Genomic DNA, 115,343 nt, shown 5'->3' on the forward strand with positions numbered 1-115,343 from the left:
CTGACGGCATTTGGGACGGCGAGTTGCATGGGACACGGTCCACTGGCGCTGCTTTAGGCGCACGGTGGTGACACAAGAGAAAGCGGGGCAACCTACGAGGCTGCTCCGCTTTATGTTACATATCACACCGTGCCGTATAATCTTAAGCTTTAATGGGTTAAAGTTCGGAATTGATTGAGGCTATCCATGCCTCAATGCGGGCATCGGTCTTGTCATCCTCGTTGATGTCGTCAAGGGGCAGACCGATAAACTTTCCGTCTATCACAGCCTCGGAATCGTCGAAGGTGTAGCCGTCGGTCTCGACAGCACCGATGAACTTGGCACCGCTGTTCTTGATGCCATTGTAGAGCTCGCCCATGCCGCCCACGAAGGTGTCGCTGTAGGTTGAGCAGTCGCCACAGCCGAACAGGGCGATGGTCTTGCCATTGAGGTCTGCACCTTGCAAGGTCTTCAGACCGTCGTACCAGTCATCTTGCAATTCACCGGCGCCCCACGTTGAAGTGCCGAGAATCAGGTTTTGGTTGGCAGCTACCATATCGGCTGTCAGGTCCTGTACGTTCAGGGCATCACAGCCCAGTTTCGAGGCGATCTTCTCCGCGATGGCCTCGCAGGTTCCCGTCGAGGAACCATAGATTACAATTGTTGCGTTCATTACTTATCTATATTTATGTGGTTAATTAATTACGACTGATGCACTGGCCGTCGCACTGGCCCTGACTTCTGCTCTTACGTTTACAAAAACGTTCACATTGTGCGCAGATGTTGTAGCCGAGCATCGCTCCGAGTATGAAATCTTCCTCTGGCGTAAGTTCGTTCAGTGGACGGGTGACGATGAGCCGGATAGCCTCCAGACATTCGCGCCGACCGAAATACACGTTAAGGTTCTGCTGTCCGGCAGGTTGCAACAGATATGGAATATCCTGGCTCTCCAGTCGCCGGATAGTCTGCTCACTGTATTTCTTGTTACAGGTGAATAATACCATGTGGCGAACGCCCTTATGCAGTTCGTAGATGTGGTTCATCAGCACTTGAAGCGCTGTGGGATTTGCTGTTCTCATTTTTATGGTTTTGATTTCGTGTGCAAAATTAGAGAGAAATAACGAAGTGTGCAATACCTAAAATGCAGTGTTTTAAGTACAGCACACCTGCCAAGTCCTGCAAAAGCAGATTAATCAAAAGTAGGTATTACCACATCGTGCCTGGCATCGTGTGACCTTTCCCAGGTATCCGAATTGTTTTTTGCGATTTCCTATTTTCACAAGGCTTGCGAAACCATATTTTCGAAATTTCTTCGTCAAATATTTGGAATTTATAAAATAAATCACTACTTTTGCAAGTGACTCAGTTAGTCCGCAAGGGCAAGAGGGTCAAGACATATTGGAAAAAAGGACGTTTACGAACGTTATCCTTAGAGTCTCAAATCTCGCAAATTTGAATCTTCATCTGAGGGAACGCAACTGAAACGTCTGCGTTGGGTGTATTATACCCAGTCCACCTTATTATTCTCATACTAGGGTGGACGAACGTATATATATCACGGCGTGGGCTAACTCGAGTTGCTTATCTTGATGAAGGGGCAATGCGAGAGCCTGAGACTTGGGATAAGCGGTAAGTAGTGACTCCCACGTCTTTCATTTATAACCTAAAACAAAAAAGCCGAAACTTGGGAGGTCGATAGGTTGGCTGATGGCTGATGAAAAAGAATAGCTTGACACTTGCTTTCCTATCTGTAATAGGACTTTTGTCTATCATGTTTTCTTCTTGCAGCAAAGTTAATTCCGTAGAAGACCCTCACTTCACAGAGGATGGTTTTTATCTTCCAGACTCTGATTCCAAACATGCTTTTGAACTTGTACATCCAAACAAGATTAAGTATTATGTTGAGGTGTCTGGTAGTATGAATGGGTTCTTTAGGGCTAATCAACCAACCCAATTTAAGACGGATGTATGGGAAATTATGAGTTATTTCTCTGCGCTTCCTTCAGAGGTTATAATCCTTACCAACAATGGTAGTACAGGTGTCAGAATGTCCATAGATAATTTTAGACAACAGATGAATACGGGCTCGTTCATTTCTTCTGCATCAACTCAGGTTCCCATAATGCTTGCTTCAATTATCAATGATATTAAGCCAAGACAAGGCGAAGTGGCAGTTCTTATATCTGATATGAAATATAGCCCTGTTGGGGCTAATGCTCCTAAAGTCCTCATGGAGCAGTATAGCCCTGACGTGAGCAGAATCTTAGGAACATTCCATAAGCCAGTTTGCCTGATAAGCGCTGTTTCGAACTACTTGGATAAAAAGACTGTAGTTAACGAATCTCCCTATTATTTTTTCCTAATAGGCAATGAGGGGGAGGTTGCGTACCTTCGTAATGCCATTTCAACGTTATTAGATAATAATCATCGTTTTATTGACAATATTGAGAGTGGTTTTGACTATGGAGCCCCAACATATTCGTTTGGTATACCCGAATATTGCTATCAATTAGATGAAGAACCAGCATTTGTTGATTTTGATGAATCAGCAAGTGATACTTGTATTATTAATCTAAAAGTTGATTTGGCAAGATATCGTTGGTTGATTTCAGATTCTGCATGTTTTAAGAACGCATTCAAATGCAAGGCTCTTTACGGATCCAACGTAAGTGTTGGAAATGTTAAGATTGAAGTCCAAAATATTACAGGAAAGAAACTTAATCGTACAGCTACAGCAATTGTACAGCTGAAATTATTTAATTTGACAATGGATTCTGAGGTGATTGAGTGGAGCCTTGAGCTGCCAGATTTGAACGTTGAGAAGTTTACACGATTTTTCGGTGCGTTAGGTGAAAATGATTATACCAAATCATATTCAATAGAGAACTTTATTCAAGGTATATTCTACGGAGGTGTAATAAATAAAACATTGAAACCTAATTATATATTGATATCTAAAAACTCATAAATATGAAATTAATGAAATTGTACAGTTGGATTGCTGGCTCATTAGCAGACTTTACAAGACCGTTTAGAGATAACGAGGCTATGTATAAGCAGGCTAGAGCTTTTTGGGGTAAGTTGGAGAATTATTCTATGATTATTTTCTTGATTTGTCTCTTTTTAGGTATTGCTCTAGCATGTTACTATTATAAGCCTTACAATAATAGCCCTGGTAGGCATTATAAGCTAAATCATTGGCTTGTCTTTTTGCTTATAACCGTTGTCTTGACTTTCTTAGTCACATTAGGTTTTGAATACTTTGCAGTACCACCCAAAATAACAGATTCGTTTGGATTAGAAGCAAAGATAGCTCTTGGCAATGCCATATATGCGGCAATTGTCTTTTTTGTGACATCGGTTGCATGGTGTAATATCGGCTCAACCAATGCATGTAGGATTTTTAAATTTTAGTCAGACATGAAGAAAGTATTTGTTTTTTGCATAGGAGGAACTGGCATTCGAGTTATGAAAAGCGTAACGATGCTGATGGCCAGTGGTATGAGTACGAATGGCTTTACTGTTGTCCCCATTATCATAGATCCTCATTTAGATTTGGAAGAAAAGAAAAACCTCCATTCATTGATTGAACATTACGAAAAGATATACAAAGAATCCATTAACAATGGAACTTCGACATTAAATCCTTTAGATGGATTCTTTAATTCTGAAATTCAGACTATAGGAGAGATCAATAATCAGCTCAATGACACTTATCAGTCCGTCGGTACCAATGAAAAGTTTCGGTCATATATTAACCTTTCAAGTTTAGGAACTGGCGATATCAACAATTTCTTAGTAGAAACACTTTTCTCAACAAAAAGCCTGAATAACCCTCTGTCTGTCGGTTTTAAAGGGAATCCAAACGTTGGAACTGTCGTTCTTGGTGAAATGATAGAAAAAGCGGATTGGTTCAAAGCCTTTAAAATACATTGCGAGAAAGACGACAGGGTGTTTATCATTAGTTCTATTTTTGGTGGAACAGGTGCTTCAGGTTTCCCACTATTAGAAAAGAAAATTCGAAATGCTTCTCAGCAACCTGCAGTTAAGAATGTATTAATGGGGGCAGTTACGGTGTTACCATATTATGGATTGAAAGATCCCACTACTACAGGAAGTGATATTGATAGTTCAAATTTTTATACCAAGACAAAAGCCGCGTTGGCATATTACGACAAGAATATAGAATCGAACTACCTCTATTATATAGGAGAGAAGTCTCTGCGTCAGGTATATGAAAACGACGAGGCAAAACAAGAGGATACGGCAAACTTTATAGAACTTATCGCAGCATCTGCTTTATTTGACTTTTTAAAGAGAGAACGTCCAAATAGGCAACAATTCTTGTCAAGAGCCATTGAAGATGATAAGGAATCCATGTCATTAAAATCATTAGGAAATGGTTATAATGACATTGTGAAATGTGTTGCAGACTATATGCTTCTGCGTCATTTGATAAACGACATTCCTAATGAGCCATTCTTCCCTTTGAAAAAGAATAGAGGTTTCGACGCAAGTTTCTATAAGGACCAGTCTTTCCAAAATCTGAAAAGTTTTACTGATACCTATTTTAAATGGTATCACGAACTTTCTAATAATAAGAGAGCTTTTGCACCATTGCATTATGACAATCCCAAACAAATGTCAGGTTGGATTAAAAACTTGGAAATTGATGCAAAAGACGATTCTTATTATCTGCTTGAGATGATTAAAGCAAGTAATGCATATAACGAGAAAGACCATAGTAATAAGTTCAGGTTCTTCTTGCAGTTTGCTTATGATGCCATTAACTATTACACTAAAAAATTGGAGAAGTGATTATGTCAAGAATAGATCTAAATATCGTTGATCGTGGTGCAGAAGGTACCATTTGGACTGCAGAAGATATAGCATTAACAGCAGACAGTCTAGACAAAGTCGTTGAGCAAAAGACGGATAACTGTGCAGCTCTGAATTCCCTACCCACCCCATTTGCTCGTTTTTTTGTGGCACGTGAAGCATTTAGACGTGTCATGGAAGAAAATATGGATAAGGACAAAGAGGCGGGTTTAGCTTATACGCAAATGGTTTCAGACATCCTTGATGTGTATGAATTACTATTCAATTTGAAGTATCATAAAAATAACACTTGGAAAAATGGTGAAAAAATAGAAATAAGAGAATGGGACTTCAAAGAGAATCTGGAGATTATTAAGGAGAAAATGCCTATCCTTTATAACTCTGTTGTAGCATACTACCCAACAGATATCGTTGATGAAAAGCTGTATTTTCTAGTTTATACCGAAAATGGCAGAGAAATGTTGTTGGCATGTAGTTCGCCCATGACAGGTTTTGTTACTCCACCTGATCTTGACAAGATGACAATCGAAAAAGATGGAGTCAAGTCGCAGGCTTTTGTGGGTGAACAATATAAGAATCTTTGTATTCGGAGAAAATCGGGTGGGCAATACTTCTCTGACACCAAGTCTTTTATGGAGCGTGATGTTGATTTCAAAAACTATATGCACAACATTCTTTTTGGAACGGGTAACATAGATTCACGCTTTAAAACAATCAAAGACTTTATTAGAAGTTTCAAGGATAAGGACAATACGATTCGCAACGACAAAAACCCAAGAACAACATCGGTAAAGACCGACCAGAATGATGATTTAATAATCAATGGACTGAATATCAGACAATTAGACGAGATAGACGTAAATTCTTACTTTACTGACAATCTGATACGTATTCCATATCGCATCTCGAAAGATACTTTCTTGGGAGTAACATATCAAAATGATTCAGCTGATCGTGATTATGACTATCTGATGCCCTTTAAGAGCGACGTTGTTAACCTGTTCCCAAATGGGGCAATTGATGCTGATATTCATATAAATCGAAACTCAGTCACTGCTTTCTTACGTTACAATGGCAAAGAATACGAAAAGGAGTATGCTTTTAATCCATTCCGTGAAGGACAAGGTCAGATTGTTGATTTGAAGAAAGCGAAGATAAGTTTTGACCTTGGGCTATTCCCCAACATACTATCTTATAAAGAACAAGAGAATAATTACTTCAAAGTTCTTGTAGTTGCTGCAGATGAAGATCCAGAAGCTCCACATTTCAATATTGACCAGATATCTCTTTCATTCTTCAAGAATGGAACTTATATAGGAGAGGTTGAGCCAGAATTGGGTGCTAGTTATGGCACCTTGCCTGCAGTGGTACGTTCTAGGCAGAAGACTGACTTGGAAGAAAGTGGAACAAAGTTTTATGAACTATTCAATACTTCTTTCGATTTGATAGAGGTTACTGTCTTAGGTGATACAGGACTTCTACGTCCTGTATGGCAAACCAGTCAGGCAACAGATGTTACATTCACATATGCTGTAGACTTAGGTACATCCAATACATTTATGTCAAGATGTAAGAACGATGCTAACGGACAGCCAGACCTTGGTAGAAAGCCAGAACTCTTTAAGATGGAGCGACCAATGGTCTCCTTCATGCATGAGGTTCCTAATAATGATCAGTTCTCATTAGCAAGTAGAATAGAAGATTCAGTTTTCGCAAAGGCAAAGAAAAAGATTAAGACAGAGTTCTTGCCAGCTATTATTGATGGTGATTATTATAAGTTCCCAATTCGTACAGCTCTTTGCGGAATTCATAATAAGTCTCAAAAGCCTAGATTGTTTGATAACCACAATATCGCTTTCTTTTATGAGCGCATAATGGCAAATGATGATCAAGATGTCCATACTGACATTAAATGGGACAAGAACGAAGATCTGTTGCGCATTTTTGTTCGAGAATTATTGTTGATTATCAAATGTGATATATTGCAACGTAATGGTGACTTGGACCGTACAAAGTTAATTTGGTTCAGTCCATTAAGTTTCTCTGGCAATGAAAAGGCTATATATAATGATATATGGACATCAGAGCCAAAGAATATCCTATTTATTGAGCCTAATCAAATCAGACAGTATTCAGAATCTGAGGCTCCTTATTATTATTATAAGAAGAAGGATTACATTAAGGATTCTGAAGCTGTAACGGTAATTGATATTGGTGGTGGATCCACTGATTTTGTCTATTTCAGAGACAACCAACCTGTCGTGGCTAATTCTGTTCACTTTGGTTGTGATGTACTTTGGGAAAATGGATTTATTGAATTCCAAAATGAGCGTGAGAATGGCATATATAAGAAATATGCTGAAAATCTTCGTTTTGAAAGAAAAGATCTTGAAGAACTAAATGATTGCTTTAAAAGAGTGGATAGTTTGAAAACAAAAGACATCATTAACTTTTGGTTAAGTAACCATGAATATTGCAATATCACAAAATTCTTAAGGGATGATTTTAAGCCTGTCTTTATTTATCATCTCACCTCCATACTATATTACATGGCTAGTATGTATAAAGATAATCATCTAAAAACCCCACGCACGGTAGTATTTAGCGGAAATGGAAGTAAGTATATCGATAATTTTATCTCGTCAGATTCCAAAGTGCTCAAGAATATCATAGACTTGATATTCGAACGTGTATTTGGAGAAAAGTCAGATGTTAATTTGAAACTTCCAGAAGAGCGTAAAGAATCAACTTGTTATGGAGGCTTGTATCGTAATCCTAATGAAGAAAATGTAAGAGACATTGTATATCAAGGAGATTCTTCTAGAAAATATCAGAAGGTTAGTGACATAAATGATAATTTTGACTCACTAAAATCTATTCTGTTAAAAAAATATGAGGAACTCAATATGCTTTATAAGTCTGTCCTTGACCTGTTAAAGCAAGAGCGCATCATTGATGGTACTGCTGATACAACGAAGTATACCAGAGAGGCCCAAAAGGATATGGGTACACCGCTTACTACATATTACAAGTCTCAGGTCAAGGAAAAGTATGGCGAAGAAGTGTTCTATAATGACTCTGTATTCTTCCTTCCTGTAATTAATCGCATATTTGAATTGACAAAGATTTAAGTCATGATTGAAAATTCCTTTTATATTACCGTAGTATTTTCTATTGCGGTCTCATTGATATTTTTTACTTTACAGTATAGGTATTTTGTAGAGACGCGCAAATATTGTAACCTCTTTTATAATTTCTTTTATAAGGAGAATGAATATGAGGTTATTAAAGAAGAACTAGATGGGAATAAAGTACAACAATTAAAACTCGTAGGAGAGGAGGGCTCAGATTTAAACAAATTATTATCTGAGGTAAACCACTACGTTGCAAAAACAAAAGGCACAACGGATTTTGCGGTTATTCAAAATAAGGTTGAGCGCATGTTATCTATGCGCTATGAGCAGTCAGAGGCAAAACTGGCATTTCCCACCTATTTAGGTTTGATGGGTACCTTTTTAGGAGTGTTGATGGGTATTTTTATGTTTATTTGGGGATTTGACGGACAAGGAGATGTCAGAGACGATGCTATAAAAAACTTATTGATAGGAGTTTTAGTATCAATGTCTACTAGCTTCATCGGGCTTTTATTGACTACGATTAATAATGCTTTCATAAGTGAAGCCAAAAAAGGTGTTGAAGAAGATAAAAATGAATTTTATGACTTCGTTCAGACAGAACTGATGCCTTCATTGGACGTTAGTTTGGTCGCTGCTATTTCGAAACTCCATAATACCGTTAATCAGTTTGAACCCGCTTTTAATGGTGTGATTAATAGATTCCAAGGGACATTCGACAGGTGTACAAGGGCATTTGGTGAAAGCTTTGAAAGAAACGTTTTGACGGTATCGAATGCAGTGAAGACAATGGGTGAAAATATGGACAAGATTAATGAGAATATTGAATTACAGAAATCTGTCCTATCTAACTTTAAGTCTGATAAAGTTGCGAGAGGACTTGAAAAATACATTGAGGCAGCAGACCACTTTGTTGGAATTACCAAATCACTCAATAAGTTCGAGGAAGCTCGTCGCATGATGCTTGCAGCTACACAAGAGGTAATCAATTATCAGAACCAATATGCAGATTGGTTGCAGATTCCTCGTGAAATAGCCGTTCGAGTAAACAATATTTTGGATCGAATTAAGAATTTTGAAGAGAATATTGAACGAATTGGCGAAAAATTGGCAGAAAGAGAAATTTTGGGTAATGATGTTGTCAATGCTATTAGTGACCAAGTTAATGCTATAGAAAAGAAGAGTAAGATAGCAGATAAATATTTACAGCTAGCAGATGGTCAATTAGAGGATCTTTTCAAGGAACAAACAGCAGTAATAGACCAAATGAATCATCGATATAGAGCTGCTATACAAAATCATATAGATGGCTTTGAAGAGATGATGGATGAAGTTACAAGGGAATTAGAAAGACGCCATAGTATCTTTATTGATGCAATGGAAGAAAAACTCAATATCAATATAATACGTGAAGATTTCTCAAATTTAAAGAAATTGAGTGCAATTTTTGATGAAATTAAGGGCATTTCTGATGACGTATCAAGGTCAAATGATATATTGATTTCTATAAACAGGAAGCAGGATGTCAGTGAAAAAGTAGATAGTAGGAATCAGCAAAAAGTAAATGAGTATATTGAAAGAGATCTGCAAAGCAGAGAAGAAATCAGACAACTTCGCCAGAAAAACGAAGGCCTAAACAAAGATATAAAAGATTTGAATGAAAAAATCAGTAACCTTCTTACTGAAGTTCAAAAGCAAAAGGACTTACGTTATGAGCTGAGAGATAGATACCACAGGCCTTATACACAACCTTTAGATTGTCAATCTTTAGAACATATAGAAACAAAAGAAACGCCTTCTGGAAGTGAAATGACCACTTCTGCCAATAACTCAAATCACGAAACATTTCAAGTGAAAACAACACCATCAGATAGCGAGTCAAACGAAAGGGAAGAAGAGAAACTGGAAGATGTAAAACCAGGGAAGTGGTATAATTTGTGGAGGCTGTTAAAAAGAACTCATGAACAAAAAAACAAATAACGGCTCATTTTGGCCGAGTTATGTAGACATAATGACAACCCTATTTGCCATTATGCTAGTCCTTTTTGTCGTATCATATAGTCGATTTAAAAATAGGGAGGAACTATTAGAAAGTTTGGTAGATCAATATGAAAACATTATTACTGTTTACTCTACAGTAGGAAGCATTGATTCTACTGACTATTTCAATTATTTTCAAGAACATAAAAAGCATCTTTTTACAGTTGATGTTGAGTACCAAAGTAGAGCCTACAAAGTCAACGAATTGAAATTGGATACAATTGATAAAAGAGCGGCAGACAATAAAAGAGATAGTATAATAGCGGCAGGAAAATTAATCAAGAATACAATTCTACAACTCGAAAAATCAGAAGTTTTCAATTCAAATGGAAATCTTGAGGATAATATTAAATTTCTAGTTGTTATTGAGGGTCAATCATCAAGAGTGAAATTTGATAAAAATGATTGGGAAAACAACTTTACATTATCTTACCTAAGAGCTCAGTTCTTGAATGATTTCTGGAAAGCAAACGACGTCGACTTAGCAGCACTACCTAAATGTGAATTGATTATTTCAGGAAGCGGCGAAGGTGGTGTCCCCAGATATGTTCCAGATGACTATGAATTAAAAAGAACATCTAAATCAGACAAAGAATATAAAGAGAAATGGAATAAAATAGAAGAAAGGAATCAACGTTTCTTAATTCATATAGTCCCTGTTATTGGAAATATTGAACTTAAAAAGAATGAAATAGACGCATACAAAAAGAGGAAAGGAAGATAATGCAAAAACCAGGACGAAACATTAACGAGGAATATGAAAAGTTATTTGGCTCTGCTAAACGAATAAATCTTTTCGATACTGAAGAAGAATACAACGAACTTCGTCAGTTTATAGTTGATCAGTCTCAAGAAATATTTGTCTCAAGTATTCTCCCTTTTGATGGAATTGAAATAATATTAAGGAAAGATTCAAAGCGAAAAAGAGAACAAATAAACAAAAGTACAGCCAAAGAAGAATTGTCTCAACTAATAAGGTTTCTGCTAGACTACTCAAATCGTGAGATTTCTGAAACACATTTATCTTTATTGAACAGAAAAACCGACCAACCTAATCCAGAAAAGTCAGAGACTCAAGATAATGTAGTAACTCTGAAAGATACCGTAACAACTAACGTGGTAGATCCGATTAAAAGAGAACAAAAAAAACAGAATAATGTAAGGTTCCCAAAAGTTGAACGCACTCCACGTTATTACTACATATCACGTGATATGGGTAGTAGATCGTGCAATGCCAAAGGAATGTATGACAAGAATAATGATAAATTTATAATAAAGGAGGGAAGTAAGCTGGCTTATGAGGTAACTTCATCGTACAGATATACAGCCTCAGACATTAAAAGAAAGAAATTCATTCAAGAAAATTGTGTAGGTAAATATGATAATAAACTAAAGAGGGATGCGATATGCATTTCTCCCGATGAAGCTGCTTGTTTTGTTCTAGGAGAAAAAGCTAATGGCTGGGTAGAATGGAAAAGTAAGGATGGAAAATCTCTTGAAAGTTATATAAATAAAGTCTAAGAATGAAGAAGGTTATTATAATGTTTATAGCTTTTATTTTCGTGCTTGCATTTTTTATTGGCCAATGTAATGACGATTCGCAAAACATCTCCTATGAGGAGACTGCTGAACAGCAAATAGAGCAAAACAATATTGAGGAAAAAAGTAATGAATCTGACGAAGAACCTATTACCTCTATCGAAATTCCAAGTAGTCCTATAGATATACAAGAACTGATTCTAGTTCGTAAAGCATATACGGTATCTTATAATAAGGATACAAAATGTCCAAATTGGGTGGCATGGGAACTGACGTCTTCTCACGCTGATGGGGATTGCCCTCGATATAGCAAATACGATGAAGACATGGAAGTCCCTGCTCCGAGAGCGACTAACGAGGATTATCGTGGAAGTGGATGGACGCGCGGCCATATGTGTCCTGCTGGGGATAATAAGTGGGACGCAGAAGCTATGAGAGAATCGAATTTGTTATCAAATATGTGTCCTCAGCATGCAAGCCTAAATAGTGGACTTTGGAATGTTATAGAGCGTGATTGTCGTAAGTGGGCCGTCAAATATGGAGATGTCTATATTGTATGTGGACCAGTATTTTTGAATAAGGAGCACGAAACAATCGGAATGAATAAAGTAGTTGTTCCTGAAGCATTCTTTAAAGTTATACTTCGACTTACCCCAGAACCAGCAGCAATAGGTTTTATTGTGAGAAATAATGAGGGGAAAAAGAAAAAGGATCAATTTGTCAATACTGTGGACGATGTTGAACGAATAACAGGTATGGATTTTTTTCCTGCCTTGCCTGATAGTATTGAAAATAGTGTTGAAGCTACAGCAAGTTTATACAATTGGTAATGATGAAAAACCTCTACCCTTTCCTTGCAGCGATGTTGCTGCTTTGTTTGGCACCAATGCCGTATGGCTATTTCATGTTGGTGCGTTTTGTGATGATGGTGGCATTTGGCATCATGGCTTATCGCTATTATGTGGATAACAAGACGATAGCTTCTTATGTGTTTGGGGCATTGGCATTGTTATTCCAACCCATATACAAAATGGCATTAGGACGAGTGGTGTGGAACGTGGTGGATGTCATCGTAGCTCTGTTACTGATTGCAATGTTCATCATGGAATGGAAAAGAGCAAAAAGGAATTACGTAGCGTATAGACCTATCGCACCAGATGATAACCAAGGACTGGATGATAATCAATTTGAATTTCAGCTGAAGGGGAAACTGGATCCAAAGGAACTGGTATATGTGGCGAGTGAAGAGGACAAGGAACTTACTAACTTGTTTGAAACGAGGCCTGAGGTGCTTGAAGGATGGGGACAAATGATTGGGTTCCATATTGTCTATCTTCCTCTTCTGATAAAACGTCTTAAAGAGAAAAAGGTTCTGAGGTATCGTGCTCCATACTTGGGGGACGAAGCTATTAATAACATTTCTATTGGAAATGATTTCTTACTACAGTATCTGGACAATCCTGGTGACAAGGACAAATTGAAACATGGCTTTATCCGCACTGAGAATATTCATCGGGGAGAAGATGGAAAGGACAAAGCGACTAACCGATTCTACCCATTGTCGTCAAAGAATGGCGAGCCTCTGGCTGACCAATTGCATCGTATTGGGAAACAGATTTCTGCAGAGACCTACAGAGCGGGACACTATATTGAGGGAAAGGTACAAGAAGGGGGACATGACAAAGATGATACTGAGGAACTGATGGAGGAAGTTCGTGAAAGGATAGCAAAACTAAGACAAAGGGGAATTGCTGAATATCTCTTGGAACAATTAATCCATCCGGATGACAGATTAAGCCGTTTGATTGTAACAAAGGATTATCGTATCGTACTTCCTGACTATCAGAACTTGGAAATAAAGATGGAACCACTGGTGAAGGCTGTGTATTTGCTGTTCTTGAAGCATCCTGAAGGAATTCTTTTTAAACAATTGCCGGAATACAGGAATGAACTGACTCTGATTTACGAAAAGCTGCGTCCTACAGGTTTGACGGAGAGGGCGATACAGAGTATTGAGGATGTGACAAACCCTTTGCTGAACTCCATCAACGAGAAGTGTGCGAGAATACGAGGTGCCTTTGTAGGTGAGTTTGATGACTACATGGCAAAGTATTACTATATTGACGGTGCTCGTGGCGAAGCCAAGAAGATTTCTCTTCCTCGGGACATGGTGACGTGGGAGGAGGAAGAGGGCTGATGTAATAGGGCTGAGGTATGAAGTCAAAGGACTGCAGCAATCTTTCTGATTTTTTCCAAACGTTTCAAGAATGACTTGTCTTGTTTGGCCTTCTGCATATTGTAATCTGCCTGAAGACCAATCCAAATGGAGGCATTAGTACCCAAAGCGGCCTCTAATAACAAAGCATATTCTGTAGTTACAGGACGTTTGCCGTTTAGGATTTCATTGAATACGGTGTAAGATACGCCCATCTGCTGAGCCAACTCTTTTTGGGTAATTCCGCGAGCATTGATTTCGTCTTTGATCATCTCACCCGGATGTATCAGCATTGATGATGTCATATTATTGGCAGTCTTATTCTTAACCATGTTGTTTGTTGTATCCATACCTCATTTATTTATAATGATTTGATAATTCCATGATGTTGCATATTGTGACTATTGGTTCGTCGTCTGTTTCAGTCAGTGTGAATTCAACGCGATATTGATCATTGGCTTTTACAGAGAAACGTCCTTCTTTATCACCATGCAGCGCCTCAAAGTGTAACGACTTGAAGGGGAAAAGGTCTTCTTTGCGTTTTGCCTGAATCAGGTATTTCACAGCTTTTTGATATCCTCTGATTATTTGAGGTTGGAATCTCAGCTTCTTGATTCCTGTATCTCCCTTAGTGTAGAGCCTCTCCAAATAGTCTTCATTGAATGTTACAACCATGTTGCTTATTGCTATATCTGCCTGCAAAGGTAAATAAAAGAAATGAAATTCGCAAATAATCGAACCGCTTTTTTAAAAATATTTCATTTTCGCAAGCCTTGCGGAGATTTTTATTTCTCATAGAATAATTGTACCTTTGCAGAAAATATTAAAAACGACAGGATATGCCAGACGATATTATTCCGTTTTTCGGTGAGGTGGAGGACAAGATGCAGGGCATCATCAAGGTGATTGGCGTTGGTGGTGGCGGATGCAATGCAGTGCGCAACATGTTTTTGGAGGGCGTGGGTGGCGTGACGTATGCCGTGATGAATACGGACAGTCAGTCGCTATCGCGTTCGCCGGTGCCTGTGAAGCTGATGCTGGGCAGTTCGGGACTGGGTGCCGGGGCTAACCCGGAACTGGGCAAGAAGGAGGCGGAAGCGAACCTCACGGACATCGAGAAATTGCTGAGTGACGGCACGAAGATGGTGTTCGTAACAGCTGGCATGGGTGGTGGCACGGGAACGGGTGCTGCTCCGGTGGTGGCTAAGGTGGCTAAGGACATGGGACTGCTGACCGTTGGGGTGGTGACCATCCCGTTTAACTTTGAGAAGAAGCGCAAGATTATCAAGGCGCTGAAGGGTGTCGACGAGATGCGTAAGAACGTGGATGCCCTGCTCATCGTGAACAACGAAAGGCTGTGCGACGTGTACTCGGATTCGGACCTCTCGGTGAAGGAGGCTTTCCAACGGGCTGACAACATCCTGATGGATGCGGTGAAGGGTATCTCGGAACTGATCACCATGCCCAGCGACGGGGGTATCAAGAGTGACTTCCGCGACGTGGAGACGACGATGAAGAACGGTGGTGGTTCCATCATGGCAATGGGTAGGGCAAGTGGTGAGCATCGTGTGGAAAGGGCTATCCTGGACGCGCTGGACTCTCCCCTACTCTATGGCAACGACATCGGCAAGGCGAAGCGTATCCTGTTTAACATCTACTCGAGTGACGAACATCCTATCTTCGTGCGTGAGTTGCAGGAGATTGACGATTTCTTCGACCAGCTGGACCCTAACATCGACGTGATATGGGGTACGGCGACGGATGAATCACTGGGTGAGGACGCGAAGGTGACGATACTGGCTACGGGAGTGGAAGATGAACTGCGTAGTGAGGTGAAGCAGAACGTGCATCGCAGTGACGACGACTTCTACGAGGACTTGATACCGCTAATCTATAAACCGACGAAGAAGAGTCCCACGGTGAAGGAGGTGCTTGCCGTAGACCAGAAGCTGCCTTTCGAGGTGGAGGTGAAACCGGATCCGGAGCCTGCCGTGAAGGTGGAGGAACATAAGCAGGTGGAGGAGCCTAAGCCTGTGGTGGAAGAAGAGGCGGAAGTGCAACAGCCTACCATCATCGACAAATGGAAGACTTGGCTGAACGGTTTCATGAAGGAGATGACGGAATGACGGACGAGATGCACAGCACGCCGGAGGAGGTTGCAGGGCAGATCAAACGACTGGTCGAGCAACTGCAGGCAGCAGGCAGGAAGGACTTGCTGCTGAAGGCTATTGGTGCGCCTATGCTGGAGGAGTTGCGCATCGAGGCGGCTAAGGCGAAGCTGAGCAGACTGCTGATCACGAAGGACTACCGGTTCTACCTGGTGGACTATCAGAACAGGGAGGTGGAACTGCAACCTGTTCACAAGGCGGTGTACCTGTTGTTCCTGGCGCATCCGGAGGGCATCGAGTTCAAACGGCTGGGAGACTACAGGGAGGAACTGACACGATACTATATGGCAACAGCCAAACTGTTGGACAAGGAGAAAATCATAGAGGGGGTTGACCACTTGGTGAACCCACTGGACAATGCCATCAACGAGAAGTGCTCGCGCATCAAGAAGGTGTTTCTCGACATGATGGATGAATACACGGCGAGCTACTACATCATCAGCGGACATACGCAGAAGCGCATAGCGGGGTCGAACCGCATCTGGTATGAGCGTCTGAAGGTGATTACCCTTCCGCGTGAACTTGTTTTAGCAACTGGACTGCTTCCTGAATAGTGGGGACGCTGGTGATGAGCATGGAGCGCTTGCCATTCTGTTCGCGGAACTGACAGCGACGGGGATTCTGTGCCACGAAGGTGAGGATGTGGTCGAAGGCCTCGCTCTGGTAGTAGGGACTGTCGTTCTGGGAGACGAAGAAGAGGGTCATGCGTTGCTGCTTGAGGATAATCTTCTCGCATCCTAACGACTTGCCCAATCGGCGCAGGGGTACCACACGCATCAACTCTTCACCACACGACGGCACCGGACCGAAGCGGTCGATGAGTCGGGTACGATAGGCGGCAAGCTGGTCGTCGGTGGTCAGTCCGTCCAACTCACGGTAGAGCAGCATGCGCTCGGAATCGCTGGGCACATACTGATCGGGGAAGTAGAGCTCGAGGTCGCTTTCCAAGGAGCAGTCGGAGACCCAGAGACCCTCCCCCGCCCCCTCCCTGTATGGAGGGGCGTAAATTGTTCCGCCATCAGACTTTCGCCCTTGAGAGTGTCCACTCCCCTCCCTCACAGGGAGGGGCTGGGGCTGGGTCTTTTCATTCCTCAGCTCTACGACGGCTTGTTGCAGGATTTTGACGTAGGTCTCATAGCCCAGGTCGGCGATGAAGCCGCTCTGTTCGGCACCGAGCAGATTGCCGGCTCCACGGATGTCGAGGTCTTGCATGGCGATGTGGATGCCACTGCCCAGGTCGCTGAAGTTCTCGAGGGCCTCGAGGCGGCGACGACTCTCTGCGGGGAGGTCTGCCAACGGAGGGGCGAGCAGGTAGCAGAAGGCCTTGCGGTTGCCTCGTCCCACGCGTCCGCGCATCTGGTGGAGGTCGGAGAGTCCGAAGCGGTGTGCTCCGTTGATGATGATGGTGTTGGCATTGGGGATATCGATGCCGTTCTCCACGATGGTGGTGGACAACAGTACGTCGTAGTCGTAGTTGGCGAAGTCGAAGATGACTTGTTCGAGTTCCTCGGGTTTCATCTGTCCATGACCTACTGCCACACGGGCATCAGGGACGTATTTGAGTATCATCTCCTTCAAGCGCGTCAGGTCGCTGATGCGCGGATTGACAAAGTAGACCTGTCCGTTGCGTGACATCTCGAAATTGATGGCATCGGCGATAATCTCGGGTCCGAGGGTGTGTATCTCCGTCTGGATGGGATATCGGTTGGGGGGGGGTGTCTGGATGATGCTCAGGTCGCGCGCTCCGACCAACGAAAACTGCAAGGTACGCGGAATGGGGGTCGCCGTCATGGTGAGCGTGTCGACATTGGTCTTCAGCTGGCGCAGCTTCTCCTTGGTAGAGACACCAAACTTCTGCTCCTCGTCGATGATGAGAAGTCCGAGGTCATGGAACTTAACGGTCTTGCCGATGAGCTTATGGGTACCTATCAGGATGTCTATCTTGCCTTCTTCGAGGTCTTTCAACAGCTCCTTGGTCTGCTTGGTAGAGCGCGCCCTGGACAGGTAGTCGACACGGACGGGGAAGTCTTTCAGGCGCGACTTAAAGGTCTGGAAATGCTGATAGGCCAGCACGGTGGTAGGCACGAGGACGGCTACCTGCTTGGAGTCGCAGGCTGCCTTGAAAGCGGCACGCACGGCGACCTCGGTCTTGCCGAAGCCCACATCGCCACAGACGAGGCGATCCATAGGACGTGCACGCTCCATATCGGCCTTGACATCGTTGGTGGCCTTCAACTGGTCGGGAGTGTCTTCATACAGAAAACTGGCTTCCAGTTCGTGTTGCATAAACGAGTCGGCTGAGAAGGCGAAACCAATCTCACGGCGACGGGCTGCATAGAGCTTGATGAGGTCGCGAGCGATGTCTTTCAGCTTGGCCTTGGTGCGCTCCTTCATACGCTCCCACTGGCCTGTGCCGAGGTGTGACAGGCGAGGGGGCTCGCCATTGTCCTGTGCCTTGTATTTGGAGACCTTATAGAGGGAGTGGATGGAGACATAGATGGAGCCCCCACCCTCGTAGATAATCTTGATCATCTCCTGGTAGGTGTTGCCTTGCGGCATGCGTACCAGTCCACCGAACTTACCGATACCATGATCGACATGCACCACATAGTCGCCGACCTCGAACTGCTGGATCTCCTTGAGTGTCAGTGCCACCTTGCCGGAACGTGCCTTGTCGGAGCGCAGGTTGTACTTATGGAAACGGTCGAAGATCTGATGGTCGGTAAACACGCAGAGGCGCAGGTCGTTGTCGGCAAAGCCCTCGTGGAGCGTTTTCTCGACGGGGGTGAAGACCACGCCAGATTGCCCACTTTTCTGCCCTCCTTGGGATGCGTCGGGGGAGGTTAGGATATCACGCAGACGCTCGAGCTGCTTGGCGCTGTCTGCCAGGATGCACAGCTGATAGCCTTCGGCAAGGTAGTGGTCTAACGACTCCTTGAGCAAGTCGAAATTCTTATGGAACTGGGGTTGTGGCGACACGTGGAAGGTAATGGTGGCATCAGGGAGTGCGGAGGGACGATGGCCTATCTCGATACCACGGAAGGCTACTGCCTCGCGTCCGAACTGAGGACCACTGATGAGTTGCAGTTCACGACGCATCTCGTTGATAATGGCCTGCTGCTCCATCTCGGTGGCTCCCTCCATGCGTTCCGTCATGGCCTGTTCGGAGAAGCCCTCCTGATAGATGCGGTCGACGGCATCGCGGACATAGAGGAAGTCTTTGACAACCATCACGGTGTCCTGGGGCAAGAACGACAGGAACGACACCTTGCTCTCCTCGACAGTGGCGAGCTCGGGAACAATCTCCACCTGTTCGCAGGTGTCTTTCGACAGCTGACTGTCTACCTCGAAGGTGCGGATAGAGTCGATGTCGTCGCCAAAGAGGTCGATACGGAAAGGCAACTCGCTGCTAAAGGAATAGACATCGAGGATGCTGCCACGCAAGGCAAACTGACCTGGCTCATAGACGTAGTCGACCTCGGTGAAACCCAGTTCACGGAGGGTCTTGACCATCACATCGGCATCCATCGTATCGCCCTGGCGCAAGGTCACGGTACGGTTGTCGAGTGTCTTCTTGGAGATGACGAGTTCAGCAACAGCCTCGGGATAGGTGACTATTAGAGGTGAGAGGTGAGAGGTAAGAGGTGGGTGAGAAGTAAGAGGTGAGAGAGAGGAGAGCTTGGCCAGCACTTCGGTGCGAAGTATCTCATTGGCACTGTCGCGTTGGGCATACTTGATGGCACGGCGATAGCTGGATGGCATGAAAAGCACTTGCTTGTCGCCTAACAGCTGGACGAGGTCGTGATAGAAATAGCCTGCCTCATCGGCATCCTGCAAGATAAAGAGAAACGGGCCTTTTGTCTTCGCTTTCCGGGTGGTCAAAGCTGCAAACAGCATGGGTGCCGACGAGCACATGAGTCCCTCGAGGAAAATGGTCTTCACCGACTTTTTCCCCATCGTGTCTGCCAGTGCGCCAACCTGTGGCAACAGGGCATATTGCTTTAACAAATCATAGACTTTCATAAAAAACCGGCTACAAAGATACGAAATTTAGACTAGTGATGCAAATTTTTCATATTTCACTTTTGTTTTTTTACTTTATTTCGTATCTTTGCCCCCAGAAACAGACAAAAGAAGACTTATGCACACAAGCGACAGTATCGTCATCATACCGACGTACAACGAGAAAGAAAACATTGAGAAAATCATCCTGGCCGTCTTCGGACTGGATAAATGTTTCCATATCCTGGTGATTGATGACGGATCACCTGACGGCACTGCCACCATCGTGAAGAGGATGATGGTGAAGGAGGAATATGCCGACCGGCTGTTTATCCTGGAGCGTTCAGGAAAGCAGGGACTGGGCACGGCCTACATTGCTGGTTTCAAGTGGGCGCTGAAGCATGACTACGAATACATCTTCGAGATGGATGCCGACTTCAGCCACGACCCCAACGACCTGCCTCGCCTCTATGCCGCCTGTGCCGACGAGGGCTACGACTTGGCTATCGGCTCTAGATATATCTGTGGCGTCAACGTGGTCAACTGGCCCATCGGACGCGTGCTGATGAGTTACTTTGCCTCGAAATACGTGCGTATCGTCACGGGATTCAAGGTAAACGACACGACAGCGGGATTCAAATGCTACAAGCGTCGCGTGCTAGAGACCATCGAACTGGACAAGATACGATTCAAGGGCTATGGCTTCCAGATTGAGATGAAGTTTACGGCCTATAAGATAGGATTCAAGATCAAGGAGGTGCCCGTCGTCTTCGTGAACAGGCGCGAGGGGGTTTCCAAGATGTCAGGTGGCATCTTCAGCGAGGCGTTCTTCGGTGTCATGCAACTGCGCTGGGACGGATGGACGAGGAAATATCCGGAGATTAAAGATTAAATTTCAGACTCCTTACTGGTCAGGATTTTCCACATAGCCTTGGTATTCGGGTACTAAGGCAGACATCACACTATCATACGCTTGGTTCATCGTGGCCTGAACGTTTGCCAGTCCGTGACCTACGGGATAGACGGGTTGGTGGATGGTCAGCGAGAGGGGATGCCATGTGGCGAAATGCCAGTCCTTCATGCGAGGCATGACATTGAACGAGCCATTGATGGTCAACGGAACGACAGGCAACTGCAACTCGTCAGCCAGTGCGAAGGCTCCTTTCTTGAATACTCCCATATGTCCCGTGAACGAGCGGGCACCCTCAGGAAAGACAACGACACTGCAATTGCCCGTTTCCAGGATATGGCGTGCCGACTCGTAGGTACGGCGCACCTTCCCCACCCCACGTTTGTCGACCATTATCTGGTGTGACTTACGACAGGCATAGCCCACAAAGGGTATCTTGTTGATCTGGTGCTTCATCATCCACTTGAAGTTTCGTCCCAGATAGCCGTAGATAAGGAAGATATCGAAGGCTCCCTGATGGTTGGCGACGAAGACATACGACTGGTTGGGTTCCAGATGTTCACGCCCCTCCACCTTGACAGGCAACAGGAAAGCATGGGTGATGACACGAGCCCACCAACGACCAGGATAGTAACCCCAATAGTGACCATTGCCTATCGTACAACCCACCCCCACGGTCAAAGCCGTCCAGATGGTCATCAGGATGGTGATGGGCAATGCCACAAACAACTGATAGATGCAGTATAGTATTTTCATTTTTTCTTCTTTAAGGTAATGACAACAATCTCGCCAGGTTGTCCGATGCGGAAGGGTATCAGACCACCCAGTCCTGACGACACATAGATGGCACGCTCGCCCTCATAGGTCATGCCGAACCACTCGCTATAGGTGTATTCCACAGGCGACCATCCGAACAAGGCAAACTGTCCACCGTGGGTGTGTCCGCTCAACGTCAGCTGGGCAGAACACTGGGGAAGAATCTTCGCACGCCAGGCGTTGGGATCGTGCTCGAGCATGACGGTGAAAGCCTTGGGAGACACCCCTTTCATGGCCTTGACAGCATCGCCACGCTTGGGCATGCGCTCGGGGATGCCCCAGTTCTCCATACCGGCAAGGACGATGCTGTCATTGCCACGACGAATGATGCGATGCTCGTTCATCAACATGTCGATATGCATATCGCGCAAGGCCTGCACGGTCTTCCTGTCATTCTGTGCCTTCACATCGTCGGCCTCTGTCTGATAGGTGGAATAGTCGTGGTTGCCCAACACGCCATAGACACCATCAGGCGCCTTCAACTGGCGAAGGACGGACTGGTGGGGAGGCAACTCGTCAGGATAGAGGTTCTGCATGTCGCCAGTGAACACAATCATGTCCGCATGCTGCTGATTCATGACGTCGACGGCACGTTGCAGCATCCACTCCCTGCGCCCTTCGAAAGTGGCGATATGGGCATCGGAGAACTGCACGATACGATAGCCGTCGAAGGCCTCGGGCAAGTCACGGCTGGCATATTCAATTTGGCGTACCTCCAACTGTTCGAAACCTGAGGTCATGCCATAGGCTACGAGGGCTATAATGACAATGGCAGCTGCCAGTCCGACAGGTCGTCCATAGCGACGAGGCATGAAGCGTCGGCACAGGTAGTATACTAGGACGGGTACTACGACGAAGCCCATCACAATAAAAAACGGTATGGCGTATCTTGCTATCATATGGTTATAAATTAGATCCTAAGAATTTTCTCATCATCTCAACAGGAAGGCCACGACGGCGCGCATAGTCAGCCAACTGGTCCTCTCCTATCTTACCCAGCATGAAATAGCGGGCTTGCGGATGGGCTATCATCAGACCACTCACACTGGCGTGGGGCTTCATGGCTCCGCTTTCGGTCAGTCGGATGCCTATCTGTCGCATCCCTATCAACTCGTCGATGACGAAGTTGAGACTCGTATCGGGAAGCGAGGGATAGCCCACGGCAGGACGGATGCCCTGAAACTTCTCGACATGCAGTTCTTGCATGGTGAGCTGTTCGTCGGGGGCATAGCCCCAGTAGTGCTTACGCACCTCCTCGTGCATGCGCTCGGCAGTAGCCTCAGCCAATCGGTCAGCCAACAGCTGTACCATCATCTTCTGATAGGCATCATGGGCGAAATCGGTCTCCAGTCCCATGTCCACCGAGGTGGCGAACACCCCTATCCTATCGACGACACCCGACGATTTGGGACGTACGAAGTCTGCCAAACACAGGCATTCAGAGCCTGGCTGCTGCTGGCGAAGCAAGGGGATATTACGATGTGCCAGCACGATGTCATCGCCCTGACTGTTGGCGTCGAACAGCTGAAAGAGGGCATGGGTGCGATACTTGTCTTGCAAGCCTGCGAGCACGGATTCGGCCTCCGCCTGTAACTGATCCCTTTCTGCCTGTGGCTGCGTGTGCATCCCCCAGGCATAAAAGAAGTAGTCCCAGTTAATATATGGGGCGACATCGCTGATGGAATAGTCAAGTAGCATGGTTGAAACGTATCTCCTCTCCTAAAACGTCAGCATTCACCTGTCCGTCAGCATAGACGGTCTGTCCATTACATAACGTACGTTCTACGCGCCACTGGTATTCATGACCTTCCATCGGACTCCACCCGCACTTGCTCAGGATGGTGTCTTTCGTCACCGTCCAGGGCTGATGGGGGCGCACCACAACAAGGTCGGCACGATAGCCGGGACGCAGGAATCCACGACGCTCCACACCAAACAGACGGGCTGGTGCATGACACATCAACTCGACGAGTCGGGGCAGGGTGAGCACCCCTGCATCCACCAGTTCGAGCATGGTGACCAGCGAGAACTGAATCATCGGCATACCACTGGCTGCACGACAACACCCGCCCTGTTTCTGTTCAAGCAGATGAGGGGCATGGTCAGTGCCTACCACCGTGATGTGTCCGTCTGTCAGTGCCTTGCGCAAGGCCTCCCGGTCGGAAGCAGTCTTGACGGCGGGGTTCACCTTTATGCGAGTGCCCTGACGGGCATAGTCTTCAGCCGAAAACCACAGATGACCAACAACGGCCTCAGCGGTGATATTGGGTTCCTTGCCGAACAGCTCCAGTTCACGGGCTGTCGTCAGGTGGGCTACATGCAGGCGGGTTCCATATTTCTTAGCCAGACGGACAGCCAACGAGGTGGAGGCATAACACGCCTCCTCGGAACGTATCAGATAGTGCTGCTGAACCTCGGGATCGTTACCAAACACGCGCTTGGCTTCAGCCATATTCCGGTTGATGATATCGGTATCCTCACAATGTGCCATCAAGGGAAGCTTGACGGTGGAGAAGATGCGTTCCAACGACTCCATGCGGTCGACAAGCATGTTACCAGTAGAAGAGCCCATGAAGAGTTTGATGCCTGGTATGCGACTGGCATCCAACAGGTCGAAGGAGGAAGCATTGTCGTTGGTGGCTCCGTAGAAGAAGGAGTAGTTGACATGACTCTTCTGTGCGGCCAGCTGGAATTTCTCTTCCAAGGCCTCGGGAGTCGTCGTCTGCGGCACCGTGTTAGGCATGTCGAAATAGCTCGTCACACCACCAGCAGCTGCTGCCCTGCTCTCACTGTCGATGTCAGCCTTGGCAGTCAGCCCGGGTTCACGGAAATGCACATGGTCGTCGATGACACCTGGCAGGACATAACAACCCGAGGCATCGACGACTTCATCGTACGATTCCTCGGGCTGCAAGGTTGTTATTGCTTGGATATCTCCGTCTTCGACGACAATATTGCCATCCGTCAGACGGCCTTCATTAACTATACATCCTCCCTTGACAAGCGTTCTCATTTTTCAGGGACATTGGTCAGAGGAGTGGCTGGCTGTGGCGAAGCCATCGTGTCTGGTTGCGGCTGGGTAGCACTTTCTGCCATACCGTTCATGCGGGCTTCGTTCTCCTGTGCCGTCTTATAATAGTCCTTCACGTAAGGATCATTCTTGAAATGATCTGTCGCCTTCGACATAATATCCTCTATCTGAGGTGTCAACACCGGGAAACGATACTGACTGGTAATCATCATGAAGACACCAGGACCCAGCACGTTGTCGAAGTTGTTAATCACAAACTTCGTCACCAGCTCGTCTTCCTCGGCTGCGATGGCATTGGCCTCAGCAGACAGTTTACGGTCTATCTCCTCTTCGTCAATGCCATCCAAAAGCATCTGACTCTGACGATGCGACAACTCGTTCATACGGTTTGACAACTGGTTGTGCTTGTCGATGAACTTATAGAGGCTGTCATTCAGCGGTGTTCCGCTGACACTCTGCGATGCATTGTCAATCTTAATCGTTATGTCGCCTTCCTCCAACACGACGGGCATGATGCTCTCGTCACCCATAAAGAGGTTAGCCATTCGGACGGTGTCGAGCAGTCCGGCAAAGTGGAAGTCACCATGCACAACGTCACAAGAGTCGATATTCTTCACTTCGCCGCCTTTCAGTGCTTTCAGGTATAGCTTGCTGCCATCCAGTGCGGAAACAGAGGATGTGCCTTGCACATTATAGGAACTTGCACACGATGACATCGCGGCAACAACGAAAAACATATATAGAATTTTGTTCATAGACAAATCAATAGTTGCTAAATCTGTCGCAAATGTACAACGATATATCGAAATAAGAAAAAATATTTGCGCATTTTAAAACATTTGCGCAAATATTTAGCGTTTTTTTGCCTCTTTTTCCAATTCGTTAGCAATTCGATGGCTGGCATACAACTGAAGAATGGCTGCAACGAGCAGTACGACAATCCAATTATTGTGGACATATTGCACGTATGCCAACTGACTGATGCCAATGAAATTCGACTGATTGAGCATCATCAGCAAGGCAGCTATCAGGAAAAGCACATCACTGACCAGCAACAAGCGACGTAAACGGCGAATGGTGAAGTTGCGCCCGTCGTAGGTCTGACGCATCTGCATGGCAGAAAACATCAGGGCACCAGGAGCGAAGACGTAGGTTGCCCACGACTGGAGGAACATGGTACCACCAGCACCAACGACCATCAGCAGGCCTCCTACTAGCATGATGACGGTTTCAAGCTTACTCAGTTGTCTCATTGGGGATTAACGTTGTTTGAATCCGGTCGTCATCGCTCAGCACAAAGATATCCTCGTCGTCGGCCTTCATAAAATAACGCTCACGGGCTATCTTCTCAATCAGCTTGGGGTTCCTGTCCAACTCCTTCACCTGTGCCTGATCGTGCTGGTACTGTTCCGTCAAACGGTCTATCTCATCCTGCAACTCACCGATATGCTGACGGTTCATCATGTGTTTCCACACGCTGTTCTCGTCAAGAAATCCAATGAGAGCGACGGCTATCACTGTCACCAAGATGTATTTCAGACCACGGATATGGTAGAAACGGAGGAACAAATTCTTAACCTTCTTCATCTGTTTTTATCTTTTCGTGTGCAAAGTTACGAAATAAATCACAATTCACCATTCATAATTCATATTTATTTTGTACCTTTGTAGGCAAATTCGATTTTTAACAATGGAAGAATACATCGTATCAGCGCGAAAGTACAGACCTACCTCGTTTGACACCGTGGTAGGACAGCAGGCACTGACCACCACACTGAAAAATGCCGTTAAGAGCGGGAAACTGGCTCACGCCTACCTCTTCTGCGGACCACGTGGTGTAGGAAAGACAACCTGCGCCCGTATCTTCGCAAAAGCTATCAACTGCCAGACGCCGACTTCCGACGGCGAGGCTTGTGGACAATGTGAGAGCTGTCAGGCTTTCAACGAACAGCGCTCCTTCAACATCTTCGAACTGGATGCCGCATCCAACAACTCGGTGGAGCACATCAAGACGCTGATGGAACAGACGCGCATCCCGCCACAGGTCGGCAAGTACAAGGTATTTATCATCGACGAGGTGCACATGCTTTCGACGGCTGCCTTCAATGCTTTCCTGAAAACACTAGAGGAGCCACCTGCTCATGTCATCTTCATCCTGGCAACCACAGAGAAGCACAAAATTCTGCCTACCATCCTGTCGAGATGCCAGATTTACGACTTCGAACGCATGACGGTCCGTAACACCATCGACCATCTGAAAAGTGTAGCTGACAAGGAAGGCATCACCTACGAAGAAGAGGCTCTGGCCGTTATCGCTGAGAAAGCAGACGGTGGCATGCGTGACGCACTCTCCATCTTCGACCAGGCGGCTTCTTTCTGTCAGGGTAACATAACTTATCAGAAAGTTATCGAGGACCTGAACGTGCTCGACGCTGAGAACTACTTCCAGATTATCAACCTGGCCGTCGAGAACAAGGTGCCTGAAATTATGGTCCTGCTCAACGGTGTCATCAACAAAGGATTCGACGGAGGACTGCTTATCAGTGGACTGGCCAAGCATGTACGTAACGTACTGATGGCACGCGACCCTCAGACATTGCCATTGTTGGAGGTCAGCGACCAGCAACGTGAGCGTTACCAGCAACAGGCTGCCAAGTGCCCCATACCTTTTTTATATAAGGCACTGCAACTCATGAACCAGTGTGACATCAACTACCGGCAGTCGAGCAATAAGCGACTGCTCGTGGAGTTAACACTGATTGAGATTGCTCAGATCACTCAACCTGACGATACGCCTGCCAGTGGGCGTAAGCCCAGAAGATTGAAATCCCTGTTTAAGCAACTGATGCAAAAGCCTCAGCCAAGACAAGCAGCCCCGCAGGTAGCTGCTGCTGAGCCTGTTGCCTCAACCCAAAACGATACGAACACAACGAGCGAGCCTAAACCGACAACGGAAAAGAAGCCCGCTACTACCGCTTATACTCCTACGGCGCGACCACATCTCAAGTCGCCCGTAGGTTTCTCATGGAATAACCTCCGCAAGACGGAAAACCCAAAGAAAATGCACATCATCCCTGGCACACTCGATCCCAACGACCCGAATGTGACCAATCAGGAAGAACAGGAGTCTTTCAGCCAGCAAGACCTTGAACTGCAATGGATGCTGATGTGCAACCGCATGCCTCAAGAGTTCAGTGGAATAGCAACTCGCATGAAGAACATGAACCCCGTCATCACAGAGTTCCCTGCTGTCGAGCTGGTGGTCGACAACCAACTGGCAGCAACACAGATAGAAGACATCAAGGGCAAGATTCTCAGCACCCTCCAGATTTATCTTCACAACAAGTCCATCACACTCTCCGTCCGCATCGCAGAACATCAGGAAAAGCGTATTCTTAGCCGTCGTGAACAATACGAGGAGATGGAAAAAGAAAATCCCTCAATCGGGAAATTGAGGGAACTTCTGGATCTTCAACTGGCTTGACCGTTCTATTCAAATCAACGTCATTCCGAGTTTCTTACATTCAACACGCATGTCGTCAGGCCAAATGGATGCTTGTATCTCACCAATGTGACCTTTATGCAGCAGTACCATGCACAGACGACTCTGGCCGATACCTCCACCAATACTCAAAGGCAGCTCGTCGTTCAACAATTTTTGGTGGAAATACAGTGTCTTACGCTCTTCCTTGCCTTCTAATTGCAACTGACGCAGCAAGGACTCCTTGTCCACACGGATACCCATCGACGACAACTCAAACGAACGGCCCAACACCGGATACCAAATCAGGATATCACCATTCAGACCTTCACGTCCGTTCTCACCTATCGTCGTCCAATCGTCATAGTCCGGAGCTCGTCCGTCATGCTTCTCACCATTCGACAGCTTACCACCAATACCTATTATAAATACGGCTCCATATTTCTGACAGATAGCATCCTCACGCTCCTTGGGTGTTTTGTTAGGATACATCTGAAGCAGTTCTTCAGCATGGATGAAGTGAATTTTCTCAGGCAAGAAAGGCTTGATCTGTGGATAGGTCTCACAGGTCAGATACTCTGTACGACGGATTGCCGCATAAATGCGCTCCACGACATTCCTCAAAAAAGCCACGGTACGTTGCTCCTTGGAAATGACAGCCTCCCAGTCCCACTGGTCTACATACAACGAATGCAGGTTATCCAACTCCTCGTCAGCACGGATGGCATTCATATCGGTGTAGATGCCATAGCCTGGTTCTATCTGATATTCTGCCAGCGACAGACGCTTCCACTTTGCCAATGAGTGAACGACCTCGGCACGGGCGTCACCCAAATCCTTGATAGGGAAGGTCACGGCTCGCTCCACACCATTCAGGTCGTCGTTGATACCCAATCCCTGTAATACAAACAAGGGAGCCGTCACACGACGAAGGCGAAGTTCCGTCGACAAGTTCTGCTGGAAGAATTCCTTTATCAATTTGATACCCTGCTCCGTCTGTTTCGTGTCAAGCAGGGGCTGATAGTCTAATGGTTTTATCAGTTGACTCATCTTTATATTTACGATTTACTATTTACTGTTTCAACAAATTTGCCTGCAAAGGTACTACTTTTACTTTAAATTGCAAGCAAAAACCATGATTATTTTTGCAAAATGACACAAAATTCCTCAATATTACATCATTATGCACAATAAGGCCCTCTCGTTAACAAATTATAATTATCAATCCCCTATTCTCAATTCTCAATTAATTATCGTACCTTTGCAATCGTTTTGCGAAACAAATGTCTTCTGCACCCGTAGTTTAAAGGATAGAATAACGGATTCCGGTTCCGTTGGTCACGGTTCGATTCCGTGCGGGTGTACGCTTGTAACATATCATTCAGCAGCTAATTTCTCCACCACCTCCAAGTCCGCAGGCAGCCACTTTACACTGTCCAGTTCATCCTTCGTAAGCCATCGTGCAGCCTCATGCTCATTCAGATGCAAAGCTTCTGTCAATAGCGAGCACCGGTAGCAATGCATGGTGAGATGAAATTTCGGATAATCATACTCCACCGTACAAAGAAGGTCATCCACGCTGATTTCCGTCGACAGTTCCTCGCGAATCTCTCGCTTCAAGGCCTCCTCCGGAGTCTCCCCTATTTCCATCTTTCCGCCAGGAAATACCCACCAGTCCTTCCATTCACCATAACCACGCTGTGTGGCGAATATCTTATTCTCCTTGCGGATAATTGCTGCTACGACTTCGATGTGTTTCATATTTCTTCCTCCGCAACTTTCAGGTAATTCTCACTTTCTTCTTCCAACTGAGGATACGTCCTACTTCCGACACCAGCCGTCTTTCTGCTTCTGTCTTGCAGCCAGATATGGTTCAGCGTAAATGCAATCGACTCCAGCGTTTCCTCACGTTTAGAAGGTTTCAGTTCGCACTCCCACACCGTTATGCAATGCCAACCCATTTCCGCCAACTTACGTTGCTCCTCCTTGTCTCCTCCTAAGGTGCTCCTAAGCTGCTCCTAAGCTGCTCCTTGAGTATGGCTAGAGGCTGTCTGCTACGACGCTTGTAGTTCGCTGATTGGGGTTAGTAGTGACTTGCTTCCAGAAAGCGAAGCTCAGCCTCCAACATCTCCAGTTTCGGCATGGGGCACCCCGCCTCGCGGGCAATCTCAAGGGGTCGGGTATAGAGATAGTATATCTCCATACGACGGTGGAAGTCGTAGTCCAGTCGCATGGATGGCGAATAGGGTATCATAGAATCCGTCATAGCTATCATCTTATCGACAAAAGTGGCGTCGAGGTTCTTCACGCCCAGGTGCTGGGCTGCATTGACAACCTCCATCATCTGGTCGCGAATCAGCTGTCTGGTGAACTTGTTCTTCAGCAGTTGGTCCGTCTGTGTAAGGAGGGCTACCGTCATACCGTTGAACGGCATGTTCCACACGGCCTTCTTCCATCGTGCCTCATGATATTCCACAAATCCCGTTTCGATGCCAGCCTGACGGAACTCTTCGACGACAGCCTGCATGTGTGCCTCGTCGCGGCACGAGTAGTTGGCCAGATTGATACTGCCATAACACTGATGATTGACAAGACCAGGCTGGGTCTTTGCAGAACAGATAAATGCCAGTCCGGCAGCCAGTTGCACGTCGGGAAACATCTTCTGCACATCCTCCTCCACACCGATGCCGTTCTGAATGAGCACCACCAGCGTGTGGTCATGGAGCAATGGCGGCAGCAGCGACTGCAGCTTGCCGTTGTTGACCGACTTCAAGCAAACAAGCACCACGTCGCACGTCGGCATATCCTTCGTATAGAGATAAGCATTGACATCTGCCAGGTGGAACGAACCGTCGCAGGAATCTACCTGCAGACCGTGCTGTCTGACATACTCATAGTCGCTTCGTAGCAGGAAATGCACTTCCTGTCCTGCTTGTGCCAGTTTGGCTCCATAATATCCGCCAATGGCTCCTGTTCCAATAATTCCGTATTTCATATTAACAATGTACTTATTCTGTAGCTAACGCATAAACAAGTCATGGGTAGCATCGTAGGCGGGTGACTCAATGGACAGCAGGTTGAGCACGGAGTGGAAGACGTAGTGCTGATCGAGGACTGGAGGCAGCTGGGAGGCTGACTTGTAACAACGAAAACCCGGGGAAGTCCAGACAAGGAAAGGTATCTCGTACTGTACCTTGGGAGCGAGCTTCATAGGAAGTCCATGCATGAAGACCTTGTTCTCGCCAAGCGACTCGCCATGATCGGAAACGAAGAGCATGGCACTGTTCCAGTCGGTCATGGAGCGCAACGTGGTGATCAGACTATCGAGCAGATAATCAGTATATAGGATGGTGTTGTCGTAGGCGTTAACAAGACGCTCGGGGTGTTTCTCACCTTCCTCAACATTTTGTGCGACAGGACGGAATGCTTCGAAACGGCTGGGGTATTTGTCGACATACTTGGGTCCATGACTGGTACTGGTATGGAGGACGATGAGCACCTTTGGCTTTGCACTTGACTCGATTCGCTGTCTCAAGCCCTCGAGCAGAATGGCGTCGTAGTAGATGTATTTGCCGGGATACTGCTGTCCGAGCTGTTCGTTGGTGAGGTACTCATCGATATGGATGGGCGGTTCTCCCCAATTGGAGGTGCGCCACGACACGTCCACACCCATGCGAAAAGCATAGTTGGGAAGCACCTCATACAGTTCGTCGGTGTTCTTGGGTTCGAGGATGGCCTTAGTGCCCGCTGTGGTATAGGTGGCACACGAGTTTGCGGGATAGACGTGTAGGCTGTCCTGCCTCGACAGCAGGGGATTGGTGGCACGTGGATAGCCGTAGAGTTGGAAATTGGCCTTGCGTGCCGACTCACCGATAACGAGTACGACGACTGTTTTTTCCTGGTCTGTAATCTTTCCGTCGGGCAATTTGATTTCCTCGGCTTGCTCATCGTGTCTGAAGCTGATGACGCGACAGGTATTGACGATGTAGGACCAGGGTTGCAGGAGTCCGCCCAGTTCGGTGTCGTGCTGGGTGACGAAGAGCGTCTGTCCGACATTCATCGCAGCGACGGCAATGACGACAGCAAGAGCGATGACGCCGTGTATGGCAAGACGACGCAGCCTGCCATAGACGACAGGCTGGACGAGACAGAACAGGGCAGGCAGCACGCCAATGAGCAGGATGGTGAGCCACAGTGTCCAACTGAAGAATGCGGAGGCCTCGGAATAGCGGGTATTGAAGACGTTCTCGATGGTAGTGGCATCAATCATCACGCTGTAGGTCCAGATGAAATAAACGGCGGTGGCATTAATGACGGCGAGGATGGCAAGCAACAGTCGGCCCACCTTGCGCAGAACGAACATAGTGAGGCTGGCCAACAGGTAGTTGAGCGCCAGCATCAGCACAGCGAGTGATGCCAACAGAAAAGCCTTTCCCTCGTTGACTTGACTGGCAACGTAGCGGAAGAAAGGGATGTTGTAGAGCAACAGGGTGCCCAAGCTGACGATGGCCGAGAAAGCTGCCAGCGAGATGGGCTTACTTAATTTTCCCCGTGCCGTCGGTGTAGGAGAAGTATATGGCATTATTCCCTGCTTTATACATTGTCATCCGTCCATTTTCATAGAAGTATTCTTTGTCGGTGGTGATGCGGCAGTGTTTCGAGGCGCGCTCAGCCAAGCTTTCAGGACCGTCGATTAAGGATTGTGCCAGCGGATAGCCCATGTATTGAGAGGGGTACGAAGCGAAGGTATTCTCGACGGTTACGTCTTTTTTGACAGGTTCAATGGCGTGTATCGTGTATTTCACGAGGTCGCCATCTTTCCATGTCAGATCGCTGATGAACTTCTCGGTAATGTTCCCATCAACCCGAATTCTTTCTATCTGCAGGATATCGCCTTCGGGTGAGAATGACTTGACGGTAACCGTCTCGATTTCGCCGTTGTTCCAATGCCTCACGCCAGAGATGAGTCGTCCCTCGGCGTCGTAAGTGAAATTTAATACGGAATTCTCGTACTTTATCTCCGTGCATCGTCCTTCGGTATAGCTAAAGAACACCGAGGTCACCGACGTCTGTGGTTCACCAGTCAGCATAATTTTGGTTTCCTGCTGCTGTTTGACGAGTCTGCCCTGTTCCCAGGTATTGTATAACGTGATGACAATGTTCGGATTTCCTGTCTGGCCATAATTCTCAGTAATTATCTTGTCCAGATAGACCGGTTTGACTACGTTGTTCTGGCTGTTGTCCGGTTCACTACAAGCAGCGAAGGTCATCATTCCACAGCATGCGAGGGCACAAACAAACACACGCCACAATTTCTTTTTCATTTGCTATTATCTATTTTTCGATAAACTTCCTGTGCAAAGATAGTGAATATTCTCCAACCATCCAAAGAAAAGTCGCAAAAATTTTGTACCTTTGCCCCCAGATGATGAATAGGATTATTATAGCTATCGACTCTTTCAAGGGTTGTCTCACCTCTGCAGAAGCCAATAAGGCTGCTGCAGAGGGCATCGGGCAATGGCCGAACATAGAGGTCGTGCAGATTCCCGTCAGCGACGGGGGCGAAGGATGGCTGCAGGCTTTCTTAAACGCCAAAGGCGGTGAAACGGTGGACGTCACGGTGCGCGATGCTCTGATGCGCCCCATCGTGGCACAGTACCTGATACAAGGCGACACGGCGGTGGTGGAGATAGCCAAGGCTAGCGGATTAACACTGCTCACGCCAGAAGAGCGCAACCCGATGTTGACAACCACCTACGGCACCGGCCAACTCGTGGCAGACGCTGTGCGACGCGGGTGTCGCAACATGGTCGTGGGACTGGGCGGCAGCGCCACGAGCGACTGCGGCATTGGCATGCTGCGCGCCATCATCGACGCCTTTGCCTCCGGCGGAACATGGGATGATGTCCGCGCCCTGAACGACATACACTTCACCATAGCCACCGACGTTGCCAACCCGCTCTGTGGCTCGCAGGGAGCCGCCCACGTGTTTGCTCCCCAGAAGGGCGCGTCGCCCCACGATGTTGAGGTTCTCGACGCCCGCAGCAGGCGCTTCGCCGACCTGTCGGCCCGCCACTTCGGCTACGACCGTCAGAATCATCCGGGAGCCGGAGCCGCCGGCGGACTGGGCTATGCCTTTTTGCAATACCTGCATGCTGAATGCAGGTCGGGCATCGACCTGCTGCTTGATGCTATCGGCTTCGACGCCCTGCTCGAATCAGCCGACCTGGTCATCACCGGTGAGGGTGCTGCCGACAGCCAGACGCTGATGGGCAAGTTGCCCTTTGGCATTCTGCAACATGCGCGCCGTCGTCATGTCCCCGTCTGCCTGATAGCCGGTCGCATTGCCGACCGTCAGTCGTTGCTTGCCGCCGGTTTCGCCCATGTGGCAAGCATCAATCCCCCCACTTTGTCCTTAGAAGAAGCGATGCGTCCCGACGTTTCCAGGCGGAACATTCGTACACTGGTAGAGAAAATCGTTACAAAAAGACACCTATTAGCGAAAAAATGATTATTTTTGCAGGGTAAATGATATGAAAAAAGTTAGAATTACAGCCATTCGCCAGACAGTCTACGAGGACTTGATGGCAAAATACGAAAACCCGATTGAGCATACTTGCGACGTGAGGGAGGGACAACAATGGATCTCTATCGACGGCCAGCAGCCCGAAGGAATGTGTCCGTCGGCATGGTGTTCCATGCGGGAGTTTGTGGAATCTTTGGCCCGTGGCGAAGGTAACTTCTACGACGGGTGGATGAAAAATCCTATGAGTGCCATGATTAGCTGCAACGACGGTTTCCGTCCATTCAGTTTCTATATCGAGGTGGCAGAATAGCCCGCGCGACACTTATCGCCATCTCTTTTCGCCATTTATACCGGTTTTTGACAAATAGGACATATTTAGTTGAATATCAAACAGCAAAAATCGAATATTTATGCCGAATTTTGCACCTCAAAGAGTAGAAATAGAACAGCATGAAGATATTGGATATAAAGCCCCGACGGGGCGACGGTACCTATCGGATAGGTGACAGCGACAATCTGGTGGTGATGGAGAAAATAGGCTTCATTCCATCGGGCAGCATGTGCCTGCAAAATCATGGTGTCATTGTATTCTGTACCGAAGGCAGGGCACAGTTCGAATATGACGGCGCCCTGATTCAACTGCAAAAGAACGACTTCTTTCTCTACATGGTTCACAGCACGGTCTGCAACATCCTGACTTCACCCGATTTCAACTGCAGACAGATATGGTTTGAGCGCAGCGAACTTTGGAATGTCGACATCTATAAACAGGTCAGCATGGCAAACATGACGCTGCTGAAATTGCATCCGGTGGTCCATCTGACCAACAACGACACCAAACTTTGCGACGACTATTTCCGGTTACTGTGCGACAGGATGAAGTCGATGACGGTGTCAGCATCGCCACTCATCCCCGACATCATACGCTCGCTCTTTGGCACCCTGCTGCTGGAACTGCTGTCCATCATACGGCGCAATGCTGAGCACCAGACGGAATGGGAGCCGCAGGAGGATGAGGCGCATTCCAGTCTTCATAAGAAACGGGTCATCGACCATTTCCTGAAATTAGTGGAAAACAGCGACGGCCGCATCCGTAGGGTGGACGAATTTGCCAGTCAACTGAACATCACGCCGAAATACCTCTCGTCCATCATCAAGGAAGTGATGAACCGCAGACCGAGTAACTATATCCTACTCTACACCATGAAGGCCATCGAGCGTCGTCTGCGCTTCACCGACATGACGATGCAAGAGATAGCCAACGACTTGAATTTCCCCAATGCCTCGTTCTTCGGCAAATACTTCAAGGAACACACTGGTATGACACCGCTGGAATATCGGAATAAGTATCACGCAGGGAAGTAAAAAGAGATGAATACATATTCATTAATTATGGTATAACATGAACAAGTCAAGAATGAAAATGATGGTGAGTACCTGCCGCTCGACGGCGGAGCCCAGTCGTTTGACAAAGATGGCGCGGGTGGTGACGCTCGGGCTATTAGTGCTGTTGCCGCTCTCGGCCGATGCGCAGAGGCTGCTGACGTTCGACAGATAATAATAGATAATGTATAAATGAACTCTAAAAAATAAAAGACTATGAGCAAGATTAAGACTATCGGTATTCTGACTTCGGGCGGCGATGCCCCTGGTATGAACGCAGCCATCCGTGCCGTGACACGTGCTGGTATTTACAACGGGTTTAAGATTAAAGGTATCTATCGTGGATACGAAGGTCTTATTCACGACGAGGTAAAGGAGATGACCACCGAGGACGTGAGCGGCATCATTACCCGTGGCGGAACCATTTTGAAGACGGCACGAAGCAAGGAATTCATGACACCCGAGGGCAAGCAGAAGGCCTTCGAGACCTGTCAGAAGGAAGAAATAGATGCTCTGATTATCATCGGCGGTAACGGTTCGCTGACCGGTGCCCGCGAATTTGCCAGGGAGTACGACTTCCCCTGCATCGGACTGCCTGGCACCATCGACAACGATGTCTATGGCACTGACGCCACTATTGGCTACGATACGACGATGAACACCATCATGGAGTGTGTAGACCGCATACGTGACACAGCCAACTCGCACGAGCGCATCTTCTTTGTCGAGGTAATGGGCCGCGACGCCGGTTTCTTGGCGCAGAACTGTGCCATTGCCTGCGGCGCCGAGGCTGCTATCGTACCAGAGGAGGTGACCGACTTCGACCAACTGGCAGCCTTCATGGGTCGCGGCATCCGCAAATCTAAGAAGTCGTGCATCGTCATCGTATCGGAAAGCCCGAAATGCGGTGCCATGTTCTATGCTGACCGCGTGAAGAAGGAATTCCCCGAGTACGACGTCCGCGTGTCCATCCTCGGTCATTTGCAGCGTGGCGGCAGCCCATCGGCTCGCGACCGCATCCTGGCAAGCTGGATGGGTGTAGCTGCTGTAGAGGCTGTTTTACAAGGACAGCGCAATGTAATGATAGGTATCCGCAACAACGACTCCGTCCTGGTGCCTTTCTCTGAGTGCATCCGTACCGACAAGCGTTTTGACAAGCGTCTGCTAACGGTGCTCGACGAACTGAGCATTTGACCAATGAGCATGATTTCGATGTTTTTTTTGTCATTTTGATGTGTAAAAAAATCAATAATCATGAAAAGAAAAAGTATAATGTTCCTCATGCTGGGCTTTTGCACGGCCATTATGGCCCAGCGCTCGCCTGTAGGTATCGTCAGCGTGCAGGACTCGGTGAAGAGTGTGCAGCTGGGTGTTATCTCATCAGTGTCCGTTGACGGTGGTCACGGTGTACAGCTGTCAGGCCTCTCCAACACCTCGGCCCATCAGTTCAATGGTGTGCAGTTGAGTACAATCAGCAACATCACCACCGGTATGGACAAGGGTGTGCAGCTGTCGGGTATCCTGAACGTGTCGTCAGCCATGCAGCGTGGTGTGCAGATAGGTGCCATCAACTATGCCGACTCGCTCAACGGTGCTCAGGTAGGTCTGTTCAACATCGCCCGCAAGCGTCCCAAGGGCTGGCAGGTGGGACTGATCAACCTGTCGTACGACAGTATCGGACATAAGGTTGGTCTGGTGAACATCAACCCGTCGACAACCGTCGACTATATGTTGTATGGCGGCTCGTCGACCAAGGTGAATCTGGCGGCCCGTTACCGTAACAAGAGCACGTACAGCATCATCGGTGTGGGTACGCACTTCATGGGGCTCGACTCCAAGTTCTCCGGTGCCGTGTTCTATCGTCTGGGGCAGTATGTCCAGCTGTCGCCGAAGTGGAGTCTGAGCGGTGACATCGGCTACTACCACGTAGAGACCTTCTCCAAGCATAACAGTGAGAAACCTGAGCGTCTGTACTCCCTGCAGGCCCGCATCAATGCCGACTATCAGTTCAGCAAGAAATTCGGCGCCTTTGCCTCGGTGGGATGGGGGCTTACCCGATACTACGACCGCAACGAGACCTATCGCAACCGTCCATTGGTGGAAATCGGTCTGACCTATCGCCAGCCACGCAACCAGCACGACTCCTGGAAGCGTGCATGGGAAGATAAGCGTTCGAAGTTGATCTTCGCCGATTCGACCATGGCGCTGCCGACCCCGAAGCATCCTTGGCGCGCACTGGCTGAGGTGACTGCCGTCAATGTGGGTGTGCAGCTATTCGACCGTTGGGTGCTGAATTCCGACTTTGCGCAGACCACCCTGAGATCGCTGAAGCGTAACTTCACCGACGGTATGGTATGGGACAACGACTTCTTCATCACCAACATGTTTGCCCACCCCTATCACGGCAACCTCTACTTCAATGCCGCCCGTACCAACGGACTGACCTTCTGGGAGTCAGCACCTTACGCCCTGCTGGGTTCCGCCATGTGGGAATTCCTGGGTGAGACGGAACCGCCAGCCATCAACGATATTATCGCAACCACCTGTGGCGGTATGGCTATCGGTGAAATGACTCATCGACTGAGTCTGACCATCCTTGACGACCGCACCTTCGGCTTCCCGCGTTTCCTGCGTGAGGCCGCTGCCGCCATCATCAACCCGATACAGGGAATACACCGTATTGTCAGTGGTGACGCCTGGCATGTCAAGAGCCGTAACTATCGCTATCACGACTTCCATGAGACGCCGCTCGACGTGTCCTTCTCTGTCGGCTGGCGCTATCTGGCTGACGACGGCGCCCTGTTCCGCGGTGTCCATGCACCCTATGTCAATATGACGATGACCTATGGTACGGCCGTTGATGGCGAAAAGCATACCACTCCTTACGACTTCTTCGACTTAGAGGCCAATACCGCCTTCGGTGGCGGACAGCCAGCAGTGAACACGCTGAATATCGTAGGACGTCTGTGGAGCACCCCTATCTTGGATAAGAAAGATATGGCCGGTGAGTTCGGTATCTACCAGCATTTCAACTATTACGATGCGAAACCCATTGAGGACGGTTCCGACCTGACCCCTTACCGTATCAGCGAGGCCGCCGGTTTCGGTCCTGGCTTCATCTTCTCACTGCCCCAGATGGGTGCCCTGTCGAAGATGGAACAGCGCGTCTTCGTGAGCGGCATCTTGCTCGGCGGTACCAAGAGTGACTACTTCAACGTCATTGAGCGCGACTATAACATGGGTAGCGGATTCAGTGTCAAGGCAAGGACACAGCTCGACTTCGGCAAGTTCGGACGCTTAATCCTTAATGCCAAGTATTTCCGCCTCTGGACTTGGAAGGGCTATGAGGACAAGGATTTGCAGCCATACGTGGACGGCACTGCCGATCTGCATTACCTGAACGTACAGGGTGATAACAGCAATGCTGCGCTGTTTGTCATCAACCCCGTCATCGAGATGCACCTGGCGCGCCAGTGGTCCATCACCCTTTCCGGCTCTTTCTATGGTCGTCGTACACACTACAACTATTACTATGACAAAGACCTTATCCTGCGTCAGAACAGCACGGTGCGCGCCAGAACCTTTGAAACCAAGATTGGACTAACTTGTCGTCTATGATGAGCAGAAGTCTGTTAGCTATCGTGCTGTTCTGCACGATGTCGGTGGATACGGAAGCACAGACCGTATCCACTGACAGTGTTGTGAGCGACACCGTTGTGTTGTCAGAGAAAAAGTCCGGGTTGGGTAAACGCCTGAACAACAAACTGAAGAAGAGGTACTTCCACACGAAGTACGATACCAACTACGTGGCCAGACCGAAGGAAAAGTGGTTGTTAAGATTACTGGCGAACCACACCGCCAACTACATCCACGCCAAGGGAACGGTCAACGATGTCTACTCGAAGTACGACCTTCACACCAAGAGCAACAACACCATAGGTTTGGAGGTTAACTACTGCGACATTGCCGTAACCCTGTCGCTCAACCCCGCCAAGATTGGTGGTAAATACAACGACTACGAATTCAATTTCGAATACCACGGACAGAGAATCAGTCTCGACATCAATTATCTGCGTGCAAACTCACTCTCGGGCGACATCAGGTTTCGCGACATCGACCATCTCGACGAGGAAGGCCTGCGCATGAATGTGGTCAACGCATCGGCTTACTACGTCTTCAACCACCGGAAATTCTCTTATCCTGCAGCCTTGTATCAGAACTACTACCAGCTACGTTCTGCCGGTTCATGGCTGGCGGGCCTCAGTGTCCAGGCAGGAAGCATCAAGACGACTGACGAACTGAAAGAGAGGAATCCACAGGCCCCTGATGTTCATCTTAAATTCGCCAACGTTGCCATTGGTGGCGGCTATGGCTACAACTTCGTCTTCGGCAGACACTCACAGTGGTTACTGCACCTCTCTGCCATCCCCACCTTCGTGATATACAAGCATAACACGCTGGAAGTTAACAACAACGAGATGAAAGACCACGGCATGCACTTCAACATGATTTTCAACGAACGTGCCTCCATCGTCTATCACTTCACACCCCGTTACCTTGGCGGCGCCTCCGCCATCGTAAGCAACTCCATCTACGACAAACGCAATATTTCTTTCAACCAGAACAAATGGCTCATTCGAGCCTTCTTCGGTGTAAGACTATAATTTAAAATGAGAAAAAACGGATAATTTCGTTTTCATCTGGGAAGTGTCGGCAAAGGTATAAAAAAGCACGCCAAGTGGCAAAAGAATCGCAATAGATTTTGTCTGTTGCGGTTTTTTTTGTACTTTTGCAAACCAAATAGGAAAAGAAAAAAAATCCAATATGACACTATATCCCAAAATAATCATAGATGCGCTGGCAACGGTAACCTATGCCGGCACGAAGAAGAACTTGGTAGAGAGTGAGATGGTGGCCGACCAACCAGCCATTAACGGCAACAAGGTGACGGTGGTGCTGGAATTCCCGCGCGACACGGACCCCTTCCTGAAGTCAACGGTAAAGGCAGCCGAAGCAGCTATTAAATACCATTGCGGCAAGGACGTGGAGGTGGAAATTGTGACCGAATTCAAGTCGAAGCCCCGTCCTGAGGTGGGCAAGTTACTGCCGCAGGTAAAGAACGTCATTGCCGTCAGTTCCGGCAAGGGCGGAGTAGGCAAGTCGACAGTATCAGCCAACCTCGCCATTGCATTGGCCCGTCTGGGTTATAAGGTAGGACTGCTAGACACCGACATCTTCGGTCCGTCAATGCCCAAGATGTTCAACGTAGAGGATGCCCGTCCGTATGCCGTCGAAGTGGACGGACGCCAGCTGATAGAGCCGGTCGAGGCCTACGGCGTAAAATTGCTCTCCATCGGCTTCTTCGTATCACCCGAAACGGCCACACTATGGCGCGGAGGAATGGCGACGAACGCGCTGAAGCAGCTCATTGCCGATGCGAACTGGGGCGAACTGGACTATTTCATCTTGGACACCCCTCCCGGCACAAGCGACATTCACCTGACATTGCTACAGACCCTTGCCATCACAGGTGCCGTCATTGTCAGCACTCCGCAGCAGGTAGCACTCGCCGATGCGCAAAAGGGCATTGACATGTACCGCAACGAAAAGGTGAACGTGCCTATTTTGGGACTGATAGAAAACATGGCATGGTTCACACCTGCCGAACTGCCCGAGAACCGCTACTACATCTTCGGCAAGGAGGGTTGCAAGCAGTTGGCAGAGGAGATGAACGTGCCCCTGCTGGCACAGATACCTTTGGTACAGAGCATCTGCGACAGCGGCGACAAGGGAGAGCCGGCAGCTCTGAACAGCGACAGTGCTACGGGACTAGCCTTCATCAATCTGGCACAAGCCGTTGTGACCGTAGTGAACAAACGCAACCGTGAACAGGCACCCACCAAAATTGTGGGCATCAAATAAATCAGCATGGCTAAGGAGAAAGTGATGTACGTCTGCGACAACTGCGGACAGGAGTCAGCCAAATGGATAGGCAAGTGTCCTGCCTGTGGCCAGTGGAACACGTTCAAGGAGATAAAAGTCGCCGATACGCGCAAGCAGGCTGTGGCGACCTCAGCAGCCGCATCGGCTGGTCGTCAGTTGCGCCAGAACAAGGTGTTGAAACTGAAAGAGATTTCCGCCCACGACGACCCCCGCATCGACATGCACGACGCCGAGTTGAACCGTGTGCTGGGCGGTGGACTGGTGCCGGGCAGCATCGTGCTGCTGGGCGGTGAACCAGGTATCGGCAAGTCGACACTGAGCCTGCAGACCATGCTCCAACTGACCGACAAGCGCGTGCTCTACGTCAGCGGTGAGGAAAGTGCTCACCAGTTGAAGATGCGTGCAGAGCGCATCACCCATCAGGAGAACGACAACTTCCTCATTCTCTGTGAGAACTCGCTGGAAGCCATCTTCGACCACATCAAGGAGGTTCAGCCCGAACTGGTCATCATCGACTCCATACAGACCATCTCGACTGAGGACGTTGAGTCGTCGGCAGGTTCGATAGCACAGGTCCGCGAGTGTGCTTCCGCCCTGTTGCGCTTCGCCAAAACCAGCGGAGTACCCGTGCTGCTCATTGGTCATATCACCAAAGAAGGCACGCTGGCCGGACCAAAAATTCTGGAACATATCGTTGACACCGTTATCCAGTTTGAGGGTGACCAACATTACATGTACCGCATTCTGCGAAGCATCAAGAACCGATTCGGCAGTACCTCGGAACTCGGCATCTATGAAATGCAGCAAAATGGTCTTCGACAGGTTAGCAATCCATCGGAACTGCTGCTGACAGAAGACCACGACGGCCTGTCAGGTGTTGCAATAAGCTCAGCCATCGAGGGTGTGCGTCCTTTCCTGGTTGAGACACAGGCACTGGTAAGCAGTGCTGCCTACGGAACGCCCCAGCGATCGGCCACTGGCTTCGACCAACGTCGACTGAACATGTTGCTGGCCGTATTGGAAAAGCGCGTAGGATTCAAGTTGATGCAGAAAGATGTCTTCCTGAACATTGCCGGAGGACTGCGCGTAACAGACATGGCGATGGACCTTAGCGTAATTGCCGCCGTCCTGTCGTCGAACGTCGACACCCCCATCGAGAGCGGCTGGTGCATGTGCGGCGAGGTAGGACTGAGTGGCGAAGTGCGCCCCGTAGCCCGTATCGAGCAACGCATTGCCGAAGCCGAGAAATTAGGATTCAACCATATTATCATACCCAAGTACAACCTGTCAGGACTGAACCGCAAGAAGTTCAACATCGAACTTACTCCCGTCCGCAAAGTAGAGGAGGCACTGCGAGCCCTGTTCGGATAAGACCAACACAACATCATGACAACGAAGCGATTTTTGACGATACTGCTCCTCACAGCCTTGCTGACAACAGCAAAGGCAGAAAGCCAGCAAGACCCTCACGCCAACCCGACGAAGCGTCCTAAAGTCGGCCTTGTACTCGGAGGAGGTGGAGCCAAGGGAGTTGCCCACATCGGCGTACTGAAAGTGCTGGAGCGAGCCGGCATGCCCATCGACCTCATCACCAGCACCAGTATGGGTAGCATCATCGGCGGTGCTTACGCCTGTGGACACCCCGCAGCGATGCTCGACTCGGTGGTTCGTTCACAAGACTGGGCCATCATACTCTCTGACCGTGAGAGTTCCAAGAACCAAAGCCTGCAAGTTCGCGAGAAACACAACACTTATTTCCTGACCAAGATTCTGTCACTCAAAAAGCAGCAGGACAGCGACGGAGGCGGATTTATCAGGGGCAAGAACATTGCCACGCTCTTCGACAGACTGACGGCGCCCTATAACGACTCCATCGACTTCAACAAGCTACCCATCCCTTTTGCCTGTGTGGCAACCAATATCGTGGACAACACGGAATATGTCTTCCACAACGGCATCATGAGCCGTGCGATGCGAGCCAGCATGGCGATACCAGGAGTCTTCGCCCCGGTGAGGAAAGACGGCATGGTACTTATCGACGGTGGATTGCGTAACAATTTCCCTACCGACGTGGCTCACCAGATGGGAGCAGATTACGTGATAGGCGTCGACGTGCAGGAACTGCCCAAGGGTGCCGACAAACTGCAGACGGGAACACAGATTCTGGGACAGATCTCCGACTGGCTGTGCATGAACAAATATGAGGAGAATGTCAAGAAGACCAACATCGTCATCCGCGTGAACACCGAAGGATACAGTGCTGCCAGTTTCACTGCTGCAGCCATTGACACCCTGATACGCCGAGGTGAGGAAGCTGCAATGGAGCATTGGGATGAGATTGTTGCCTTGCGCAAGAAACTGGGACCGGCAAACCTACAGCTGGCCGTTCCGCAAAACAGCCTCACCCTGCCCCCTGCCCATGAGGATACAGACCAGCAGAAGAAAGACACGGAGCTGAACCTCGGCGTGCGTTTCGACAATGAGGAGACAGTAGCCTTGCAAGCCAACGTCCAAATGCCCATCAACACGAAAATGCCCATGGACCTAGGACTCACTGTACGACTGGGAAAGCGCCTGCGTGCACAGGTAGACTGGACGCTACACCCCACCCGAGCCTTCCAGCCCACGCTGTCCTACATCTTCCGCAGCAACGACATCAACTTCTACGAATACGGTGACCACACCCATACCTTCACTTACAACCAGCACACCCTGAAACTGGCACTGTTCAATTTCAACGTGCGCAACTTCAACATCAGCCTGGGTGCCCATTGGGATTACTACGACTACCACTCGCTGATGACCAACAAGAAGTCGCAGCACGCCCTAGAAGAGGCCGACGCCCAGGACAAGGGGTATGTGAGCTACCAAGCCCGCCTGTGGTACAACAGCGAGGACAAATGGTACTTCCCCACCAGTGGTGTGAGGTTCCAAGCTAAATTCGGCTACCACACCGATAACTTCGTCAATCTGAACGGCAAGGTAGGTCTTCGCGAATACAGTGCCATGCTGCGCACCAGCATCCCGCTGACCAGTCAGATTTCAATCCAGCCGATGGTGTACGGTCGCGCTATTTCAGGAACAGAGATTCCTATTGTGATGAGTAACCTCATGGGTGGCGAGTGGTTCGACCACTATGTGGACGGGCAGATGCCCTTTGCCGGTGTGGGCAATCTGGAGATGGCATGGAAGAACATGACGGCAGCCCAGATGCAACTGCAGTTCAATCCCACCACCAACAACAATATCCTGCTGCGACTGGCAGCCGGACAGAATGCGCCTCACTTCAAGGATCTTCTGAAGCACCGCACCATGCTAGGTTTCAGCTTGAGCTATTATTACACGTGGATTCTCGGCCCGTTAGGCGGCTCCATAGGCTATAGCAATGTAACGGAGAAGTTCTATTTCTATATCAACCTCGGTTATGTCTTCTAAACACCCCATCAGAAAACGGATGTCTCGCTGGATGTTTGCCCTACTGCTGTGCTGTATCAACACGACAGCATGGGCCGACGACTTACCGATTTCCTATGAGGGTGACCACTATGTCATCAACGTGGACTCCCTGCATCCTGACAAGGAGATGACGCTTATGGACGTGCTGATGATATGTCCTGAACCGGTGTCCGTCAACGGCAAGACACTGGGCACCGACTTCATCCTGGCGGTAAACGACATCAGCGTGCTGATTGACGACGAAACCTTCCTTCAGATGACAAAGGCCTGCGAGGTGGAGTCGATTGACGTCTATATCAACCCTTCCGTCTCGCAAACCGTTGGAGGCGTGGAAGGCATCATCAACATCAACTTCAAAAAAGATGAACAGAACGGCACAACGGGAAAGGTAGCCCTGGAAGCCGGTAGCAACGGCAACGGCAAGGTTTGGGTCAACACCAAGACTCAACGAAACGACGTAGAAATCAGAGGTTACGCATTGGTCAATCAACAGTTCAACAAGGGAGAAACTGCCGACGGACAGCCTTTCAGTTCACGCAAGCTAATGCAAGGTGCCCACGTGAACATCGACTGGGACATAACGGAGAAGGACAACCTGATTGTCAAGTTCTACCAGCATTTCAACAACAGCAAGGAGAAGTTCTGGGATGAGTTCGGGCAAAGTTCCCTGCCTGAGACGGAGCGTCTGGGTAGTCTGACATTCACCTATACCCATGCACTGAATGACATTGGAACCGAACTGAAGACGGAAGGCGGTAGTGTATTCATCGACTCCAGAGTATCTGACGTCAAGACGCACGACATACTACCTTATTTTTTCACCGAACTATACACGCCACTATTCCACAAAGACCTGACACTGTTGACCGGATGGGAAATAGACTACGAGAACAACCGCTTTGAAGGCACCAGTCGCCAGCAGTACCTGAAGAACGATTTCTACGTACAGTTGTGCTACAACCACGGACCATGGGTACTGACACTTGGCGACCGGTTTACCATACTGGACTACTGGAACCACAATCAGATAGAAGCCCCAGAGCGGTGGTCACACCACAGGACAGCCAACACCTACCTGGCAAGCATCGGATACAGATGGGGCAGACACTACATTCACGGATCCTTTAACCGCGACTTCTTCGTACCATCCATAGAAAATTTCTACGAAGACTATATGGGTTCGTTCCGGTTAAACGACGACTACCGCACCAACTTGGTGTGGCGCACAGAACTGCGCTATACTTACCAGCAACCCAACCTGGTGCTGTTCTGCAACGCATCGCACACCTGGAAGACCGACATGCCGCTCTCCAGAGAAGAAATGACGTCCATCAAGACATCGGCATCATGGAACAAGGGGAATGTTCGCATAACGGCAGGCGCCAGTTTCTTCCACCATCATGTCAACGGTAGTGAATGGATTGATGAGCTCTTCAACAACTACTACCTCCTGAAGCTCATGCCCACCCTGCTGCTCGACAATGGATTCAGACTGTCGGCATTCCTCATCTACAACAGCAAGCAGAAACTCTACGACCAGCACGCCTGGCTGTCAGCATCCGTCAAGGTGAACAAAGACTTCGGCAAGCACTGGAACGTCTATGTCGACCTGCAGAATTTGGCAGGCCAACCCACCATCGCTGTTTCACAAATGTCCAGCCTCAGCAACAAAAGGGCGTTCGCACTGGGATGCACCTACCGGTTCTGACCCATCTGTTAAAAAATCTATAAACTCCCGCTTCTTATCGAAGATTTCCCGTTTTATTTCTACTAACGGGCAATAATCGTCTAACTTATTTTTTCGTTTCATCGATAATTCCTACCTTTGCATCGTGAAAAATTAGCAAAGTAACGATATGAAGAAAGGATTATTGATTTTGGCAGCAATGACAACCCTGACTGTGACAGCTCAGCAGAAGTGGACACTCAGGGATTGCATTGACTATGCCATGCAGAACAACATCACGCTGAAGCAGTCACAACTGAACAAACAGACGACTACCGAGACGCGCAAACAGTCGCAGGCCGCCCTGTTTCCTTCGCTGTCGGGCTCAACGAACCAGAGCCTTGGCTATAAGCCCTGGCTCAACACGAGCATCTCGACGGTGAACAACGGTACGGTGAACACCAGTGTACACAAGACCTATTATAATGGCACTTATGGTCTTAATGCCTCATGGACCGTATGGAACGGCAACCAGAACCACAACCAGGTGAAGGCCAACAAGCTGAGTGAACAACAAGCCGAGCTCACCGTGGAGCAGACTGCTAACACCATTCAGGAGAAGATTGCCCAGCTATACGTTCAGATACTCTATCAGACAGAAGCTATCGACGTCTGCAGACAAAGTCTGGAAACCAGTCAGAGGAACGAGGAACGCGGGCGCGAGTTGGTTGAGGTCGGCAAGATGTCGAAAGCCGACCTGGCACAGTTGTCTGCCCAGCGTGCCACTGCAGAATACGACCTTGTGCAGGCAGAGAGCACCCTTGCCAACTACAAGCTTCAACTGAAGCAGCAGTTGGAGATTACAGGCGACCAAAGTTTCGACATTGATGTCACGGCAGCCAACGACCAGCAGGCGCTAACCACTATTCCCGCAATGACTGATGTCTATGAGCAGGCGCTGTTGCTACGCCCAGAGATCAAGAACACCGAACTGGCATTGAAAGCCAGCGAGGTACAGCTGAAGATAGCCAAGGCTGGTCATCTGCCAACCATTAGTTTGACAGGAGGGTTTGGTACCAGCACATCATCGAACAACTCAAAGGAATGGGGTCAGCAGGTACAGACCAACTTCGACGCCTCAGCAGGTATTGGCGTAAGCATTCCCATTTTCGACCAGCGAAAGGCCAAGACGGCTGTCAACAAAGCGAACATTCAACGCGAACTGGCGCTGCTGGACCAGCAGGACAAGCAGAAGAAGCTCTACGCCACCATTGAGGGCTTCTGGCTCGACGCCCAGACCAACCAGCAGAAGTTCCGTGCTGCCAGCGCGACCGTAGAGAGCGAACAGCAGAGCTACGACCTGCTGCAGGAACAGTTCAACCTGGGACTGAAGAACAACGTAGAGCTGATGACCGGCAAGACCTCGCTGCTGAAGGCTCAGCAGAACAAGTTGCAGTCGAAGTATCTCACCATTCTCAACCAGCAACTGCTCAGATTCTATCAAGGTGAAACTATGACAATATAAGATATGAAGAACAAGAAAATTTGGATGGGCGTCGGTGCCTTAGCCATCGTAGTCCTCGTTGCCTGGTTACATTCAGGAGGCAAGAAAGAAGAGAAAGTGGAGTTTGAAACAGCCAAGGTGGAGCGTCAGAGCATCCACACCAGTATTACCGCTACAGGAACTATCGAACCCGTGACTTCCGTCACCGTCGGCACACAGGTCAGCGGTATCGTGGCACACCTGTACGTTGACTACAACTCCGTCGTCAAGAAAGGACAGGTCATCGCCGAACTGGACAAGACCAACCTCATCAGCGAACTGAACCGCTCGCGCGCCGACCTGTCGTCGGCACAGAGCACGCTGAACTATCAGCGCGCCAACTACAACAGATACAAGACGCTGTACGAGAAAGGACTGGTCAGCGCCGACGAGTTCGAGAGCAACCGGTTGAACTACGAGAAAGCCCGCCAGTCGGTAGCATCCTCTCAGGAGAGCGTGCGCAAGGCGGAGACCAATCTTGGCTATGCTACCATTACCAGTCCTATTGACGGTGTTGTCCTGTCGAAATCAGTAGAGGAAGGACAGACGGTTGCTGCCTCTTTCAACACCCCGGAACTGTTCACCATCGCCCAGGACCTGACCAATATGCGTGTGATTGCCGATATTGACGAGGCCGACATCGGTGGTGTGAAGGAAGGCCAGCGCGTTTCGTTCACCGTTGACGCTTTCCCCGACGACAAATTCGAAGGCTCGGTGACACAGGTTCGTCAGCAAGCGACCACGTCGAGCAATGTGGTGACCTACGAGGTTGTCATCTCTGCACCCAACAACGACTTGAAACTGAAGCCCGGTCTGACCGCCAACGTCACCATCTTCACCATGGAGAAGGACAACATCTTGGCACTTCCCTCGAAAGCGCTGCGCTTCACCCCCAACGAGGCGCTCTTGAAGGGTGATCAGCAGATTGCCGACGTGGAAGCTCCCGCCAAGGTATGGACCCTGGAGGGCAACACCTTCAAGGCTCACCGCGTGGAGACTGGTGTCAGCAATGGCATGATGACGGAAATTGTGAGCGGTGTCAAAGAGGGCACTGAGATTCTCGTCGACTTCAACATCAGCGGTGGCGAGGCTCCTCAGCAGAACCAGGCCAGCAATCCCTTCATGCCGCGTCCGCGAAACAACCGACAGAACAACCAACAAAAGAAATAAGACTCATGGATGACAGAAAAGTAGTGATAGAACTGCAGGACGTCAAGCGATACTTCCAGGTCGGTTCTGAAACGGTGAAGGCGCTGCGCGGTGTGTCGTTCAAGATATACGAAGGTGAGTTCGTCACCATTCAGGGCACCTCCGGATCGGGCAAGTCGACACTGCTCAACCAGTTGGGTTGTTTGGACACGCCTACCTCGGGTGAGTATTTCCTCGACGGCATCTCCGTGCGTTCCATGTCGAAGACGCAGCGTGCCCGTCTGCGCAACCGCAAGATTGGCTTCGTCTTCCAGAACTACAACCTGCTGGCTAAGACAACAGCGGTGGAGAATGTGGAACTGCCTCTGATGTACAACTCGGAGGTGTCGGCTGCCGAGCGCCGGCAAAAGGCTATCAAGGCACTGCAAGCCGTAGGACTGGGTGACCGTCTGCAGCACAAGTCCAACCAGATGTCCGGTGGTCAGATGCAGCGTGTGGCTATAGCCCGTGCACTGGTCAACGACCCTGCCGTGCTGTTGGCCGACGAGGCAACGGGTAACCTCGACACGCGCACCTCGTTCGAGATGCTGGTACTATTCCAGGAACTATACCACCAAGGCCACACCATCATCTTCGTGACGCACAACCCCGAGATTGCTGAATACAGCAGTCGCAACATCAACTTGCGCGACGGAAAGATTCGCGAGGACACCATCAACACCAACATCAAGTCGGCAGCTGAAGCGCTGGCCAAGCTACCCGCCCCAGTAGATGATTAGGAAAGACCCTCCCCCACCCCCTCCCTGTGAGGGAGGGGAGTAGATGGTAAGAGAGTTGATATTAAAGAGATAATATAATTAATGAATAATCAATAAAAAGGAGCCCCCAAAGTAATTACGCCCCTCCCTCACAGGGAGGGGACGGGGGAGAGTCTTTATGAATATTACAAACCTATTTAAAGTAAGCATCAAGGCTGTTGCCAACAACAAGATGCGCTCGTTCCTGTCGATGCTCGGTATCATCATCGGTGTGGCTGCGGTCATTATCATGATGGCAATCGGTCAAGGCTCGAAGGAGAGCATCCGCAAGGAACTGTCTACCATGGGCACCAACCTGCTGACCATCCGTCCGGGAGCTGACATGCGAGGCGGTGTGCGTCAGGACCCGTCGGCCATGCAGACGCTGAAGATGGCTGACTACGAGCGCATCCTCCGCGAAAAGAAATTCGTCACGAAGGTATCGCCTGAGGTGACCTCCAGCGGACAAGCCATCTACGGCAACAACAATACCACCAGTTCGATGTACGGCGAGTCTACGGACTACCTGGACATCAAGCAGTGGACGATAGAAGACGGCGAGTGCTTCACCGACGAAGACATCAAGAAAGCCGCCAAGGTGTGCGTCATCGGAAAGACGGTAGCCAAGGAACTCTTCGGCGAGGATGCTGACCCTGTGGGTAAGACCATCCGATTCAAGAGCATCCCCATCCGCGTCATCGGCGTGCTCAAGGCAAAGGGCTACAACTCGTGGGGCATGGACCAGGACAATGTCATCATTGCTCCCTACACCACCGTTATGAAGCGCATTGCTGCCCAGACGTGGTTCTCAAGTATCGTCTGCTCGGCTATCACCGAGGAACTGTCGGATGCCGCCATTGAGGAACTGACGCAGATGTTGCGTGACAACCACAAGTTGAAAGGCGAGGCCGTAGACGACTTCACCATCCGCTCACAGGCAGAGATGATGGAGACGATGTCGTCGACTATGGACACGGTGACCATCATCCTCGTTGTGGCTGCTGCCTTCTCGCTGCTCGTGGCAGGCATCGGCATCATGAACATTATGCTGGTATCGGTGACGGAGCGCACCAAGGAGATCGGACTGCGCATGGCTGTAGGTGCCACAGGTCCTGTCATCTCGCTGCAGTTCCTCATCGAGTCGGTGCTCATCAGTGTCACTGGCGGACTGCTGGGCGTCATGGTGGGCGTTGGTGTCAGCACCTTCCTCTCGTCTTTCGGCATGCCGAGCAGCGTACCCGCATGGAGCATCTATGTCTCGTTCCTCGTCTGTGTGTTCATCGGCATGCTCTTCGGCTACATTCCTGCCCAAAAGGCTGCCAATATGGACCCAATAGAAGCTATCCGTCATGAATAAGCGCATCGAGCTACTGATACACGCCGCCGTTTGGGCGGTCCTGTTCCTGTTGCCCCTGACCTTCCTCAGTCGCGGGGGCAGCATCAACGTGACCCACTACCTCATGATATGCATGAGTACCGTCTTGATGATGGTTGTCTTCTATGCAGACTACCTGTGGCTCACACCGCGCTATTTCGCTACGGGCAGACATCGCTACTATTGGTTGAGTAACATCGTCATGGTCGTGGCACTGGGAGTCGTCATGCACTACTGGATGGCGTTCACCCACAGTCTGTTCGACACGGGCGCCCGCATGCATCGCTATGAGCCTTCGGTCATCGACACGCTGCTGTTCATCCTTCGCGACGTCTTCAACCTCACCATTGCTGCCGCCATTGCTACGGCGCTCGCCCTCGCCATGCGATGGCAGAAGGCGGAAGCGGCACGACGGGATGCTGAGACGGCAAGGGCACAGGCTGAGCTGAGCAACCTGCGCTCGCAAATCAACCCGCACTTCCTGCTGAACACGCTAAATAACATCTACGCGCTGACGGCTTTCGACACGGCAAAAGCTCAGGAGGTCATCCAGGAACTGTCACGGATGCTGCGCCATATCCTCTACGACTACCAGCAGCCCATGGTGGCGCTGAAAGATGAGGTGGCATTCATTGAAGACTATGTCAAACTGATGCGCATCCGCATTCCAGAGTCGGTAGACATCACGGCACAGTTCTCCATTCCCAACCCACAGACGGAGGTGGCTCCGATGCTGTTCATCTCGCTGGTGGAGAATGCCTTCAAGCACGGCATCAGTCCCACGGAGCCCTCATATATCCACATCCGCATCGAGGCCGACGAGCACCGCATCACCTGCGACATTGAGAACACCAACCACCCCAAGACCGCACAGGACCACAGCGGACACGGCGTGGGACTGCAACAGGTGGAGCGCCGCCTGGAACTGGCCTATCCCGGACGCTACCAATGGGAACGCAACCTCAGCGACGACGGAAAAGTATATCACTCTAAAATCACAATACAATCATGACCATCAACTGCGCAATTATCGACGACGAGCCGCTGGCTGCCGGACTGCTCAAGAGCTATGCCGAGAAGACACCCTTCCTCCATCTCACTGGCACCTACGGCTCAGCTATCGAGGCCATGCGGGAACTCCGCGAACACCCCGTACAACTGCTGTTCCTCGATATCCAGATGCCCGAACTCTCAGGTACCGAGTTTGCCAAGATTCTGCCCAAGGAGACCAAGGTCATCTTCACCACAGCCTTCCAGCAATACGCCATCGAAGGCTATAAGGTGTCCGCACTCGACTACCTGCTAAAGCCGATTTCCTACGACGACTTCCTGCGAGCCGCCAACAAGGCACTCGACACCTTCAACACCGCACAGCGGCAACAGGCGTGCGAGCACGACCGCTTCATCTTCGTCAAAAGCGAATACAAACTGGTAAGGGTTTCCCTCGACGACATTCTCTACATCGAAGGTCTCAAGGACTATGTGCGCATCTATCTGCAAGACGGACAGAAGCTGATGTCACTCATGAGCATGAAGAAACTGGAGGAATACCTTCCGCGTCCGGAATTCCTGCGCACACACCGCAGCTACATCGTCCACATGTCGCGCGTAGAGCAGATAGACCGTTTCCGCATCGTGTTCGGCTCCGAGTTCCTGCCCATCTCCGACTCTTACAAGGACGACGTGATGGAATACTTCGACCAGCACACGCTGGTGTAGTCATCCCCCGTCGTATCAGTCCTCATATTCCGTCGTGTCGTCGATGCCTGCCAATGCAAAAGCCTCACGACGCTCCACACAGGTGCCACACTTTCCACAGTGCTTGGCACCTCCTTTGTAACACGACCACGTCTCCGCATAGTTAATGCCCAGCGCCTTGCCTCTGGCTGCAATGTCAGCCTTGGTGATATTGGTATAGGGCGAGCGCAGACGGACGTTCACGAAGGTGCCTGCTGCGGCGGCCTCGTCGAACGCCTTGACAAACGCCGGCGTACAGTCCGGATAAATCGTGTGGTCGCCTCCGTGATTAGCCATCATCACGTATTTCAACCCGTTCGACTCCGCAATACCCACGGCAATCGAGAGCATGATACCATTGCGGAAAGGCACCACCGTCGACTTCATGTTCTCGTCGGCATAATGTCCCTCGGGAATCTCTTCCCCACCCTCCAGCAACGAACTGACAAAGTACTTTGTCATAAAGTCCAAGGGTATCGTGATATGCCTGATGCCCAACCGCTCGCAATGCAACCGCGCAAACGGAATCTCCCGAGCATTATGCTTCGAACCATAGTCAAACGAGATGGCCAGTGCTATGCGCTCCTGCTCATCATACAACAGCGTGACGGAATCCACGCCACCGCTTAATATCAATACCGAATCTTTTTCCATATCACTTCTATACGTTTGGGGTTACAAAGGTAGTGCAAATTTTCTATTAAGCGTGGAGGAAAGCCAAAGATTTTTGAGATTTGTTATAATTCTTGTCTGAAAACCTATAAATCTTGTCCTGGAACCAATAAATCTTATCGCGACACAGAGGGTCTCTGTCCCCGCGCGCAGGAAACCTCTACATAAAATACTCAATAAGCGAAGCCAAGTGGCCTCGCTTATTCTGTTCGGTAAATTGGAATTTACCTAATCTCTCACTTGTGAAAACAGCCACTTTATTCTTTTTGTCGAAAAAGCATTGTCACACGCATTGCGATGTTTCTGCCCAAACAGAACGTCAAACTTTACGTTTCCTCCTGCTTTGCGGATTTCTGTAGTTAACCATTTCAGGGCATTATAACTCCTTTCTTCCGAGCCTACAGTCACATATAAAAGGGTGTCCGTATAGTCAGAAGGCTTTTCATGTTGGGCCTGACCTGAAGCGATTAAAGCAGCTGCAAATAGTTTGGGATTATCCTTCAAGATTTTCCATGTGCCACATGCACCCATAGATGCGCCGCATATATAAATCCTGTTCATATCAATATCTTTTGTCTTCAGATAAAAGGTTATCAAATCCACCACTTTGTCTGTGTAGCCAGAATTGCCGTTCCGTCCGTCCCACTCATAGTCCTCTGGACATTGTGGAACAAGAAAGTAGGCTGGAATAGCGTTCTTCCGTAGGTATTTGTCTATCTCTTGGACACCAGCCTGAGACAGTTGCTTCTGATTGTCGTTTCCACTGGCATGTCTGCCATGAAGGTAGATGACCAAAGGAATCTTGCCCTTTACGTCATTACAGAAAACCAATTCTTGATAGAGCAGCCCATTATGCTCCATCGGCTTGAAATCCTGAGCCATTGCAAAATGACTAATGACAAGGGCTGTGAGTAATACTATATATCTTTTCATAACTGAGGCGTAAATTCCGATTTAACAGTTTCGTTAATTAGAAGCAAGGGTACGAGGATTTTCTGGTGTTCACTTATTTGGGTCAATAAAACTAATGCGCAGGTCGAATTTTACGCGCACAGCTTTTCCGTTGAGTGTTCCTGGAGTCCATTTCGGCATCTTGCGAATGACGCGGGCACCCTCTTTTGCAAACAATAGGGCAAACTGTTTTTTCAATTCCTTTTGACGGCTTTCGGCTTCCTGTGAGAACTTGGTCGTGTTGAAACGCTCAATTTTGCAATCGTGGGCTGAGATGTTAGACAAAGAGCCGTCCACACCAACGACAAATGTCATTACAACACTTCCCTCCACGCCATAATCAGCTGCGGCATCAGGGTATCTCAGATTCTTAGAAAGAAAATTTGCGAGCGCCTTTTGCCCACCTTTGAACTCCGGATTAGTTCTGTCAGCAGGAACAGTAACAGCGCTATCTGTGTGCATAACAGTAATGTCTTGTGCCATCATTCCCAATGAGATGGTAGCCAGTGAAATAGTTAAAAATAATCTTCTCATAATTCTTGTATTGTTTGCTTTGTGATAATTCCCGATTTATCTGTCTGCAAAGGTACAAATTTTCAACGGATTCTCCTTCAAAAGCTGTGTCAAACTTGCTTTTCTTAGACACAGAGGGTCCCGCCGTGTCCTTTATGGACCCTATTGTGTCACATAGCTCTCCCCTATTTTTTCTAAAAACGAGTAAAAAATGGGGGAATTCTTGTAGATGTAGAGAAAAATTTATAACTTTGCATTGTGATTCTGAAAAGAGTCGCCCGTAAAGGTGCACTTAGCTGTGCTTAATTGGGAACTGGAGTGAAAATCTCCGACTGTCCCGCAGCAGTGAACTCCATTATGGCTCCTAAGCATTAACGCCATTAAGTTTTGCTTAATCGTGTTTTCGCCATTGGGCATTTGCCCGAGAAGGCGCTTGGGAGTGGAGGAAAGTCTGAAGACCAGCCTTTTTCGGTAATACGCCAAACGACCCTCGATGTAAGGGCGTGAGGTACAATAAACATTTTTGTGGGATTATGAAACATGAATCAATCGTCGTCGTGTACGACAGCTGTCAGGCTATCGCTGAAGAGATAGCCGACAAGTTGGGTGCTGAGACCGTCAGCGTCCAAAGTATGAACGTCAGGCAGATCGAGAACAGCCAGAGTCTCGTCCTTGCCATCGAGTTTCAGGATGGTGGAAATCTGTCACCCCACTGGCAGTATGCCAGTCAACTATTCCGTGGCGCCAGTCTGAGTGGCAAGAACCTCGCTGTGATGGTAGCACTCGGCAATAGACACGACAATAGCATCTACGCCGAAGCTTTCTGTAGTGAGCTTAGGAAGAACGGAGCGCATATCGTTGGCAACTATCTCTATGCAGATGCTCCGACGCACAATCTCAATCACCCGACCTCTGGTCGCTCTGACACTTTAGAGAATTGGATCTGTGCCATTTCACCTAACTTATAAAACATTACCGTTATGCAGTACATATTCATCGTAACCCTCGAATTCGTCGTGACTTTTGCTGGCGTAGCCCTGCTCATCAGGTACTATAACCACAAGTCATAGGCTGTTAACCTCTGTTTTTTTCAGCTCTCCCCTATTTTTTCTCAAAACGAGTAAAAAATGGGGGAATTCTTGTAGATGTAGAGAAAAATTTATAACTTTGCATGGAAATATTTTACTAACCCACGCTTATGAAGCACGCAGGACATAGGGCTTATAAGGCTGTGAGCTAGCAATAACTAAAAAAATGGCAAAGAAGAAATCAATAGAGAGTCCAGAACCAGTCACAAATTGTGGCCAGTCCGTAGATGCGGTCGAAAATTTCGACCGCAGAAACATAAATATCGAAAGTTTTATCCGCACCATTCGTGGCCAAAAGGTAATGGTTGACTTCGACTTGGCCATGCTCTATGGGGTTCAGAACAAACGTCTTAATGAGCAGGTAAAACGTAATATAAAGCGTTTCCCAGATGATTTTATGTTCCAGCTTACCAAAGAGGAGTGGAACATCTTGAAGTCGCAAATTGCGACCGCAAAACAATCTGATAATCAATCGAATGGAATCTTGAAGTCGCAAATTGCGACATCAAGTTGGGGAGGAACAAGAAAACTCCCTTATGCTTTCACGCGCGAAGGTATAGGCATGCTGAGTAGCGTGCTGGGCTCTGATACGGCCATAGAAATGAATATCCGTATCATGCGAGTGTTTACTGCTGCCCATCAAATCATGGAGAACAATGCTTTAATGTTTCAAAAGGTCCTTCATATAGAACAGCATCAGTTGGAAACTGACGAGAAGATAGAGCATATCCTCACAAAGATGAACGATGATTCGTCTAAACTCTTGCCAGAGCAGATTTTTAAGACGGGTTGCGTATGGGATGCATGGTCATATATGTCAGAGTTGGTGAGAAGTGCTCAGCAAAGGATTGAGTTGATTGACAACTTTGTTGATGATCGCGTGCTTTCATTGTTGATAAAACGCGGAAAGGGTGTTTCGGCCACTATACACTCACGCTTTACAAAGGACTTCCTGACCGATTTGGAGAAGCACAATACGCAATATGAGGAAGTGAAGTTCGTGCAGTTGCCACACAAGAACCATGATCGTTTCCTTATTATCGATGATACAGTCTATCTGCTTGGCGCAAGTGTGAAAGACATGGGTAATGGGCTGTGTGCTGTCACGAAACTGACAGCAACACCAGAAACGGTACTGGGACTGTTGAATAGAAACTTGTGAAGTATAAAGTACAATTGAGTACAAAAAGTAGAGACTTATGGATATCCAAAAAGTATCAGACAGAAAAGAAGCAGCACGGCAATTTGTAAAAAATTGGATGAACCGTGGACATGAAATAGAGGACTACCAAGAATTTTGGGAGGACTTGCTTGAAGACGTATTTGGTGTGCCCAAAGCAAGAAAAGAAATACTGCCTCAACAAAAAGTCAAAGTAGCAAAATCGACAAAAAGGATGGATATCCTTTTAAAAACATCAAAGGTTGTTATTGAGCAAAAAAACCGTGGAGTTGATCTTGAGAAGGAAGAAAAAACTAAAGGAGGTTCTCCCATTGAGCAAGTGCAGTTCTACCATGAGAAAATGGACAAAGATAAATCTGGGCGTTATGCTATTGCATGCAACTTTTCTGAGTTTAAGATATGGGACTCATATAATAAAAATGCGGAGATTAAAACTATTAAATTAGAAGAGCTGCCAAAAAGATGGAAAGAGCTCAGATTTCTTGTTGAGCCGTATAAACCCGAAGGCTATGTCGACCCTAACCGAGAAGAGAAAGTAGCCAGTAGAGCAAGTGAATATATTCAAAACCTGTACAACGCTATCTTTGATAGCAAGCAAAAATGGACTAAGCAAGAATTACAATGGCTCAATATGTTTTGTGTACGTGCTGTTTTCTGTTTATATGCTGAAGATGCAGGTTTGTTTGGAGATGAACAATTTAGCCTTTTCATAGAAAAGACGCCTGCTGATGAAATGAGTGATAGATTTGATGCATTATTTGTTTGGCTAGATAGTAATGACAAAGAAAGAAAAAATTTATCTGCATTTGTAGGGAAAACAATCCGAAACTTTCCGTGGGTAAATGGCGGTTTATTTGATAAAAAGGTAGATTACAAGACACCAGAAATAAACGAAGCAGCACGAAACATACTTCTAAATGCTGATAATTTGAAGATGGATAATGGGGAAATTTTTAGTTGGGAAGAAATTTCACCGACAAACTTTGGCTGCATTTTTGAGAGTACTGTTGATATGAAAGTACGTGATTCTGGTGGTATGCATTACACAACCCCTGAGAACATCAGGCGTGCAATAAATCCATTATTCTTAGAAGATTTAACAACAGAGTTGAATGAAATAATAAAATATCCTATTGAAACAGAAGGAGATAAAGATGTAAAGTATTCAGCACTCGAGAACTATCGCAAGAAACTTTCAGGCCTTCGTTTTCTTGACCCAGCATGTGGAAGTGGTAACTTCCTCACAGAAACTTATAAAGCTCTGCATCAGCTGGAACTTCAGGCGATAGAATCAGAATTAAAATTCAGGCATGGCCTGAGGTTTGGTAATGAGAACCCATGTTATGTAAGAATGGGACAATTTTTTGGGATTGAGATTGACCATTTCGCAGCATCGGTTGCCCGTGCATCTTTGTGGATAGCTGATTGCCAATTGTTGAAAGAAACAAAAATGAAATTAAATTGCAATCCGGATATACTTCCTTTGGAGAAAAATAACAATATCCAATGTGCAGATGCACTTTATACAGATTGGAATGAAGTTTTAAAACGAAAGAGGTCAACTCCAATTTTTATTATAGGGAATCCTCCATTTAAAGGAGCTCGAGGAGGAAATGATACACCAGAAGAGAAAGAGCAGAAGAAACTTGCGATGAAAGCTGTCATGAGCGAATTGGACAAGAATGGACACCCTGTTTGGAATCATGTCGGAGACCTTGACTTCGTATGCGCATGGTATGCAAAGGCGGCTCAATATATGCAAGGATTTCCTTTAATCCAGGCTGCTCTGGTGTCAACAAATAGTATTGTGCAAGGTGAACACGCTGTAAATCTATGGAAACCCTTAATGCAGTATTATGGTGTAAACATATCATTCGCTTGGAGAACATTTAAATGGTTTAACGAAGCAAAGAAAAAAGCACAAGTTTCATGTGTGATAATTGGATTCTATTGTTCAAGGCGTGCAAACACTCAAACTTGTGTGATATTTAAGGAAAATGAATCACCGAAATTGTGCCAACGTATAAATAATTATTTGATATCGGGTGATTCGCTATTTTTAAATGTTAATAGAAAGAAACCTGTATGTGATGTGCCAATTATTGGGATTGGCAATAAACCAATAGATGGAGGTAATTATTTGTTTACAAAGGAACAAAAGGATGCTTTTATCGCCATTGAGCCACTTAGTGCTTCCTATTTTCATAAATGGTATGGGGCAGATGAATTCTTATCTGGAATTCCTCGTTATTGTTTGTGGTTAGGTGATTGTGAACCTGATGAAATTGATAGAATGCCTCATTGCAAGAAGAGGGTTGAAGCTGTGGTAAAAAAAAGACTTGAAAGCGATAGCGAACAAACGAGGTTGCTCGCCTCAAAACCAACACGTTTCCATGTTGAAAACATGCCTGAATCAGACTACCTAATTATACCAGAGGTTTCATCTGAACGGCGTAAATACATCCCCTTTGGTTACATGACTCCTGATATTATGTGTAGTAATAAGGTTCGGCTAATGACTAATGTTACGCCATTCCATTTTGGAATATTGTCATCTAGAGTACATATGGCATGGGTAAGGTTGGTTTGTGGTCGATTAGAAGATAGACTAGATTATTCTATTGAAATAGTTTATAATAATTTCCCATGGCCCGATAATGTACAGGAATCAATAAAAGAAAAAATAGTAAAGTCTGCTCAAGGTATAATTACAGCACGAAATAATCATCCTAATAGCAGCCTTAAACAATTGTACGAATATGAGCGAGGACTTACGCCTCCGGATTTAACTGACGCTCATGACGCTAATGATAAGGCTGTATTTGCAGCTTATGCGTATCTTGGTATCCGTCCTAATATGTCAGATGAAGAAATTGCAATGATTCTTCTTCGTGAGAGTGTACGTTTGGCTAAGTTGGCTGATAATAAGAAAAGAACCAGAAGGGTGAGTAAGAGAAAAAATATAAATCAAAAATAATACAAAAAATCATAGGGACAGGTTTGTCAACTGATGACTGATGAAAAATATTATTAAACTAAACAATAATAACGCTATGAAACAACTGAAGATTTGGAGCATGATGATTATTATGGTATTACCATTTTTATTTGCTTGCTCATCTAATAATAAAAAAGCAGAAGAGCTTAATATGACGGAAGATCCAAAACCCAAACCTAAAAAATAGTTATGGCAGATAATAAGAATCAAAGAGAATTACCAAAGGTAAAAGTACAACCAGAGCCTACAATTCCACCAAAAAGGAAATAGGTACTTAAAGTTAACAACAAGCTTACTAATGTAATAAAATAATATGTTATGGAAAAGAACATAAGATACATTTGTCTTTTTTTGACAATTTTGTTAATGTCAGCATGTAAATCAGATTTTGACAAATATTGGGATATTCGAAGTAATGCATCTAATGCTACTATAACGGAATTGAATACTCCTGAAGGATTCCGATTTGATATGAACAAAGACGAATGGAATGAAGCGCTCAACCATTTAAATCCGAAAGAATATGGCTATGAGACATATTACGAATGGAAATTTGGCAATAACACGTATGCTGGCGAAATCTATAAAGTTAGATTTAATGAAGGGAAATTATGCTACTATGAAATATGGATTAAGGGAAAGGTTTACAAAAGCAAACTTGTAAAACTTACTTCCAACGATATAGACAATATTCGTTCATATTATAAAGAAAAATTGAAGGACAAGTCAGACTATGTGTGTTCGTCCGAAATTCATTATTCATTCAACACGCATGTTTGGGTAAAAGAAAATCTAATTCTTGAACTGTTATGTCCGACTGAGAGTAGTTCCCCTTTGATGATTCAATGCATGAACCAACCAGTTTGGGCTTCAGTAGAGGATGAAGAAAGGGAAACATCTTCTTACTCATCTCCAACAACGATTCCAACAGCTGAGGTTAAAAATAACAAGTGGAATGGTGGTGTTAAGCAGGTTGAAGATTATTTAGAGCGAACTCTTCGAGACCCAGACAGTTACGAAAGCATAGAATGGAGCGAAGTCAAACGAAAAGAAGATGGATTCTATGTTCGACACAAATACAAGGCAAAGAATGGTTTTGGAGGTAATGTCGTAACAAATCAACTATTCCATTTGGATTTCAGTGGTAATGTCATAGACGTTAAAGACCTATATTAAATTAGTATAGATGAAAGCAATTCTGCAAGGTATTCTCACTATAGGATTAATTGCCTTTGTTGTGTGGGCTCTTGTCAGTGGCGCCGGTTCATTATTGTTATTATTCGGAGCTTATGCGTATTTGTTTATTATGAAGCATGGTCGCTAATAAAAATTGTTGATTGAAACATCTTATCAAGATTGACAACGTAATATATAAACCCACTGATTTTCAATAGTGATATTGATTATCAGTGGGTTTGTTGTTCCCAAAATGTTCCCAAAGCTACTTTTGCTGTTGAAAGAGACTGGTCAGTCAGTGATAAATAAAAAAAGTAAAACATAGTGCTTAGTCGGAATTTTTTCTTACCTTTGCACAAACAATAATTAAAATTGCGGAAATAAGAGCCAGAGGTTTTTCGGATTTCCCCTTCGAACTGCAACTTCAAAACGAAATCCACGAAGACGAAGGCCGCTTGCTCACGATCATAGAGACGTGGGCTGTGGTGGTATTCGACAACGTGGAGGCTGTTGCAGGCCGAAGGGGATTGTCATATCATTGGGAGTTCACGTCTTTTTTATTTCCAACAAACAAACAGAAAGATGAGACAGAACCTAATGTATAAGGCTTACGTATGGCTGATAACAACCATACGCGACAACGGACCTATGACGCTTAGTGATATTAATGTCCTATGGATAAAGGATAAGGTAAATGAGGGAGTTGGACTGGATCGTAGCAAGTTTTTCAGATATAGGAACGAAATAGAAGAGATTTTCCATGTCACTATAGAATACAACAACAAACACGGCTATTATATCAAGAATCCAGAGATATTCAGGAAGGATAGTATTGAGAACTGGATGTTATCCACATTGGCTGTAAACTATGCTATCGGTGAATGTACGGACATCAAGGACAGAATTGGCGTTGAGAATATTCCGTCGTCGGAAAGATTCTTGAAAGACATCGTCCAAGTCATGAAAAAAAACCAGATACTGCACATCAGTTATCAGGCATACGGAAGGGACAGGGTGAGCCACTATTCGGTTCAGCCTTATTTCCTGAAGTTGTATCATCAGCGGTGGTATCTGATAGGACCTTCTGATTCAAGACCAGTGATTACCTTGGCTCTTGACAGGATGAAACGGGTGCGGAATACAGGCTTGGAATTTCTGATGGACAGTTCGCTGACGGTGACGGATTATCTGAAAGACTGTTACGGAGTGATGAAAGACGAGACTTTGGAAGTGGAGGATATCCTTATCAGGGCTTTTGGAACGGAGGTGAACTATCTGCGCGACTTGCCTCTTCATGGAAGCCAGCGAGAAGTGAAGCAGGGTGAAGACTGGGCTGACTTCAGATTCAAGCTGCGCCCTTCGTGGGATTTTATTGGGAAACTGATGGAGCGTGGAGACAGGCTGAAGGTGTTGGAACCGGAGTCTGTAGTGGCTAAAATATGGACGAAACATGCCGAAAGTGTTAAACTTTACAAAGAAAATGAAGAAAGTGGAGAGGTGTAGGCGTTTTTTGCAACACCCCCTATATTACTTTTGTGGGAAAATTTGTAAACAATAACAACAAAACCACAAAATGAAAAAAATTACTGAAGAACTGCCTGGCAGTCAACGTTGGGTCACTAAGAAAATAGGTGACCCGAAAATCAAAAAAAGCGCAAGAAAATTAATCCGAAAGATGAATCGTAAACGGCGTTTTGTCCATGTGAACAACCTATATATTAATGTTCAGGATTTATGCGAAGGAAATGTATATCTTACTTTGAATATCTTGAACAAATATACAGGGGAAATCAAGTCAATAAACGTGAATAGTCCAGGAAATATCGTTGGTAAGGAAATAAAGATATAAGTTATGGCAGAAAATAATGACGGATTTACTATCAATGTAAATAGTCCCGGGAACTTCATTGCAAAAGAGATTACTTTTAACGGACCCGTGAATATAGGTGGTTCTACGGAACAGGGTGGCTATTCTGACGAACAGGTAGCACAGGCTATTATAGCGATTAATGGTACGGGGAAAATCCTTAATTCAAAGCAGAAATGGGCTGGCGTCTATTGGTGTTTGCGGTGGTACTGTAACTATCCGTCAAATGTAACGGACTTTTGTGAAAAAGTAAAAGACCTGTCTTTAAGTGAATTGGAGTACCCATGTGATCAGAACAATTTCCGGAGAATTGCTTCTATGTCTTTTATGAATGAGAATCCACGATATATGGATAAAATAAAGCCAAGCAACTCTGAGAAAGAGTATTTTATCCAATGCAGAGAAGTTGTTTTTGCATTGCTTACTGAGTTGGGAAAAGCCGTACTTCCAAAGGTAAAGATTTAGCAGCAATTACCAAATCATTACCAAATCATTACCAAATCGCTCCAGCACTGCTGGGGCTTTTTTTTTGTTTTTACTTTCGCACCCAGAAAGCGCTTTCAACAAGTAATAACAAGTAAGAACAAAAAAGAAAAAGTTATGGAAGTAAACAACAAGTATCAGATTGGTCAGAAGGTTTTCTTTCTGAACAATGGTAAGGCGAAATGTGACGAGGTGAAGAACATTACTTTCTTCGTGTACAAGGATTCTATGAGTATCATGTATGGCTTTCAGAAGGATTCACTGAACAAGTATGAGAGCGAGGTGTTCGCGACGCAGGAGGACTTGAAGACTTCAATATTTGAAGAGAGTTAAGAAATGAACCGCAGATTACGCAGATTATACAGATTTCTCTTAACTCTAACCTCTAACCACTCACCACTAAAAAAAAAGTTATGATTGCAAAGAATAATATTTTTAATATCCGGAAGGGCCCTAAGGCTTGGAAGGGTGAGACGGGAGCCAACAAGGGCTTCGTGGAGTTTGAGTCGCGTGAGTATGGCATACGGGCATGGATCGTACTGATGCGCACGTATCGGCAGAAGCACCGCTGTGCCACGGTACGTGCCATCATCACGCGCTTTGCACCGCCCAGTGAGAACAACACGCAGGCGTATATCAAATATTGTCGGGAGCGGGTGTACAAGTCGGAGACGACGTGGCTCAGCACGACAGCGGATTACGTTCGCCTGGGCTGTGCTATGGCGCAGATGGAAACGGGTACGGTGCTCACGGCGCATGAGATTTACGAAACGATGAGAAAATTCGGAGTGAATTTTCTCAGAGGTGAGAAATAAGAGTTAAGAATTGAAGAATTGAAGAATTGAAGAGTTCTTGGCAGAGCCAAGCGAGCGGAGCTCGAGCGAAGAATTAAGAAAATATGATTTAGAATATGAGCGGCGAAGAAATATTGCGACGGCTGGGAAATAGATGGGTGTTTGAATGCGCCAACCGGCTAATAATGGACGAGGGATTGGAGCGCAAGCATGCGTTCGAGCAGGCTGCAAAGGCCTTTCATCTGCTGGAGCAGTTGGGCAAAGGCGAAGTGCGGTTTGAGTATCTGAAAACGAACGGGGAGTTGCGACAGGCGCGTGGCACGCTGTGTCACGGCATCAGCGAGGCGTTCGACAACTATGCGTATAAGGACAGGCCTGACGTTGGGCAGAGGGACTACGGCATCATCGTGTATTTCGACCTTGATAAAGAGGAGTTCCGGAGCTTACACGTAAGAAACCTAGTAGTGATGATTAAAGAATATGGAGAACGAATTTGAAGTAACGGTAAGGCAGACGCTGACGAAGACGACGAGCGTGTTTACGGACGCTGTGCATGAGTGCGTGGAGCGCGACTACGACGCAACGACGGGACGCTATGAGTATTCGTCGTCTGTTGAGCCGGACTGTGACCTGGAAGAGTTGTTTGCGGAGCAGCAGCGGTCACCACTGGAGATTATCCGGTGTTGCGAGCAGATCTGCAAGCAGCTGTTGAGCGAGGGCCGGCGAAGGTGTGCGAAAGTAGACTTAGCCGACTTGCGCATCGACTGTGAGAATTGGGAAGAAGTTAAGAATTGAAGAATTGAAGAGTTGAAGGATTGAAGAATTGAAGTAATAGACCGCAGATTACGCAGATTATACAGATTTCTCTCACCTCTAAATCTGAGCGAAGCGCGCTCGACCTTTGGTCGCTTTCTTGAATGTACAAGCGTCTCCTTCGTCGCCGAGCGGCTCGCAAAGAATTTCATTTTTAATCTTTAATATTTAATTTAAAAAGTGAACAAGAAAAATTTGACGGAAGCGCAGATGCAGGAGCTGCTGATGCGCATGAAAAAGAATTACACTTACGATGCTGCCACTGGCAGGCTGACCAGCAGCCGCTATGGGCGGGCGATAAGGGGTAAGAAGCGTGGTAGACGGGGTTACTTATGCGTGCTTTGCAGTTTGGACAAGCGACAGGTTTTTGTTCTTCTGCACCATACCGTCTGGGCGCTCTGCAAGGGCTGTTGGCCTACGCAGCAGATTGACCACATCAACGGCGACAAGCATGACAACCGCATAGAGAACCTGCGGGAAGTGAGCGGCAGTGAGAACAATCTGAATATGCTGTACCCGTGGAAGCCGAATGCGAAAACGGGGTTGCCGGGGGTGGCACCTAATCATGCTGGTTTTAAAATAAAAAGCCATCAAAAATATTTTTTCCTTTATAACCCCTATGAGGCTTTTTTCCACTTGACATTAATTGGTAGAAGATTTAAATAAATATTTTTACATGATGAAAGAAATGAAGACAGCAAGTACACAAGGACTTTTGTGTCGTTTGAAGAAGGCTCTGAAGGGCCTTGAAAGTCAGTGCGAGCGCAGGGCGGCACTGAGACGATTGAAACACTACATCGCACTTCTGGAGAATGTGCAACAGATGCCATTGTTGACGAGGCTTTCCTATTGGGAGTGCGCTTACGTGGTGTTCGAATTCCTATACCGCAACAAGCAGTTGGATAGAACGGTCGGCAAGCTGGACACCGAGGTGAAACAGATATTGGATAGTGTGATACGTGAACTTTGGAACGATGATGAACATTGATGAGATGAAGCGCAGCATCGGTCATCTGCTGGATGACAGGGGGCTGACAACGGACTACAAGGAGCCGTCGGTCCGTCTGCTGCTGTACCACCTGTACGTCGCCATGGACATCTACCGCTACATGACTTCCTCGGAGAAGAACAAGGCGGGATTCTGGTACCGCATATTCAAGAATTCATATCGCCTCACAGGCTTCTTAAAAGAGCGAAAAAGAAAAAGAGACAAAGAAAAATCCCCCCTGCACCCCTCTTATAAAGAAAGAGAGACGGAGGTGAAAGAAAAAGACGAGAAACAAACAGAACAGAACACCGCCACAGGCGATGCAGTTCTTGAAGGTTTTCGGAAAGAGTGCCTGCGGCATGTGGGACAGTACGGTCAGGAGCTTGTAGAGGATTTCTACTATCATTGGAAGCAGGTGGACAAAAAGACCGGCAAGCGGCTTTTCGAAGGAAAGCGTTGCTTCGACATCGACAGTCAACTGCGAGCATGGTCGAAAAGCGAATATACGTTATCCAAGGAGACCGCCGCCCTTCGTCTGGCAAAGGCCAAAGGCAAGCAGCAGAAGGAGCCGGAGCTGACTGCTGAGCGTGACGACAACAACGCACGGCTGGAGCAGGAGATAGCGGAACGGAAAGCCAGTGCTGTCAGTTACGAAGAATACTTGAAAATGAAGGAGAGAAATGAAAGCAATGCTGAAATCGGAACTGGCACGTGAGGCTGGAGTCAGCGTACGGACATTCAACCGATGGTGCAAACCCTACCACAAAGAGCTCGTCAAGATGGGTTGGAAGCCCCGAATGAAGCTGATGCCGCCTAAAATCGTTGCCTTTTTAACTGACAAATTCTGCATTTAAGTGACAAAAACGGACAGAAACTGACAGAAACGGACAACGCACTTGCACAATGTAGTAATTTTGCAATTGGAATTAAGAAAGAGCCGTGGAGAATTCCGGATAATCCATGAGTAATTTCGAATAGTCCAAAAGTATTTTCAAATACTCCAAAAGTAACAACGAGAAAATTAAAAATTAAATTTTAAGAATTATGGCATTAGAATTGAATTTGACCAAGAACACCAACGACGCCATTCAGGGTACGTTGGGTAAGTACTACGCTCGCGTAGAGTATAAGGGAACCATGGGTTTGCGCGAACTCGCCAACCATATGCACCACCACAACACGGCCTTCTCGAAGGGTATCATCACTGGTGTGCTGAACGACATGGTGGACTGCATCAAGGAACTGGCGCTGCTGGGCTACGTGGTGAAGATTGACGACCTCGGCCTTTTCAAGGTGTCGGTGGACGCCAACGGTCTGACGCTGGAGCAGGGTGCGAAGGTCTCTGCCGGTCGTGGTGCTCAGCGCACCGAGGAAGAGCTGCGTGAGAACATCGCTGCACAGCAGTTTGCCGTGGGTGCCGTGAAGTTCATCATGCAGGCTACTGGTGAGACGACCATCGAGAAGATGAACCGCGATGCCTCCTTGGCCTTCACCTCGAAGACCAAGGCGTTGGTCAAGAGCCTCACGGGTTCGGAATCTACCGACGGGAACGATAACGGGAACGGGAACGATAACCCTAACCTTAACCCTAACGATAACGGGAACGGGAACGATAACGTTAACCCTAACCCTAACCCTAACGATAACCAGGGCGGCGGCGACAGCGGTAGCATCGTAGACGGCGTGGACGAAGGGTAAGTGAAGAATTGAAGAATTGAAGAATTGAAGAATTGAAGAATTGAAGGCTGCGATTAAGCGAGAGCAGAACCAAGCTTGCTTGGGTTTTGCCGAGCGTGAGCAGGCTCGATGTGAAACATCAAGAATTGAATCTTTAATATTTAATCTATGAAGAATCAGAAGTGGAAGATGATTTTGCAGTTCGTGGTTAATATACTGACAGCTTTCCTGACGGCACTGGGTACAACCAGTTGCATGGGGCACGGACCTTTTTAAGAGGTAAGAGTGAGGAGGTCCCGCTGACTGGGTTTTGCTGGTCGGCGGGACTTTTTTCTTCCTGTACAGCATGGCTATTTACACTTTTCAATAACTTTTGGCAGTCAAAAACTACACTTTTCAACAACTTTTGGCAGTCAAAAACTACACTTTTCAATAAGGTTTAGTGCTGTATTTAATATTTATAGTGGGTCAACTTCTATGTTATTGCCTTTTTTATGTCAAAAGTTTGCATCATTCCAAACAAATGAGTATATTTGCAATCGGAAAGCCTCGTGGTAAGATATTGTAATAATAACTAATCAGGAATATAAGATGATGAATACTAATCGCTACTTACTTTTTTTTGTTGGTCTGGTAGTCAGTTTTTCGTTGTTTCTGACGGCTTGTACGAACGACAGCATTGCCGCTGCTGACAATGGTGGGGGCAATGGTGAGTTCGACCCGATGGTCGATCAATTGCAGGTAAAAGTTACTGCCGACGTGCCTACCGCTGTGCTGAGTTCGTTCGATAATGCGTCGATGGGTGGCGCACTAGTGCGCCGCCTGAGTCAGACGACGAGCGAAATAACACCTGAGACGAAGATGGTGCTCATCAAGGGCGAGGACATTCTGAATCGCCCGTATACCGAGTGGTTGGAGGCCGCTAAGATTTACCTTCGTGGCGGCTATATCGCCGTTGAGAAACCCCACAATGCCCATCTAGTGAAAATGATGGAGCAGTTGGCTGACAAAATGGCGCAGGCTGAGGACGAACTGATGCTGGGCAACGGCATTACTATTGTGCGCCCAGCTATTGCCAATACGGCAACGAGGTCGGATGTGGCAGCTCGCTTTAGGGCTCGTATCGCCAACATCGAGGAAAGGGCACAACGGCGCGCTGCCGACGAGAAAGAGGCCGTAGCCGAACTGGTCATCTTTGCCAATAACAGTTATTATAGCTGTGCCCCTATTGGCGAGAAAAACATCATCACCCGAATTACAGATAAGAACGGTAATGTGACAACCAAGACAGAGAGCGTCACTGAGGAATATACGATTCACGAAATGGGCTTGCAGGCAGACGGTGCCGCCCAGTGGCTGAACCATCGCGACGAGGACCAGCAGGAACACCGAGCCTCTCGCCGTGCCAACGGCAACGATGCCATCAACGACCTGATGAGTGCCGACGAGGAGTTTCATTATCAAAGGGAACTTGCTGCTTTGGTGCAAGTGGCCAGCGATTACTACACTCGTTGTTGGGAAAACAGAGAGGTTCGTGGCAATGCAAACAATGAAATCATCCGTGTATGGGGTGTCCACAATATAGACACCAATACAGATTATTATTTCGTAGAACAGGATATTGTGGCATCAGTCGGCGGCAAGCAGGACGACCGCTTCAACTCTGTCAAAACCCTTTATCATGGTCCTTATGAAAAGGACAAATATGATCCGGTAGGTGAATTCGGGCACTCAAATAGTGATGGTTCTGTTAAGTATTATAACCAGCTTTATGGTGCTTGGTTTGGCGGAGCCAATTGCAGTATGAATCTCTCGGGCAGCGGCACCGTTCGGTTGGAAGATGCCTTGCCTGCGACAGACAATAGCGGAGGCACCAAAACTATCTCTGTAGGTTCATTTGAGGCAACCACTACCACCATCGGCGGTACCATTACACCAGGTTTCTCTCAAAAAATGGGTGCAAGCTTCAATGCGAGTGCAACTTTTACACGGGGCTATACAGAAGGCAAGGCTTTTATGATGGGCACCACTGTGAACTACGCCGACCTGACCTGCCAGAAGAATACCGACGGCACGAAGGTAGCATGGACCTACGGCTGCGGTCCCAACATGCTGGAAGGCGACGACTGGAGACAACATCCCCTGGCTCCCGATGCACTCGTTAACGACGTGGACATCAACAACCAGGCTTGCTGGTCGGTGGCCAATCCCGAGGGCAACTATACCCTAAATGTCGAACAGGAGACAATGATGTCTACGCTGTTAGCCTGCGACGAGGATGAACTTGAGAAACAAGATTTGGATGATGCTGAACCAGGCGATAAAATAATCTTGAGCAAAAGCGTGAAAGACAAACCGCTGGCGTACACACTCACACTGCTTGTGCCCAACCGCTCTAAGCAGATATGGAACATGGACGTGACCTTCCCCGAGATTACCCAGGACGGCTATAACGGTGTGAAGCCTCAACTGACAGAAGCCCTGAAGAACCAGTTCCCCAGCGTCTATCAGCCAGAGCTCATCTTGGCAGACCAGACCCCAGAGAGCGAGAACATCATCAAGCAGATAGTGTCAGCATCAAAGAACCTGCTGATGGATCCAAACGCCCTGCAGACGCTGCGCGAATATGCGCTGACCTACAAGATTAGCGAGTTTACCATTAAGTGGTATTGTGCGGGAACAAATCATAACACCTATCAGCTGACCATCAAAGCTGAGGGCGACCCCGACCCAGGCAAGGAAATCACACGCGACCCTGTTGACCTCTCCAAACTTACTGCCGACTACATGGCTCAAGACGGCGACGTGCTGACGGGCACGCTTGGCGGCAACTACAAGATTTCCGTAGCCCATGGTGCCGTCGTTACGCTGGACGGAGTGACCATCAATGGCACAAACGACGAGGCATACAACTGGGCAGGCATCTCATGTCAGGGCAATGCCATCCTTGTGCTGGCTGACGGCTCAAAGAATGTGGTCAAGGGATTCAATGAAGCTAAGCCAGGCATCCATGTTCCTGAAGCCTGCACACTGGTCATTCAAGGCAGTACAGGCACTCTTGATGCCAGCAGCAACGGAAAAGGCTGTGGAATAGGCAGCGGTACTAGCGGAAACGGAAACTGTGGTAACATCGAAATTCAAGGTGGTGTCATTACAGCAACAGGAGGATCATATTGTGCTGGAATCGGTGCTGGAGACCAGCATGACTGCGGAAACATCCTGATTAGTGGTGGCATGGTTACCGCTACTGGCGGTTATTCTGGTGCTGGTATTGGCGGTGCTCATTCTATGACCGGTAATTATTCTTCCTGTGGTTCGATTACCATTACTGGGGGCACCGTTATAGCTACAGGTGGCGATTTTGGTGCAGGAATAGGCAGCGGATATGGTGGAAGCGTGAGTGACATAACGTTGAGTGGTGGCACTATCACCGCTGTAGCTGGTAAACATGAAAATTATGGGACACTTATGGATGCTATTGGCAATGGGAATGACGGCTCCTGTGGCAATATCACCATCACGAAAGGTGTCACCAGCGTGACAGTTACAGGTGATATTGGTGGTGCTGCCGGACATGCCACTGGCACTGTCACCATCGAGGAAGGTGCCAACGTTATCCGTCAATGATACTGATAAATGGGACTGTCCGGTGTGGACGGTCCCATTATTATGATTTGTGCAGGCTTGCTGTTATTTGTTAAGGTATTTCTTGCCTTTGTAGATGACGAGGCCTTTGTGGTTCTTGCCCACCTGCTGGCCCATCATGTTGTAGACGGGGGCGTCGACGCTGTACATGGTGGCGGGAGTGGCCTGACGCTGGCCGCCGAGTTCGACGGTGTCGATGCCGGTGCTGTTCAGTATCTTCTTCAGGCCTTTCAGACAGTTCAGTTTGCCGAAGCCTGCCTGTACCCTGTTGTGCGACGGCAGCTTATTGACATCGGTTGTCCACTCGTCGTTGTCGCAGGTCTCCTTCATGATGTTTACGATCTGAGCCGTGGTCAGTTGGGGATTGGCCTGCATCCACAGGGCTACGACGCCTGAGGCGACGGGTGTCGACATGGACGTTCCTTGCGACAGATAATACCAGTTCGGACGGTCGAATTTCTGTATGTTCATGCACAAATACCTTTTGTAACGGTCAGCCAGTGTTTCACTGGCAACGCCAGGCTCATCCTGGAAGTATACAGTGTTGTAGTTGTTGGCAGCAGAGATTAGTCCCTGTCCCGGTGCAATCACCGTGGGATGTGGTTTGCCGTTGTCGTCAACACAATAGCCGGAGAAATCGGAAATCTCGCCAACCACCTGCTTGCTGCCTGTCAGCACAGACTTGGAGTAGCTGTTTTCGTCGCCCTGATAGTTGTTCCAATTGGTCTTGGTGATATACGAGCCGACGCTGATGATCGATTCGTTGCAGACGCCCGTGTTGCAGGCAAAGTCGCCATTGCCCTTGGTCCAGCCGTTGCCGGGGAAGTCGTAGAACAATTCTCCCACGGGTGCGTCGAAGCAAGCCTCTTCGTTGTTGTCGCCCGTACAGATCATGTTGATGGTCTGGTTGGCGTGACCTGCCTTGACTAAAATGGCCAGTCGATAGCGTATGTCATCCACAAACACGCTCTTTCTCATGAACGACAGGCGGTAGATTTTGGCATCGGTGCCCTTGAGCGTCTTGACGGTACGGGCCATCATCTTGACGTCGTTAGGATTGACTGTTTTGCCGTCCGCATACGTCAGCTGGTCTTTCATGTCGACAAAATTGCCGCTAATCAAGTCGACCAAGGCGAGCGTCGGTGTGAAGTCCTGATAGTCGGTGGCATAGAGATAATACAGTTCACGATATTCTGACTTGAAGTCTTTGGTCGTGCTGGATGCTCCTAACACCGTCTTCAGCTGGACGTCGGTGTTGGGCAACGTCTTGATAATCGACTGCCACATGCTGGCAGAGTTGCCTGTGCTAACCACTACGGCACGTCCGGGAGCAGTACCGTTCTCCGTCAGCAGGGCAATGCCCTGGGCCATCTTGTCGCTGCCGTCGTGCAGTCCGGCAACGCCTCCCAGACTGATGTTGACAACGGCGGGTTTCTTCACTTTCTCGGCATACTCAAAGACCCTCATGATGCCATCGACGATGTTGGCATCGCTCATGTTTTTGCTGATTCCAACCAGCACCAGTTCCGTCTCGGGTGCCATTCCCTGCATATTGTTGCCCATTTCGGAACCTCCGGCAATGGCTGATGTGTGTGTGCCGTGCGACGATTGTTCGGAGTCGGCGGTCAGATATGAGATAACTTCCGGATCGAATTCTATCAGCTCGTCCGCGTCTTCGTCGTATTCAACAACTTTCGCCACGCGCGAGGAGCCGTCGGCATTGCGGAAGGCTGCGTGATTGTAGTCGATACCGCCGTCGATAACGCCCAGCACGACACCCTTGCCCGTATAGGCCTGAGGCAGTCCCATAGCTTTGGCGGCAACTTCCGTATTCACCAGGTCGACACCGGTATATTTGCGGGCTTCGTCATTCTGCACTTTCTTCACCTCGTCAGCCGTCACACTGCTGAACTCGTCGACCTGTTCCAACTGTTGCAGCTTGTCGGCAGGAATGCGCAAAGCTACCATATTGCCCAGCACGAAGCGCACCTGAATGCCCAGCTGCTGGAGTTTCTCCGTGGGACACTCAGCACCCTCCTTCAGCGTTGCGAAGGCTGACAGCGTCCGGATGCTTCCGTCGGCATTGAACCGCACGGAAATTTCCTTGTTAACACCTTTGGCGTCTAGCGGGCTCAACCCCTGTGCGCGACGGGCTGCAGACTGCTGTACGAGCTCAGTCAGGCGTCCGTCAATCTTCTGTGCATACACGCCGCTCGCCATCAGCAGCAGCGCCAGTACCATGACCATTTTTACTAATACCTTTTTCTTCATCATTTTCGTTTGCTTTTTTTAACACGCTGCAAAGGTACGACTATTTTTCCAATTCCCCGATAATCTGCGAAAAATAATGCCCCACCCGACTTACTCGAACTCGAAAATATTGATGAAGCCGGTCAGCTGGAACACATTCTTGATGTCGTCGTTCACATCGCGCAGAACGACGCGGCTGCCAGCAGCTTTGGCACCCTTGAGGATGCTGAGCAGGATGCGCAGTCCGCTGGAGGCAATATACTCCAGTTCCTTACAATCGATGATGACATCTTTTCCACCGGTGGCAAAGAGAGGTTTCAGGGTTTCTTCTACCTCCAAAGCTGCAGCGGTGTCCATTTCTCCTTGTAACGCGGCAACATAAGTGCCGTTGAGTTCTTCTACTTTTACGTTCATAATCAAAAATATTTTAATTGAAGTTTACTTTATTTTCTTAATCAGTGTCAGCACATTCTTTCCATCGGTCCGCTCGTAGTTAATGCTGTCCATCTGCTCGCGAACCAGCAGGATGCCCAGTCCGCCGATATTGCGTTCTTCGGCAGAGAGCGTCGTATCGGCACGCTGCATCGCGGTGGGATCGAAGGCTTGACCCTTGTCGATAATCTGGGTACGCACCGTTTTGCCGTCGGAAAGCACGCGGATGGTGATGTCGCCCTCGGTTCCAATCGGATAGGCATAGTCGATGACGTTGACAACGGCTTCTTCGACGGCCAGACGCAGCTGGTTGGCGACTGACGTGCTGACGTCCAGCTGCTGGGAAACAGACTTCAAGAACTCGCTCAGGCGCTTCACCTCGTACACTTCGTTCTTGATGACCAGTGTCTCGGTCAGTATGCTCTGCTGTATCTGATTAATTACCATTTCGTGGTGAACAAACTGGGAGAAATATCCAATGTGAACCAAGCCCAGCGTGCATGACTGCTACTTTCGTCCTGCTTCAGGCGGGCCATGGTCTCGGTACCCCACATGTGGGTGTAGTTGGCTGTCAGCGCAATATCCTTTGAGAACTGGTAGGTTGCCGTAAGCTCAAAACAGTGGCCCAGCGTGCGGTTCAGGTCGAGCAGCTTGGTTGCAGTGGCCAGATAGTGGTAGTCGACATTGCAGGTCAAATTGGGAACAGGCTTGACATTACCGCCGATGAAGGCGTTCTGCAGACCGGGGGTAAAGCCGTTCCTGTAGGCACTCTGGTAGAAGAAGTCCATGATGCCGTAGAACTTATTGCGCGAACCAAACAGCGGGGAGAAGCCCTTGATAGTCTCGTGGCGCACCATTCCCAGACCGCCATAGCCCGATGGCACGAAGTCGTCACCGCTCAAATAGTCATAGCCCGCCTCGAAGCCGTAGTTGTCGGCAGGCATGGCGGAAATCTTCCCACTGGCCATCCAGGCGCGGACATCCATGGCGTTCACGTCCTTCACCACCATCTCACCAATCTGACGATAATACGAGCCTTCTACGGTGAAGTGCTTGGGATGGAAATTCACATAGCCTCCGAACATCTGCTGATAGACGGTGCGTGCGCCATTCACCTTGTAGTCCCATTCCTTCGGATCTATCTTGCCTGCCTGCATGCCCACATTCATGAAAAGCAGCGAGGCACTCAGCGGGAACTTGGGAACGTCATAGTGATACCACACCGTCTGCATCGTCTTATAGGCTTGGGCACCATTGACGTAATAAGTGCCGTTATATACATTTTCCTCGTTCTGGTTGTAACACAGGATGGCATGCACCTTGTGGCCCGCACCCTCGTAACCCAGTCGTAACGCATCGTGCGCCAGAGAGGCCATAGCAAAATCGTTCAGACCGATGATGCGCTCGTCGTCGTATGCCAGCGCGATACGACCAACCTGGGCAAAGAGTCCGCTCTTGTGTGTCATCTTCGCCCACCCTTCATACAGGTTGACGGCCTTATTGCCCGACTGTCCCCAGACGGCCAGGTTCTGCAACACGGCGCGCGCCTCGAGGCCTTTTCGGCTATAGTCCACCGCCAGACGGGTACGCCCCATCAGAAAGTGGGAACGGTATTCCTTGGGAGCGCCGTCTTCGATGCTTCTCGGAAGACCACCGCCACAGGTCTCTCCGTGCGTACGGAAGAAAAGTGAGACACTCAGCGTGTTTTGCGTAGAGTCACTCTGTGCCCAACTTGGCTGGGATAACATCGCCATTGAAAGGAACGAGACAATGGTTATCAAACGGTTGCAGGATCTCTTAGCCGTCATATTTTTTTAGTTAATGTGTGGCAAATATAGTAATAAATTTCCATTCTCACAAGAATACACGATTTTTTTCGCCCTTGGGATAAGAAAAAAGGCCGACTTCACAGTCAGCCGTTTTGTATTATACTAAACTAAACAAATACTTTATGTGGTTAAAAACCTGGTGCAAAGGTAGTGGGTTTTCGCGAAACCTGCAATACCTAAAATATGGGATTTTAGGGGAGCACGAAACGGAAGGACTCATAAATTTGAATGACAAGCACATAGAACAGCAACCAAGGCGCCCCCTGACAGATACCTTGCAGCACGACATCATAGACGGCAGAGATATTCTCAAAGCGGCCTGACACCATACCGTAGAAGGCAGAGATGAGCGTCACGCTGAAGGCGATGACGGGCACGAGTGAGGCTGAGAAGGGCGACGGCCACAGACCACCGACGGCGCTGAGCAGCACGGCATGAGGAGTAGCGGTAAGTAACACCATAACACCCACGATGATGCCCAGCAACAGCAACGCCATAAACTGAGCACGGCGCTCACGGTAGTTGGTAGGCCGATGGAGCAGACAACTGCGACTGAGACAGCCCCAGGCAATGGAGCACAGTACTATCCAGACAAGCAATGGTGTGGCCAGCAGGTCGGAGAAATGCCCCATCAACCATCGCAAGCCCTCAGCGGAGAGCAGCGAACGGACACCACTCGTAGGATAAGCTGCCGAGAAGAGCCACGATACGAGCATGAGCAGCATCTGGCAGATGACTAACGTCAGGGCAATATGTGGAAGAAACCTTTTCACTTATTCCATATCGGGTTCAAGATTATCGACATCGAGGATGCGCAGTTCGAGGGCACGCACAACCAGACGGGTGGCATTGACACTCTCGCCACCGGGGAAGAGTTTCTTGACCAACTCGTTCTGACGCTTCTCGAGGCTCTTCACACCGAAGGGCATACCGCGCAGACCGGTAATCTGCTCCTTGGTGTAACCCAGGGCGAGATGACGAAGGAAACGCTCGTCGTACTCGTCAATCTCGTAGTTGATGAGTGCCTCGTTACGGGCGAGCTGCGAGGAGACAGCATGCTTGAAGCGCTCGACAATCTTCTCAAGGATAGGTTCGTTGAAGACCAACTGCTTGCCTTCCATCACTGCCATAACATCACGACGGGTGAGCAGTTCGCCCGTCTTGAGGATAATACCGTCGGCACCGGCATCGAGCACGTCAACCCACAGCTTCTCATTGATAATCTCACCGGTAAAGATGAGTATCTTGACCTGCGGATAGAGCTCCTTGGTCTGACGGCAGATTTCAACACCGACCGTGGTTGACCCTCCCAATCCGAGGTCGAGCAGTACTAGGTCGGGCTGCTGTTGTTTGATGAGACGCCAGTAGGCTGACTCACAATCAGCGGTTCCGATGACGTCGGCCTCAGGGATTTCATGACGAATGATGCCTTCCGTGCCTTTGAGTTCGAGGGGCACGTCCTCGACGATAATCAGTTTAAATTTTTCCATTATAGCGTGGTAATATGACGGTTATTTGTTGATTTTCCTCAGTGATGCCACAAGCACGGCGATTGGTTGCCTCACCGTGATCGCGGACGATCTGACGGCAAAGGTAAGAGGTGAGCGAATCCCTGGTCTTATAGGGCACGTGGAAGACGACGTAGTTGTCGTCCTTCACCTCACTGGCTATCTCGCCCTTCACTTCTAACAATTCAAAGAGGTAGCGCAGCAGGTTCTCATCGCCCAACACCTGCTGACCATAGAAGCGGACGGGGCGCACATGCAGCTTGATACGCTCAACCTGGTCGACGGCTTGCTGGATGAGTATGCTATAGAGGTCGCGATAGTAGGCGGCAACCTCGGTGAGCGAGTCGACATCACCGGCATCGACCAACTGACGGATGCGACTGGGATAGTACATCGTCTCGTGTTTCAGCGTGGACAGACAATTGTCGAGCACTGCATTGGAGACGTGAAGCACGGAGTCTTCGAGTTCGGCACGATGCAACTCGTCGTCGGCCATCTCGATATTGGTAAGCTGCATGCGCTCACGACGGAATCGGTTGTAAAGCCGGTGACGGTAGTAGAGCATGTAGTAAGCAGGGACAATGGTGACCAGCAACACCAGTAACACGATGACGGCAATGCGCTTGTTGGTCTGCGACTGCTGCATGGTGCGACAATAGTCGGCCAGCGTGTTGTCGGCACTCATCTCCTTGAAGAGTTGCGTATATACCTTATTATTATATGCATAGAGTGACCATTCGTGGAGTGCCAATGCCGCAACGGCAACCTCATTGCGGATGTCGAGGATAATCTGGTAGTTGGTGGACAACGACTCATGGAACCATTGTATCTCGGCAGGCAGTGTGCCATTGTCTTCCTGGCGCGTCATCAGCAGACGACCATCAGGGTGTTGGCTCAGATAGTGGGCGTTGAGGTAATAGCGACAGGAGTCGGCAAACTGCAACGTGCGGGCATAGGTTCCGTTGACGTTGGAAAAATAAGCGGAGTCGGCAAAGATATGGGCGCGGGAGAGGTTGTTGGCGGTTGGGGATTGGGGGTTAGCGGTTAGTGGTTGGCTCATAGCCAAAAGTCCATAGCCAATAGCCAATAGCCTGACAACGCCCTTAGGCAGACGGAAGAAGAAACGCGATCCCCTACCCTGTTGACTCTCGGCTTGCAGCGAGCAGACACTGAATATCTGGCTGACCTTGTGATACTTCTCGATGATTCCCTTGCAGTTCATCAGTCCGAAGCCGTGAGAAGTGGCCGACTTCTCGGTGATGGTCTTTCGGTCGAAGACATGTGCCAACTGGTCGTCAGTCATTCCGCAACCGGTGTCGCTGACGGATATCTCGACATAGTCAGGAGTCTCGGTGGCGGAGATGTCGACGCGTCCGTCTTTGGGGGTAAACTTGCGGGCATTGTCGGCCAACGTGTTAAGCATGAAGAGGGTCAGCACGCGGTCGGCCTTCACGGTGGCGGAGGTAGGTTCCACGCCGAGGGTAATGCCCTTCATGGCAAAACTGGTCTTGCTACGCGCCACGAGGTCGAAGAGCTGTTGCAGGGGGAAGCTCTCCACATGCAGGTTCAACTCTCCCTGACGAAGCTGTATCCACTGTGTCAGCAACTGGTTCTGCTCGTTGATGTTATCGGTCAGCTCGCGGATATACTGGATATGATCCTGCTTGTCCTCGCCATCCAGGTATTTCACTTCGTGGAGGATGCGGTCGATAAGGGGCAGGATACTCATCGCCTGCGACACCTTGGCGCGCTGTTCGAGATGGCGACGCTCATTCTTCGCCACACGCAGGCGGGCCTCGGCCACCTCGTCGTTCTTTTCTTCCAACAAATCGTCCAGGCGGTGATCTTCCTTGCTCTTCTTGTTCAGTCGGTTGAAGAGCCATAACAGGAAGACAAGCAGGACGATAGCACCCAACACAGCCCATATCATGAGGTTGAGCTGATTGACAGCATGGTCGAGGATACCGGCTCGCGCCTCCAGCTCACGGTCCTGACGGGTCTGTTCCTGCAAATCAATGTAGATATTACGGTTGTAGTCGCTATGCTGTTTATCGTTGACGGCTGAATAGGCCACACTGAGTTGTTCACGGATACTGGCGACCAGGTCGGGGGCTTGGTTGATACGCTGGTCGACGAGTGCACTGTCCAGATAGGTCAACGCACGGAAGTCATCGCCCATGGCATGATAGCAAGAGGCTAAGGTACGATAGGCACCGGCTATCTGATAGACGTCGCCATAGTCACGGAACAGCTGCAACGCCTTGTCGGCCTGCTGCCAGTCGCCGGTGTGGTCGGCAAGTCCTTCAAGAGCCTGGGCAACGAAATAGGTATAATGGTAACGCTGGGCAATAGAAAGGCATCGATTAAGGTAGTTAACCTCCTCAGCATGCACATCCTCAGGAGTCCCGTCGGTAAGGATGCCGCCTGCGCCAACGTTGTAGAGATAGTTCAAGTATTGGGCGGTATCGTGGCGTACCTCATCGATGTCGAGCTGCAACAAGGCGTCGACCGACTGGCGTTCCAGTCCTACATAATAATAATAGGTGGAGGTGACAATCGCCATTTCGGACTCGGCATAGCGCAGACGGCTCAGTTGGCGACTCGACAACTGATTACGCTCCTCATTGATGCGCTTCTGAGCCTGTACGGCCTTCTCACGATACTCATAGAATTCACGGTTCTTGCTGCGACGCTGACAGAGTCGCATCTGCTGCACATAAGTGACCAACAGTTCCAATTGGTTATCTGTCAGACTGGTTGCTTCGACGAGCAACGAGTCGGCACGATGGTAGTCCATGCGGACCATTGCAACGAAGGCGAGTCCGTTAAGAGCCTCGGCACGTCCGTCGTCATACGACAGCGAAGCTTCCAGTGCCTGCTTCGCATAGTACTCCGTAGAGTCGATATCACGATAGTGATAGGTATAGGAAAGAGAATTCAGCTTGTCCACCGCTTCCTGATTGGACGGTGAACAAGCTGATACGCATAGGATAATCAGAAGATTAAGCGCGAGCCTTAGCACAGTAACCGAGTGCCTCCTTGCACTTGTCGGTGACATACTGCCAGTCGCCAGCCTTCACCTTATCGCTGGGGAAGAGCTTCGAGCCCATGCCTACGCAGAAGACGCCGGCCTTGAACCACTTGGTGAGGTTCTCTTCCTCGGGAGCTACGCCACCGGTGACCATGATCTTCGACCAGGGCATCGGAGCCATAAGACCCTTGATGAGGTTCGGACCAACCACGTCGCCGGGGAATACCTTGGTGAAGTCGCAACCAACTTCCTGTGCCTTACCTATCTCAGAAGGTGTCAGACAGCCGGGGCAATAGGTTACGCAACGACGGTTGCAAACAATGGCGATATCGGGGTTGAACAGCGGACCAACCACGAAGTTGGCACCCAGCTGAATGTAGAGCGATGCGGTGGGAGCATCAACAACAGAACCGATACCGAGAGCCAGCTCTGGACACTCCTTGTTAACCCACTTTGACAGCTCACCGAATACCTCGTGAGCAAAATCACCGCGGTTAGTAAACTCGAAAGCACGTACACCACCCTCGTAGCAGGCCTTGATGACGTTCTTGCAAACTTCAACGTCCTTGTTATAGAACACTGGAACCATAGGTGCCTCGGCAATCTTTGCCATCACCTGAAACTTATCAAATTTTGCCATTTCTTTTTATCCTTTAATTTCACGTTTGAAATAATAGGTGCCGCATTCTACAGCAACCAGTTCCCAACCTTCGAAGCCGAGGTCATTCAACTTCTTCTCAACACCGATAAGACGGGTAACTACTTTATATTCAAACTGTTTCATAGTTTTATTAACGCTGTACACGACCATTAGCATTACCACCAGCCAGACTCTCTACCTCGTCAACACCAACCAGGTTGAAGTCACCGTTGATGGTGTGTTTCAGAGCAGAAGCAGCCACAGCAAACTCAAGAGCCTCACCCTGTGTCGGCTTGGTCAGCAGACCGTGAATCAGACCACCAGAGAATGAGTCACCACCACCAACGCGGTCGATGATAGGATTGATCTCGTAACGCTTTGACTGATAGAACTCCTTACCATCGTAGATCAGAGCCTTCCAGCCATTGAAGGTAGCGCTGAACGACTCACGCAGTGTAGAAACAACATACTTGAAGCCGAACTCCTCGCGCATCTGCTTGAAGATTCCCTCGTATCCGGCAGCATCGGTCTGACCACCCTCTACGTCAGCATCGGGCTTGAAGCCAAGACACAGTTCAGCGTCTTCCTCGTTGCCAATACATACGTCAACATACTTCATCAAAGGACGCATAATAGAAATGGCCTTCTCGGAAGTCCACAGCTTCTTACGGAAGTTCAGGTCAACAGAAACAGTGACACCGTGACGCTTAGCAGCCTCACAAGCCAACTTGGTCAGCTCAGCAGCTTTGTCGCTGATAGCAGGAGTAATACCACTCCAGTGGAACCAAGCAGCACCCTCCATGATTGCATCGAAGTCGAAATCCTTGGGATCAGCCTCAGCGATAGAAGAGTGGGCGCGGTCGTAGATAACCTTTGAAGGACGCATAGAAGCACCAGTCTCAGCATAGTACAGACCAACACGGTCGCCACCACGAGCAATGAACTGGGTGTTTACACCATAGCGGCGGAGTGCATTCACTGCAATCTGACCAATCTCATGTTTCGGCAACTTAGAAACGAAGTAAGCCTCATGACCATAGTTAGCCACGCTGACAGCTACGTTAGCCTCACCACCACCGGGGATGATACGGAATGACTCACTCTGAATGAAACGGTCGTTGCCCATGGGCGACAGGCGGAGCATAATCTCGCCTAAAGTAACAATTTTTGCCATTTGTTTTAGTATTAAGTTGAAATAAATGTTTGAATGATGGGGACAAAGTTAAGCAAAAAAAATGGAACATGCAAAGATTTTCGCTTTTTATTTTGTGTTTTGCTCACTAATTCGTACCTTTGTAGCGAGAATTATGGACATAGAGAAGATTAGAATCAAGGATATTGCAGAGCGCGCTGGTGTCAGCACCGGCACGGTAGACCGCGTTTTACACAACCGTTCTAACGTTTCGCAAAAGTCTTTGGCAAAGGTCAACAAGGCACTGGAAGAAATGGACTACAAGCCCAACGTCTATGCCTCTGCCCTAGCCTACAATAAGTCATACAAGTTTTTCAGCCTCATTCCCAAACACGAGAGCGAAGCTTACTGGGAAGAAGTGGAGGAAGGCGCACAGACTGCCTGTGAGCGATACCGAGACTTCCGCATATCCAACAAGGTATTATATTATAACCGGTTCTCACCCGAGACGTTTGCAAAAACCATGAACGACGTGCTCAAGCAGGATCCTGACGGCATCATCATTGTGCCTTCAAAGATTGAAACGACACAACGCTATGCCGACATTCTGCACGACCGCAATATCCCGTTCATTTTGCTCGACTCGTACATGCCCGACCTCAAGCCACTGTCGTTCTACGGACAGGACTCTTTTGCGTCAGGCTATTTTGCCGCACGCATCCTGATGATCATGGCGCCCAGGGAAAAAGAAATCATGCTGATGAAACAGATGCGTAACGGCAACGTGGCTTCCAAGCAGCAGGAGAACCGCGAAACGGGATTCCGCCATTATATGCACGACCATTTCCCCGCCGTCAAGATACACGAAGTCAACTTGTCGCTCGACGAAAAACGGGAGAAATACGATAGTATCCTGGAAAAGTTCTTCAATGAACATCCGCACCTGCATCACTGTATCACATTCAACTCGAAGGCTCATCTGGTAGGCGAATACCTGCTGAGGTCGAACCGTCGCAACATCCAGATCATGGGATACGACATGGTGCCGAAAAATGCAGAGTGCGTACGTCAGGGTAGCATCTCATGCCTCATAGCACAGCACGCCTACATGCAGGGATACGCCTGCGTAGAAGCCCTGTTCCGCGCCGTCGTACTGAAAAAAGAGGTGGAGCCGGTAAACTACATGCCCATCGAACTGCTGACCAAGGAGAACATCGAATATTACAGACGTACCAATATCGGATAAAAACTACTAAATTCAAATAAATACATTATTTTATGGAACAAGCTACATTTTTGAAAATCAATCCTGCCGACTCCGTCGTAGTATGTCTCGCCGCCAAAAAGAAAGGCGACATCATTGAAGTTGACGGCAAGCAAATCACTGTCAACCAGGACACACCAGCTGGTCACAAAGTTCTCATCAAAGACGTTGCCGAGGGTGAGAATATTATCAAATACGGCTACCCCATCGGTCACGCGCGTCAGGCTATGAAGGCTGGCGACTGGGTGAATGAGAACAATCTGAAGACGAACCTAAGCGGAACTCTCGAATACACATACAGTCCTGTAAACGAGAAACTTAGCATTAAAGACGAAAAGCGCACCTTTAAGGGCTATGTCCGTAAGAACGGTGACGTCGGTGTGCGCAATGAGATTTGGATCGTACCAACTGTTGGTTGTGTGAACGGCATCGCTGAGCGGATGGCTCAGAAACTACGCGAGGAAACAGGATGCAAGAATATTGATGCCATCTGGACTTGGCATCATAACTATGGTTGTTCACAACTCTCTGAAGACCACGAGAACACGCGCAAGGTGCTTCGTGACATCTGTCTGCATCCCAATGCAGGTGGTGTACTGGTACTTAGCCTCGGATGTGAGAACAACCAGCCCGAGGATTTCATGGCCATGTTGGGCGATTACGACAAATCTCGCATCAAGTTGCTGGTTACCCAGCGTGTAGAAGGCGACGAGATGGAAGCTGGCATGAAGATTCTGCGCGACCTCTACAAACAGGCCAGCCAGGACAAGCGTGAGGACGTCAGCGTATCGAAGTTACGCATCGGTCTGAAATGCGGTGGTTCTGACGGATTCTCAGGTATTACCGCCAACCCGCTGGTCGGAGAATTCAGCGACTGGCTGGTAGCACAGGGAGGCACCTCAGTACTGACGGAGGTTCCTGAGATGTTCGGCGCCGAGACTATCCTGATGAACCGTTGTGAGACACCCCAGTTGTTCGACCAGACCGTTTCAATGATCAACAACTTCAAGAATTATTTCCTGTCACACGGTGAACCCGTGGGCGAGAACCCCTCTCCAGGCAATAAGGCCGGAGGTATCTCAACCCTTGAGGACAAGGCCCTTGGTTGTACCCAGAAGTGCGGTAAGGCTCCTGTCAGCGGTGTTATGGAGTATGGCGACCGTCTGCAGAACAATGGTCTGAACCTACTGTCGGCTCCTGGCAACGACTTGGTTGCTTCTACGGCGCTGGCTTCCTGCGGATGCCATATCGTATTGTTCACCACAGGTCGTGGAACACCTTTCGGCACCTTCGTACCGACCATGAAGGTGGCAACCAACCCCACCCTCGCCAAGAACAAACCCCACTGGGTGGACTTCTCGGCAGGACAACTCATCGAAGGTCGCACCATGCAAGAGATTGTTCCTGAGTTCATCGATAAGGTATTGGCTGTTGCCAGTGGCGAGAAGGCTCGCAACGAGGAAAACGGCTATCGAGAAATATCAATTTTCAAAAATGGTGTAACGTTATAAATGAAAAAAGGACTCATCGCATTATCACCCTTAGCGGTGTTTATGGTACTCTATTTAGTCACGAGCATTATCGCTCGTGACTTTTACAAAGTACCCATCACCGTTGCCTTCATGGCGGCTTCTGCCTATGCCGTCGTCATCTCTGGAGGCATCCCCCTGCGAAAGCGCATCGACGTCTTTAGCGCAGGTGCCGGCAAGGGACAGATGATGCTGATGATATGGATCTTCATCCTGGCTGGCGCCTTTGCCCATAGTGCCAAAGAAATGGGAGCAATCGACGCTACGGTACACCTGGCACTCGACATCCTGCCTGGCAACATGCTGTTGGCAGGACTCTTCCTGGCAGCCTGTTTCATCTCGCTTTCCGTGGGCACCAGTGTTGGAACCATCGTTGCACTCACACCGATTGCCGCAGGAATCGCCGAACAAACGGGCACGCCCGTGGCGCTGATGACTGCCGTCGTTGTAGGTGGTTCCTTCTTCGGCGACAACCTCTCGTTCATCTCCGATACTACCATCGCTGCAACTGCTACGCAAGGCTGTAAACTGAGCGATAAGTTCCGCGTCAACTCATTCATCGTTATTCCTGCAGCCATTGTCATCCTGGCGGTTTATCTCGTCATGGGCATCGGCATCCACTCACCACAACACGTTCCCGAGGTGAATGCCGTAAAGGTCGTTCCCTACATCACCGTCCTTATCACGGCCGTTTTCGGGATGAACGTATTGGCGGTGCTCACGACGGGTATCATCCTAACAGGCATCATCGGCATCTATAACGGATCCTTCGACATGTTTGGATGGTTTGAAGCTATGGGCGATGGCATCAAAGGGATGGGCGAACTGATTATCATCACTATGATGGCCGGCGGACTAATGGAAATCATCAAGCACAACGGCGGCATTGACTTTATCATCAACCGGCTGACACGACACGTCAGCAGCAAGCGGGGAGCCGAACTCGCTGTTGCGGGACTGGTTTCGCTGGTCAACCTCTGTACAGCTAACAACACCGTTGCCATCATCACCGTCGGCGGAATCGCCAAACAGATCGGCGACCGATTCGGAGTGGACAACCGCAAATGTGCCTCCATCCTCGATACCTTCTCATGCACGATGCAGGGCATCATCCCCTATGGTGCACAGCTGTTAATGGCTTCCGGACTGGCACAGCTCAACCCCGTGAGCATCATGCCCTACCTCTATTATCCGTTGGCAATAGGCATTGCCGCTATGTTTTCCATTCTGTTCAGATATCCTAAACGTTACTCATGAAGAATGTAATTATTAGAAATATGGAAAGGCTACTCGACAACGAGACTGCCGAGAGAGAACCCATTGAACCAATGACCGATTGGAAATGGAACGAGTTGTACAAATTGACAACAGCCTTTCATCTTACCCCCTGGATAGCCGAAGGACTTAGGGCCTATGCAGATGATTTCTTTATGCAGATGCCAGAGACACTGCAACAGCTGATCATGGCCTCTGACGAAGAGAAAAATCAAGAGAACTTAGAGCGATTCTATCTGTACGTTGACCGATCACAGGGTGCGTTACACCAAATCAAGCCCAACTCACTAAAGGCCTATTTCCGTGACCTCGTCAAGACTGTCACAAATATAGAAGAATAAACCGCTTCAGTGTTTGAAGCGGAGTTCACGTAACGTATGGTCTCCCATAAAACGGCTCTTGTCCACATAGCCGTTTACACCCATGATACGCCCTTTTCCCGTATACTGCCACATCGTGATGTCCCGTTCGTCAGCAAGCACAGGTTCTTCAGGGGTATACATCGCTATCATTAACTTATAGCCGTCAATCTTGCCTTGCAGATGGCGATTATAGAAATTACGGAACGTATATAGCAAAGGTTTCTGCTGATAGGCTTCCTCCACCAGTTCCAAGAAAGTCAGGAGCGAGTCACAGAAGTCTTCCGTAGGGAGTCCGTTGGTTGTCTCAATGTCAATCATCGGTATCAAGTCCTGCTCCTCGGGAATACACTGTGAGATGAAGTTCTTCAACTGGAGCCGCTGGTCGGTTTTAGGACGGTAGAAATGGTAACTGCCCACTTTCAATCCATGAACATGGGCCATCACGATGTTACGCTCGAACTTCTCATCAATGCGGTCGCCACCTTCGGTTGCCTTCAGATAAACATAGGCCATAGGCGTATTGTTGCTGACGGTTTCCCAAAAGACATCGCCTTGATAATGACTCATATCTATGCCGTGAACATGTGAGCAGGTGTCTTCGCAGAGAACGCTAGAGGTATCGGCAATTTCCAAAGGCACATAGCCAATCACACGTTTTGTCTTCAGATGTCTCTTGCTTCCTTTCTTTACCAAATGCGTCTTTGCCTTTGTGCGTCGCCTTGTGTGCTTTGTACGACCCGCAAATGCCTCCCCAACCGCTGCAAATAGCAGGCAAAAGACCATTAATATCGTGAGTTTCTTCATTATCTTTTTATTTTGATTTGCAAAGATACTCATTTTTCAGCAATTATTACTATCTTTGCACCGTAAAAATTAGGACATGAAATATTTATTGACAATTCTTAGTGTCATGCTGCTCATGACTTCTTGCAAGAGTGACGACGACACACCACCCGTAAACGAAAGAGCAAAGCGTACTGTCCTTGTCTATATGGCAGGAGAAAACTCTCTCTCAAACTTCACTTCAAGCGACGTCAATGAGATGACTGACGGGGCTGCCAGCATTCCGGCAAACGACCGCATGCTCGTCTTTATAGACAATGCTGACTCACAGAAAAAGCCTTTCATTGCCCAAGTGACTGCCAATAGACAGCAGCCCCTTGACACACTATACAAGTACACGGCAGACTTTTACTCGTCTGATGCCGACTGCTTCCGGGAAGTGATAGAGCGCATGATGGGACTGTCGCCTTCCGACGAATACGCCCTTATCCTTTGGGGCCACGCCAGCGGCTGGACTGTGGAGAAAGACACCATTCCTGGTCCTTCTCGTCGAGCCTATGGTGTTGACAATGGCATTAACGCCTATTCTAATAGCGGAAAGTGGATGAACATCACCCAGATGGCAAAGGCTTTAGAGGGGCTCACCCCGTTCAAGTTCATTTTTGCCGACTGCTGTAACATGGCCTGTGCCGAAGTGGGTTACGAACTGCGCAACGCTACAGAGTACCTCATCAGCTCACCGGCAGAGATTCCCGGGTGGGGTGCTCCCTACGATAAAATCATGCCTTCATTGTTTAAGGACGGCAGCAACATGTATCGTGGCATTATTGATGCATATTATGACTATTATACCGAGTATTATAAGCATAATCACCCAAGTGTAAGTGGTGTAGGAAGTGAAGATCTGGAAGGATTCAGTGTTCCGCTGTCTGTCATCGACTCACGCTATATCGCCCAGTTGGCTGAGGCCACACGGGATGTCCTGAGCACCTTCGTCCTTCAATATCCCAACGAGCCCGAACTCAAAGGGATCCCCTATTACTTGTATTTGGGAGATCCCTTCATGTACGACATGAAAGCCTATATCCAGCGCTATGCCAGTGCCACCGATTTTGCAACATGGAAAAAGGCCTTCGACCTGGCTGTCCCCTATTCGCGTATGTCCTTTAAGTGGATGACAACAAGCGCAAGCCTTTACTATACTGACTTCGACAATTTTGACACGAAGGCAGACGGTGGATGTGTCAGCATGTTCATCCCACAAAGCAAAACAAGCTATACTTCTGGCAATTCCGCCTATAACAAGAAGGCCAATAATTTCGGGTGGAACCGTGTGGTCAACTGGAACCGCTTCGGCTGGTAAAGAATTACCGCAAGCTCATAGAAAACAAGAAAGGCTGCCTTCACTCGGCAGCCTTTTCATGTATCACAATCTTTACCTTTGAGATGCGGCGTTCTTCCATCTCCTGAATCTCAAATGTGATGTTCTGGTAATCTATCTTCTCGTGTAGTTTGGGGAAGTCGCCCTTGATCTCGAGCAACAGACCTGCCAACGTATCAGCATCCCCCTCAACTTCTTCAAAGATGTCATCGTCCAACTTTAACACTTTATAGAAGTCGGTCAGCAATGTCTTTCCTTCAAAAACGAAGGTATTGCTGTTGATGCGCACATAGTTCTTCTCATCCTCATCATACTCGTCGTTAATCTCACCGACAATCTCTTCAAGGATATCTTCCAGCGTCACAATGCCACTGGTTCCTCCAAACTCGTCGACAACAATGGCGATGTGCACCTTGTTTTCCTGGAACTCACGCAGCAAATCGTCAATCTTCTTGGTCTCAGGCACAAAATACGGTGGACGTATCAATGACTGCCAACGGAAGTTGTCACCTTTTGACAGGTGGGGCAACAAGTCCTTGATATACAAGATTCCGCGGATGTTATCCTGCGTGTTTTGATAGACAGGAATACGCGAATAGTTATTGTCGACGACGCACTTCAGCACCTCTGCATAGGTAGCCTTGAAGTCCAGGTCTATCACATCCTGACGACTGGTCATCACCTCCTTCACGGTCTCGTCGCCAAAGCGCACAATACCTTCCAGCATGCGTTTCTCTTCCTTGATATCCTCGTTGTCGGTCAATTCCAAAGCCTGCTCCAAGTCATCCACGCTCAAGGTCTGGTTCTCCTTCTGTACCACTTTCTCCGTCAGTCGTCCAGAGCTGACAACGATGCTGGCAATGGGATAGAAAACCTTGCGGCAAAACATGATACCGCTAGCCGCCGCACGACAGAAATGCAACGGATTCTTCGTGGCATATACCTTCGGCATAATCTCGCCAAACAACAACAGAAGGAAGGTAAGCAGCACCGTCATGGTCAGGAACTCCAACCACCACGAATGCCCGAAAGAAACTGCATTTTTGAAGAAGTAGCCAAACAACATGATGATGGTTACGTTCACCAGATTATTCGTCACCAGAATGGTGGCCAGCGTCCGCTCGGTCTCTTCACGCAAACGCATAATTTTGGCATCAGCAGGATTTCGCTCCTCGTCCATCTCGCTGAGGTCGGTGGGCGTCAAGGAGAAGAAAGCAATCTCCGATCCTGAGGCAAATCCAGAAACCAATAAAAGAAGACAAGCCACAATGCCTGCCATAATAGCTCCTGAAGATGGCGATAATAGGGTTACCTCGTTGAAAATACGTAGAAATTCGTCCATGATTTAAACAGGAGCAGCCTCCCCCTTTGGTGTCAGCATCTCCAAATTATCGGCCCATATCTCCGTAGCATAGCGACGTTGTCCTTGCTTGTCATCATAGGAGGTATAGCGAATACGTCCTTCAATATAGAGCTTATCACCTTTATGAACATACTTCTCCACTACCTCTGCCAGTTTACGCCACAGCAGTACCGTATGCCAGTCTGTCCGGTCAGGCACCTGCGTTCCATTCTGCAACGTATAGCCTCGTTCTGTGGTTGCCAGGCGCAAACGGGCAACAGCCACGCCCTGGTCAACATAACGTACTTCCGGGTCGGCCCCTACATTACCTATCAACATCACTTTATTCATCAGGCAGAGAATGATTCTTTACTTAAACCGTCCAAGATACTGGAACTTGAAATTCTTGCCCTTTGCCGAGGGAAACTGGCTACGGCTATCCACACGCTGACTGAGATGGTCAACAATGCGGTTGTAGCAGTCCAGACCAGAAATGGCCTTGCAGCGTGCTACAAAATGCGTGTCCCGGTATTGGAACTTACCTGTTCCGGGAACCATCAGAACGCGCTTAAAATCGATAGACCCCTCATACCAACCTTCACGCTCTTCATTCAGTCGCATCACCGCGCTAGAGACTGGTTTTCCTGCAGATCCGTCCACATGTACAGCCTTCTTATCCTTGAAATCCTGCATGGTAGCTGCTTCTGTTTTGATAATAATAAAGTACACGCGAGGGCGAATCTTATAGCGCTTGGGATATATCATATCACTAGCCACATAATCGCGGATGTCCTTCTCAAGCATAGGATCCATACCGATTTCGTCAATGGATGCAAGGAAATCAATGGCTTCATCCACATTATTGACTAATATCTCTCTATCAAAATAGCGTAAATATAAATTCATTTAGAATGGTTTGTTTTTCAAAAAATACCTAGAAAAAGAGCGGAAAACGGGACTCGGACCCGCGACCCCAACCTTGGCAAGGTTGTGCTCTACCAACTGAGCTATTTCCGCGTCAAATGGTTAAAAAGATGGTGAAGAGGAGGAGACTCGAACTCCCACGTCGCAATTGACACTACCCCCTCAAAGTAGCGCGTCTACCAATTCCGCCACCTCTCCAACACATAAATAACGTGTGAATAAAAAAGAGTGCCCAGAACAGGACTCGAACCTGCACGCCTCGCGGCACACGCACCTGAAACGTGCGCGTCTACCAATTCCGCCACCTGGGCAATTATATTAGAACCCAACGTCCTAATGCTCTTTTTTGTTCAACATGTTGAGCGGAAAACGGGACTCGGACCCGCGACCCCAACCTTGGCAAGGTTGTGCTCTACCAACTGAGCTATTTCCGCCTTTTCATCCTCTTGCGAGGAGCATCTCTCTCGATTGCGGATGCAAAGGTAATGCTTTTTTCGGAACTGGCAAACTTTTTTGCTGTTTTTTTTGAAAAAATTGCATTAATCCATTCTATTTCGGTAATCTTCATACCCAAATTGGCGCAAAATCTCCAGTTTTCCGTCACATTTCAGCATCCCTATGGCAGGATGCGTAATTCCATTGAAGGTGTTTGTTTTCACCGTGGTGTAATGTATCATATCCTCAAAAATCACTTGTTCTCCTACCTGCAATTCATGATCGAAACGCCAGTAGCCCATAAAGTCGCCGCTCAAGCAGCTGTTGCCACCCAGTCTGTAGAGGTGAGTGGTGAGAGGTGAGAGGTGAGAAACCTCCTCCACATGTTCGGCATTGCGCACGTCAGGGAAATAAGGCATCTCCAGACAGTCGGGCATGTGACAGGTAAAGCTGACATCCAGAATAGCCGTCCGTATACCCTTATCCTCCACGACATCCACCACACTACAGACAAGCGGTCCTGTCTGCCAGGCAAACGCACTTCCTGGCTCAAAAATGACCTTCAGGTGGGGATAGCGCTCATGGAATCCCTGCATGAGCCGCACCAACAGCTCGATATTGTAGTCCTTGCGCGTCACCAGATGTCCGCCTCCGAAGTTGATCCACTCCAACTGTCCGAACCATTTCGAGAACTTCTCCTCGACATGCTGTAACGTGCGTTCGAACACGTCTGCGCCACTCTCACAATGACAATGGCAATGAAAACCCTTAATGTCCTTTGGCAACTGCTCGGGCAATTTGTCTGCCGTCACCCCAAAGCGCGTTCCTGGCGCACAAGGATTATACAACAAGGTACCTACCTCCGAGTACTCAGGGTTCACTCTCAACCCCAGCGAACATTCCCCCGCCCGTTCATGGAAACGCTCATACTGACTGAGGGAGTTGAAGGTCAGATGGCTTGAGCAGCGTACGATATCGTCGAACTCTTCGTCTTTATAGGCTGGCGAATAAGCGTGAGCCTTGGCTCCAAACTCTTCCAGTGCCAACCGGGCTTCGCTCAAAGAACTGGCTGTTGTCGAGTTGATATACTCACGGAATATCGGGAACGTCTTCCACAAGGCAAAAGCCTTAAACGCAAGTATCCACTCCGAATGTGTGCGCCGTGCTACATCACTGATTAGCGCCAGATTCCTACGTAGCTTCTCTTCTTCTACAATATATATAGGTGTATTCATGCCGCAAAGGTACGAATAAAAATCGAGACTACCCAAATTTCAAAGACCTAATTCGGTGTATGTAAAAGGGTTTTACCCTCATCACCACCCCCCCCATTACATTGTCGCATTGAAGAGACCTTAACATTTCCCAGGTAAAATATCCCTCGTGCACTAGGAAAATTTTGCGCGCTGCCTAGAAAAAAATCATCTCCTTATTGACAATGCAAAGGTACAAAAAAAAGAACGATGCAAGAAAATTATTTATGTAAATATTTTTGATTTATTTTTAGTACGAGTTGTTATCAGCATGCTTAGCGCACTGAGCTCAGTGCACAGTTTATTTTAAGAGCCATGTCATTTCGTAAAAAGTAAGGGAATAATATTTATTATATATATAATAATCTATAATTATGCCGTTTTTACCCAACCTACTATAAAACTGTGCGCCTTTTGTGCCACACACTGTTAAATGATGTTTATTTATGCGCTTATATGGTCAGAGATTGAAATAAAAAACCTATTTTTGTTATATTCAAACAATGCGACAACAGCACAGAATCATAAAAGAAATTAAAAATGTAAAATATTATGTTTTCACCATCTTATCATTTAACACCCAAAGCCATATGCTTAATATCTGAAATTTCCGAACAAGTAGGAATCCTCGAAACACTGACAGAAAACAATTCTAAAACCTCAGGAGAAACGCTAGACCCCTTCCAGGAAGACAATCTTCTGCGTGAACACGAAAAACTGGCAGACGGACTGAGCGACGGAGCAGGACACTACAGAACCGACGATCCACATGTCCGATTGCATATGTCTATGCTCTACGACTGGCTAAGAAACACCGACGAGCACCCACTCGTTATAGCTTGCATTTTTCATTACGAATTAATCGAAATTCACCCGTTTTCGGAAGGAAATGAGCGTCTGGGACTGCTCTGGCTTACACTTCTGTTGACTCAATGGCGCCCCGTATTGAGAGGGCTTTCCCTCGAGCCCATCATCGTAGAGCGCCAGCAAGAGTATCGACGCATATTGGCCTATCTTGGTGAAATCGTCAAAACGAGCCATTTCATCGAGTTCATATTGCACTGTTTATTAGATATAATAGCACGCGAAGTAAAGAATAAAGTAGAGAATAAAGTAAAGAATAAAAGTAGAGAAAAAGTACAGGACAACTCATCCAAAAACGCCCTAAAAGAGGGCGCTGGTGCCACCCTTTCCAACTCCGAACAACGCGTCGTCAAGCTCCTGGCCGAAGATCCACACATCACCATTGGCAACCTTTCTCGTCGTCTACAGCTCTCCGAAGCCGGTATTAACAAGGTTTTAGCAAGCCTCCGCAAGAAAGAAATCATCGAGCGCATAGGCGCCAACAAAAACGGTTCATGGAAAGTCAATATCTAATTCTTTTCTAGAACTTATATAATCTAATAAATTCATAATAAGCATATTATTATTATTATCATATAACAGACTACCATAACAGGCAGCCCGCTCTTTTACCCCCTAAACAGTCTCTTTTACCCCCATTTCGCCTCCTCTCATCTTCCTTATGAGAATTCCTCCGATTATTTTACAATCCAACCATTCTAATTACGCTCAATTTGCTATGTCTACAACTGCCAATCCTACTTCCCCCACCCGAATCACTTCACACCAGAACCTCCCCTACCCTTTCTCCAATTTCACCTATCAGGCAAAAACTTGTCCCGCATTCCATGAATTCCATCCCATCCCCACTCACCGAATTATCCCGTCCTCAACTTCTCAATCTACATATACAAAATAATATTATTTGACATTATTACCAAAACAAGCATCCATCACAAATATTACTATATAAAATATTTTCTTTGTGTATATTTTACACTATTCCTATACTTAGCCTCCCAATGATCTTTTTTCAGCAATTTTTCACAATGGAAAAACGCATAAAAACAATAAAGGCTGCACTAATTTGTGCAGCCTAATATTGGATTTCAGAGATGACTATCATCAGAAATCTTTGGTCATCTCAGCAACCTCGGCATTGATATGGTCGATAAACTGCTGGATAGTCATCACGGTCTGCTCGCCTCCACCCTGTGGACGAACGGCAACAGTCTTGTCGGCAGCTTCTTTTTCACCTACAATAACCATGTAAGGGATGCGCTTCAGCTCATTATCACGAATCTTACGACCCAGTTTCTCGTTACGCAGGTCGATAGTAGCACGAACGCCACCAACCGAGAACTGCTTGCAAACCTCCTGAGCATAGTCGTTATACTTTTCAGACAACGGCAGGATAGCCACCTGATCAGGTGTGAGCCACAAGGGGAAGTGACCGCTGGTATGCTCAATCAGCACAGCACAGAAGCGCTCCAGAGAGCCAAACGGTGCTCGATGAATCATCACAGGTGTCTTCTTCTGGTTGTCCTCGTCAGTATACTCAAGCTGAAAGCGTTTGGGCAGGTTATAGTCCACCTGAATGGTTCCCAGCTGCCAGCGACGACCGATGGCATCCTTAATCATGAAGTCAAGTTTTGGACCATAGAAAGCGGCCTCTCCGTATTCCACCTTGGCAGTCAGCCCCTTCTCCTGGCAGGCCTCAACAATAGCCTTCTCAGCCAGTGCCCAGTCCTCGTCGGTACCTACATACTTATCGTGGTCGTTAGGGTCGCGTAGTGAAATCTGTGCCTCGAAATTAAAGCCGAAGGCAGTCAGTACGACACCAATGATGTCCATCACGTTGAGGAACTCCTGCTTCACCTGATCAGGACGGCAGAAGAGGTGTGCGTCGTCTTGCGTAAAGGAGCGCACACGGGTGAGTCCGTGGAGCTCGCCAGACTGTTCATAGCGATACACAGTACCAAACTCTGCGATACGCAGGGGCAGGTCCTTGTAAGAACGGGGCTTCCATGCAAAAATCTCACAGTGGTGAGGACAGTTCATGGGCTTCAGCATGTATTCCTCGCCCTCCTCTGGCGTATGGATAGGCTGGAAAGAATCCTTTCCGTAGTGGGCATAGTGTCCAGAGGTGACATAGAGGCTCTTGCCTCCAATATGCGGAGTGATGACCTCCTGATAGCCATAGCGCTTCTGTACGCGACGCAGATGATCTTGCAGGCGCAAGCGCAAATCGGTGCCCTTCGGCAACCAGATAGGTAATCCCTTGCCGACCTTCTCGGAGAACATAAACAGTTCCATCTCCTTGCCGATCTTGCGATGATCACGCTTCTTGGCCTCCTCAAGCATCACCAGATACTCGTCAAGCATCTTCTTCTTGGGGAAAGAGACACCGTAGAGACGCTGCATCTGTTCGCGGCTAGCATCACCACGCCAGAAAGCACCGGCCACTGACGTCAACTTGACAGCCTTGATTTCGCCTGTATCCATCAAGTGCGGTCCACGACACAGATCGGTAAATGCACCTTGTGTATAAGTTGTAATAGTACCATCCTCAAGGTCCTGTTCAATGTGTTCACACTTGTAGGTCTGGCCATCGGCCTTGAATTCCTTCAGGGCATCAGCCTTGGCGACCTCCTTGCGGACAACGGCCTCTTTCTTGCCGGCCAGTTCCTTCATCTTAGCCTCGATGGTGGGGAAGTCACTTTCCTTGATCATCTCTCCATTAGGCAGCAGCACGTCATAGAAAAAGCCATTCTCAACGGCAGGACCGAAACCAAACTGGATGCCAGGGTACAATTCCTGCAAAGCCTCAGCCAACAGGTGGGCAGAGGTGTGCCAGAAGGTGTGTTTACCTTGTTCGTCGTCCCACTTGTAGAGTTCGATGGTTGCGTCCTCGTTGATGGGACGGTTGAGTTCTACTGTCTCACCATTTACTCCGCAGGCTAATACGCTGCGTGCCAGAGCTGGTGAGATGCTCTCGGCAATCTGGAGTCCAGTAACGCCCTGCTCATACGAGCGAACAGATCCGTCTGGAAAAGTAATGTTAATCATATTTACAATATATGTTAAAGATTAAATATCCTATTCAATTGCCAACTCGTAGGGGCCGGTGGGCGTGGTACGCTTGAGCACCTCCAGTTGGATATCTTTTCCGGCAATGATGCCATAGCTGCGTAGCACCGATTCTACGGTCTTACGAGCCAATTCGGGATGGTTATTCTCCTCGCTGAGATGACAGAGCCATACATGGCGCAACTGTTCTGTCATATTCTCAGCCAATGCCTCCCCACTCTCGCGGTTGTTCAGATGACCGGTCTGCGAGAGGATACGCTCTTTAAGGAATTGCGGATAAGGGCCGTTCTGCACCATCTCGACGTCGTGGTTAGCCTCCAACACAAGGTAGTTGGCCCGCGAGATATAGGGTTTCATACCGTCAGTCACCCTGCCGGCATCTGTAATAATACAGAAGGTGACACCTTCCGCCTCAATCATATAGCCTACATTATCAGAACTGTCATGAGGCACTTCGAAGGGCGTAACACGAAACTCGCCAATCTGTATCGTCTTCCCTTTTTCTATCAGGCGAGTAAATTCGGGAGCAATTTTCTTGGTGATACAGTAATTACGATTAATGCCCTGATGCACCTCTTGGGTAGCATAGACAGGCACACCATAATCGTGGCTAAACGAGCCTACCGACTTGATGTGGTCTGCATGGTCGTGGGTAATGAGCACATGATGGACATCCGACAGGCTGCAACCGTAGTCTTTGCAGTTCTTTTTCAGTCCTCTCAGCCCTACCCCTATGTCTATCAGCAGCGCATCGTTGGCTGTTGCCAGATAATAGCAATTACCACTACTGCCACTGCCAAAGGATATGAACTTCAGCATGTTTTTTTCAATTTTGTCTGCAAAAGTAATAAAAAAGTAGCGGACAACGGCATCTTTTCCGTATTTTTTTCCTAATTTAATAAAATTAGAAAGGAAGACCTACGGCAAAATGAAAGGCGAAGTCACGGCTCAGTTTAGGATACAGAATCGGAAAATGCTCTCGCTCTGTTTCATAGGCAGGATTGACGGCCTTCATACCCATGTCAAAGCGGATGATGAAATAATCGAAATTCAGACGGATGCCCAACCCGTAGCCGACGGCAAGTTGTTGCAAGAACTCAGAGAACTTAAACTGTCCTCCCGGCTGTTCGGCATATTCACGAATTGTCCAGATGTTACCGGCATCCACAAACAGTGCACCGGCAAATTTCCAAAACAGCTTAGCACGATACTCCATGTTCAGGTCAAGTTTCATGTCACCCGTCTGATTGATGAAATCAATACGTCCGTCAGTACTGATGAACTTTCCTGGTCCCAGACTACGCACACTCCAGCCGCGCACACTATTTGCTCCACCTGAGAAGAAACGCTTTTCGAAAGGCAGGATACGGCTGTTACCATATGGATAGGCAATGCCGAACCCTATGTGGAACACCAGTTGGTTATTGTAGTCTAAACGCACATTACGCGTGAAGTCAAACACACCTCGGGCATATTGGGCATAAGCCACATCAAGAAAAGTATACTGACCTTCATCATTTTGATGGAAACGAAGGGTTTTCGACGCCAGTTGCAATAGATTACCAGCCGTCTCAACGTTGGCCTTGATGGCATAGTTGCCGTTGTTATAGGCATAGCCGAAGCCCACCTTCATGATAAACAGGTTCTCGTAGTTATAACGCAGGATAGAGTTTCGCGAATTGTTATTGTCGAGATACTCTTTCTTGAACGTCTCACTAATCCATGGCATGGAAATATAATTGAGGTCCAAGAGGTCAACTTGATAACGGTCATGATGATTCTGATCATTCCATTTATAGCGCCAAGCAGCAGAAAGCACCCTGCGTCTGAATTCCGGGCGGTTCTGCAAGTCGTACAACAGAGCGACCTCGGAAGTAGCATTGACACGGCGACGGAAACTGGAAGCCAAGAAGGGGGCGATGAAGCGTGGAAAGGTCAGACGAGCCTCAGCGCTATATTCCTGGAAATTGGTGTTATTATAGCCTTCCAAGCCCTTGATGGCCTCAAAGGCACCACGAAGCACAATACTCAGGTTCTCGGAGCCGTGAAAGATGTTTCGGTTCTGATAGGTCAGCGAAGCTGCTGCACCCAGGTCACCTGCCGTATTGGTGCCCTCCGGCTGGAACGACAGCGTTGACGGCTTGTTCGTGCTCACCTGAATATCACAGTCGAGCACAGGTTCGTCAGGACGTTCGTGGAATGAGATATTGGTATAGCGAACGGCTCCCAAACGACCAAAATGGTTGTAGGTTTGCTGTAAGTCTTGCGAAGCATACAGTGAGCCTGGCGTCAGGAAGGTGTTACTCTCGAGCACTCTTCTGCGCAGGGGGATAACCGAATCCGTATCCTGCCCACTGTGATAGTTGACACTACCGATGGTGTAGACCTGATGGGGCAGATTATTCTGTTCGCCCTTACGAAACCGGTGAAGAACCAGTGTCAGGTTTACCAGATTGCTTCCAGCCACCGAGTCGGCCTTATAGCTGATAAAGTCTTTATTGAACTGATAATATCCACGATTGGTAAGATACCGGGTGATTCGCTTGCGTTCGTTGTCGAGATTTTCAACATTGAACATCATACCCGGACGCAGACCGCGATGTGTACTGTCAGCCATATCAAGCAAAACGGCAATGGCAGAATCGTGAATATCGTAATCAATATGGTCGATAAAATAAGGATTGCGAGGATGCAACAGATAGGTTGTCACCACCTTACGCTTCTTCGTGGTGTTAATCACATCAACGGTACCACGAAGATAGCCCAGGTTCTGCAATTGCATCTGCAGGTTTTGTGCCGACTGGGCCGTACTGGCTGAGTCGTACAGCTGAGGAGTTTCACCCATGGAACGCAACAAACGGTTTACCCATCGTGTGGTGTCACGACCTGACATGGAATAGGTCATCAGTGGAACTTTAGCTGCTGAGAACAGACGGGAATTGCCTCGGTCACGCACCAACAGGCGCAAATCGTTGGTATTAATTCCCACGGCCTCCTTATCGTCGTTCAGAACTCTCACCTTGTCCAATAGATACTCGCCTTCAGGAACGTATTTTGTTTCTGAACAGGCGACCATCAGCAGGGCCAGAACAACTATGATGACTGTTTTACTTCGCATTTTCGTGCAAAATTACAAAATTTATTGTACCTTTGCAAATAAAAATTGAATAATATGCTCAGCAAAAATCAAATCAAGCTGGTACGATCTCTGGAAATGAAGAAGAACAGGAAGCGCGAGAACCTCTTTGTGGCCGAGGGTCCAAAGGTCGTTGGCGACCTGCTTCAAGCTGGGTTCCAGCCACATAGCATCTTCTCGACCACACCACGGGAAAAGGCCACTTTGGTGACCGATGAGGAGTTGCACCGCATCAGTTTCCTGCAACATCCACAAGGCCTATTGGCGCTCTTCGAAATACCCTCGTCGCCAGTTTGCCAGCCTACTGCCCTCGCTTCTCACCTCTCCCTGGCCCTTGACGGCATCCAAGACCCAGGCAACCTGGGAACGATTATCCGTATTGCCGACTGGTTCGGCATCGATGCCATCTACTGTTCGGCAGACACGGCTGATGTCTACAATCCTAAGGTGGTGCAGGCAACAATGGGTAGCCTCGCCCATGTACCGATTATCTATACCGACTTGGTTGAATTGCTCAGCAAGGCGGATTGTCCGATTTACGGCACCCTGCTAGACGGAGAAGATATCTACCAGCAACCACTTTCGCCCCATGGTGTCATCGTTATGGGTAACGAGGGAAACGGCATCTCACAGGAGGTGCGCCCGCTCGTGACTCACCGTCTGCTGATTCCGAACTTCAGCCATGCATCGGAGACGGCAGAATCGCTAAATGTGGCCATTGCCACAGCCATCACCTGTTCTGAATTCCGTAGAAACCTCAGAACTGGCGAAGAGCCTCGTAGATACGCTGAACAGGAAGGCCCATCACATTGAAATAGCTACCTTTCAATGCTGTAACCCCAATATGGCCTATCCATTCCTGTATACCGTAGGCTCCAGCCTTGTCATAGGGCTTATAGTGTTGGATATAATAATTTATCTCCTCGTCGGTTAGCGACTTGAAAGTAACATCGGTCTCAACGGAAAAGCTCCGTTGGCGGTCGATGGTAGTCAGCGTAACACCAGTTATCACCTGATGGGTACGCCCACTCAATTCGTGCAACATCCGCGAAGCATCTGCCTCATCATGGGGCTTGCCCATGACTTCACTGTCTAACACGACAATGGTGTCGGCTGTTATAATCAGTTCGTCGGAAGCCATCTGTTGCCGATAGACTGTAGCTTTCTTGCGGGAGATATATTCTGCAATGTCCTTGGTGGGAAGACTGGCAGGATAGCTCTCGTCGATATCACGAATGACACGGACGTCAAAGTTGACATCAATGCCTGCAAGCAGTTCCTTGCGACGAGGCGAGTTAGAGGCCAGAATGATATGATAATCTCGTGCTACCATCCGAAAGCCCTTTCATCACTTAACCACCTGTCCTGTGCCTTCAAGGTCTGTTCTATCACATCACGACCACAGCCTTGTCCGCCTTTCTGCTGACTGACATAACAGCTGACGGACTTGACCTCGGGACAGGCATCGGCAGGACAGACGGGACACCCCACGCGTCGCATCACCTCCAGGTCGGGAATATCATCGCCCATAAACATGACTTCTTCATCTTTCAACCCGTATTTCCGCAAGAACTGCTCATAAATCTGAATCTTCACAGAAGCACCGAGGAAGATGTCTTCCATACCGAGTCCTTCATAACGATGGCGCACTGCCTCTATCTTACACCCCGAAAGGATGGCTATTCGCAGGCCCATCTTCATAGCCAATTGGATGGCATAGCCGTCCTTTATATTCACAGTACGCAGAGGGGTTCCATCAACACCTAAGGGAATTGTCTCGGAAGACAGTACACCGTCAAGGTCGAAGATGATGGCGCGTATCTTGGTCAAATCATATGGTATCATAATGAGGTATTTGCTTTTTGGTGAATATGGAGCGACAAACGCTCGTATAGATCTTGCATGGCAGGATTGTCAGCCAACAATTGTGCCTGCATACGGATGACATTCTCGTCATAGCGTACCGCTGGTCCCGTCTGGGCATCAAGCGGATGGAGCGTATGCACCTTCTGGGCTGTTTCGTCAATGAGTGGCAACATCACATCAAAGGGCAACCCGTGTTTCTCCAGTAGTTCGGCAGACATCGCATAGCAATGATTGGCGAAATTACAGGCGAAGACAGCCGACAGATGCAAGTACTTACGGTCTTCCGTAGACAACTCATAAACACGTTGTGTGATGCTTGATGCCAACGTGTGCACCAATTCAAGCGTTGCCGCATCGGAAGCCTCGATAAAGGTCGGGATAGACGAGAAATCGACCTGACGTTCCTTGGAAAACGTCTGCATGGGATAGAACACACCATACCGACGGGCATGGCCTTCAAAGACCGTCATCGGCATGGAACCTGCCGTATGGAGGAATACAGGAGAGACGGTCCTACATGCCACCTGTGAGATGACTTCCTGCAGGGCACTGTCCTTCACGCTGATGATACAGACTTCGGCATTTTGGGGAAGTTCTGCCAACGTGCGACTGTTGACACTCACCACCTGATGTCCTGCTCGCTGTAACGCCGGCAACAGACTGGAAGCCAGGCGTCCTCGTCCTACCAATGCTATTCTCATCAATATTTCTCCAGATGAACGTTCTCCCACTTCAGCTTCTCCTCATTCTGAGGCTTGCGCTCAGCTGCCTTATGACCGATAGCCAGCACACAAAGGCACGACAGGTTCTCCGGGATATTCAACACCCCTTGGATAACAGTGTCGGCCGTGGTGCCGTCAGACAGGCCACGCCCACGCATCTGTACCCAGCAAGAGCCCAGTCCCAAGGCCTCAGCCTGATACTGCATAGAGATTGCTGCAATGGAGCCATCCTCTATCCAGCAGTCGTTCTGCATCGGATCACCCAGCACAACGATAGCCAGCGGAGCATCCTTCAGAAACTGTCCGCCCAGATCCTTCGCATCAGCAAGTTTCTCCAGGTCAGCCTTATCGTCGACAACTACAAACTGCCAGGCACGCTGGCCCTTGGAAGTAGGAGCCATCAGTCCTGCACGTAATATCATCTTCACATCGTTGCCGTCAATCTCTTCCTCCGTGAACTGGCGGTGTGAACGGCGCATTTGTACCAAATCCTTGAATTCCATATTGTCTTTCCGAAATTTTGCTGCAAAATTATAAAATAATTACGAATAAAACGTGATAAATGACGATTAATTTGTATCTTTGCATCGATGAACGTCAAAGTCTACGAGCACGCAGCAGAATTGCCTACCTTATCAGAAGGCAGTTATTTCCACAGCCGAGAACTGATGGAACTATGCGAGCACACACCCCGCCACAAGCCCTACATGGTTGTGGTTACCAACGAAGACGGGACGGTAGCAGCCCACATGTTGGCGATAGAGCGCTACAGGAAGTCTTTGTTTCCTCCTTATTTATATACTCACGTGCGCATCTTGGGAGAAGGCTCCTACCAACAAGATTCCGACGAGCAGCTGTTCGGTATGATGGTTCACGCGCTGACCGAGCGACTGCAGCGAAAAACTCTCTACATCGAGTTCAGCAACCTGTCGCATAAGATGTTCGGCTATGGTTCGCTGCGCAGCAACGGCTATTTCCCCGTCAGATGGATGAGTATACACAACTCACTGCATTCCCGTACACCCGAGGAGCGTATTACGACCAAGCAGCTGGCACGTATCAAGACAGCACAGCAACGAGGCATCACCACAAAAGAGGTGGAAACAGAAAAGGAGTTTCAGGCTTTCTCAAAACTATTGAGACATCACAACTGGCTTAAACCCAGAAGGTATATCCCTGACGACCATTTCTTCCGCGAAATGATGGAGACAGGACACTGCCGGATTATCATCTCACGATATCACGAACATGTTATTGGATGCACTGTAACAGTCTATTCCAGAGGCGATGCCTACCTTTGGTATTCTGCAGCAAAGCGAAAAAGTTTCGCCACCTTACACCCCAATGCCGTCACATTCTGGGAAACCATCAAAAGCGCACATAAGACAGGCCGCCAACACATCCGTTTCCTCGACGTAGGACTTCCCTTCCGCAAAAGCCAGTATCGCGACTTCATCCTTAGCTTCGGAGGCAAGGAGGTGAGCACCTACCGATGGTTCCGTATCAACATCCGATGGGTCAATGCCCTGGCTTCCTGGCTATGGAGGGAATAACGCGATACAATAAATAGCGACGTGTTGCGTTATATATGCAATGAATGCAAAGAAACACCTCATATTTACCCTGCTATTTTGGGTAACCTGCATGATACAAGCCCAGACCTTCACATTGTCCGGAAAGGTCAGCGACGATAAAGGAAATGCCATAGAACTGGCTACCGTCTCGTGTCTTGAGCAGGGAGCCGTCACCATGGCCAATCTCAAGGGAGAATATTCGCTGAAACTGCATTCTGCCGACTCGGTGGTCATCAAATTCTCCATGGTGGGATATCAGACACGAACCCGCGTACTACGAAACCCGAGGGGGAACCAGCGACTACTGGTAACGCTACACGCCATGAAAGCACTGGACGAAGTGGTGGTAACAGAGCGCCGCAGACAGACCACATCAACAGAGCAACTGGATACCAAAGGACTGAAACAGACACCTTCAACAACAGGCAATGCCGTAGAGGAACTGGTACAGCAACAAGCCGGTGTGTCAACTCACAACGAACTTTCATCGCAATACAACGTAAGAGGTGGCTCGTTCGACGAAAACTCCGTATACATCAACAACGTGGAAGTTTACCGCCCATTGCTCATCCGAAGCGGACAACAGGAAGGACTGTCCGTCATTAACTCTGACATGGTGGAGAAAATCGGATTCTCCTCAGGAGGTTTCGAAGCGAAATATGGAGACAAAATGTCATCGGTACTCGATATCCAGTATCGTCAGCCAACCCGATTCGAAGCCAACCTTCAGGCCTCTCTCTTAGGCGGAAGTGCATTTGTCGGATTCGGAAAGAAAGATAAATTCTCGATGAGTCACGGCATTCGCTATAAGACCAACAAATATTTGTTAGGCTCACTGGAAACAAAAGGCGAGTACAAACCGAATTTCCTTGACTATCAGACATATATCTCCTACCAACCCAACCAAAGATGGAAGATAGACTTTATCGGTAATATTTCAGAGAATCACTACCAGTTCACCCCGACAACAAGGGAGACTTCCTTCGGTACCCTACAGGATGTCAAGTCTTTCCGCGTCTATTTCGACGGAAAAGAGAAAGATATTTTCCGCACCCTGTTCGGCACCCTACGCATTCAACGAAATTTTACGACAAATACAAAGGTCAGTCTTTTGGCTTCAGCCTTCCATACCAAGGAACAAGAGACCTACGACATACAAGGTCAGTATTGGCTGGACGATACCCAGACACAAGAGCAGCTGGGTGTAGGAACCTATATGGAACACGCCCGCAACTACCTGACAGCAGACGTGCAGAGCGTCAAGCTGACAGCCAACCACAAAATGCGCAAGCACGACATAGAGGCCGGCGTAACCTTTAAATGGGAGAAGATTTCGGAACAAGCCCGGGAATATGAGATGCGTGACTCCAGCGGCTATAGTATCCCCCACTCTGCGGACCGTCTGGACCTCATCTACTCTCTGGCCTCCAAAAACACCCTGAAAAGCACACGTATCGAGGGATACTTACAGGACACCTACCGATTCCAGTCGAAAGGCGAGAAACCTTGGTACTTCACTCTGAACTACGGTGTAAGAATGGCCAACTGGAGCTATAACAAGGAAACCATCGTGTCGCCCCGCATCTCACTAGCTGCCATCCCGTCGTTCAATGAAGACATCACGTTCCGCCTGGCTACCGGTCTTTATTACCAAGCGCCGTTCTACAAAGAACTACGAGACACCTCAACAGTCAACGGACAGACAATCGTCACGCTGAACGACAAAATCAAGAGTCAGCGAAGCATCCACATCGTCGGTGCTTTCGACTACCGTTTCCGAATGGCAGAACGCCCCTTCCGCTTTACCGCTGAGGCATATTATAAGATTATGAACGACCTGGTACCCTACAACGTACAGAACATGAAAGTGGTGTACTATGGCGAGAACAAGGCCAGTGGACAAGTGGCCGGACTGGATTTGAAGCTATTCGGTGAATTCGTGCCAGGAACCGACTCCTGGCTCACATTAAGCATCATGTCGGCCAGACAAAAGATTAACGGGGTGAGCGTTCCGTTGCCTACAGACCAGCGATGGGGTGTCAACCTGCACTTTACCGACTATTTCCCGGGCACCGAACGATGGAAGATGACTCTCCGACTGGCTTATGCCGACGGACTACCCTTCGGTGCTCCACACCGCGGACTGGAATACCAACAGTTCAGAGCACCTGCCTATAAACGGGCAGACATCGGTATGAGTTACCTGCTTGTCGGACAACCAGGCACCGCTCCTTCCCCCAGACATCCCCGTATCTGGCTAGGAATTGACGGTCTGAACATCTTTGGCATTTCAAACGTTAACTCCTACTACTGGATAACCGATGTTACCAACCGTCAATATGCTGTACCAAACTACTTGACTGGGCGGCAAATTAACGGAAAAATCGTTATTGAACTTTAAAGAGTGTTAATCCTTTGCGCATTTTTATTAAAAGGTATGATATAGCAAATAATAATTCATATCTTTGCAATTATATAATATGCAAAACTTAAAACGATATGACAAACAAACTATTCTTTATTCTAGCAAGTTCTTTGTTTATTGCTAGTTGTGCCAAGCACGAAATTGTTCCTCTTACACCACAGAACAATTCACAAAACACTACGCAGAGCGACCAACAAGCCACTAACGATAATGCGAAAAAAATTCTGGGCGATATCGATCCTACCCAGGAGTGGAACAGCATTAAAAGCGGAAGCGTCACCATTACGGCCGACGCCCAGTTACAAGACATTGTCAAGATACAGATTTTGACAGAGTCACCCATTCTCAACGAGAACGCCAAGGTCTTAGCAGAAGCCAATGTCAAGAGCGGCGAATCCGTAACTCTCAGCTACGACGCCCCCAATGTCTACAGCCAGCTTATGGCTGCCTGTGTCAATAAGGACGGCGTCTATTATCAGAAAGTGTTCAACATTGGCGAGAAAAATGTAAGCTTTACCAGCAGCACATCGTCACAAGTAGCCAGAAGAGCTGCAGCCAGCGAGGCCCCCACGTTCACAACCCTTAAGTTGAAAAAGCCACGCCAGTCGTTCAATGCCCAGCGCACCGCGCATTCCAGCGAGAGCGCCTATCGTTTCTGGAAAGACTCGAAATGGGAGAACGAACAGATGTGGGATCTAGCCGACAAGCAGACCTTTGACAAGGGCTGGAAATTGGACGAGATGACAAACCGTGGACACATGTTCCGCGACATCAACGGTTTCGCCGATGGTGAGCAGGCCACAGTAGAAGCCATTGTCAACAGTGCACTTAACAAATTCGACAAATCCGGATGGAACGGCAAGAGAAACAACCTCAACTCCGTGCGCAACAGTGAATACTTCAAGCAGAATGCCAACCACATCATCACCAACGGCAAGTCGCCAGTCACCTTGATTCCCATTCAGGCATTCACGACAGAATTCAAACAAGACCATATCTACTATTACTATTTCAAGGACGAGGACATTCCTGCCGGCATGAGCGAGGAAGACTATATCAAGCAACTTCCCAAATTCAAGGCCATTCAAGTGGAGCGCGTACAGACCACTCCCGAAAGCAATGCTGGCACCTTCTACAGGAGACAGGAATTCCTATTGCCTTTCTTCAAGAACGCGCCCCAAGAAGGCGACAACGAGGCTAGTGCCATCTTCCCAGCAGGCTACAAGATTGGATTCCTGAATCAGAAATACAGCAACGACTCTTACACATCCACCACCAGCGGATGCGTTTACGGTAATGGTCTTCTGAACTACGAGGTGAACCACTTCGGACAGTTCTTGTCAGCTATGGACAAGTCGAAAGGCGGACAGATTGACGGTGGTATGGACTTCACCGACCCACGTATAGCCATGTTCACCGCCAACAACAAGACATATATGTGCTTCGAAGAAGGCTCTGACTGTAACTTCAGCGACATGGTGATTGAGATTTGCGGAGGCTTTGACGAAAAGAATGAGACTCCTGAGCCCGAAGCTGAAGCCTACACGATGTGCTTCGAGGACCGTCCCAACCAGGCCGACTACGACCTGAACGACGTCGTCATCCGTTGCATCCGCAAGAGCAAGACCCAGTTGCTGCTGTCACTAGTGGCTTGTGGTGGTAATGACGATGTCATGATTCAAGGAGCAGAAGGATGGAACCATAACGGCAAAGAGGTACATGCTATTTTCAATGCCTCTGGAGCCGGAAAGGATGGTAACCGTTTCATCAACACCATGAGTGGCGGAACACGCCTCGAAGCCGTCTCTGCCCTCGTAACGGTACCTGAGGGGGTAACCATCCCACAATACCTGAAGAAAATATACATCGAAAACAAGACTATGGGCAAGACCATTAAGATAGCCCAGAAAGGCGAGCCTCCCTTTGCCGTCATCGTTCCTCTGGACTTCAGCTATCCTATGGAGCGACAGTGCATCACACAGGCTTACAAGAACTTTGTTCAATGGGCACAGAATGTCAACGCCTCAGAGGACTGGTATCTCTTCGAGGAGTCCGACAAGATTTTCCCCAGCCTATTCAAGAAATAACAAGGTATCGCAACCCATCAGAAGAGGGTATGTCAACACGCTGGCATATCCTCTTTTTTTTGATGAATTGTATAAAAAAGCCAAAAAAAGAGAGGTTTGCTTCGTTATGTGCACAAAAATGATTACCTTTGCACATTATTTATAATAACAAACAACAAACGACATGAAGATTTCACACATTGAGCACCTGGGCATTGCCGTCCAGAGCATTGAGGAAAGCCTGCCGTACTTCGAGAACGTGCTGGGCCTGAAGTGTTATAACATTGAAACAGTTGAAGACCAGAAAGTAAAGACCGCCTTCCTGAAATGTGGTGAGGTGAAGCTGGAACTGCTGGAGCCCACATCGCCTGAGAGCACCATCCAAAAATGGCTCGACAAAGGTAACAAGGGTGTACACCATGTCGCCTTCTGCGTAGAAGACGGTGTAGCAGAAGCCCTGGCAGTAGTCAACGAGAAGGGCGTCCGCCTGATTGACGAGAAGCCCCGTAAGGGAGCCGAGGGTCTGAATATTGCATTTCTTCACCCCAAATCCACCTGTGGCATTCTCACAGAGCTTTGCGAACACCCCGAGTAATCAATCATAAAGGATAAAAAGTAAATCCAAATACAACAATGAGCAAACAATTAGAGAAAATCAAACAACTCATCGAGAAGCGCGAACAAGCCCGTCTCGGTGGTGGCGAGAAAGCCATACAGAAGCAACACGACAAAGGTAAGTACACCGCTCGCGAGCGTATCGACATGCTACTCGACAAAGGCTCTTTCGAAGAATATGACATGTTCAAAGAGCACCGTTGCCACAACTTCGGCATGGAGAAGAAGCAGTTCCTGGGCGACGGTGTCGTTGCCGGAAGCGGTACTATAGACGGTCGTCTGGTATTTGTCTTCGCACAGGACTTCACCGTACACGCCGGTTCACTGAGTGAGACAATGAGCCAGAAGATCTGCAAGGTCATGGATATGGCCATGAAGATGGGTGCTCCCGTTATCGGCATCAACGACTCCGGTGGTGCCCGTATTCAGGAAGGTATCAACGCACTGGCTGGTTACGCAGAGATCTTCGAGCGCAACATCCTGGCATCAGGTGTCATTCCTCAGATTTCAGGTATCTTCGGTCCTTGTGCCGGTGGTGCCGTCTACTCCCCTGCCCTCACCGACTTCACCCTTATGATGGAAGGTACATCCTATATGTTCCTGACAGGTCCGAAGGTTGTGAAGACCGTTACCGGCGAGGATATCGACCAGGAGCACCTGGGTGGTGCCTCTGTTCACGCATCCAAGTCTGGTGTTACCCATTTCACCGCAAAGACAGAGGAAGAGGCAGTAGAAATGTTGAAAACGCTGTTGAGCTACATTCCCTCTAACAACATGGAACTGGCACCCCGCAAGAAATGCACAGACCCCATTGACCGTTTGGAGGACTCACTGAACGAGATTATTCCTGAGAACCCCAACGAGGCATACGACATGTACAAGGTCATCACAGCCATTACGGATGACAACGAGTTCTTCGAGGTACAGCCTAAGTTTGCCAAGAACATCATCGTAGGCTTTGCCCGTTTCAACGGTCAGAGTGTCGGTATCGTTGCCAACCAGCCCTCATGCTACGCTGGTGTGCTCGACGTGAATGCTTCTCGTAAGGGTGCTCGTTTCGTTCGCTTCTGCGATGCCTTCAATATTCCTATCGTTTCACTTGTTGACGTTCCAGGATTCCTGCCTGGCACCGGTCAGGAGTACAACGCCGTCATCCTGCACGGAGCCCAGTTGCTCTATGCCTATGGTGAGGCTACCGTTCCCAAGATTACCGTCACGTTGCGCAAGTCGTATGGTGGCTCACACATCGTTATGGGTTCAAAGCAGTTGCACACCGACCTGAACTACGCATGGCCCTCTGCTGAGATTGCCGTTATGGGTGCCTCTGGTGCTGCTGCCGTTCTCTATGCTAAGGAAGCCAAGGCCAAGAAGGAAGCCGGCGAGGATGTCAAGGCCTTCATCGCTGAAAAGGAAGAAGAGTACAACGAGTTGTTTGCTAATCCTTATCAGGCAGCCAAGTATGGCTATATCGATGATGTCATCGAGCCTCGTAACACGCGTTTCCGCATCTGCCGTGCACTTGCTCAGCTTGCTACCAAGCGTGACGCACTGCCCGCTAAGAAGCATGGAAACATCCCGATGTAATACATAACGTAATATTGTATGAAGAACGAAGTTTATGCTGCCATAGCATTGGCACTGCATGAGTTCAAGGGCAACAACGTCCACGACAAGGAGCCTGGCATCATTACGATCAATGAGAAGCAGACTCAGTGGAATGGCTATGCCCAGACTATGACCGCACATCCCTGAAAAGGAAAACAAGTAAACAAGAAAAAATGAAGAAAGATTATAAGTACACTATCAACGGCAACAAATACGAAGTTGCCATTGGTGATATCACAGAAAACATCGCCACTGTGACGGTGAACGGTGAAGAATACAAGGTAGAAATGGAACCGGAACCCGTTGAGGAAAAGAAGGTTGTCGTTCGCCCTGTTGCTGCTCAGGCAAGTGAGCCTGCCAGTTCAAGTTCGTCAAGTGCTAATGTCAACACCAACAATGCCATCAAGGCCCCGCTGCCTGGCGTTATCACCGCCATCAACGTACAGGTTGGCGACGAGGTGAATGTTGGCGACACCCTGCTTGTGTTGGAGGCTATGAAGATGGCCAACAACATCGAGGCCGAGAAAGCCGGCAAGGTGACAGCAATCTGTGTAAAGCCTGGCCAAAGCGTCATGGAAGACGATGCACTGGTCGTGATAGAATAATCAACAACGATAAAAAAAGGCCGCTCGATGATTACCGGGCGGCTTTTTTGTTGATAGCACTCTGTTTACAACTTATTACCTTCTCCTGGGAAAACCACAGTAGGCTCAAACTGCTTGGCTTCCTCGAAATCCATCATTGCATAGGAGATGATGATACATACATCACCCACCTGCACCTTACGGGCAGCAGCTCCATTCAGACAGATACACCCAGAGCCCCGCTCACCTTTTATGATATAGGTCTCGAAACGCTCACCATTGTTGTTGTCCACAATCTGAACCTTCTCGCCGGCAATCAGGTTTGCAGCATCCATGAGATCCTCGTCAATCGTGATACTGCCCATATAGTTGAGATTAGCCTCAGTCACCGTAACACAGTGAAGCTTAGACTTCAACACTTCTATCATCATCTTTATCTTCTCTTTGACAATTTACGGTTTGACAAATTACTCCTTATACTTGATGTGGTCAATGAGTCGGATAGGTGTCTTTCCGCAGTAGACGGTGATACAGCCAACCACATAAGGGGTATCATCCCAATTTTCCACATCTTGCAACGTGTTTCCATCGACGATAGAGAAATACTCCACATCCAAACCATCCACCGCATTGATGTCAGCAACGACCTTGTCATGAGTCTCCTTCACCGTGTGCTTCTTGGCATAAGCCAGACTGGACTTCAACGCCTTGTAGATGTTCGGAGCGATAGCACGTTCCTCCTTGGACAGCAAGGTGTTACGACTGCTGCGGGCCAGTCCGTCATCATCACGGACAATGTCACATTCCACAATCTGTACAGGTATTCCCAGGTGGCGCACCATAGCCTTGACAACGGCTATCTGCTGCCAGTCCTTCTCTCCGAAATAGGCCCTTGTAGGCTTCACGATGTAAAACAGACGACTGACTACCTGACAAACACCATTGAAATGGCCAGGGCGATGGGCTCCCTCCATCACGGTAGACACCGGAGGATATTCGAAATGACGGTTATCTGGAGTTGGATACATCTCCTCCACAGAAGGAGCCAGCACATAGTCTGCACCACACTGTTCAAGCAGTTGGCAGTCGGCTTCCAACGTACGAGGATAGTTCTTCAGGTCATTCTTGTCATTAAACTGTGTAGGATTAACAAACACAGAAACTACTGTTATCCCGTTCTCGGCAACACTACGTCTTACGAGTGATGCGTGTCCCTCATGCAGGGCGCCCATTGTAGGAACAAGCCCTATTTCCTTTCCTTGCTTGCGGTCGTCAAACAACTGATTTTGCAGATCCGCAATCTTATTAAAAACTTTTATCATTGATGCATTAACGATTTTCGCATTGTCTCTTAGCGGGTGCAAAATAACAACATTTTTATCAAATAAGGAAAAAATATCGTGAAAATATGCCAAATTCAAGCCTAAAAAAACTAAAATATGCACGTTTTTGTGGTTTTGTGAAATAAAATTCGTATCTTTGCAAAGGTTAAATACTATAATATGGCAAAGAAGATACTGTTCATCAATCAAGAGATTGTTCCCTATGTACCCGATAGCGACTTGTCACTTATGGGAAAAGCACTTCCCCAGGCTATGCTGGAGAATGGGCACGAGATTCGCACGTTTATGCCCAAATGGGGTAATATCAATGAGCGTCGCGGTCAACTGCATGAGGTGATACGACTCTCAGGAATGAATCTGATTATCGACGATACCGATCACCCCTTGATTATCAAGGTGGCTTCCATCGCCCAGACACGTATACAGGTCTATTTCATTGACAATGACGACTATTTCTCAAAACGTCAAATGACGGTCAATGAGAATGGCGAAGACTACGCTGACAACGGTGAGCGCGCCATCTTCTTTGCACGTGGTGTCCTCGAGACGGTAAAGAAACTGCGTTGGGTGCCCGACATCATCCACGTCCAGGGATGGATGAGTGCCATTGTTCCCCTCTACGTGAAAACAGCCTATCATGAGGAGCCCTCTTTCGCCAGTACGAAGGTAGTCACCTCGCTATTCCCCACAACGATGAACTCGCAGCTTGACGAGAACTTCAAGCAATGCATTGAGTTCCGCGACGCCAAGGCTTCGCTGCTGAAAAACTACAACGACCGGTTCGACTTCGAAGAGTTAAACAAACTGGCTATTGATTACAGCGACGGCGTGATAGCAGCCCATCAGAATGTCAGCGAGAGCCTGATGAAATATGCCGCTGACAAGAACATCCCAACCCTGGCCTATCCCGGAGAGGATTTCCAGAATGCCTACGAGGAGTTCTACGAGAAGATATAAAAGATATCATACAACATATTCAAGGATAATATCATTAAGATAAAGACACTTCAATGATGAGAAAACTGATTCTTGCAGCGATTGCGCTCACGACAGCGGCAATCGTTTCATGTAGTGACAATACCAGCACATTAGGCAACACGCTGACCATAGAGGCAGACCAATATGACGTGCTGACGGACACCTTTGACGTGGCTACCCGCTCCATCAAACTCGACTCCGTACTGTCCAACAGCGTTTATAGTTACCTCGGTCGACTGAAAGACCCAGAGACGGGTTCCTATATCACTAGCGACTACATGACCCAGTTCAACATACTGGACAACCAAGCATCTAAACTGTTCCCCGACGTTGACGAAATGATAGAAAAGGGAGCCGAGTTCCCGGGATATGCCGACTCTTGCTATGTCTCCATCGTTATCAACAGCTATCAAGGCGACTCGCTGGCTGCCATGAAACTGAGAATGATGGAACTGGGCAAGCCCGTGGAAGAAGGGGTTATCTACTACACCAACTTCGATCCTGAGAAGAAAGGCTATATCCGTCAGGACGACTATGCCATTGAACAAGACT

111 protein-coding genes, 5 tRNA genes, 1 pseudogene and 1 riboswitch (2 of these 118 cut by a window edge) are annotated in these 115,343 nt (G+C 48.2%); of the genes and pseudogenes, 68 read left to right on the top strand and 49 right to left on the bottom strand.

Features of this window, described 5'->3' with window-relative positions; all coding sequences use genetic code 11:
* Positions 1 to 57 carry the end of a smalltalk protein gene (locus BLU47_RS14675; RefSeq protein WP_176780441.1) on the top strand. 60 nt of this gene lie to the left of the window's left edge, so only the last 57 of its 117 coding nucleotides appear in the window; the start codon falls outside the window, past its left edge; it ends in the stop codon at positions 55 to 57.
* A 100-nt stretch (positions 58 to 157) separates the two neighbouring features.
* Here BLU47_RS14675 and fldA read toward each other — a convergent pair whose 3' ends face one another.
* Both fldA and BLU47_RS03735 read right to left on the bottom strand, forming a co-directional pair.
* A complete protein-coding gene (fldA, locus tag BLU47_RS03730) occupies positions 158 to 652 on the bottom strand; it encodes a flavodoxin FldA (RefSeq protein WP_091958602.1) in 495 nt (164 codons plus the stop codon).
* A gap of 25 nt (positions 653 to 677) precedes the next feature.
* Entirely contained in the window at positions 678 to 1,058 is a 381-nt protein-coding gene (locus BLU47_RS03735; RefSeq protein ID WP_091958604.1) for a DUF2023 family protein, read from the bottom strand.
* Between the two features lie 635 nt (positions 1,059 to 1,693).
* Here BLU47_RS03735 and BLU47_RS03740 point away from each other — a divergent pair.
* Genes BLU47_RS03740 through BLU47_RS14680 form a run of 9 tightly spaced genes read left to right on the top strand, consistent with a single transcriptional unit; the run spans position 1,694 to position 13,728 of the window.
* On the top strand, positions 1,694 to 2,947 hold the full coding sequence (locus BLU47_RS03740) for a hypothetical protein (protein WP_143025447.1): 1,254 nt from the start codon (positions 1,694 to 1,696) through the stop codon (positions 2,945 to 2,947).
* A gap of 2 nt (positions 2,948 to 2,949) precedes the next feature.
* Complete coding sequence (locus BLU47_RS03745; RefSeq protein WP_143025448.1) at positions 2,950 to 3,393, top strand: hypothetical protein; 444 nt, start codon at positions 2,950 to 2,952, stop codon at positions 3,391 to 3,393.
* Positions 3,394 to 3,399: 6 nt separating this feature from the next.
* Positions 3,400 to 4,797 (top strand): FtsZ/tubulin family protein, encoded by a 1,398-nt coding sequence (locus BLU47_RS03750; RefSeq protein WP_143025449.1) that lies wholly within the window; start codon positions 3,400 to 3,402, stop codon positions 4,795 to 4,797.
* A 2-nt stretch (positions 4,798 to 4,799) separates the two neighbouring features.
* Positions 4,800 to 7,949, top strand: a complete 3,150-nt coding sequence (locus BLU47_RS03755) for a hypothetical protein (protein WP_091958615.1) — start codon at positions 4,800 to 4,802, stop codon at positions 7,947 to 7,949.
* 3 nt (positions 7,950 to 7,952) lie between these two features.
* A complete protein-coding gene (locus BLU47_RS03760) occupies positions 7,953 to 9,932 on the top strand; it encodes a hypothetical protein (protein ID WP_091958618.1) in 1,980 nt (659 codons plus the stop codon).
* The gene (locus BLU47_RS03765; protein ID WP_091958620.1) at positions 9,913 to 10,716 is read left to right on the top strand and encodes a hypothetical protein; all 804 of its coding nucleotides are present in this window, start codon (positions 9,913 to 9,915) and stop codon (positions 10,714 to 10,716) included. Before BLU47_RS03760 ends, BLU47_RS03765 begins: the two co-directional genes overlap by 20 nt.
* Positions 10,716 to 11,513, top strand: a complete 798-nt coding sequence (locus BLU47_RS03770; RefSeq protein WP_091958622.1) for a DUF4357 domain-containing protein — start codon at positions 10,716 to 10,718, stop codon at positions 11,511 to 11,513. The genes BLU47_RS03765 and BLU47_RS03770 overlap by 1 nt, the downstream gene beginning before the upstream one ends.
* Positions 11,514 to 11,515: 2 nt before the next feature.
* Positions 11,516 to 12,361: a DNA/RNA non-specific endonuclease gene (locus BLU47_RS03775; protein ID WP_091958624.1), complete on the top strand. Its 846-nt coding sequence runs from the start codon at positions 11,516 to 11,518 to the stop codon at positions 12,359 to 12,361.
* On the top strand, positions 12,361 to 13,728 hold the full coding sequence (locus BLU47_RS14680) for a DUF6804 family protein (RefSeq protein WP_218131532.1): 1,368 nt from the start codon (positions 12,361 to 12,363) through the stop codon (positions 13,726 to 13,728). Before BLU47_RS03775 ends, BLU47_RS14680 begins: the two co-directional genes overlap by 1 nt.
* A 23-nt stretch (positions 13,729 to 13,751) precedes the next feature.
* Here BLU47_RS14680 and BLU47_RS03785 read toward each other — a convergent pair whose 3' ends face one another.
* Both BLU47_RS03785 and BLU47_RS03790 read right to left on the bottom strand, forming a co-directional pair.
* The gene (locus BLU47_RS03785; RefSeq protein WP_091958626.1) at positions 13,752 to 14,096 is read right to left on the bottom strand and encodes a HigA family addiction module antitoxin; all 345 of its coding nucleotides are present in this window, start codon (positions 14,094 to 14,096) and stop codon (positions 13,752 to 13,754) included.
* Between the two features lie 7 nt (positions 14,097 to 14,103).
* Positions 14,104 to 14,421: a type II toxin-antitoxin system RelE/ParE family toxin gene (locus BLU47_RS03790; RefSeq protein WP_091958628.1), complete on the bottom strand. Its 318-nt coding sequence runs from the start codon at positions 14,419 to 14,421 to the stop codon at positions 14,104 to 14,106.
* A gap of 164 nt (positions 14,422 to 14,585) precedes the next feature.
* On the opposite strand from BLU47_RS03790, the gene ftsZ reads away from it, so the two are divergent.
* Complete coding sequence (gene ftsZ / locus BLU47_RS03795; RefSeq protein WP_091958631.1) at positions 14,586 to 15,872, top strand: cell division protein FtsZ; 1,287 nt, start codon at positions 14,586 to 14,588, stop codon at positions 15,870 to 15,872.
* On the top strand, positions 15,869 to 16,468 hold the full coding sequence (locus BLU47_RS03800; protein WP_091958633.1) for a hypothetical protein: 600 nt from the start codon (positions 15,869 to 15,871) through the stop codon (positions 16,466 to 16,468). The genes ftsZ and BLU47_RS03800 overlap by 4 nt, the downstream gene beginning before the upstream one ends.
* Here the strand turns inward: BLU47_RS03800 and mfd are convergent.
* Positions 16,419 to 19,937: a transcription-repair coupling factor gene (mfd, locus tag BLU47_RS03805; RefSeq protein WP_091958637.1), complete on the bottom strand. Its 3,519-nt coding sequence runs from the start codon at positions 19,935 to 19,937 to the stop codon at positions 16,419 to 16,421. The genes BLU47_RS03800 and mfd overlap by 50 nt on opposite strands.
* A 118-nt stretch (positions 19,938 to 20,055) precedes the next feature.
* Here mfd and BLU47_RS03810 point away from each other — a divergent pair, with 118 nt between their 5' ends.
* Entirely contained in the window at positions 20,056 to 20,808 is a 753-nt protein-coding gene (locus tag BLU47_RS03810; RefSeq protein WP_091958639.1) for a polyprenol monophosphomannose synthase, read from the top strand.
* A gap of 12 nt (positions 20,809 to 20,820) precedes the next feature.
* On the opposite strand, the gene BLU47_RS03815 is transcribed toward BLU47_RS03810, so the two are convergent.
* The 7 genes from BLU47_RS03815 to BLU47_RS03845 all read right to left on the bottom strand — a co-directional run bounded on the left by BLU47_RS03815 (position 20,821) and on the right by BLU47_RS03845 (position 26,260).
* Positions 20,821 to 21,582 (bottom strand): lysophospholipid acyltransferase family protein, encoded by a 762-nt coding sequence (locus BLU47_RS03815; protein ID WP_091958641.1) that lies wholly within the window; start codon positions 21,580 to 21,582, stop codon positions 20,821 to 20,823.
* Positions 21,579 to 22,541 carry a metallophosphoesterase gene (locus tag BLU47_RS03820; protein ID WP_091958643.1) on the bottom strand — a complete coding sequence of 321 codons (963 nt, stop codon included), beginning with the start codon at positions 22,539 to 22,541 and terminating at the stop codon, positions 21,579 to 21,581. The genes BLU47_RS03815 and BLU47_RS03820 overlap by 4 nt, the downstream gene beginning before the upstream one ends.
* A 4-nt stretch (positions 22,542 to 22,545) precedes the next feature.
* Positions 22,546 to 23,340 carry a vitamin B12 dependent-methionine synthase activation domain-containing protein gene (locus BLU47_RS03825; protein ID WP_091958646.1) on the bottom strand — a complete coding sequence of 265 codons (795 nt, stop codon included), beginning with the start codon at positions 23,338 to 23,340 and terminating at the stop codon, positions 22,546 to 22,548.
* Positions 23,330 to 24,655: a dihydroorotase gene (locus tag BLU47_RS03830; RefSeq protein ID WP_091958648.1), complete on the bottom strand. Its 1,326-nt coding sequence runs from the start codon at positions 24,653 to 24,655 to the stop codon at positions 23,330 to 23,332. The genes BLU47_RS03825 and BLU47_RS03830 overlap by 11 nt, the downstream gene beginning before the upstream one ends.
* Positions 24,652 to 25,428: a DUF4369 domain-containing protein gene (locus BLU47_RS03835; RefSeq protein ID WP_091958651.1), complete on the bottom strand. Its 777-nt coding sequence runs from the start codon at positions 25,426 to 25,428 to the stop codon at positions 24,652 to 24,654. The genes BLU47_RS03830 and BLU47_RS03835 overlap by 4 nt, the downstream gene beginning before the upstream one ends.
* Before the next feature lie 96 nt (positions 25,429 to 25,524).
* Positions 25,525 to 25,926 (bottom strand): hypothetical protein, encoded by a 402-nt coding sequence (locus BLU47_RS03840; RefSeq protein ID WP_091958654.1) that lies wholly within the window; start codon positions 25,924 to 25,926, stop codon positions 25,525 to 25,527.
* On the bottom strand, positions 25,910 to 26,260 hold the full coding sequence (locus tag BLU47_RS03845) for an FtsB family cell division protein (RefSeq protein ID WP_091958657.1): 351 nt from the start codon (positions 26,258 to 26,260) through the stop codon (positions 25,910 to 25,912). Before BLU47_RS03845 ends, BLU47_RS03840 begins: the two co-directional genes overlap by 17 nt.
* Positions 26,261 to 26,363: 103 nt before the next feature.
* Here BLU47_RS03845 and BLU47_RS03850 point away from each other — a divergent pair, with 103 nt between their 5' ends.
* A complete protein-coding gene (locus tag BLU47_RS03850) occupies positions 26,364 to 28,157 on the top strand; it encodes a DNA polymerase III subunit gamma/tau (protein ID WP_091958660.1) in 1,794 nt (597 codons plus the stop codon).
* Between the two features lie 9 nt (positions 28,158 to 28,166).
* Here the strand turns inward: BLU47_RS03850 and asnA are convergent, their stop codons facing one another.
* Complete coding sequence (gene asnA, locus BLU47_RS03855; RefSeq protein ID WP_091958663.1) at positions 28,167 to 29,204, bottom strand: aspartate--ammonia ligase; 1,038 nt, start codon at positions 29,202 to 29,204, stop codon at positions 28,167 to 28,169.
* A 242-nt stretch (positions 29,205 to 29,446) separates the two neighbouring features.
* Between asnA and BLU47_RS03860 the strand changes: the two genes are divergently transcribed.
* Positions 29,447 to 29,518: transfer RNA gene (locus BLU47_RS03860), tRNA-Arg, on the top strand.
* Positions 29,519 to 29,531: 13 nt separating this feature from the next.
* Here the strand turns inward: BLU47_RS03860 and BLU47_RS03865 are convergent.
* The 5 genes and pseudogenes from BLU47_RS03865 to BLU47_RS03885 all read right to left on the bottom strand — a co-directional run bounded on the left by BLU47_RS03865 (position 29,532) and on the right by BLU47_RS03885 (position 33,478).
* On the bottom strand, positions 29,532 to 29,915 hold the full coding sequence (locus BLU47_RS03865) for a (deoxy)nucleoside triphosphate pyrophosphohydrolase (RefSeq protein ID WP_091958666.1): 384 nt from the start codon (positions 29,913 to 29,915) through the stop codon (positions 29,532 to 29,534).
* Positions 29,912 to 30,145: pseudogene (locus BLU47_RS03870) on the bottom strand (very short patch repair endonuclease); the annotation flags it as partial. The gene BLU47_RS03865 and the pseudogene BLU47_RS03870, both read right to left, overlap by 4 nt.
* 92 nt (positions 30,146 to 30,237) lie before the next feature.
* A complete protein-coding gene (locus tag BLU47_RS03875; protein WP_091958669.1) occupies positions 30,238 to 31,149 on the bottom strand; it encodes a putative 2-dehydropantoate 2-reductase in 912 nt (303 codons plus the stop codon).
* A gap of 24 nt (positions 31,150 to 31,173) precedes the next feature.
* The gene (locus BLU47_RS03880) at positions 31,174 to 32,736 is read right to left on the bottom strand and encodes a sulfatase-like hydrolase/transferase (RefSeq protein WP_091958672.1); all 1,563 of its coding nucleotides are present in this window, start codon (positions 32,734 to 32,736) and stop codon (positions 31,174 to 31,176) included.
* On the bottom strand, positions 32,690 to 33,478 hold the full coding sequence (locus BLU47_RS03885) for a hypothetical protein (protein WP_091958675.1): 789 nt from the start codon (positions 33,476 to 33,478) through the stop codon (positions 32,690 to 32,692). The genes BLU47_RS03880 and BLU47_RS03885 overlap by 47 nt, the downstream gene beginning before the upstream one ends.
* 104 nt (positions 33,479 to 33,582) lie before the next feature.
* Between BLU47_RS03885 and BLU47_RS03890 the strand changes: the two genes are divergently transcribed.
* The 17 genes from BLU47_RS03890 to BLU47_RS03965 all read left to right on the top strand — a co-directional run bounded on the left by BLU47_RS03890 (position 33,583) and on the right by BLU47_RS03965 (position 53,711).
* Positions 33,583 to 34,665 carry a glycerate kinase gene (locus BLU47_RS03890; RefSeq protein ID WP_091958965.1) on the top strand — a complete coding sequence of 361 codons (1,083 nt, stop codon included), beginning with the start codon at positions 33,583 to 33,585 and terminating at the stop codon, positions 34,663 to 34,665.
* Positions 34,666 to 34,687: 22 nt separating this feature from the next.
* Positions 34,688 to 34,990: a TIGR04076 family protein gene (locus BLU47_RS03895; RefSeq protein WP_091958678.1), complete on the top strand. Its 303-nt coding sequence runs from the start codon at positions 34,688 to 34,690 to the stop codon at positions 34,988 to 34,990.
* A gap of 140 nt (positions 34,991 to 35,130) precedes the next feature.
* Complete coding sequence (locus tag BLU47_RS03900) at positions 35,131 to 36,045, top strand: helix-turn-helix domain-containing protein (protein WP_091958680.1); 915 nt, start codon at positions 35,131 to 35,133, stop codon at positions 36,043 to 36,045.
* Between the two features lie 37 nt (positions 36,046 to 36,082).
* Positions 36,083 to 36,238: a hypothetical protein gene (locus tag BLU47_RS14685; RefSeq protein ID WP_176780443.1), complete on the top strand. Its 156-nt coding sequence runs from the start codon at positions 36,083 to 36,085 to the stop codon at positions 36,236 to 36,238.
* Positions 36,239 to 36,279: 41 nt separating this feature from the next.
* Complete coding sequence (pfkA, locus tag BLU47_RS03905) at positions 36,280 to 37,257, top strand: 6-phosphofructokinase (RefSeq protein WP_091958683.1); 978 nt, start codon at positions 36,280 to 36,282, stop codon at positions 37,255 to 37,257.
* Positions 37,258 to 37,317: 60 nt separating this feature from the next.
* Positions 37,318 to 39,681: a DUF3943 domain-containing protein gene (locus BLU47_RS03910; protein ID WP_255402084.1), complete on the top strand. Its 2,364-nt coding sequence runs from the start codon at positions 37,318 to 37,320 to the stop codon at positions 39,679 to 39,681.
* Positions 39,678 to 40,727: a DUF4421 family protein gene (locus BLU47_RS03915; RefSeq protein WP_091958688.1), complete on the top strand. Its 1,050-nt coding sequence runs from the start codon at positions 39,678 to 39,680 to the stop codon at positions 40,725 to 40,727. Before BLU47_RS03910 ends, BLU47_RS03915 begins: the two co-directional genes overlap by 4 nt.
* A 160-nt stretch (positions 40,728 to 40,887) precedes the next feature.
* The gene (locus BLU47_RS03920) at positions 40,888 to 41,985 is read left to right on the top strand and encodes an Mrp/NBP35 family ATP-binding protein (RefSeq protein ID WP_091958691.1); all 1,098 of its coding nucleotides are present in this window, start codon (positions 40,888 to 40,890) and stop codon (positions 41,983 to 41,985) included.
* A 6-nt stretch (positions 41,986 to 41,991) separates the two neighbouring features.
* Complete coding sequence (radA, locus tag BLU47_RS03925; RefSeq protein WP_091958694.1) at positions 41,992 to 43,377, top strand: DNA repair protein RadA; 1,386 nt, start codon at positions 41,992 to 41,994, stop codon at positions 43,375 to 43,377.
* 15 nt (positions 43,378 to 43,392) lie between these two features.
* Positions 43,393 to 45,441, top strand: a complete 2,049-nt coding sequence (locus BLU47_RS03930; protein ID WP_091958697.1) for a patatin-like phospholipase family protein — start codon at positions 43,393 to 43,395, stop codon at positions 45,439 to 45,441.
* A complete protein-coding gene (locus BLU47_RS03935) occupies positions 45,431 to 47,170 on the top strand; it encodes a TonB-dependent receptor (protein WP_143025450.1) in 1,740 nt (579 codons plus the stop codon). The genes BLU47_RS03930 and BLU47_RS03935 overlap by 11 nt, the downstream gene beginning before the upstream one ends.
* Positions 47,171 to 47,318: 148 nt before the next feature.
* Positions 47,319 to 48,653: a TolC family protein gene (locus tag BLU47_RS03940; protein WP_091958703.1), complete on the top strand. Its 1,335-nt coding sequence runs from the start codon at positions 47,319 to 47,321 to the stop codon at positions 48,651 to 48,653.
* A gap of 3 nt (positions 48,654 to 48,656) precedes the next feature.
* Positions 48,657 to 49,841, top strand: coding sequence for an efflux RND transporter periplasmic adaptor subunit (locus BLU47_RS03945; protein ID WP_091958706.1), 1,185 nt, complete (start codon positions 48,657 to 48,659; stop codon positions 49,839 to 49,841).
* 5 nt (positions 49,842 to 49,846) lie between these two features.
* Positions 49,847 to 50,599 carry an ABC transporter ATP-binding protein gene (locus tag BLU47_RS03950; protein WP_091958709.1) on the top strand — a complete coding sequence of 251 codons (753 nt, stop codon included), beginning with the start codon at positions 49,847 to 49,849 and terminating at the stop codon, positions 50,597 to 50,599.
* 157 nt (positions 50,600 to 50,756) lie between these two features.
* On the top strand, positions 50,757 to 51,974 hold the full coding sequence (locus tag BLU47_RS03955; protein ID WP_091958712.1) for an ABC transporter permease: 1,218 nt from the start codon (positions 50,757 to 50,759) through the stop codon (positions 51,972 to 51,974).
* Positions 51,967 to 53,004: a sensor histidine kinase gene (locus BLU47_RS03960; protein WP_255402085.1), complete on the top strand. Its 1,038-nt coding sequence runs from the start codon at positions 51,967 to 51,969 to the stop codon at positions 53,002 to 53,004. Before BLU47_RS03955 ends, BLU47_RS03960 begins: the two co-directional genes overlap by 8 nt.
* Positions 53,001 to 53,711 carry a LytR/AlgR family response regulator transcription factor gene (locus tag BLU47_RS03965; RefSeq protein WP_091958715.1) on the top strand — a complete coding sequence of 237 codons (711 nt, stop codon included), beginning with the start codon at positions 53,001 to 53,003 and terminating at the stop codon, positions 53,709 to 53,711. The genes BLU47_RS03960 and BLU47_RS03965 overlap by 4 nt, the downstream gene beginning before the upstream one ends.
* Positions 53,712 to 53,726: 15 nt before the next feature.
* Here BLU47_RS03965 and queC read toward each other — a convergent pair whose 3' ends face one another.
* The 3 genes from queC to BLU47_RS03980 all read right to left on the bottom strand — a co-directional run bounded on the left by queC (position 53,727) and on the right by BLU47_RS03980 (position 55,886).
* Positions 53,727 to 54,383: a 7-cyano-7-deazaguanine synthase QueC gene (queC, locus tag BLU47_RS03970; RefSeq protein WP_091958721.1), complete on the bottom strand. Its 657-nt coding sequence runs from the start codon at positions 54,381 to 54,383 to the stop codon at positions 53,727 to 53,729.
* A gap of 246 nt (positions 54,384 to 54,629) precedes the next feature.
* The gene (locus BLU47_RS03975) at positions 54,630 to 55,334 is read right to left on the bottom strand and encodes a carboxylesterase family protein (protein WP_143025451.1); all 705 of its coding nucleotides are present in this window, start codon (positions 55,332 to 55,334) and stop codon (positions 54,630 to 54,632) included.
* 69 nt (positions 55,335 to 55,403) lie between these two features.
* Entirely contained in the window at positions 55,404 to 55,886 is a 483-nt protein-coding gene (locus tag BLU47_RS03980) for an energy transducer TonB (RefSeq protein WP_143025452.1), read from the bottom strand.
* A gap of 246 nt (positions 55,887 to 56,132) precedes the next feature.
* A riboswitch (cobalamin riboswitch) is annotated at positions 56,133 to 56,347 on the top strand.
* Positions 56,348 to 56,398: 51 nt separating this feature from the next.
* On the opposite strand from BLU47_RS03980, the gene BLU47_RS03985 reads away from it, so the two are divergent.
* The 20 genes from BLU47_RS03985 to BLU47_RS04060 all read left to right on the top strand — a co-directional run bounded on the left by BLU47_RS03985 (position 56,399) and on the right by BLU47_RS04060 (position 72,556).
* Positions 56,399 to 56,833, top strand: a complete 435-nt coding sequence (locus BLU47_RS03985; protein ID WP_091958729.1) for a flavodoxin family protein — start codon at positions 56,399 to 56,401, stop codon at positions 56,831 to 56,833.
* A 286-nt stretch (positions 56,834 to 57,119) separates the two neighbouring features.
* On the top strand, positions 57,120 to 58,115 hold the full coding sequence (locus BLU47_RS03990; RefSeq protein ID WP_091958732.1) for an ORF6N domain-containing protein: 996 nt from the start codon (positions 57,120 to 57,122) through the stop codon (positions 58,113 to 58,115).
* Positions 58,116 to 58,152: 37 nt separating this feature from the next.
* A complete protein-coding gene (locus BLU47_RS03995; protein WP_091958735.1) occupies positions 58,153 to 61,110 on the top strand; it encodes a DNA methyltransferase in 2,958 nt (985 codons plus the stop codon).
* Positions 61,111 to 61,186: 76 nt separating this feature from the next.
* Positions 61,187 to 61,318 carry a hypothetical protein gene (locus BLU47_RS15095; RefSeq protein ID WP_255402086.1) on the top strand — a complete coding sequence of 44 codons (132 nt, stop codon included), beginning with the start codon at positions 61,187 to 61,189 and terminating at the stop codon, positions 61,316 to 61,318.
* A gap of 131 nt (positions 61,319 to 61,449) precedes the next feature.
* Positions 61,450 to 62,307 (top strand): hypothetical protein, encoded by an 858-nt coding sequence (locus tag BLU47_RS04000; protein ID WP_143025453.1) that lies wholly within the window; start codon positions 61,450 to 61,452, stop codon positions 62,305 to 62,307.
* A gap of 10 nt (positions 62,308 to 62,317) precedes the next feature.
* The gene (locus BLU47_RS14690) at positions 62,318 to 62,455 is read left to right on the top strand and encodes a hypothetical protein (RefSeq protein WP_176780444.1); all 138 of its coding nucleotides are present in this window, start codon (positions 62,318 to 62,320) and stop codon (positions 62,453 to 62,455) included.
* 434 nt (positions 62,456 to 62,889) lie between these two features.
* Positions 62,890 to 63,810 carry a helix-turn-helix transcriptional regulator gene (locus tag BLU47_RS04005; protein WP_091958741.1) on the top strand — a complete coding sequence of 307 codons (921 nt, stop codon included), beginning with the start codon at positions 62,890 to 62,892 and terminating at the stop codon, positions 63,808 to 63,810.
* Between the two features lie 70 nt (positions 63,811 to 63,880).
* On the top strand, positions 63,881 to 64,156 hold the full coding sequence (locus BLU47_RS04010; protein WP_091958744.1) for a hypothetical protein: 276 nt from the start codon (positions 63,881 to 63,883) through the stop codon (positions 64,154 to 64,156).
* Positions 64,157 to 64,159: 3 nt separating this feature from the next.
* Positions 64,160 to 64,639, top strand: coding sequence for a hypothetical protein (locus tag BLU47_RS04015; protein ID WP_091958747.1), 480 nt, complete (start codon positions 64,160 to 64,162; stop codon positions 64,637 to 64,639).
* A 135-nt stretch (positions 64,640 to 64,774) separates the two neighbouring features.
* Complete coding sequence (locus BLU47_RS04020; RefSeq protein ID WP_091958751.1) at positions 64,775 to 64,990, top strand: hypothetical protein; 216 nt, start codon at positions 64,775 to 64,777, stop codon at positions 64,988 to 64,990.
* Between the two features lie 80 nt (positions 64,991 to 65,070).
* A complete protein-coding gene (locus tag BLU47_RS04025; RefSeq protein ID WP_091958753.1) occupies positions 65,071 to 65,472 on the top strand; it encodes a hypothetical protein in 402 nt (133 codons plus the stop codon).
* 113 nt (positions 65,473 to 65,585) lie between these two features.
* On the top strand, positions 65,586 to 65,948 hold the full coding sequence (locus BLU47_RS04030; RefSeq protein WP_143025454.1) for an SH3 beta-barrel fold-containing protein: 363 nt from the start codon (positions 65,586 to 65,588) through the stop codon (positions 65,946 to 65,948).
* Positions 65,932 to 66,246 (top strand): hypothetical protein, encoded by a 315-nt coding sequence (locus tag BLU47_RS04035; protein WP_091958758.1) that lies wholly within the window; start codon positions 65,932 to 65,934, stop codon positions 66,244 to 66,246. The genes BLU47_RS04030 and BLU47_RS04035 overlap by 17 nt, the downstream gene beginning before the upstream one ends.
* A gap of 198 nt (positions 66,247 to 66,444) precedes the next feature.
* Positions 66,445 to 66,930 (top strand): HNH endonuclease signature motif containing protein, encoded by a 486-nt coding sequence (locus BLU47_RS04040; protein WP_218131533.1) that lies wholly within the window; start codon positions 66,445 to 66,447, stop codon positions 66,928 to 66,930.
* A 22-nt stretch (positions 66,931 to 66,952) separates the two neighbouring features.
* Positions 66,953 to 67,252 (top strand): protein kinase family protein, encoded by a 300-nt coding sequence (locus BLU47_RS04045; protein ID WP_143025455.1) that lies wholly within the window; start codon positions 66,953 to 66,955, stop codon positions 67,250 to 67,252.
* Positions 67,239 to 67,967 carry a hypothetical protein gene (locus BLU47_RS04050; protein ID WP_091958765.1) on the top strand — a complete coding sequence of 243 codons (729 nt, stop codon included), beginning with the start codon at positions 67,239 to 67,241 and terminating at the stop codon, positions 67,965 to 67,967. Before BLU47_RS04045 ends, BLU47_RS04050 begins: the two co-directional genes overlap by 14 nt.
* Complete coding sequence (locus tag BLU47_RS14485; RefSeq protein ID WP_143025456.1) at positions 67,933 to 68,106, top strand: DUF4248 domain-containing protein; 174 nt, start codon at positions 67,933 to 67,935, stop codon at positions 68,104 to 68,106. The genes BLU47_RS04050 and BLU47_RS14485 overlap by 35 nt, the downstream gene beginning before the upstream one ends.
* Positions 68,107 to 68,296: 190 nt before the next feature.
* Positions 68,297 to 68,950: an HU family DNA-binding protein gene (locus tag BLU47_RS04055; protein WP_091958767.1), complete on the top strand. Its 654-nt coding sequence runs from the start codon at positions 68,297 to 68,299 to the stop codon at positions 68,948 to 68,950.
* A 147-nt stretch (positions 68,951 to 69,097) separates the two neighbouring features.
* Positions 69,098 to 69,205 (top strand): smalltalk protein, encoded by a 108-nt coding sequence (locus tag BLU47_RS14695; RefSeq protein ID WP_176780445.1) that lies wholly within the window; start codon positions 69,098 to 69,100, stop codon positions 69,203 to 69,205.
* Between the two features lie 315 nt (positions 69,206 to 69,520).
* Positions 69,521 to 72,556: a hypothetical protein gene (locus tag BLU47_RS04060; RefSeq protein ID WP_091958770.1), complete on the top strand. Its 3,036-nt coding sequence runs from the start codon at positions 69,521 to 69,523 to the stop codon at positions 72,554 to 72,556.
* 63 nt (positions 72,557 to 72,619) lie between these two features.
* Here the strand turns inward: BLU47_RS04060 and BLU47_RS04065 are convergent, their stop codons facing one another.
* The 10 genes from BLU47_RS04065 to BLU47_RS04105 all read right to left on the bottom strand — a co-directional run bounded on the left by BLU47_RS04065 (position 72,620) and on the right by BLU47_RS04105 (position 83,438).
* A complete protein-coding gene (locus BLU47_RS04065) occupies positions 72,620 to 74,848 on the bottom strand; it encodes a S8 family serine peptidase (RefSeq protein WP_091958773.1) in 2,229 nt (742 codons plus the stop codon).
* 87 nt (positions 74,849 to 74,935) lie between these two features.
* Complete coding sequence (locus BLU47_RS04070; RefSeq protein ID WP_091958776.1) at positions 74,936 to 75,238, bottom strand: STAS domain-containing protein; 303 nt, start codon at positions 75,236 to 75,238, stop codon at positions 74,936 to 74,938.
* A 24-nt stretch (positions 75,239 to 75,262) separates the two neighbouring features.
* A complete protein-coding gene (locus BLU47_RS04075) occupies positions 75,263 to 75,703 on the bottom strand; it encodes an ATP-binding protein (protein WP_091958779.1) in 441 nt (146 codons plus the stop codon).
* The gene (locus BLU47_RS04080; protein ID WP_091958782.1) at positions 75,697 to 77,064 is read right to left on the bottom strand and encodes an alginate export family protein; all 1,368 of its coding nucleotides are present in this window, start codon (positions 77,062 to 77,064) and stop codon (positions 75,697 to 75,699) included. Before BLU47_RS04080 ends, BLU47_RS04075 begins: the two co-directional genes overlap by 7 nt.
* 212 nt (positions 77,065 to 77,276) lie before the next feature.
* Positions 77,277 to 77,858: an ABC transporter substrate-binding protein gene (locus tag BLU47_RS04085; RefSeq protein ID WP_143025457.1), complete on the bottom strand. Its 582-nt coding sequence runs from the start codon at positions 77,856 to 77,858 to the stop codon at positions 77,277 to 77,279.
* On the bottom strand, positions 77,859 to 78,575 hold the full coding sequence (locus BLU47_RS04090) for a DUF5932 domain-containing protein (RefSeq protein ID WP_091958787.1): 717 nt from the start codon (positions 78,573 to 78,575) through the stop codon (positions 77,859 to 77,861). It lies immediately after the preceding gene.
* Positions 78,562 to 81,543 (bottom strand): ATP-binding protein, encoded by a 2,982-nt coding sequence (locus tag BLU47_RS04095; protein WP_369796961.1) that lies wholly within the window; start codon positions 81,541 to 81,543, stop codon positions 78,562 to 78,564. The genes BLU47_RS04090 and BLU47_RS04095 overlap by 14 nt, the downstream gene beginning before the upstream one ends.
* Positions 81,544 to 81,595: 52 nt before the next feature.
* The gene (locus tag BLU47_RS04100) at positions 81,596 to 82,264 is read right to left on the bottom strand and encodes a bifunctional 4-hydroxy-2-oxoglutarate aldolase/2-dehydro-3-deoxy-phosphogluconate aldolase (protein ID WP_091958793.1); all 669 of its coding nucleotides are present in this window, start codon (positions 82,262 to 82,264) and stop codon (positions 81,596 to 81,598) included.
* A 6-nt stretch (positions 82,265 to 82,270) separates the two neighbouring features.
* The gene (locus BLU47_RS14490; RefSeq protein ID WP_143025458.1) at positions 82,271 to 82,408 is read right to left on the bottom strand and encodes a DUF4177 domain-containing protein; all 138 of its coding nucleotides are present in this window, start codon (positions 82,406 to 82,408) and stop codon (positions 82,271 to 82,273) included.
* Positions 82,409 to 82,415: 7 nt separating this feature from the next.
* Positions 82,416 to 83,438 carry a sugar kinase gene (locus BLU47_RS04105; RefSeq protein WP_091958795.1) on the bottom strand — a complete coding sequence of 341 codons (1,023 nt, stop codon included), beginning with the start codon at positions 83,436 to 83,438 and terminating at the stop codon, positions 82,416 to 82,418.
* 133 nt (positions 83,439 to 83,571) lie between these two features.
* Here BLU47_RS04105 and BLU47_RS04110 point away from each other — a divergent pair, with 133 nt between their 5' ends.
* The 4 genes from BLU47_RS04110 to BLU47_RS04125 are packed head-to-tail and all read left to right on the top strand — an operon-like array spanning position 83,572 to position 87,805.
* Positions 83,572 to 84,642, top strand: a complete 1,071-nt coding sequence (locus BLU47_RS04110) for a LacI family DNA-binding transcriptional regulator (protein WP_091958797.1) — start codon at positions 83,572 to 83,574, stop codon at positions 84,640 to 84,642.
* 32 nt (positions 84,643 to 84,674) lie between these two features.
* Complete coding sequence (locus BLU47_RS04115; protein ID WP_091958800.1) at positions 84,675 to 86,171, top strand: UxaA family hydrolase; 1,497 nt, start codon at positions 84,675 to 84,677, stop codon at positions 86,169 to 86,171.
* Positions 86,172 to 87,446: a Na+/H+ antiporter NhaC family protein gene (locus BLU47_RS04120; protein WP_091958803.1), complete on the top strand. Its 1,275-nt coding sequence runs from the start codon at positions 86,172 to 86,174 to the stop codon at positions 87,444 to 87,446.
* Between the two features lie 20 nt (positions 87,447 to 87,466).
* Positions 87,467 to 87,805 (top strand): hypothetical protein, encoded by a 339-nt coding sequence (locus BLU47_RS04125; protein ID WP_143025459.1) that lies wholly within the window; start codon positions 87,467 to 87,469, stop codon positions 87,803 to 87,805.
* A gap of 6 nt (positions 87,806 to 87,811) precedes the next feature.
* On the opposite strand, the gene BLU47_RS04130 is transcribed toward BLU47_RS04125, so the two are convergent.
* Positions 87,812 to 88,519, bottom strand: a complete 708-nt coding sequence (locus tag BLU47_RS04130) for a glycoside hydrolase family 25 protein (protein WP_369796962.1) — start codon at positions 88,517 to 88,519, stop codon at positions 87,812 to 87,814.
* A 187-nt stretch (positions 88,520 to 88,706) separates the two neighbouring features.
* Between BLU47_RS04130 and BLU47_RS04135 the strand changes: the two genes are divergently transcribed.
* Positions 88,707 to 89,972: a clostripain-related cysteine peptidase gene (locus BLU47_RS04135; RefSeq protein ID WP_091958809.1), complete on the top strand. Its 1,266-nt coding sequence runs from the start codon at positions 88,707 to 88,709 to the stop codon at positions 89,970 to 89,972.
* Positions 89,973 to 90,012: 40 nt separating this feature from the next.
* Here the strand turns inward: BLU47_RS04135 and gldE are convergent, their stop codons facing one another.
* From gldE to nspC, 8 genes are all read right to left on the bottom strand, one after another.
* Entirely contained in the window at positions 90,013 to 91,332 is a 1,320-nt protein-coding gene (gene gldE, locus BLU47_RS04140; RefSeq protein ID WP_091958811.1) for a gliding motility-associated protein GldE, read from the bottom strand.
* 3 nt (positions 91,333 to 91,335) lie between these two features.
* Complete coding sequence (locus BLU47_RS04145; protein WP_091958813.1) at positions 91,336 to 91,683, bottom strand: single-stranded DNA-binding protein; 348 nt, start codon at positions 91,681 to 91,683, stop codon at positions 91,336 to 91,338.
* An 18-nt stretch (positions 91,684 to 91,701) separates the two neighbouring features.
* Positions 91,702 to 92,238, bottom strand: a complete 537-nt coding sequence (locus tag BLU47_RS04150; protein ID WP_091958816.1) for a hypothetical protein — start codon at positions 92,236 to 92,238, stop codon at positions 91,702 to 91,704.
* A gap of 38 nt (positions 92,239 to 92,276) precedes the next feature.
* Positions 92,277 to 92,349, bottom strand: a tRNA-Gly gene (locus BLU47_RS04155).
* Between the two features lie 18 nt (positions 92,350 to 92,367).
* Positions 92,368 to 92,454: transfer RNA gene (locus tag BLU47_RS04160), tRNA-Leu, on the bottom strand.
* Positions 92,455 to 92,485: 31 nt separating this feature from the next.
* Positions 92,486 to 92,567: transfer RNA gene (locus tag BLU47_RS04165), tRNA-Leu, on the bottom strand.
* 50 nt (positions 92,568 to 92,617) lie between these two features.
* Positions 92,618 to 92,690, bottom strand: a tRNA-Gly gene (locus BLU47_RS04170).
* 105 nt (positions 92,691 to 92,795) lie between these two features.
* On the bottom strand, positions 92,796 to 93,926 hold the full coding sequence (gene nspC, locus BLU47_RS04175) for a carboxynorspermidine decarboxylase (RefSeq protein ID WP_176780446.1): 1,131 nt from the start codon (positions 93,924 to 93,926) through the stop codon (positions 92,796 to 92,798).
* Between the two features lie 570 nt (positions 93,927 to 94,496).
* Here nspC and BLU47_RS04180 point away from each other — a divergent pair.
* On the top strand, positions 94,497 to 95,321 hold the full coding sequence (locus tag BLU47_RS04180; RefSeq protein ID WP_091958820.1) for a Fic family protein: 825 nt from the start codon (positions 94,497 to 94,499) through the stop codon (positions 95,319 to 95,321).
* Between the two features lie 591 nt (positions 95,322 to 95,912).
* On the opposite strand, the gene thrS is transcribed toward BLU47_RS04180, so the two are convergent.
* The 3 genes from thrS to BLU47_RS04195 form a co-directional block, all read right to left on the bottom strand.
* On the bottom strand, positions 95,913 to 97,856 hold the full coding sequence (gene thrS / locus BLU47_RS04185) for a threonine--tRNA ligase (RefSeq protein WP_091958823.1): 1,944 nt from the start codon (positions 97,854 to 97,856) through the stop codon (positions 95,913 to 95,915).
* 30 nt (positions 97,857 to 97,886) lie between these two features.
* Positions 97,887 to 98,696 (bottom strand): MBL fold metallo-hydrolase, encoded by an 810-nt coding sequence (locus tag BLU47_RS04190; protein WP_091958826.1) that lies wholly within the window; start codon positions 98,694 to 98,696, stop codon positions 97,887 to 97,889.
* Between the two features lie 85 nt (positions 98,697 to 98,781).
* Positions 98,782 to 100,995: a translocation and assembly module lipoprotein TamL gene (locus BLU47_RS04195; RefSeq protein WP_091958829.1), complete on the bottom strand. Its 2,214-nt coding sequence runs from the start codon at positions 100,993 to 100,995 to the stop codon at positions 98,782 to 98,784.
* Positions 100,996 to 101,049: 54 nt separating this feature from the next.
* Between BLU47_RS04195 and BLU47_RS04200 the strand changes: the two genes are divergently transcribed.
* A complete protein-coding gene (locus BLU47_RS04200; protein ID WP_091958832.1) occupies positions 101,050 to 101,826 on the top strand; it encodes a TrmH family RNA methyltransferase in 777 nt (258 codons plus the stop codon).
* On the opposite strand, the gene BLU47_RS04205 is transcribed toward BLU47_RS04200, so the two are convergent.
* From BLU47_RS04205 to BLU47_RS04220, 4 genes are read right to left on the bottom strand one after another with little or no spacing between them, the layout of a single operon-like run.
* Positions 101,771 to 102,346 (bottom strand): Maf-like protein, encoded by a 576-nt coding sequence (locus BLU47_RS04205; protein WP_091958834.1) that lies wholly within the window; start codon positions 102,344 to 102,346, stop codon positions 101,771 to 101,773. The genes BLU47_RS04200 and BLU47_RS04205 overlap by 56 nt on opposite strands.
* Positions 102,340 to 102,858, bottom strand: a complete 519-nt coding sequence (locus BLU47_RS04210) for a KdsC family phosphatase (RefSeq protein WP_091958837.1) — start codon at positions 102,856 to 102,858, stop codon at positions 102,340 to 102,342. The genes BLU47_RS04205 and BLU47_RS04210 overlap by 7 nt, the downstream gene beginning before the upstream one ends.
* Positions 102,855 to 103,580 (bottom strand): Rossmann-like and DUF2520 domain-containing protein, encoded by a 726-nt coding sequence (locus BLU47_RS04215; protein WP_091958840.1) that lies wholly within the window; start codon positions 103,578 to 103,580, stop codon positions 102,855 to 102,857. The genes BLU47_RS04210 and BLU47_RS04215 overlap by 4 nt, the downstream gene beginning before the upstream one ends.
* Complete coding sequence (locus BLU47_RS04220; RefSeq protein WP_091958843.1) at positions 103,580 to 104,104, bottom strand: nitroreductase family protein; 525 nt, start codon at positions 104,102 to 104,104, stop codon at positions 103,580 to 103,582. The genes BLU47_RS04215 and BLU47_RS04220 overlap by 1 nt, the downstream gene beginning before the upstream one ends.
* 87 nt (positions 104,105 to 104,191) lie before the next feature.
* On the opposite strand from BLU47_RS04220, the gene BLU47_RS04225 reads away from it, so the two are divergent.
* The 7 genes from BLU47_RS04225 (at position 104,192) to BLU47_RS04250 (ending at position 112,491) form a co-directional block, all read left to right on the top strand.
* Positions 104,192 to 105,154, top strand: coding sequence for a GNAT family N-acetyltransferase (locus BLU47_RS04225; protein WP_091958847.1), 963 nt, complete (start codon positions 104,192 to 104,194; stop codon positions 105,152 to 105,154).
* A 40-nt stretch (positions 105,155 to 105,194) separates the two neighbouring features.
* Positions 105,195 to 107,576: a TonB-dependent receptor gene (locus BLU47_RS04230; RefSeq protein ID WP_091958850.1), complete on the top strand. Its 2,382-nt coding sequence runs from the start codon at positions 105,195 to 105,197 to the stop codon at positions 107,574 to 107,576.
* A 98-nt stretch (positions 107,577 to 107,674) separates the two neighbouring features.
* Positions 107,675 to 109,687, top strand: coding sequence for a DUF4842 domain-containing protein (locus tag BLU47_RS04235; RefSeq protein WP_091958853.1), 2,013 nt, complete (start codon positions 107,675 to 107,677; stop codon positions 109,685 to 109,687).
* A 163-nt stretch (positions 109,688 to 109,850) separates the two neighbouring features.
* Entirely contained in the window at positions 109,851 to 110,261 is a 411-nt protein-coding gene (gene mce / locus BLU47_RS04240) for a methylmalonyl-CoA epimerase (RefSeq protein WP_091958856.1), read from the top strand.
* A gap of 38 nt (positions 110,262 to 110,299) precedes the next feature.
* Positions 110,300 to 111,865, top strand: coding sequence for an acyl-CoA carboxylase subunit beta (locus BLU47_RS04245; RefSeq protein WP_091958858.1), 1,566 nt, complete (start codon positions 110,300 to 110,302; stop codon positions 111,863 to 111,865).
* Between the two features lie 18 nt (positions 111,866 to 111,883).
* Positions 111,884 to 112,033: a hypothetical protein gene (locus tag BLU47_RS14700; protein ID WP_176780447.1), complete on the top strand. Its 150-nt coding sequence runs from the start codon at positions 111,884 to 111,886 to the stop codon at positions 112,031 to 112,033.
* A gap of 26 nt (positions 112,034 to 112,059) precedes the next feature.
* Positions 112,060 to 112,491, top strand: coding sequence for a biotin/lipoyl-containing protein (locus BLU47_RS04250; protein WP_091958860.1), 432 nt, complete (start codon positions 112,060 to 112,062; stop codon positions 112,489 to 112,491).
* Positions 112,492 to 112,556: 65 nt separating this feature from the next.
* Here BLU47_RS04250 and panD read toward each other — a convergent pair whose 3' ends face one another.
* Both panD and panC read right to left on the bottom strand, forming a co-directional pair.
* A complete protein-coding gene (panD, locus tag BLU47_RS04255) occupies positions 112,557 to 112,901 on the bottom strand; it encodes an aspartate 1-decarboxylase (RefSeq protein ID WP_091958863.1) in 345 nt (114 codons plus the stop codon).
* A 36-nt stretch (positions 112,902 to 112,937) separates the two neighbouring features.
* Positions 112,938 to 113,789, bottom strand: coding sequence for a pantoate--beta-alanine ligase (gene panC, locus BLU47_RS04260; protein WP_091958975.1), 852 nt, complete (start codon positions 113,787 to 113,789; stop codon positions 112,938 to 112,940).
* A 183-nt stretch (positions 113,790 to 113,972) separates the two neighbouring features.
* Here panC and BLU47_RS04265 point away from each other — a divergent pair, with 183 nt between their 5' ends.
* A complete protein-coding gene (locus BLU47_RS04265) occupies positions 113,973 to 114,770 on the top strand; it encodes a glycogen/starch synthase (protein WP_091958866.1) in 798 nt (265 codons plus the stop codon).
* Positions 114,771 to 114,826: 56 nt separating this feature from the next.
* Positions 114,827 to 115,343, top strand: partial view of a DUF4270 domain-containing protein gene (locus BLU47_RS04270; protein ID WP_176780448.1) — the 5' portion only. It continues 938 nt past the right edge of the window; the window shows 517 of its 1,455 coding nt (coding positions 1-517); the start codon lies at positions 114,827 to 114,829; its stop codon lies off the right edge, out of view.

It is taken from the genome of Prevotella sp. tc2-28, from assembly GCF_900107705.1.
Classification (GTDB): Bacteria; Bacteroidota; Bacteroidia; order Bacteroidales; family Bacteroidaceae; genus Prevotella.

What these genes read in the sequence shown, in the direction of transcription:
- BLU47_RS04210 (WP_091958837.1), bottom strand. Translation starts at nt 102,858, where the DNA reads ATGATACCATATGATTTGACCAAGATACGCGCCATCATCTTCGACCTT.
- BLU47_RS03955 (WP_091958712.1), top strand. Translation starts at nt 50,757, where the DNA reads ATGAATATTACAAACCTATTTAAAGTAAGCATCAAGGCTGTTGCCAAC.
- mce (WP_091958856.1), top strand. Translation starts at nt 109,851, where the DNA reads ATGAAGATTTCACACATTGAGCACCTGGGCATTGCCGTCCAGAGCATT.
- BLU47_RS14700 (WP_176780447.1), top strand. Translation starts at nt 111,884, where the DNA reads ATGAAGAACGAAGTTTATGCTGCCATAGCATTGGCACTGCATGAGTTC.
- BLU47_RS03880 (WP_091958672.1), bottom strand. Translation starts at nt 32,736, where the DNA reads ATGCCATATACTTCTCCTACACCGACGGCACGGGGAAAATTAAGTAAG.
- BLU47_RS03875 (WP_091958669.1), bottom strand. Translation starts at nt 31,149, where the DNA reads ATGAAATACGGAATTATTGGAACAGGAGCCATTGGCGGATATTATGGA.
- BLU47_RS03825 (WP_091958646.1), bottom strand. Translation starts at nt 23,340, where the DNA reads ATGCTACTTGACTATTCCATCAGCGATGTCGCCCCATATATTAACTGG.
- BLU47_RS03775 (WP_091958624.1), top strand. Translation starts at nt 11,516, where the DNA reads ATGAAGAAGGTTATTATAATGTTTATAGCTTTTATTTTCGTGCTTGCA.
- BLU47_RS03935 (WP_143025450.1), top strand. Translation starts at nt 45,431, where the DNA reads ATGTCTTCTAAACACCCCATCAGAAAACGGATGTCTCGCTGGATGTTT.
- BLU47_RS04230 (WP_091958850.1), top strand. Translation starts at nt 105,195, where the DNA reads ATGAATGCAAAGAAACACCTCATATTTACCCTGCTATTTTGGGTAACC.
- BLU47_RS03890 (WP_091958965.1), top strand. Translation starts at nt 33,583, where the DNA reads ATGAATAGGATTATTATAGCTATCGACTCTTTCAAGGGTTGTCTCACC.
- BLU47_RS03985 (WP_091958729.1), top strand. Translation starts at nt 56,399, where the DNA reads ATGAAACATGAATCAATCGTCGTCGTGTACGACAGCTGTCAGGCTATC.
- BLU47_RS03900 (WP_091958680.1), top strand. Translation starts at nt 35,131, where the DNA reads ATGAAGATATTGGATATAAAGCCCCGACGGGGCGACGGTACCTATCGG.
- BLU47_RS04020 (WP_091958751.1), top strand. Translation starts at nt 64,775, where the DNA reads ATGGAAGTAAACAACAAGTATCAGATTGGTCAGAAGGTTTTCTTTCTG.
- BLU47_RS03895 (WP_091958678.1), top strand. Translation starts at nt 34,688, where the DNA reads ATGAAAAAAGTTAGAATTACAGCCATTCGCCAGACAGTCTACGAGGAC.
- BLU47_RS14680 (WP_218131532.1), top strand. Translation starts at nt 12,361, where the DNA reads ATGATGAAAAACCTCTACCCTTTCCTTGCAGCGATGTTGCTGCTTTGT.
- BLU47_RS03750 (WP_143025449.1), top strand. Translation starts at nt 3,400, where the DNA reads ATGAAGAAAGTATTTGTTTTTTGCATAGGAGGAACTGGCATTCGAGTT.
- BLU47_RS04010 (WP_091958744.1), top strand. Translation starts at nt 63,881, where the DNA reads ATGAAAAAAATTACTGAAGAACTGCCTGGCAGTCAACGTTGGGTCACT.
- BLU47_RS14695 (WP_176780445.1), top strand. Translation starts at nt 69,098, where the DNA reads ATGAAGAATCAGAAGTGGAAGATGATTTTGCAGTTCGTGGTTAATATA.
- BLU47_RS03945 (WP_091958706.1), top strand. Translation starts at nt 48,657, where the DNA reads ATGAAGAACAAGAAAATTTGGATGGGCGTCGGTGCCTTAGCCATCGTA.
- BLU47_RS04200 (WP_091958832.1), top strand. Translation starts at nt 101,050, where the DNA reads ATGCTCAGCAAAAATCAAATCAAGCTGGTACGATCTCTGGAAATGAAG.
- BLU47_RS04055 (WP_091958767.1), top strand. Translation starts at nt 68,297, where the DNA reads ATGGCATTAGAATTGAATTTGACCAAGAACACCAACGACGCCATTCAG.
- asnA (WP_091958663.1), bottom strand. Translation starts at nt 29,204, where the DNA reads ATGAGTCAACTGATAAAACCATTAGACTATCAGCCCCTGCTTGACACG.
- BLU47_RS03770 (WP_091958622.1), top strand. Translation starts at nt 10,716, where the DNA reads ATGCAAAAACCAGGACGAAACATTAACGAGGAATATGAAAAGTTATTT.
- BLU47_RS04245 (WP_091958858.1), top strand. Translation starts at nt 110,300, where the DNA reads ATGAGCAAACAATTAGAGAAAATCAAACAACTCATCGAGAAGCGCGAA.
- radA (WP_091958694.1), top strand. Translation starts at nt 41,992, where the DNA reads ATGGCTAAGGAGAAAGTGATGTACGTCTGCGACAACTGCGGACAGGAG.
- BLU47_RS04135 (WP_091958809.1), top strand. Translation starts at nt 88,707, where the DNA reads ATGAAATATTTATTGACAATTCTTAGTGTCATGCTGCTCATGACTTCT.
- BLU47_RS03950 (WP_091958709.1), top strand. Translation starts at nt 49,847, where the DNA reads ATGGATGACAGAAAAGTAGTGATAGAACTGCAGGACGTCAAGCGATAC.
- BLU47_RS04145 (WP_091958813.1), bottom strand. Translation starts at nt 91,683, where the DNA reads ATGAATAAAGTGATGTTGATAGGTAATGTAGGGGCCGACCCGGAAGTA.
- BLU47_RS04015 (WP_091958747.1), top strand. Translation starts at nt 64,160, where the DNA reads ATGGCAGAAAATAATGACGGATTTACTATCAATGTAAATAGTCCCGGG.
- BLU47_RS03975 (WP_143025451.1), bottom strand. Translation starts at nt 55,334, where the DNA reads ATGAAAAGATATATAGTATTACTCACAGCCCTTGTCATTAGTCATTTT.
- BLU47_RS04110 (WP_091958797.1), top strand. Translation starts at nt 83,572, where the DNA reads ATGGACATAGAGAAGATTAGAATCAAGGATATTGCAGAGCGCGCTGGT.
- BLU47_RS04090 (WP_091958787.1), bottom strand. Translation starts at nt 78,575, where the DNA reads ATGGAAAAATTTAAACTGATTATCGTCGAGGACGTGCCCCTCGAACTC.
- BLU47_RS04215 (WP_091958840.1), bottom strand. Translation starts at nt 103,580, where the DNA reads ATGAGAATAGCATTGGTAGGACGAGGACGCCTGGCTTCCAGTCTGTTG.
- BLU47_RS03910 (WP_255402084.1), top strand. Translation starts at nt 37,318, where the DNA reads ATGAAAAGAAAAAGTATAATGTTCCTCATGCTGGGCTTTTGCACGGCC.
- BLU47_RS03740 (WP_143025447.1), top strand. Translation starts at nt 1,694, where the DNA reads ATGAAAAAGAATAGCTTGACACTTGCTTTCCTATCTGTAATAGGACTT.
- BLU47_RS04115 (WP_091958800.1), top strand. Translation starts at nt 84,675, where the DNA reads ATGGAACAAGCTACATTTTTGAAAATCAATCCTGCCGACTCCGTCGTA.
- BLU47_RS03940 (WP_091958703.1), top strand. Translation starts at nt 47,319, where the DNA reads ATGAAGAAAGGATTATTGATTTTGGCAGCAATGACAACCCTGACTGTG.
- BLU47_RS04195 (WP_091958829.1), bottom strand. Translation starts at nt 100,995, where the DNA reads ATGCGAAGTAAAACAGTCATCATAGTTGTTCTGGCCCTGCTGATGGTC.
- BLU47_RS04035 (WP_091958758.1), top strand. Translation starts at nt 65,932, where the DNA reads ATGGAGAACGAATTTGAAGTAACGGTAAGGCAGACGCTGACGAAGACG.
- BLU47_RS04125 (WP_143025459.1), top strand. Translation starts at nt 87,467, where the DNA reads ATGGAAAGGCTACTCGACAACGAGACTGCCGAGAGAGAACCCATTGAA.
- BLU47_RS03810 (WP_091958639.1), top strand. Translation starts at nt 20,056, where the DNA reads ATGCACACAAGCGACAGTATCGTCATCATACCGACGTACAACGAGAAA.
- BLU47_RS03820 (WP_091958643.1), bottom strand. Translation starts at nt 22,541, where the DNA reads ATGATAGCAAGATACGCCATACCGTTTTTTATTGTGATGGGCTTCGTC.
- BLU47_RS03765 (WP_091958620.1), top strand. Translation starts at nt 9,913, where the DNA reads ATGAACAAAAAAACAAATAACGGCTCATTTTGGCCGAGTTATGTAGAC.
- BLU47_RS03850 (WP_091958660.1), top strand. Translation starts at nt 26,364, where the DNA reads ATGGAAGAATACATCGTATCAGCGCGAAAGTACAGACCTACCTCGTTT.
- BLU47_RS15095 (WP_255402086.1), top strand. Translation starts at nt 61,187, where the DNA reads ATGAAACAACTGAAGATTTGGAGCATGATGATTATTATGGTATTACCA.
- BLU47_RS03790 (WP_091958628.1), bottom strand. Translation starts at nt 14,421, where the DNA reads ATGGTTGTAACATTCAATGAAGACTATTTGGAGAGGCTCTACACTAAG.
- BLU47_RS04050 (WP_091958765.1), top strand. Translation starts at nt 67,239, where the DNA reads ATGATGAACATTGATGAGATGAAGCGCAGCATCGGTCATCTGCTGGAT.
- BLU47_RS03960 (WP_255402085.1), top strand. Translation starts at nt 51,967, where the DNA reads ATGAATAAGCGCATCGAGCTACTGATACACGCCGCCGTTTGGGCGGTC.
- BLU47_RS03930 (WP_091958697.1), top strand. Translation starts at nt 43,393, where the DNA reads ATGACAACGAAGCGATTTTTGACGATACTGCTCCTCACAGCCTTGCTG.
- BLU47_RS03815 (WP_091958641.1), bottom strand. Translation starts at nt 21,582, where the DNA reads ATGAAAATACTATACTGCATCTATCAGTTGTTTGTGGCATTGCCCATC.
- BLU47_RS03920 (WP_091958691.1), top strand. Translation starts at nt 40,888, where the DNA reads ATGACACTATATCCCAAAATAATCATAGATGCGCTGGCAACGGTAACC.
- BLU47_RS04000 (WP_143025453.1), top strand. Translation starts at nt 61,450, where the DNA reads ATGGAAAAGAACATAAGATACATTTGTCTTTTTTTGACAATTTTGTTA.
- BLU47_RS03980 (WP_143025452.1), bottom strand. Translation starts at nt 55,886, where the DNA reads ATGAGAAGATTATTTTTAACTATTTCACTGGCTACCATCTCATTGGGA.
- BLU47_RS04060 (WP_091958770.1), top strand. Translation starts at nt 69,521, where the DNA reads ATGATGAATACTAATCGCTACTTACTTTTTTTTGTTGGTCTGGTAGTC.
- BLU47_RS03800 (WP_091958633.1), top strand. Translation starts at nt 15,869, where the DNA reads ATGACGGACGAGATGCACAGCACGCCGGAGGAGGTTGCAGGGCAGATC.
- BLU47_RS03735 (WP_091958604.1), bottom strand. Translation starts at nt 1,058, where the DNA reads ATGAGAACAGCAAATCCCACAGCGCTTCAAGTGCTGATGAACCACATC.
- queC (WP_091958721.1), bottom strand. Translation starts at nt 54,383, where the DNA reads ATGGAAAAAGATTCGGTATTGATATTAAGCGGTGGCGTGGATTCCGTC.
- pfkA (WP_091958683.1), top strand. Translation starts at nt 36,280, where the DNA reads ATGAGCAAGATTAAGACTATCGGTATTCTGACTTCGGGCGGCGATGCC.
- BLU47_RS04225 (WP_091958847.1), top strand. Translation starts at nt 104,192, where the DNA reads ATGAACGTCAAAGTCTACGAGCACGCAGCAGAATTGCCTACCTTATCA.
- gldE (WP_091958811.1), bottom strand. Translation starts at nt 91,332, where the DNA reads ATGGACGAATTTCTACGTATTTTCAACGAGGTAACCCTATTATCGCCA.
- BLU47_RS04075 (WP_091958779.1), bottom strand. Translation starts at nt 75,703, where the DNA reads ATGGTAATTAATCAGATACAGCAGAGCATACTGACCGAGACACTGGTC.
- BLU47_RS04120 (WP_091958803.1), top strand. Translation starts at nt 86,172, where the DNA reads ATGAAAAAAGGACTCATCGCATTATCACCCTTAGCGGTGTTTATGGTA.
- BLU47_RS14690 (WP_176780444.1), top strand. Translation starts at nt 62,318, where the DNA reads ATGAAAGCAATTCTGCAAGGTATTCTCACTATAGGATTAATTGCCTTT.
- fldA (WP_091958602.1), bottom strand. Translation starts at nt 652, where the DNA reads ATGAACGCAACAATTGTAATCTATGGTTCCTCGACGGGAACCTGCGAG.
- BLU47_RS03830 (WP_091958648.1), bottom strand. Translation starts at nt 24,655, where the DNA reads ATGAGAACGCTTGTCAAGGGAGGATGTATAGTTAATGAAGGCCGTCTG.
- panD (WP_091958863.1), bottom strand. Translation starts at nt 112,901, where the DNA reads ATGATGATAGAAGTGTTGAAGTCTAAGCTTCACTGTGTTACGGTGACT.
- BLU47_RS04070 (WP_091958776.1), bottom strand. Translation starts at nt 75,238, where the DNA reads ATGAACGTAAAAGTAGAAGAACTCAACGGCACTTATGTTGCCGCGTTA.
- BLU47_RS03965 (WP_091958715.1), top strand. Translation starts at nt 53,001, where the DNA reads ATGACCATCAACTGCGCAATTATCGACGACGAGCCGCTGGCTGCCGGA.
- BLU47_RS04235 (WP_091958853.1), top strand. Translation starts at nt 107,675, where the DNA reads ATGACAAACAAACTATTCTTTATTCTAGCAAGTTCTTTGTTTATTGCT.
- BLU47_RS04105 (WP_091958795.1), bottom strand. Translation starts at nt 83,438, where the DNA reads ATGGCAAAAATTGTTACTTTAGGCGAGATTATGCTCCGCCTGTCGCCC.
- BLU47_RS04005 (WP_091958741.1), top strand. Translation starts at nt 62,890, where the DNA reads ATGAGACAGAACCTAATGTATAAGGCTTACGTATGGCTGATAACAACC.
- ftsZ (WP_091958631.1), top strand. Translation starts at nt 14,586, where the DNA reads ATGCCAGACGATATTATTCCGTTTTTCGGTGAGGTGGAGGACAAGATG.
- BLU47_RS14485 (WP_143025456.1), top strand. Translation starts at nt 67,933, where the DNA reads ATGAAAGCAATGCTGAAATCGGAACTGGCACGTGAGGCTGGAGTCAGC.
- BLU47_RS03745 (WP_143025448.1), top strand. Translation starts at nt 2,950, where the DNA reads ATGAAATTAATGAAATTGTACAGTTGGATTGCTGGCTCATTAGCAGAC.
- BLU47_RS04045 (WP_143025455.1), top strand. Translation starts at nt 66,953, where the DNA reads ATGAAGACAGCAAGTACACAAGGACTTTTGTGTCGTTTGAAGAAGGCT.
- nspC (WP_176780446.1), bottom strand. Translation starts at nt 93,926, where the DNA reads ATGAATACACCTATATATATTGTAGAAGAAGAGAAGCTACGTAGGAAT.
- BLU47_RS03865 (WP_091958666.1), bottom strand. Translation starts at nt 29,915, where the DNA reads ATGAAACACATCGAAGTCGTAGCAGCAATTATCCGCAAGGAGAATAAG.
- BLU47_RS04150 (WP_091958816.1), bottom strand. Translation starts at nt 92,238, where the DNA reads ATGAATTTATATTTACGCTATTTTGATAGAGAGATATTAGTCAATAAT.
- BLU47_RS03840 (WP_091958654.1), bottom strand. Translation starts at nt 25,926, where the DNA reads ATGAGACAACTGAGTAAGCTTGAAACCGTCATCATGCTAGTAGGAGGC.
- BLU47_RS03845 (WP_091958657.1), bottom strand. Translation starts at nt 26,260, where the DNA reads ATGAAGAAGGTTAAGAATTTGTTCCTCCGTTTCTACCATATCCGTGGT.
- BLU47_RS04205 (WP_091958834.1), bottom strand. Translation starts at nt 102,346, where the DNA reads ATGGTAGCACGAGATTATCATATCATTCTGGCCTCTAACTCGCCTCGT.
- BLU47_RS04065 (WP_091958773.1), bottom strand. Translation starts at nt 74,848, where the DNA reads ATGATGAAGAAAAAGGTATTAGTAAAAATGGTCATGGTACTGGCGCTG.
- BLU47_RS03915 (WP_091958688.1), top strand. Translation starts at nt 39,678, where the DNA reads ATGATGAGCAGAAGTCTGTTAGCTATCGTGCTGTTCTGCACGATGTCG.
- BLU47_RS03995 (WP_091958735.1), top strand. Translation starts at nt 58,153, where the DNA reads ATGGATATCCAAAAAGTATCAGACAGAAAAGAAGCAGCACGGCAATTT.
- mfd (WP_091958637.1), bottom strand. Translation starts at nt 19,937, where the DNA reads ATGAAAGTCTATGATTTGTTAAAGCAATATGCCCTGTTGCCACAGGTT.
- thrS (WP_091958823.1), bottom strand. Translation starts at nt 97,856, where the DNA reads ATGATTAACATTACTTTTCCAGACGGATCTGTTCGCTCGTATGAGCAG.
- BLU47_RS03785 (WP_091958626.1), bottom strand. Translation starts at nt 14,096, where the DNA reads ATGGATACAACAAACAACATGGTTAAGAATAAGACTGCCAATAATATG.
- BLU47_RS03885 (WP_091958675.1), bottom strand. Translation starts at nt 33,478, where the DNA reads ATGAAAAAGAAATTGTGGCGTGTGTTTGTTTGTGCCCTCGCATGCTGT.
- BLU47_RS03760 (WP_091958618.1), top strand. Translation starts at nt 7,953, where the DNA reads ATGATTGAAAATTCCTTTTATATTACCGTAGTATTTTCTATTGCGGTC.
- BLU47_RS14490 (WP_143025458.1), bottom strand. Translation starts at nt 82,408, where the DNA reads ATGAAACAGTTTGAATATAAAGTAGTTACCCGTCTTATCGGTGTTGAG.
- BLU47_RS14685 (WP_176780443.1), top strand. Translation starts at nt 36,083, where the DNA reads ATGAACAAGTCAAGAATGAAAATGATGGTGAGTACCTGCCGCTCGACG.
- BLU47_RS04250 (WP_091958860.1), top strand. Translation starts at nt 112,060, where the DNA reads ATGAAGAAAGATTATAAGTACACTATCAACGGCAACAAATACGAAGTT.
- BLU47_RS03835 (WP_091958651.1), bottom strand. Translation starts at nt 25,428, where the DNA reads ATGAACAAAATTCTATATATGTTTTTCGTTGTTGCCGCGATGTCATCG.
- BLU47_RS04265 (WP_091958866.1), top strand. Translation starts at nt 113,973, where the DNA reads ATGGCAAAGAAGATACTGTTCATCAATCAAGAGATTGTTCCCTATGTA.
- BLU47_RS04180 (WP_091958820.1), top strand. Translation starts at nt 94,497, where the DNA reads ATGTTTTCACCATCTTATCATTTAACACCCAAAGCCATATGCTTAATA.
- BLU47_RS04190 (WP_091958826.1), bottom strand. Translation starts at nt 98,696, where the DNA reads ATGCTGAAGTTCATATCCTTTGGCAGTGGCAGTAGTGGTAATTGCTAT.
- BLU47_RS04025 (WP_091958753.1), top strand. Translation starts at nt 65,071, where the DNA reads ATGATTGCAAAGAATAATATTTTTAATATCCGGAAGGGCCCTAAGGCT.
- BLU47_RS04220 (WP_091958843.1), bottom strand. Translation starts at nt 104,104, where the DNA reads ATGGAATTCAAGGATTTGGTACAAATGCGCCGTTCACACCGCCAGTTC.
- BLU47_RS03990 (WP_091958732.1), top strand. Translation starts at nt 57,120, where the DNA reads ATGGCAAAGAAGAAATCAATAGAGAGTCCAGAACCAGTCACAAATTGT.
- BLU47_RS04080 (WP_091958782.1), bottom strand. Translation starts at nt 77,064, where the DNA reads ATGACGGCTAAGAGATCCTGCAACCGTTTGATAACCATTGTCTCGTTC.
- BLU47_RS03755 (WP_091958615.1), top strand. Translation starts at nt 4,800, where the DNA reads ATGTCAAGAATAGATCTAAATATCGTTGATCGTGGTGCAGAAGGTACC.
- BLU47_RS04100 (WP_091958793.1), bottom strand. Translation starts at nt 82,264, where the DNA reads ATGGCAAAATTTGATAAGTTTCAGGTGATGGCAAAGATTGCCGAGGCA.